The sequence below is a fragment of the Sorangium sp. So ce131 genome (assembly GCF_051519095.1).
Taxonomy (GTDB): domain Bacteria; phylum Myxococcota_A; class Polyangia; order Polyangiales; family Polyangiaceae; genus Sorangium.
Genome location: NZ_CP150455.1, coordinates 10,418,250 through 10,533,592 on the forward strand (window position 1 = coordinate 10,418,250; position 115,343 = coordinate 10,533,592).

Sequence of the window (115,343 nt, forward strand, 5' to 3'; positions counted from 1 at the left end):
GAGGCAGGCGCAGCAGCAGCAGACCCAGCAGCAGCAGGCGCAGCAGGCGCAAGCACAGCAGGTGCAGGCGCAGCGGGCAGAGGCGCAAGCTCCGCACATGGCTCGGTTGCTCCGCTGCGCGGCTCGGCGGCTTCGGCGTCACGAGCGCCCGCCATGACGAGCGAGGCGCGAACACGCCATGGTCGATTGGAATTGACACCGAACATGTGAACGCTCACAATCAGCCGAAGCGATACACTCTGACTGCAAACGTTCACCAGCCGGGTCAAAAAAAAACGCAATAATTCCGCGCACCTGCAGGCCGAGCGGGTTTATGAGGTCAATGAGTGATGGGCTCGTAAGTACCCGGATTTGCTCAGCAACGCGATCCGACCCGTGAACGGTTACCTTTTGGTTAGCCCTGGATGGGTCGTCATGCGCACCGAGACCATCATCATCCGATCGATCTCGATCTCGATCTCGATCCCGATTCCGGCCTCGGCACTGACTCCATTCGCTCGATCGTCTCGGGCGCGATCGCTGATGAGCTCTTGATGGCCTGGGCTGTCATTGGGGCGAAGCGCCCCAACGAGAAGCGCCAGGGAGTCATCGCCTGAGCGATCTGCGACATTTAGCCACAAACAACGATTCTTCAGGAGAGCAGCGAGGACCAGGAATGGCCACGATTACAACATCCCTCCAGCATAAGCTCCTCATCGCGGCGTTGTTGCTTTGTAGCACAACCGTGTTTCCGTCTGAATCCATGGCGGACAACCCGATCGTACAGACGATTTACACCGCCGATCCTGCCCCCATGGTCCACGACGGGACGGTATACCTCTATACCGGACATGACGAGGACAGCGCCTCGACGTTCTTCGGGATGAACGAATGGCGGGTCTATTCGTCCACGGATATGGTGAACTGGACGGATCGCGGGTCACCGCTGAAATACAAGGATTTCAGCTGGGCAAAGGCAGACGCCTGGGCAGGTCAGGCCGCCTACAGGAACGGGAAGTTCTATTTCTACGTTCCTACGTCGAGCAGAACGCTCAACAGGATGGTCATCGGCGTCGCCGTGTCGGACAGTCCTGTCGGTCCGTTCGAAGACGCCTTGGGGCGGCCGTTGATCACGGCCAATTGCGGCGACATCGATCCGACGGTGTTCATCGACGACGACGGCCAGGCCTATCTCTACTGGGGAAATCCCAACCTATGTTACGTGAAGCTGAATGAGGACATGATCTCCTACGAGGGAGACGTCGTACGCGTGCCCATGACGACGGAGAGCTTCGGACAGCGCACCGGGAGCTCCGAGAGACCGACCCTGTACGAAGAAGGTCCATGGCTCTACAAACGCAATGAGACGTACTACTTGGCGTATCCGGCTGGCGGCATACCCGAGTACATCGCCTACTCCACGAGCAGCAGCCCCACCGGCCCATGGACCTACCGGGGGGTCATCATGCCCACAGAAGGCGGCAGCTTCACCAATCACCCGGGCATCATCGATTTCAAGGACAACTCGTACTTCTTCTATCACAACGGCGCGTTGCCGGACGGGGGAGGTTATCACCGTTCGGTGGCCGTTGAGCGATTCACGTACAACGCCGACGGCACCATCCCGACGATCACGATGACCGAAGCGGGCCCGCCTGGCATTGGCACCCTCAATCCGTACGTCATGACGGAGGCTGAGACCATCGCCTGGGAATCCGGTGTCGAGACGGAGGCATGCAGCGAGGGAGGAATCAACGTCACGTCGATTGAAAACGGGGACTACATCAAAGTGAAGGGCGTCGATTTCGGTCCCGGCGCGGCGTCCTTCGATGCAAGAGTGGCCTCGGCGACCAGCGGCGGCAGCATCGAGCTGCGCCTCGACAGCACGACCGGCACGCTGGTGGGTACCTGTATGGTTCAGGGTACCGGCGGCCCCCAGACTTGGGTTACCAAGTCCTGTGCGGTAGACGGTGCGACAGGGATACACGATTTGTATCTGAAGTTCACCGGTGGGAACGGTTCGCTATTCAATTTCAACTGGTGGAAATTCACTCCGCTCGACGCCTCGGATCCGACAGGGGTCGGGGGCGGTCCGAACATGGGTGAAGGCGGAGCGACGGGCAGCGGCGGCTCGGGTGAGGGTGGGAGCGTCAGCAGCGCAGCGACGACCGGCAGCGGCACGGGCGGCGCTGGCGCCGCCTCACCTGACGGCGCTAGCGAGGACGAGGGCGGGTGTGGGTGCCGCGTCAAATCGGGGCACAGCTCCCCGGCGGGCGTGCTCGCCGCCTTGACCGCGCTGGGCGCGATCGTCGCGCGGCGTCGTGCGCGGAAGGCCGGGCGGAGCGGGGCCGCTGCGAACTGACGGTGCCGGCGCCCGGAGCAGTGATCCAGCGGGCGCGCTCCCGGCGAGTATAGAGAATTCCGGGGTCGAATAGGGTCGCGGCCGGCGCGGCTGGCTTTCAGAGAGCGGGGACAAAGGGGAGCAGGCACGGCGAACGGCGGCCCGTATCGCGCGCCATGGCGCGGGACAAAAGAGTAGAGCGTAGAGAGGATGCGATGAGATCAGTTTTTGCTTTGGCAATGTGCGGCTTGCTGGCTGGCTCGTTCGTCACGATGGGTTGCGGCGATGACGACGGCGGGGGCGGGTCCGGTGGCGACGGCGGGGCCGGTGGAGGCACCACGACGAGCAGCTCGAGCAGCTCGTCAACGAGCGGTACCGGGAACGCGAGCGGCACGGGAGGATCGGACGGCGCGGGCGACGCGGGCGGCGCGGGTGGCACAGGCGGCGCGGGCGGCGCAGGCGGCGCAGGCGGCGCAGGCGGCGCGGGCGGCGTCGAAGACGTGAACATCGGTCCCGGTCCAGACGAGAGCTGCTCGGGCTGCGCCCGGCTGGCCGTGCCGCTCACCGAGGCCGACACAGGGACGCTGTTCCAGTTCGACATGCCGGAGCTGATCGACCTGACCGGCGCCACCGTCACGTTCCGTGTGAAGGTGTACGCCGGCACCGGCGGTGGCGTGCAGACGTTCGTACAGAATGGAGGTGCACAGGCCTGGATAGGCATTCCCTGGGCGTGGACGGACCTCAGCAGCCTGCAGGAGTGGACAGAGCTCACCATCGACGTCGATGCCGCCGCCGCTGCGGATGAGTCCATGACGTTCGACAAGACCCAGGTGAGGCGCATCGGCCTGAGGGTCGACGCAGGTATCTCGGGGCCCTGGGCCAACCCGACCGTGGTCTATGTCGACTTCATCACGGTCACGAGGCCCGGCGGCGACGGCGGCGACGGCGGCGACGGTGGCACCGGCGGCGACGGTGGCACCGGCGGCGACGGTGCCGCGGGCGGCGACGGTGCCGCGGGCAGCGACGGTGCCGCGGGTGGCACGGGCGGCGACGGCGGCACGAGCGGCGACGGCGGCGCCGGGGGCACGAGCGGCGACGGCGGCACGAGCGGTGACGGCGGCGCCGGGGGCACGGGCGGCGAGGTAGATCACGTGCTCGGTCCGTTCGAGTTCACGAGCGATCTGCGGGGATTGGCGATCGGTGACTACAGGATGGTGCCAGGCTCGAGGCTGGATCTCATGGGCGAGTGAACCAAGTTGCCTGCGGCGCTCGCTCTCGCGCTGCTGCGCGGAGCGAGCGCCCGCGCCCGCCTCATCACTCATCGAGGGAGCGCGCGTTCCGGTGCGCTCCAGCTTGACTCCCCCCCTTTCCAGGTAACGGCTCCCCTGCTGCCGGCGCCGGCCACGACGTCGGCTTGTGAGCCGATCTCCGGCCGGTCCTGGCCTTCATGGGCATCGAAAAGGTCGACGCGATCGCGCTGGATGGGACCGCGCCGGACGAAGCCCCGCTTGACGGACGCGTAACAGATCGGCTACACGTTCGTCCGATGGACGCGGTAGCCCAGGCGCTGGCGGATCCAACGCGACGGGAGATCTTGCGGCTCTTGCGCGACCGCACCGTCTCGGCCGGCAGCATCGCCCGCGCGTTTCCCGTCAGCCGCCCGGCGGTCAGCCGGCACCTCCGCGTCCTGCGCGAGGCGGGCCTGGTGCGCGACGTCGCGCGCGGCCGCGAGCGCGAGTACAGCCTCGAGCTCGGTGCGCTCGCCGAGCTCGAGGCGTTCCTGCGCGAGCTGCACGGGGAGAGCCCATGGCACCGCCGGTTCGACGCGCTCGAGACCGAGGTTCACCGCGTGGGCCGAGAGCGGCGCCTGGCCGCCGTGCCCCCGTCCCGCAACGACACGAAACGCAGGAAGGAGACAGCATGAGCCCGAGGCCCAGCGGCCGCGTCCGCAACACGGCGACAGGCGCCGATCTCGTCATCAAGCGCAGCTTTCGCGCTCCCATCGACGACGTCTGGCAAAGCGTCACCGCCTCGAAGAGCACGGCGCGCTGGATCGGCCCGTGGGAGGGAGAGGCAGGGCCCGGCAAGACGGTGCGCCTCCAGATGGCGTTCGAGAAGGGGGCGCCGTCGTGCGACGTCTCGATCGACGCCTGCGAGCCGCCGCATCACCTCGCCGTCTCGATGAAGGACGATTACGGCGACTGGCGGATGGAGCTCTCGCTCACGACCCAGGGCGAGATCACCGAGCTCACCTTCGTCCAGCACCTCACCGATCCAGCGCTCGCCGGCGACGTCGGGCCGGGCTGGGAGTATTACCTCGACATGCTCGTCGCCTCCCGGAGCGGCGAGCCGCTGCCGAACTTCGCCGACTACTACCCAGCGCAGCGCGCTTACTACTTGGAGGACGCACGCGTGCAGGAATGACCCGCCGCGGGGCGAGCCTCCGCGCGCCGGAGCGCCTCGAGGCGCGCGGCGAGGCCGTCGCTCGGGGTCGGCGCGAGCCTGGGGGGCGGTCCGCTCAGAAGTGCGGGACGAGGGCGTCGTACCACTTGTTCGCCATCTTCGCGGACCCGCTCGCGTTCGGGTGAACGCCGTCGCTGGTGTCCTGGCCGGCGTTCGCGTTGAAGCCCGTCCACTGATCCACGACGGTGACCGGCGAGGTCGAGGTGCTCTTGCTCGAGGCCCAGCCCGGGATCTCGGCGTTGAGGGCCTGGACCCGTCCGCCGCACTCCGGGCACGCGCACGACGAGCAGCTCGCCGTGTTGATCGGGTTCATCGGGATGATCTGGGCGACGAGCACCACGACCTCCGGGTTGTTCTTCCGGAGCTCGTCGACCACGACCGAGTAAGCGTCGAGGATCGTCTGGACCGGCCTGTTGTTCCACACGTCGTTCGTGCCGAAATGCATGAGCACGACGTCCGCCGGGTTCGCAGAGCACCACGCCTCGAGCTCGTTGTACTTGCTATCGGCGAGGTCCGTCACGAGGTAGCCGCCGTGCCCCTCGCTGTCGCGATCGTAGCTGGAGGGATTGCAGCCAGCGTCGTTGGTCTGGCTTCCCACGAAGTCGAACTCCGTGTGGCCGTTCTCGTTGAGCTTCTGCCAGAGCAGGGCGCGGTAGCAGCTCGAGCCGGTGATCGAGTCGCCGAGCGGGAGGATCCGGAGCTCGCGCACCTCGCCGCCCGAGCCGCTCGAGCTCACGCTGGCGCTGCTGGAGCTCGCGCTGGCGCCGCTCGCGCTGGCGCTGCTCGCGCTGGCGCTGGCGCTGCTCGCGCTGCCGGAGACCGAGCTGCTGCTCGTGCTGGAGGTGCTCGCTCCGCTACCCGTCCCGCCCTGCCCGCCTCCTCCCTCTTGAGGCTCGGAGCCCGAGTCTCCGCACCCCGCCATGAGAACGCCCGCGAGCGCCGCAGCCGAGAGCCAGAGCGCACGACCCGGTAAAAAAGCAAATAAACTAAACCGGTTCATCATCAACCTCCGCCGAAAATTCATCCAAGTTCAAACGAAATCGCGCAACTCCCCTCGGCGCCGGAGCGGCGGCTCCGTCACCCGGCCAGGAGGAGCGGATGGGCGACTGTCTCATGGAAACGACAGGACGTCCAGCGAGCTCTCCCCACAGGCGGCGTCGCCGGAAGCGAGGCGACGCCTTCCTCGCTATCAGCGGAGCTCATGTTTTCCGAGGTCAGCACGTTGAGCGCTCAATAGCGTCCCTGGTAACGAATAGGTGAACCGGATAACCCAGCGCGCCCCGCGACCCGGATGGAGGCACCGCGACGAGGTCGGGACACGCCGGCGAGCCGCCAGCAGCCCGACCCGGGTTGCGCCAGCAGCCCGACCCGGGTTGCGCCGCCCGACCCGGGTTGCGCCAGCAGCCCGACCCGGGTTGCGCCAGCAGCCCGACCCGGGTTGCGCCGCCCGACCCGGGTTGCGCCGCCTGGCGCCGCCAGCAGCCCGACCCGGGTTGCGCCGCCTGGCGCCGCCAGTAGCCCGACCCGGGTTGCGCCAGCAGCCCGACCCGGGTTGCGCCAGCAGCCCGACCCGGGTTGCGCCAGCAGCCCGGCGCCAGCAGCCCGACCCGGGTTGCGCCAGCAGCCCGACCCGGGTTGCGCCGCCCGACCCGGGTTGCGCCAGCAGCCAGCAGCCCGACCCGGGTTGCGCCGCCCGACCCGGGTTGCGCCAGCAGCCCGACCCGGGTTGCGCCGCCTGGCGCCACCTGACCCGGATTGTGCCGCCCGACCCGGGTTGCGCCGCCCGGCGCCACCTGACCCGGATTGTGCAGCCCGACCCGGGTTGCGCCGCCCCGCCCCCGCCCGACCCGGGTTGAGCGGCTCGGGTTCAGCGGCTCGGGTTCAGCGGCCCGACCCAGGTTCAGGCAGTCCCAGGTTCAGGCAGCCCGCGGCCCGACCCAGGTTCAGGCAGCCCGATGGATCGCCCCCCGTCGCGGCTCAGAAAATCGTGCTCTTCCACACCCCCGCGTCGGTCGCGCGTTTTCGCGGGGGCGCTCCGCCCGTGCTCCGCGGCGCCTCCGACGCGCGCACGGGCCGGCTTGAGCCGCCCGGGCCGGCCGCCGTGGCGGGTCGCGGCGCGGGCTCCACCGGCGTCGCGACGGGCGCCGGCGCCGGCGCGGGCCCGGCCCCGGCCGGCGCGCCCGCCGAGCACGCGCCCGCCTGGGGCGCCCTCGGCGCCTGCGCCGCCGCGGCGCGGCGAACGGCCGCGTGCACCTCGCCGCCGACCGATCTCAGCGCGACGGCGGCCTCCGACCGCCGCGACGGCAGCGCGGTGGCGAGCGCCAGCCCCAGCCCCAGCGCCACGACGAGGCCAGCCGCCGCCAGGTGCAACCTCGTCCGCCGCGCCGGCGCGGCGGGCGCCCGCGCGACCGGCGCATCCGACGCGCCGCCGACCGCGGCCATGAAGGCGGCAATCATCGGCTTGATCGAAGGATACCGCTCCTCTGGATCCAGGGCGAAGGCGCGCGCGAACCAGGTCTCCAGATCGGGCGGCGCCCCCGGGCACAACGTCGACAGCGGGGGTCGCTCGCCGGCGAGGATCGAGGCGAGCACGTCGGCCATCGTGCGGCCGGCGAAGGGCTGCCGGCCGGTGAGCGCCACATGCGCGACCACCGCGAGGGCCCACATGTCGAGCTGCGGGTCCGCGTGCCCCTCGCACGTGTGCTCCGGGCTGAGGTAGGCCGGCGTGCCCAGCACCACCCCCTCCGCGGTCTGGCGGGGGAAGTCGGCCGCCAGATCCTGGCGGATCCACTTGGCGATCCCGAAGTCGGCCACCTTGGCGCGCAGACGGCCGTCGCGCCCCTCCAGGAGCAGGATGTTCGACGGCTTGATGTCGCGGTGCACGATCCCGAGCCCATGCGCCACCGAGAGGGCCTCGCCGATCTGGCAGACGAGCGCCGAAAGCTCCGCGGCCGGCACCGGCCCTCGCTCCTGGATCAGCTGCCGAAGGGACCGGCCGCGCACGTACTCCATCACGAGGTACGGGCCCGCCTCAGGATCCTCGCCAGCGTCGTGCACGGTCACGATGAGGTCGGTCTTGCGCGCGAGCTGCGCCGCGACCTGCGCCTCGAAGCGGAAGCGCTCCATCGCGTCGATGGCCAGGTTGTGCCGCGGAAGCATGAGGAATTTCAGCGCGACATCGATGCGCAGGACGCTGTCGTGCGCGCGCCACACCTCGCCCATGGCGCCCCGGCCGAGCGGATGCACGAGCCTGTACCGCCCACCGACGACGCGCCCCGGCAGCAGCTCCGCGCGAGCCTCGTCCCGCGCAGCGCCGCGCGACTCCGCAGGACGAGGCTGCGCCGCCTGCGCGCTGAGCGTCGCAGAGTCGCGCGCGCCGGCCCTCGCCGTGGATTCTGGCTGTCGCCCCGGAGAGGGAGGCTGCAGCACGCCGTTGATCTTCGTGCCGCTCCCGTGTCCCAGACCGGTGGATGTGCCCATGGGGTGACGACCTGATTCGAGAGGCCGGGACATGCCCACAGCGTAACGCGAACGCGACGGCCTTTGAATCGAGAACACCCGAGGCCGCTCGCGCGCGCGGCCCTGCAATCCCGCGAAAAACGCCGCCACGCGCAGCGCTGCTGTACTTATCGAGACATCGAACGGATGGCGCTGTGCGCCCCAACCCAGGTTGTGCGACCCAGGTGGTGCGACCCGACCCAGGTTGTGCGCCCCAACCCAGGTTGTGCGCCGCGGGAGGTGCGCGTCGCTGCGCGCTCAGCGCGAGGCGCTCAGCGCGAGGCGTAAGCCGACGCGGACGACGTCGACCAGATCGGTCCGGTCGTCCACGTCGCCGGCAAGACCGAGAGGTCCGACTCGGCGCTGCTACTGCTCGTATCATCTCCCGCGCACCAGCGGACCCGCTGGATGTGCTGAGCAGCGTTGGCGACTCCGTGAGACATGGATTGTTACAGGGATCACGGCACCGGGATCACCTCACCTTCCGGGTGCGCCGGGTCCGTCGTCTCCGCCCACGTGTTGTCCTGCCAGAGGAACCGCTCCGGATCGGCGGCTTGCACCGCTGCGTCGGAGGTCCCCTCTCGATCGGCGGACATCAGCCCGTAGTAGAAGCTGTCGCCGTGCTGGTTGCCGATGAAGCGCACGCGCGTCGGCATCCCTTCGCCCTGCTCGCGGTCGTAGAGGGTGTAGTTGCCGCCGTCGATGAAGTTGTCCTGGACCAGCACGTCATCGGTCGGGCCGAAGTCGCAGGTGATGTTGATGGCCGCGGTCTCCTCGCCGTCGTGCTCGATCCGGTTGCGGAGCAGCGAGGCCGGCTGCGTCGTCCCGTAGATCTCGACCTGGTCGCGGTGCGCGGTGCCGTCGTAGGGGATCGGGTCGTGGAGGTAGTTCTCCTCGACGCGGCCGCCGCTCAGGCGGATTCCGTTCTCCTGTCGCGACACGTCGTTGCGCCGGCATACGCCGTCGCCGCTCGTCGTCAGATCCACGCCGATCGTGCCCGTGGCGCCGCCGTGGATCGTGTTCCACTCGATGAGCCAGCCCGAGGGGTTCGTCTCGTACCCGACCCAGATGCCCCGCGCGTCGATCTCGCCGTCGAGGTCGACGTCGCAGCAGCGGACGGTCACGTCGTCCGCGAGGATCTTGAGGGTCCCGACGATGCGCTTGTTCTCGATGACGGTCCCCGGCGCGTCGATGATGTACGGCCCGTCGTAGTCCGTGAGCTGACCGCAAGGCAGACCCGCGGCGATGGCCCCCGCAATGCCCGTGTTCGCGGCGCCGATGTCGCGACCGTGGACCACGTCGCCGCCGCCGGGCGTCGACGGGCGCCCCGTGCTCGAGGACGCGGCCTCCCCGCCCTCCGGGGCCGAGCAGGCGATCACGAAGGCGAGCGGCGCAGCCAGGAGCAGAGCGGAGTGGCTCGTTCGTCCGTGCACGTCCGCACGCTACCGCCCGCGCGGCCGCGGGGGAAGCCGATTGCCGCGGCCGAGACGTTCACGACGACGGGCTGGCCGGGGCGCCTTATTCGGCGAGCGCCGCGGCGGCCGGGGCTCAGGCCTCGTACGGCCGCAGGTCGAGCCCCGGATACATCCGGGCGATCAGCGCGCGCGTCTCGGCGTCCCAGTACGGATCGCCGGGCGGCGGCACCCCGAACGCGGATCGCTGCCGCGGAGAAGCCGCCGCCATGAACTGCCGCGCACACTCCGCCCGCGGATCCCCCGGAATGCCGACCCACATGGGCTGCCGCTGCCAGGCGGCGCGGCCGGTGTGGAAGTTGACGAACAGCGCGATCCGGTAGGCGCTCTCGGCCTTCATCGCGGAGCCTCGATGAATCGTGTTCCCCAGGGTGACCAGCGCCGAGTTGGCCGGCGCCAGCACCGCGCGCTCCGCTTCATAGAGCGCGGGGTAACGCTCCGGGTCGTAGCTGGCGAGCCCGTCCTCGGTGAGCAACGGGACGGGCGGCTGATCCCGGCGCGGCACGACGTACGTGGGCGCCAGCGTCTCGTCGGTGACGTCGGTGACGTAGTAGATGACGAAGACCCGCTGGTGCTCGCCGCGCGGGCGCGCCGCCACGAGGCTCGCGCCCTCGAACGCGTCGTGGTGCAAGCGCTGGTTGCGGGTGCTGCCGAACCGGGTGCCGTACTTGCCCTGCAGGACCGAGTCTCCCACCCGCACGTCGGCGCTGCCGAGCGCCGCCTGCGCCAGGTCGAGGAACACGTGGTCGACGGCCAGCAGGTTGAGGTCGGTCTCGCCATAGGGGAGGAACGCCGTGCGCATGCCCTTGGCCCCGGGCTCGGCCGGCTGAAGCTCGGCCGGCGAGGGCATGCAGCGATGGGCCGCCGCGCGGGCCGCGGCGAAGCGCTCCGGCGGCAGCACGTCCCCGAGGAGCACGTAACCGTCCCGATGGAGCCGCTCGGCGAGCCGCGCCGGAGGCGTGGCCGCAGGCACAGCGGCCCCGGGCCCCACGGGCGCAGGCGTGGTCGTCGTCGTCGTGATCGTCGTCGTGGTACTCACGCGGGCTTCTCCTCTCCCGTCGACTCCACCTCCTCGCGCCGCGTCGCCGCCGCGGCGGCACGGCTGTGGACGTCGCGTCTCTACAATGCGCGTTGCACGTGTGAGGCCAGATCGAGCTCGGCCGTCTTCACCCCTCGCTGCTCGACGCCCAGGCGGGCGAGCGCGGTTCTCCCCGCGCAGAAGTCAGGAGGAGCTCTTGAGCCCTCCTCGTTCCTAGCAAGGGAATCAGCAAGATTCCAACACATCGCGAGCGCGCCGTAGAGCTGTTGAGCCTGCTCAACACGGCGAGCGGGCGGCCGACAGCGGCGCGCAACTATCCGAAAATGCAAGGGTTCTACGGCGTGGTTCGTGGAGCCCGTCCAGAGCGGATGACGCGACCGAAAGGCCGCGTGACGATCTGATGACATGAGCGCCGCGCCGCCCTCGATCCCTCGGCACCTCGCGAAGAGCGCACGTCGCTGCCCTCGCGTCGGGCCATTTCATAACAAAGTCGCGCCAGAAGCGCCCGTGTTAACTTCTGTTAAGCGGCAGAGCCTGCCAGGCCGACCAGGATCGATTGTTAAGAACTCCTATGTTAACCCGTGTTAAGCAGCAGAGTCTGCCGGATTGACCCTGCGACAAAATACCTCGACGTCGCGCGCTACCGTGCAAAGATGCCTCACCCGCGCGGGCAAGAGACAAACGGCGGTTATCGTCGGAATCCAGGGGGATTTTCGGTACTGCACCGCAGAGTCTGTTGTAACCCAGATGCGGCATTTTGCCTCAGCGCTCGCGCGGAACACCTCGGCTCAAGATAGAGAAGCTCGACGCCGCCAGCTCCCGCGGGCGCGGCGCATACGGTCAATTTCCCGCCGACTCGATGCAATGGAATGGGGAGTGCACAAGCGCCGAGTCGGTGACTGCCGGCGATACCTGCGACGGCCAGCAGCGCACCGCGGAACGTCAATCGCTACGGCAAACCGTCGCGCTCCACCGCCGCAAGCAGGGATGCCGGTGCGCTGGCATCGGGGGGGTGGAGAGCACGGAAGAAAGGAGTGGAAGGGTCATGGAGAAGCAGGAAACCGTCATCGAGCAGCACGACGTCGTCGAGGCCGAGGTCGAGATCGAGTTCATCGGTGCACTCGAAGAGGTGACCCGGGGTTGGACCGGACCGACCGACGACTGGTGGGACGGCGACTGGACGCCCTGATCGGGCACGCAGATAGCTGAAGCGCAGCGCGGCGCGGGCGTGCGCTCCTCGCCGGGAACATCACCCGTCCGAGGAGCCACGCCCGCGCCTCGCTACCTCCATGCTCTGCCTGCGGCCGCGCGGCGGCCCGGGCGGAGCCCCGTATTCGCCCGTACCGGCCGGGGTGGTCGCCTTCACCCTCCGGAGAACCGTTTACTTTAGCCGAGGTCGATATGTTGCTGAGAGACGAGCAGGACGTGCCCCGCAGGGCTCCCGAGGGACGGCGGGCCCTGCTGGGCGAGCTGCAGCGATTCCTCCTCTCCGGCGCGCCGTTTCCCGCTGCCGCGTGGGTGCGGCACCGGGAGCTCGTGCCCGCCCTGATCGTGTACCTGCGCGTGGGACGAGCCTTCCGTCGCAAGGGGCTGTCGGCGGCCCTGCCGCTGATCCCTCCGGTGGCGCACCGGCCCGAGCGAGCCAAGGAGACCCCGGCGACGACGTTCTGCGCGCGCGCGGCCGCGTGGCGGCTCGTGGGCCTCGCGCGGACGCTGGCCGGCCGCCACCTGTGCCTGCACGAGTCGCTCGGCGTGTGCGCGGCGCTGCGGACGCTCGGATTCCCGGTCCAGGTCGTCATCGGTTATCCCGTGATCGAGCTGGCGGACGGCGACGAGGAGCTGCACGCCTGGCCGGCGCTCGGCGACACGCCGCTCACCGGCAGATCGCACTCGAGCCCCCTCGGCTACCTCGAGCTCTACCGCTACCCGGAGGGCGCGGGCGCAAGCGCGGCTGTCGGCGCAAGCGCGGCTGTCGCAGAGCGCGCGCCGCGCGCCGACGCCGCTCCCGCTCTCAACGTCGTGAGCACCGCTCGGAAGGGCGCGATCGCGGAGGGTGTTCCATGCTGCTGAGCGCCTTCGGGATGTGCGGGCGGCTCCCGTTGCCCCACCGCGCCGACGCCGCATCCAGGTACAGCTACGAGGCGCCGGGCAACGTCTTTGCCCCGCCGCCGAGCTGGACGAACGGGTCGGAGACAGGCCACCTCGTGCAGGGCCCGGTGTACACGTCGGGGAGGGAGATCGCGGACGCGGCCGGTGGTCCGACGCCGCCGCGAATCTTGCTGACCGGGTGGGTCGAGCTCTCGTCACCTTCCGGCCGCCGCCGCGGCGAGGGCTCGGCGCTCCGGGAGCTCGAGGCCCTGCTCGACGAGCGCGGCCCGGAGGCGGTGAAGCGGCTGCGCGGCGACTTCGTGATCGCCCACCTGCTCCCCGACCGCTCCGAGCTGCGGCTCTACCGGGGTATCAACGCCCTGATCCCCCTGTTCTGGCGGTGCACGGCCGACTCGTTCGCGTGGGCCACGAACCCCGCCCACCTGCTCGACGCGGAGCGGCCGAGGTTCTCGGACGTCGACGCCGAGCTGCTCCCCATGATCATCGCCGGGAAGGGCTTCCCGCAGGACCGGTCGTGGTTCACCTCGGTGCGGCGGCTGCCCGCCGGCGACAGCCTCGTGCTGGCCGCGGGCGCGCGGCAGCCGGTGGTCCGCCGGTTCGATCAGTTCTCCCCGGTCGAGGACGCCCCGCGCACGCTCCGCGAGGCCGCGGATGGCCTCCAGCAGCGGCTCGGCCAGGCCTGCTCGCGCATGCTGTCGGCGGACCGGAGCGCGGTCGTCCTGCTCAGCGGCGGCATCGACTCGGCCGCCGTCTCCTACGAGATCGGCCGGAACATCGAGGGAGCCACAGGGCTGCACTTCACCCTCGATTCCTTCCCCGGCTTCCGCGAGGACCTGAGCGCGGCGGAGTCCGTCGCGCGCACCTGCGGCCTGTCGCTCGTGCCCTACGACATGTCGGGGCACGTCTCGCGAGGCGGCGATTACCTCGACCGGCCGAGGGACGGCGCGGTCCCGCAGACCCAGGTGCCCTTGCAGGGGCTGGCGGTGGCCGCGGCGCAGGCGGAGTCGGACGGCGCGACCTTCGTCGTCTCCGGGCTGCTCTCCGACCAGATCCTGGCCCATGACCTGCACAGGGGCCTGTTCGAGGTCGCCGGCCTCTCGATGCTCAACCCGATGGTGGCCGGCGAGCCGATCTGGCAAACGCTCGATCAGATGGCCAGCTCGTCGCTCGCGGGCTCGCTGCGCGGCGGCCGGCGCGTCCTCGGCGTCCTCCACTACCTGCGGGGCTTGCTCGGCGGGGATCCGACCACCGCGCTGCCCAGCCGGGACGTGATCGTCCACCCCATCGGCTTCACCCGCGACGCCGCCGACCAGGTGACCCGCGCCCTCCAGAGCTCGGCCCGGCGGGCGCAGGACAACCTGCGTTCGGCGCTCGAGGACAGCGGCCGGCGCGGCGACCCCCTGCCCCGCGGCATCACCTCGCTCTACATGCTCGGCGAGGCGTTCAACACGGCAAACGTGCAAGCCGCGTGGCTGAACGACTGCCTGCCGAGGCGGCGGTTCGTCGCGACCCCCTTCGCGGATCGCGACGTGATCGAGTACGCCCTTTCGCTGCCGACACGACACCGGCTCGGCTTCGGGTACGGCGCCACGGTGGACAAGCTCGCGCTGCGCTTCGCCTACGCCGAGCGGGGCGTGCCGCTCTCGATCGCGCACCGCACGCAGCAGGCGAGGATCGACGCCATCCCCGCGGTGTTCGTGAACCAGAACTTCGAGCGGTGCCAGCGGCTGCTCGCCCAGGACTCCGTGCTCTGCGAGCTGAACGTCCTCAGCCGGGAGTTCGTGAAGGGCCTGTCCCCGCGGAGCATCCACCGCAACGGTGAGGAGATCTCCCGTCTATGCGTCATCGAACAATGGCTGAGGGGGCTCGAGCGATGAGCGCCATGAGACAGCGAATAAAGCTCGCCGATCACATCGTCTTCCGCGAGCTGCCGTTCTGCGGCGTGCTCCTGGACACCCGGGACTTCCACGCCTACAGGCTCTCCCGGCGCGCGGCCGAGGCGCTGCGGGCTGCCCTGTACGGCCCGGGGGCCGCGAGCCCTCACGGGTCGCTGATCAAGGACGGTGAGGCCGGCGGCCCCGGGTTGCGCGACGAGGTCACCCGGCGGCTCGTCGAGTCGCTGACGTCGCGCGGCATGGTGCGGATCGTCGACGAGCAGCCGGACCACCCGGGGAAGGCGTAGCCCAGGGGCGGGCGTGAGGTGAGGACATGACCGAGGTGGTGGAGCAGCGGCCTGTCCGCGCGGAGGACAGGGCGAGCAGCCTGGTTCGCGGCGCCGCGCTGGGCCTGTCCTGGGTGACGCGGCACCTGGACGCGTTCATCCCGTGGGAGGACGACCAGGTGAGCCTGGCAAGCCTGAAGCGGCTGGGCGACCTCTCGTTTCCCTGCGCCTACCTGCACGCCTGGCAGACGTCCGCCTTCTGCGCGCGGCTCCCGCTGGCGCAGCACCTCCCCCGCTGGGAAGCGCTCCTCCTGCGCTGCTGCGAGGACCGCCGCTTCCTCGACGCCGCCCTCGCCGACCCGGAGGAGGGCCTCTACCGGATGCAGCTCTACGGGTGGCTGCGCGTCATGGGGTATCGATCGGCGCGCTGCGAGGACGTCCTGCGGCAGCTGTGGAAGCGAGGGTGCACCCCTCGCTCCGTCGGCGCGCTCCATTGCCTGTGGAAGGCGGGGTACGTGCGGAAAGAGCCCGACTGGGCGGCGCTGTGCCGGGAGCACGTGCTGAGCCGGGAGGTGGTCGTCGACTCCCTCGACGTCCGGACCACCTACCGGGTCACCCACGCGCTCTTCTATGCGACCGATTTCGGCAACCAGGCGTTGCCGCTCCCGAGAGCGGAGGCCGACCGGGTCGCGGGCGTCGTCGAGCGGCTGCTCCATCGTTATCACCAGCGCGGGAAGTGGGATGTCGTGGGCGAGCTGCTCATCAACCTGGTCTGCCTCGGGCGACACGGCTCCGCGCTCTACGATCGGGCGCTCCGGGCCTTCACGGGCGCCCGGCTGCCCGGCGGCGCCATCCCCATGAACCGCGATTTCGAGCAGGAGTTCCACGCCGCGGAGGGGCGGATGCCGGACAGCGAGGTGTTCCGCTGGTGCCACCACCCCACGCTGGTCGATGTCGTGCATTGCGCCGCCGCGCTCCGGCCGCGGTGACGGGCGAGGAAGGAAGGGCCGAGAGCATGGATGTCGACGTGGTCATCGCCGGGGCGGGGCCGGTGGGGCTGATGCTGGCGTGCGAGCTGCGCCTCGGGGGAGCACGAACGCTCGTGCTGGAGCGGCAGGCCGGCTTCGACACGCGGCTGCGGGCCCCGGGGATCACGCTCCGCACGATCGAGGCGCTGAACCGGCGCGGTCTGCTGGAGCGCCTCGTGGAGCTCGCGCGCGAGCGCGCGGAAGGGCTGGAAGCGCACTTCTCGGCGATCGAGGCGAAGCTGCGGCGCGCCTCGTCTCCGGAGAACGGCGCGCTCGCGTCGGTCCCTGACATGTTGCCCATCCGCGAGGGGGTGGTCGAGCGTGTGCTCCACGAGCGCGCGCTGGAGCTGGGGGCCGAGGTGCGCTTCGAGCACGAGGTGATCGGGCTGCGCCAGGACCCGGACGGGGTGACGGTCGACGTGCGCGGCCCGGACGGCGTCGCCAGCTCGGTGCGCGCTGCCTATGCCGTGGGCTGCGACGGCGGCCGGAGCGCCGTCCGGAAGCTCGCCGACATCGACTTCCCCGGGACCGGCCCGACCTTCACCGGGTACCAGGCGGTGGTGACGGTGAAGGAGCCGGAGAGGCTGCCTCGCGGCTGGCATCGCACGCCGACCGGGGTCATGGCCTACGAGCTCGGCCCGAGCCGCGTGGTCACGATCGAGTTCAACGGCCCGCCCGCGGACCGGAACGCCCCGGTCACCCTGGAGGAGGTGCAGGCCAGCCTGCGCCGGACGAGCGGCGTCGACGTGACGCTGGCGGAGCCGCGGTCGTTGACCCGGTTCACCGACAACTGCCGTCTTGCGCAGACGTACCGCCTCGGGCGGGTGCTCCTGGCCGGGGATGCTGCGCACGTGCACACGCCGTTCGGCGGGCAGGGGCTCAACCTCGGCGTGCAGGACGCGGTGAACCTCGGCTGGAAGCTGGCGGCGACGGTCCGCGGGTGGGCGCCGCCGGGGCTCCTCGACACGTACCATGCCGAGCGGCACCCGGTCGCGGCGCAGGTGCTGCGCAACTCCCGGGCGACGGTGGCGCTGCTCGACCCGGCCGAGCGCATCACCCCGCTGTTCGAGCTGGTGTTCCGCGAACTCATGGGTCTCGAGCAGGTCAAACGCCACATGCACGAGAAGTTCTCGATGGTGCACGTCCGTTACGACATGGGCGTGCCGGAGGCCCAGTCGCCGCCTTTGCTCGGCCGCGCCGCGCCCGATGTGTGGCTGCAGACGCCCGGGGGGCCGGCCCGGCTCGCGGCCCTCCAGCGCGCCGGCCGCGGCGTGCTGCTCGACCTCGGGGATCGCGCCGAGCTCCGGGAGGCGGCGGCCGGCTGGGCCGGCCGCGTCGACCTCGTGCGCGCGCGCTGCGAGGCCCCCGACCTCCCGGCCGCGCTGCTCATTCGCCCGGACGGCTACACGGCGTGGGTGTGCCCGCACGAAGGTGAGCCGAGGCCGGGGCCGCTCGTGGAGTCGCTCGCGCGGTGGTTCGGCGGCGGCCGCCGGTGAGCTCTAGAACGTCTTCAGGAACTCAATCAGCGCGCGTTTGTCGTCGTCGCTCAGCCCGGGCTCCTGGGTGAAATACGACGTGCCGAAGTAATGCCCGCGGTTGATCACGAAGTCGGGGCACTGGCTGAGCTCGAGCAGGGGCTCCGTGAGGTTCGCGAAGACCTTGTACGCCTCCTCGTCGGTCGCACCTCTCGGCAGGGCCTTCAGGTCCCGCTTCAGCGTGAGCAGCACCCGGAGGAGCTTCTCCTCGTGGGCGATGCGCTCCGCGAGGGGCGCGCCCTCCGCCGTCATCGCCAGGTTGGCCAGCAGGTTCATGGGCGTGCCCCTGGGGATGGGCCCGATCTCGATCCCCCCCTCCCCCACCAGCCAGGGCGCGACGCGCGCCAGCGGGCTGAGCAGCGGCCGCAGATGGCCCGGCAGATACCCCGCGGGCACCCGCAGGTAGCTCCTCTCCCACGTGCGATCGATCATGCCTGGCACCTTGTCGCCGAGGACCGGGTCCTTGTCGCGCCGCTCGGGCCAGAGCATCTGCTGGATCGAGTCCTCGAAGGAGTCCATCCGGGCCTCCACGGAGGGGCTCGGGTTGAACTTGCCCACGCTGTTGTTCAGGAGGAAGGGCGCCGTCGACCACAGGCTGATCAGCGAGGGCACACGCGTGTAGCCTCGGCCGCCGCCCGGCATCTTGAAGGGGCGCGGCTCACCCGTGATCGGGTGGTGCACCGTGATCGTGCCGACGGCCGGCAGCGACTTGAAGGAGTGAGAGGAGAAGTTCTCCCAGATGTTGCCCTCGATCGCGTTGGACGCGAGCGGGCTGCAGGCGTTGGTCTCGAGCAGCGTGACGGGGATCCGCAGATCGGTGGACAGGAAGTTCCCCTCGAGGAAGTCGTCGCCGAGGACGATCTGCCGCATCTCCTTCTTGAACGCGTCGGTCTTCGTCCACTCCCAGTAACGGTTGAAGCAGTCGAGGTAACCGGGGCCGGCGCAGCCGCCCGGATCCAGCCCCGGCGCCCTCGCGGGGAGCTTGCTCGAGTGGCACCTCGCGCAGCGCTCGGCGAAGACCTCCTTGCCGCGCGTGAGCTTCTCCGTGTCCTTGCTCAGGTACCTCATGCCCCCCGGCGCGTCCCTGAGCCTGTGGGGCGCGGAGCTCCTGAGGACGAACTGGGCCGTGTCGAACGTGTGGTGCTCCGTCGCCTCCCAGTACGCCGAGTTCCGGCGCGCGACGGCGATATCCATGGGGGTGGTCTGCCGGCCGCCCAGGAAGGGGTTGAAGTGCAGCAGCCACTCCTCGCTGAACAGACCGATGTTCATGTACACGCGGTTGAGCGCGCCGAGCGAGCCCACGGAGTCGGAGCCTTCCTTGAGCACGCGCGGCGTCCAGACGGTGGCGGGCGGCTCGAAGTTCTGGGCCAGCGGTCCCCCGTGCACGAAGTCGTTGGGCTGCTTGTTTTCGAGCTCCCCGCCGTGCAGGGTCTCCTTGCCCCAGCGCCTGGCCTGCTCCAGCCGCGCGCCGAACTCGTAGACGGCGTTCATCGTGCGCGGGTTGGTGATGTAGTCCGTGGAGACGAACGAGGTGTCCAGCGCGCCCGGCCTCGACTGGGTGAACACCTGGAAGGTGAAGCTCGTCGGATCCGCTTCCCAGTTCGTGACGCGGTCCCACCAGAGGAACTGAGCGCCGACGGTGGAGCTGAGGTTCTCCCACCGGGGGTTCTCGGGATCGGCAGGCGGGTTGGTCGGGCTCGGGCTGACGTGGCAGAACCCGCACGACATGCCGACGCGGTAGGGCCTGATCAGGTTCTTCGAGTAGTAGTAGCCCGGATCCTCGTAGTAGCGCACCGGATCCCAGTGCCTCGCGGCCTCCTCGTCGAAGTCGGGGTTGGGGAAGAGCCGAAGGCCGACGATGCCGGTCGCATAGCCGTAGAGGGATCCGACCGGGATGTTCTTGCCTCGCGCGCCGATCCTCACGCCCGGGTACTTCGACTCGTTCTCGAACGGATCCGGCGGGCAGTCCGCGCGCCGCTTGTCCAGCCACAAGCCGAAGCGCGTCGGGTCGGGGCCCGTGGCCTTCTCGAAGCAAGGCTCGTTGACCAGGCCGAAATAGTTCCAGCGGTTGTCGCGGCTGAACTTGAGGCTCGGATGAGACGATAAGGTCTTCAGGAAGTCGAGGCCGCCGGCGCTCATCGTCGACGCCTTGTCCCAGAACCGGTCATTGCCGCCCGACCATAGGATCCAGGTGTTGCGCCCCCTCACCTCGTCCGGGGTCAGGGTGAGGCCGAAATCCATGTCGTGAAAGTAGTCCTCTTCCGCGGCGTTGAGCGAGGCGGCGGTCCTGCCCGCGCTGCGCGCTTCATCGAGGACGTGCCCCGGCTGCGGGTGCCTCCTGCAGCTCACGAGAGCCAGGAGACCCAGCGGCAGCAGGACGCCCCGCAAGATCACGGTGTTCGGTGTTGTAGCCATCGTCCTTCCCCTCCAGACAAGACACATCGTCGGACTCACGAGTGACACCGACAGCCGCTCGCGCCATCGCTGCGCTCGACCTGAACGTGCGAGGCGACCGGTTTTCAGCGGCGTTCATGCGAGTCGAGAGGCGGCGGTCGGAGTTTGATCCGTAGGAGCGCTCAGGACGACCAGCTCACCCAGCCCTCGACCATGAGATTGTCATCGACGCAAATGCAGAGTCGCGTCGCGACCTTCGAGGTGCCTGTCCTCGGGTGTGGCATATGAGCTCAACCTGCGCCAATGAGTCGAAAGGCGGTTGAGCGGGGCCGGAGGTGTGCTTGTACCCGGATCTGGATACGCTGGAGAGGGCGACGTCCGTCTACGGCGACCGGGATTTCTGGCAGGCCGGAAGAGAATTCAACGCAAAGGCGCAAAGGCGCAAAGGCGCAAAGGCGCAAACCAGATTTTTTCTGCATTTTTGCGTCTTTGCGCCTTTGCGTTGAATTCTCTCTTCTCTCGCCGCGATCCCTGCCAAGACTTCTGACAGGCCGAACTAGACGTCCAGGTGAGTTCGGCCCGTCCCCCTGCGCCGCACGGCGGCCACCCTCCCTGAGGGGCCGGCCAGCTCGGCACGCCTTCCCGCGGGCGACGCACAAAAGAAAACCGCCCGCAGGTCCAGGCCTGCGGGCGGTCCTCATGAGCTGCGACTCGGTCTACTTGAGACGAGCCAGCATCTCCACCTTCTCCGTGTCGAGCCCCGTCCAGGTGCCCCAGCCCGACCTGTTGGCGTCGGTGTACGCGTGCAGGTAGATGCCACCCGTATCACCCGACTCGGGGTTGATGGACCAGTAGGTGAAGTCCGTCATTCCCTTCTTGATCAGGTAATCCGTGTACATGTTCTGCCACTCCCAGTCGTAGCGCTTGCCCGCGGGCAAGTGCGACCACATCTGGGCCAGCGCCGGCTCCATCTCGTTCTTCGGCCAGTCCTTCACGCCGCCGTACTCGCCGGTGATCACGCAGAACTGCTGGTCGTGCAGGTACCCGAAGTGCTCGTCCCACTGCTTCTCGAGCCTCGCGACGGCGGCCGGGTTGCTCCGCTCGATGTCCAGCCCGCACCCGGCCGCGGCGGCCGCCTCGTCCTCTTTGTCGACGCACTCGGGCTTCGACTGGTCGACGTGCTGCTTCTGAACGAACACGGCAGGCCCGTAGGTGTGGGGCGAGAAGCAGAGACGATCCCTGGGGATCTGGATCGGGTAGAACTGCTGCCCGTACAGGTTCTCACCCCAGTTCGGGTTGAGGGTCTCGTCCCCGTGGGGCTCCGGATCCAGCTCCAGGCCCTGGCCGCCCGGCTTCTGGTGGCTGCCCGACACGCCCTGGACCACCGCGATGATGTCGTCGTTCTCGGCGGCAATCGCGTCGTAGCACTCCTTGGCCAGATCCGCCCACTCGGCCCAGGTATACTTCCACGGCTCGTTGAAGCAATCGATGCCGAGGATGTTGTCGATCCCGAGCTTCTTCGGGAGCTGCGCCATCTTATGGATGTCCGCGAGCCACTTCTCCTTGTTGTACTCGTCCTCACCCGAAGCGCAGGTGTAGTCGTCCTTCCCGTAGTCGTAGTTCTCGCGCTCGCTGTCGACCCACGGCGGGGCGTCGTTCAGCTTGCCCTTGCGCCACCCGATGTGGTTCGAGCAGGAGTGCATGCCCAGGATGACGTACAGGTTGTTCTGGTCGGCCTTCTTGAGGAAGTCCTCGAGCGCCTCGAGGGCGTTGGCGTACGGGTAGGACGTCGCATCGTTGTTCCTGATCTTGGGATCGTCGGAGCTGTAGTCGCCGTCCTTGTGGCCCTCGATCAGCGTCTGCGGCGCGATGGGAAGCCGGATCGTGTTGAACTTGAGATTGGAGCTCGTGAGCTCCATCATCGTTTGCACGATGGTGCGCTTGGCGCCGGCATCCGCCCACGACATCGCCCCGATGAAGAGCTCCATGGCGCCGGGACGCTGGAGATCGTCCTGTCCCTCGAGCCCGAACCAGTTGCCGCCGCGGACCTGGATCTCCTGGCCGTCGACCGTCACCTTGCCGTTCTCGCGCTTGACGCGGAACTTGCCGGCCTTGCCCGAGCTCTCCGGCGTGGGAAGTGTACCCCCCGGGTTGGTCACGCCGCCGCCCGTGGGGTCGCCGCCGCCCGTGGGGGTGCCGCCCGTGGGGCTGCCGCCCGTGGGGCTGCCGCCCGTGGGGCTGCCGCCCGTGGGGGAGCTGGCGCCAGAGCCGCCGCTCGGGTCGCCACCGCCGGCGGCACCCGCACCCTCCGTGGAGCCGTTGCTGGAGCCGCTCCCGCCGCAGGCGACGCCCACCACACCGAGCATGGACAAGGAAAACAAGCAGACGAGGCTTCTTCGCATTAGCATAAGTTCACTCTCTTCGTTGGACACGAGTTCAGCGCACGGCACACGGTTCCGAGCGACCACGCCCGCGGTCCGACCGTAAGCCAGTCATAAAGGAAGGCTTGTTCGCGCTCGAAAGTCGACCCTGCGCAGAATTCGCAAACAGGCAACGCCCACGGGTTGCCAACCGGCTGAGTACATTACCCGCCATGAAACAGGGGGTCAAGATGGGACACGCCCACCCGGACGCCGTGGGGGCGTTATCGAGTTAGCGTCGCTTTCCTACGAGAGCGGATCACATTTAAGGCGTTATCTGTCCAATTAACGCTTTCAGCGTGACTGTACGATAGAACGGCCGCCACGAGGCGCTTGACTTTCGGATCGCGGCTGGAATCCGTGGTTTTCATGAAGAGTCGCGCCACGCAAAAGGTGAGCTTTTTCACGGAAGCGGAGAGGAACGCTGTGCTCGCCGGCCACGGCGCCACCGCGCGCCGCGCGCCGCGCCACGGGCATTTGTTTCCGCCAGATATCGCCCGTGGGCCTCGCCGCGGCGCCGCGGGCATTCAGGCGCTTCCTGCAGGCGGTGCGTGCCGACCTTCAGCGCAGCGCGTCGTCGGAGCCCTCGCCAGGCCACAACGGCAGACGCGGCAGATGACCAACCGCGTTATCGCCCCGCGTCGTTGCTTGATCTTGACCTCGAGTGGGAAACATGACGGGCCGGCCTCAGCGCGGCTTCACGCGCCATAACGCGACGCCGGCGCGGCGGGCGTCGCCCTCGCGCGCAACCACGTAGATGCCGGCCTCGGTCCAGACCGGGCGCAGCGGGACGACCTCTCCGGCGCTCGTGAGCTGGGCGGCGCGGCCCTCCGGATCGACGGCCCAGAGGTGCACCTCGCCGGGCCGCGCGCCGCGCCGGATGGGGTCGAGCGCCGCCCCCGCCAGGAAAGTGATGCGCCCGCCGTCGGGCGACCACGCGGGCAGCGTCGCGTTGCCCTCGCCGCGCGTGAGCAGGCGCGGCGGGGCGACGTCCGGCTGCACCAGGGCAACATGGAAGTGCAGCTCGCCGACCAGCCGCTCCACCGCCAGGGTGAGGCCGTCGGGGTGGAGCGCGGGCGCGCGGGCGTCGTGGAGCAGGATCGGCGCGTCCCCGCCCGGCTCGAGCGCGCGCACGCGGTAATGGCCCCGCTCGGAGGCGCGCGTGGTCATCAGCACGCGGCCTCCGGCGCCGGGCTCGAGGCCGACGACGAGCGGTTCGTCCAGCCACCCTCCGCGCGCAGGGCCGTAGAGCGCGCGCACGGAGCCGTCCGGCGCGCGGCGGCGCACGCCCTCGGCATCGGCGAACAGGAGCGCCTCGCCGCCGGGCTCGCGCGCCCAGACCCGGATCACCTCGTCGGCGAGGCGCTCGCCCGACCCGCGCGGGACCTCGCCGCGCGGGGCGCGGACGAGGCGCGAGCCCCCGCCGATCACGATTGCGTCGACGCCCCCGCGGCCGTCGGGCAAGAGGGCGACCACCTCGTCCTCCAGCGTGGCCACCCGCTCGACCGCCGCCGCGCCCGGGCCCGCCTGCAGCGGCCCCGCGGAGCGCACCTGCTCAGGCTGCCTGGCGAAGGGGATCGCCGCGGCGACGCGGGCGTCGCCTGCCGGCTCCTGGTCCACGGCGAGCCAGATCGCGCCGGCGGCGGTCAGGGCCACGCCGAGGGCGCCGAGCAGGCCGGCGCGGCGGCGGCGGCGGGCGTGGGCCGCGAGCAGCTCGTGCGGGTCGCGCAGGTGGGCGCCGAGCCGCTGGAGCAGGCCGGCCTCGACGCGGAGATCGGCGGCGAGCACGTTCGGGGCGCCGCAGTAAACACAACGCGCCATCGCCGCGCCGGCGGCCGGCTCGGGCAGCGGGCCGGCGCACGCGCGGCAGGCCGGCGGATCCCCGGCGCGCGCGGGCGCGAGCGCGGCGAAGTTCAGGGTGAGCAGGCGCAGGGCGCGGCGGTCCGCGAGCAGCCACCGGACCGCGGCGATGAGCGCGAGGCAGAGCCCGATCTCGACGACGCAGAGGCCGCCGAGGCGCGGCAGGCCGGACTCCCGACCATCGAGGATGGCGAGCGCCACCGCGAAGATCACCGGATACACGCTCGCCGCGACCAGCAGCGCGCCGCCGAGGAACGCGACGGCGTTGGCCGCGTGGGCGCCCGGCTGCCGGACCAAAGCCGCGGCGAGCCGGTCGTCGGAGGCGCGGGCAGCGGCGGCCTCGCGCAGGGCGCACACCTTGGCGGCGAGCTCGGGCGGCATGGACACACGGGCGCCGCAGTGGCGGCACGGGGCCGCGGGCGCCTCGGCGGGCGGCTGCGGCGCGCCGCACGATCCGCAGCGGAGTACGCCCGGCGGCTCGCGGCGCGGCGCGGCCCGCGGGCCCAGCGCGGCGGCCGCGGCGCAGGCGTCGGCCGTGGCGACGAGCGCCTCCAGCGAGGCACGCTCCTCGGGATCCCGCGGGACGGGGAGGTGCACCTCGCGCCCGTCCTCGCGGCGGAAGGTGAGCCCGCCCGCGGTGAGCGCGAGGCGCCCCCGCCGGGCGAGGTCCGCCCACGAGGCGGTGAAGCCGTGCGCAGGGCCGCCGCGGACGCGCAGGCCCTCGGGCGAGAGCCAGGCGTCGCACGCGCGCAGGCCGATGGCGTTCCTGGCGCTCTTGATCAGCCCGGCCAGCGCGAAGAGCAGGGCGATGGGCGAGAGGCACAGCGCCATCGTGAGGAGGACGCCCACGTACCCGACGACGACCAGCGGCCGGCCGAACGGCAGATCGGGGCCGACCAGAACCAGGAGCTGCGAGGCGCTCGCGCCGACGATCAGCCAGCTCGGGACGAGGGTGAGGGCGCGGAAGGCCCCGAGCCCCACGAGCAGCGGAAAGCGCCGCTCCTGATCACCGCGCGGGGCGCTCATGCGGCGAGCTCCGCGCCTCCAGGTGTGCGGCGAAGTCCGCGGGGGTCCGCACGCCGTGCTCGAGGACCGCCGCATAGATGTCCACGCCGCCGACCTGCTCGGGGTACTCGGGCCGGCGCGACCACACGTCCTTGATCCAGAGGATCACCTGCCGCAGCTCGGGGTCGAGGTCGCGCAGGCGCCGCGCCGACTCGACCTGCCCGCGCTCGGCGTCCGACTGCCACACGGAGAGGTCGACCTTCCAGGCCTGTCCCGCGGGCGTGCGGTAACGCAGCACGAAATAGTGACGCTCGTCCTGCGGCCGCCCCGACGGGCTGCGCTCGCCGGTCTCCTCGCGGTAATGGACCTCCAGGACGCCCGGGTGCGCCAGCACCGGCAGGAGCGCCGTGAGCACCTCGCGGGCGCCGGGCGCGCGGCAGCGGACGCCGAGGTCGAGGTCGCGAAAGACCATGAGCCCGGAAGCCGCGCTGCCGATCCGCTCCGGGACGCCGAGGCGCGAGGCGCAGGCGAGCAGATCGAGCTGCGCGAGCACCTCGGAGGCCTCGGCCTGCAGGGCCGCCTGGCGCGCCCAGAGCGCGCCGGCCTCGTCGGGAGCGAGCCGCGTGGGGAGGTCCTCTCGAGGCATGGTACGGCGAGCCTACACGGCGCGCCGTCCGGCCGCAGCCACGGGGCGAGCCCGCGCGCCCGGCGCAGACCACCCCGCCCCCCACGCCCGACATCGATGAGCTCAGCTCGAGATCCGGAGATGCAAGGGCGCCCGACGCTGTCAACCCCACAGCACGAGTCTGCGAATCGCTCGTGCGCGCGTCGGTCCCCGGACGCCGGCGAGGCGCCGTGTCCCCGCCGGGCCGCTCGCGCGGATCCGCTTCTGATCGCGGCCAAGGAGCGCAGGCCGGGGCGCCCGCGCCCGGCCCCGTCACGCCCGTGCCGGACGGTCGCCGCGAACGCGTCGTTGCGAGGCGGTGTCGCCATCGTGCGCATGATCGATTGGAATCGTATCCACCGGAGCACCTGTGATAGCCGTGCTCTCCGGGGGATCGGCGTCGCACCTTGACCCCCCCGTGCGCTCCGGTGGAAGCGCGCCGAAACGAGGAGGGACTATGAGCCGTCGCGGCAAGATTGGCTTATTCCATGCGCTTGGTTTATCGCTTGGCTGCGCGCTGCTGCCCGATGCAGCGCACGCGGCCACCACGTCGATCACGTACACCATCGGTCACGCAGACTGCGGCGCGAACAGCTTCGGGCTGTACTTGAACGGCGTGCTGCTCGAGACCGTGGACACGACGAACAGCTGCATATGCAACACCACGCCGCAGCAGGTGACCTTCACCGACCCGGCGGTGCTCGAGCTCTACGACCCCGCGAGCTGTAACGATTTCCTGGTCACGACGGACGGCGACCACAATGTCGCGTGGGGCTACGTGCGCATCGACGTCGCGTCGGACGAGGGGGCCGCGTCGGCGTGCCTGTTCGACGGCTCGCCGGGCAACCCCTTCCCGTCCTGCGCCGATCGGGAGCTCTGCGATAACTACACCTTCACCGTCATCTCCGTCGGAGGCGACGATCCGGACGGCGACGGCATCGCGACGGGCGCGGGAGCGGCGTGCGACAACTGCGGCGCGACGGCCAACCCGGACCAGACCGACAGCGACGGCGACGGCGTCGGCGACGCTTGCCAGGCCTGCCTGTCGGGGCCGTACGACAACGACGGCGACGGGCTCTGCGATGGCGTGGACAACTGCGATTACTACGCCAACCCGGACCAGACCGACGGCGACGGCGACGGCGTCGGCGACATCTGCGACAACTGCGCGGACGCGCCGAACCCCGGCCAGGAGGACAGCGACTGGAACGGCCGCGGCGACGCGTGCGACGCCTGCTACGCCTCCGGGTCGAGCGACTGGGACTACGACGGGATCTGCGACACGGTCGACAACTGCGCGGGGTACACCAACCCCGACCAGGCCGACAGCGACGCCGACGGCTACGGCGACGTTTGCGACTACTGCGCGGGCTCGGGGACGTACGACAGCGACGGCGACGCGGTCTGCGATCAGGCCGACAACTGCCTCTACGCCTACAATCCCGACCAGAGCGACGTCGACGCCGACGGCGTGGGCGACGCCTGCGACAACTGCGCGGACGCGCCGAACCCCGGCCAGGAAGACAGCGACTGGAACGGCCGCGGCGACGCGTGCGACGCCTGCTACGCCTCCGGCTCGAGCGACTGGGACTACGACGGGATCTGCGACTCGGTCGACAACTGCGTGGGGTACACCAACCCCGACCAGGCCGACGGCGACGGCGACGGCGCCGGCGACGTGTGCGACTACTGCGCGGGCTGGGGGGCGTACGACAGCGACGGCGACGCGCTCTGCGATCAAGCCGACAACTGCCTCTACGCCTACAACCCCGACCAGAGCGACGGCGACGGCGACGGTGTGGGCGACGTCTGCGACAACTGCGCGGACGCGCCGAACCCCGGCCAGGAAGACAGCGACTGGAACGGCCGCGGCGACGCGTGCGACGCCTGCTACGCCTCCGGGTCGACCGACTGGGACTACGACGGGATCTGCGATTCGGTCGACAACTGCGTGGGGTACACCAACCCCGACCAGGCCGACAGCGACGGCGACGGCGCCGGCGACGTGTGCGACTACTGCGCCGGGTCGGGGTCGAGCGATCGCGACGGCGACGGCCTCTGCGATGAGAGCGACAACTGCCCGCTCAACTACAACCCCGATCAGGCGGACTTCGACGGCGACGGCGTCGGCGACAGCTGCGACACCTGCGGCGCGATCATCGACAACGGCAACGTCCAGCTCGGCGTCAACTGCCAGGGTCACCTGAACGTGCCGTTCGCCGAGGACCCGCTCGGCATCGGGTACCTCGGGCTGCGTTACCTGCCCACGAACAACCCGTCGGTCGAGCCGGGCGTGCAGGCCGAGGGGTGGGGCGTCGCGGACGCCACCTCCGGGGTGACCGGTTACGCGAACGTGTCGCAGGACGGGGGCGCGGTGAACATGAGCGTCGTCGGCTTCTCGTCCACCGGGAGCACCGCGGTCTCCACGGTCCAGGTGGGCTCGACGTTCCTCGTCACGCACGACTACCGCCCGTCGGCGCTGACTCCCTGGCTCTACGAGGTGGTCGTGACCATCGAGAACATCAGCCCGGATCCCGTGGACGTGCGTTACCGGCGCGTCATGGACTGGGACATCGCTCCCACGGCGTTCTCCGAGTACGTGACCATCGACATGGGGACGGCCGCGGAGCTGTTCCGCACGGACACGAACGGCTTCAACAGCGCGAACCCGCTCAACTTCTGGAGCTACCAGCCTGGCCCGGTGACCGACGCGGGCCCGACCGACCACGGCGCGCTCTTCGACTTCGACTTCGGCGAGCTCGCGCCCGGCGAGAGCAAGGTCTTCAAGACGTTCTACGGCGCCGCGGGCACCGAGGACGACGCCGAGAGCGCCCTGTCGGCCGTCGGGGCCGAGGCCTACTCGTTCGGCCAGCCGAGCAGCAGCGGCGGGCCGGATCTCGGCGAGCCGAACACCTTCGTCTTCGCGTACGCGAGCGTGCCCGACGGCCCGGTCTGCGGCGACGGCGTCGTCGACGCCGGCGAGCAGTGCGACGACGGCAACGCCACGAGCGGGGACGGCTGCGACGCCGCCTGCGTCGTCGAGTGCACCGACGCGGACGGCGACGGCTACTGCGACCCCACGTGCGTGACGATCCAGCGCGACGTCTACGGCCAGGTGGCGGACGCGACCGTCTGGGCACGGTACCCGCGGACCAACGAGGGCGTCGGGCCGTACCTGCACACGGGCCTGAGCGACGGCGCGGAGAAGAAGGCGCTGTACCGCTTCGAGCTCGACGTGATCCCGTACGGGGCCACGATCGAGTCCGCCACGTTCAGCACCCGGCTCTACAGCTCCGGCGCCAACACGATCCGCGTGCACCGCATCAACGCCTCGTGGTCGGAGTCGACGGTGACCTGGAACAACTTCGCGAACAGCTACGATCCGGCGGTCGAGGCGACGCTCGTCGGCGCGTCGTCGGCCGTCAGGAACGTCGACCTGACCGCGCTCGTCCAGGCGTGGGTCGACGGCGTGCAGCCGAATTACGGCTTCCTCCTGGAGGAGGACCTGACGGCGCTCACCTCGTACCGCTCCAGCGAGCACGGCAACGTCAGCGACCGCCCCTCGCTCGAGGTGTGCTTCTACTGATCCTGCGCTGACGTGGATCTCGGCCGCGCGGCCGGCTCTCGGCTCGGCCGCGCGGCAGGCGCTCAGCGCGGCCGCGCGGCGCCCTCCTGTCGAACGACGGCGACGATGGCCGAGGTCAGCCTCGACAGCTCCTCGTCCGAGATGACGAACGGGGGCGTCAGGTAGATCACCCGGCCCATCGGACGGATCCAGACGCCGGCCTCGGCGAAGCGCCGGCCGAGGGCCCCTGCGTTCACCGGTCCATCGAGCTCCACCACCCCGATCGCGCCGCGCACCCGGACGTCGACGACGCCGGGCGCGCCGCGGCAAGGGGCGAGCCCCGCCGCGAGCCCCGCCGCGATGCGGGCCACGTCCTCGCGCCAGCGGCCCTGCTCGAACAGGTCGAGCGAGGCGTTGGCGGCCGCGCAGGCCAGCGGATTGGCCATGTAGGTGGGGCCGTGCATCAGGGCGGCGCCGGGATCGTCCGACCAGAAGGCCTCGAACACCCGACGGCTGGCGACGGCCGCGGAGAGGGGCAACGTCCCGCCCGTGAGCGCCTTGGACAGGGTGACGATGTCCGGCGTGACGCCCGCGCCTCCGCACGCGAACAGGTCGCCGGTGCGGCCGAAGCCCACGAAGATCTCGTCGAAGATCAGCAGGATGTCATGGGCGTCGGCGACGCGGCGCAGCCGGCGCAGCACCTCGTCGTCGTGGAACACCATGCCGCCGGCGCCCTGCACGCGCGGCTCCACGAGCATGGCGGCGATCTCCGGGCCGTGCTCCTCGAGGCGAGCGACGAGGGCCGCCTCGGCCGCGTCGTCGGTCGGGAGGGCCACGACGTGCTGGGCGGGCATGACGCCCGCGAACAGGCGGTGCATGCCTTCCTCGGGATCACAGACCGTCATCGTGGCCAGGGTGTCGCCGTGATAGCCGCCCAGGAACGACAGGAAGCGCGTGCGGCCCTGGACGCCGCGGTTGATCCAGTATTGCAGGGCCATCTTCATCGCGATCTCGACCGAGACCGAGCCGGACTCCGCGAAGAAGACGTGGTCGAGGTCCCCGGGCAGCAGGGCCGAGAGGCGCGAGGCCAGCCGGTAGGCGGGCTCGTGGGCCAGGCCGCCGAACATCACGTGCGGGGCGCGCTCCAGCTGCGCCTGCACGGCCGCGCGGAGGTGCGGGTGGTTGTAGCCGTGGCAGGCGGTCCACCACGAGGCGATGCCGTCCAAAAGCTCACGGCCGTCCTCCAGGACGATGCGGGCGCCCTCCGTGCGGGCGACGGGGAGCGGCGCCGACGCGGTCTTCATCTGGCAATAGGGACGCCAGACGTGCGGGGCGCCGCGGGTCAGCCAATCGGGAGCTTCGGACATGAGGAATCTCTCAGGAGCACGGGCGGCTTGCGCGGCTGCGGAGGGAGGCGCAGACGGTCAGGTCGGGCGCCGCAAGCGGAGGATCTTGGCGCCTGGATGGGGGTCGATCGGCGGCAGCGCGAGCACGAGCCGCTCGATCAGCGGAAGCGCCTGCTGCACCGCGCCTTCCGCCTGGAGCTCGGAGAACGGGCAAGGATACGCGAGGATCACGCGGTAGATGTTCGCGAAGGAGCGCGCGTAAACGCCGACCTGGTCGTCTTGCCCGATGAACCGCCCGTGGGCGGCGCCCTCCGAGGCCGCGGGGCCGCGCACGCGATCGACGGCGCGCGCGATGGCGACCTGCCGCCGCCACGCCGCGGGGCTGCGCGAGCCGCGCTCGCGGATCTTCTGGAGGTGGCCGGCCACGGTCTCGCGCTCGCGCGCGCCGAGCGACGTGGTCGCGAGCGCCTGCTCGAGCGCGGCGTCGTCGAGCTCGAGCAGGTCGATCAGGTTCACGCCGGCGCGCTCCACCTCGTCGGCCCATCGCGCGAGGAGCAACATGTCGTCGACGTCCACCTCGTCCCGGCGCGGCTCCGACGTCCCCCAGACCACCGGGGAGGTGTCGTCCACGACGACCGCGCCGAGGGCGCCTGCGCGCAGCGCGAGGCCCTCCAGCTCGTCATCCAGGCGGTGCGTCGACGCGCCCTGCGGGGGCCGCGGGGCCTCGTCGTGCGGCGACGAGAGGCCCGCGAACGAGGCGGCGAGCTCCTCGAGCCGCCCGGCGACCTCGGCGGGCTCGCCGGGAGGCTCGGCGAACCGCGCGACCAGCCGCGAGCCGTTCGGCAGCGCGCACCACACCGTGCGCGGATCGTCGGAAGGCCTGCCCCCGAGCTCGATCAGGGCGTCATCGGCGGACAGCTCGCGCTGCACGAGGTCGAGGAAACGGAGCAGGGCAGGATCCATGGGAGGCGCAGCTTACTCGAAGGCAGGCAACGTGACACGGCGCAGGAGTCGCCGGGGAGCCAGCGTCGTCGCGGCGCACGGATGGGGTGAGGCGAAAGGGGGAAGAAAACAGCTCGAGAATGTCAAGATAAAACCATTCTTGTGCGCGCGACACGCTCCTTCTCCGAAATCCTGTCGCTGATTCGCCACGGCGCAGGGCACGCCGCCGCCGAGCCCGCCGCCGGGCGGCCACAGCATGCGTCTCGGACGGGCGAGCGCGGCCTCGTATGGATCGCGCTGGATCAACAGCGGGTCCCTCTGGGTCGCGTTCCTCAACGAGACCACGGGGCAGCTCTACATCCGCAGGGGGGCCCAGGTGATCACCGACTCGCTCCGGATCGGCATCGCCGGTTACTCCGCGAATGGATACGTGCTCGTCGAGGGATATGATTCCTCCCTGACGAGCCGGACGGACACGTACATCGGCACCGCCGAGAGTTACAGCCACCTCGTGCTCAGGCAAGGAGCGAGCTTCTCCTCGCACAACGTGTACATCGCGAAGTGCCCGCTCTGCTCCGGCGACGCCGTCGCCACGGGCTCCGCGACGACGTGGGTCAACACCGGGGAGTTCGTCGTGGGCGCGACCGGCTGGGGGACGCTGCTCGTCGAGCAGGACGCCAAGCTCTTCACCGCGAACGCGCGCATCCATATCACCGATGACGGCATGATCGGGATCCGCAGCAGCGCGGTCGTGCGCGGCTGGGGCGCCACCTGGACCAACGAGGGGCTGCTGCGCGTCGGGGACTTCGGTTATGGTGAGCTCAGGATCGGCGCCTACGGCAGCGTCGTGACAGAGGACACGGAGGTCCGCTCGCTGAGCGGCAACGGGGTCCTCGAGGTGAACGGGCCGTATGCGTCGTGGCGCAACAGCGGTGACGTGATGCTCGTCACGCGGGATCCAACGGCGCCGGCGCTCGTCATCCGCAAAGGCCTCGCCAGCGTCGGCGGCGCGATCCGGACCGGGCCGCTGCACCCGTCCGTCGAGCCGCCTCACCCGGGGCCCGTCGCGCGCGTCGCGGGACCATGACGGTCGCGGGGGCGAGCGGCGCGCCGCTGCTCCAGGTGGACGAGGACGTGAGCCTCGACGGCGCGCTGGAGGTCCTGTCGGCGGACGAGACCACGTCGTTCCAGGCCGGGGATACCGTCGCCCTGCTCGGCTGGAACGGCGAGCTCACGGGCGCGTTCGCGGACGTGTACATCGCCTTGCCGCTGCCCCCGGGGCTCGCCTGGGACACCTCGGCGCTGTACACGACCGGCGAGATCACCGTCGTGCCTTCCTGAGCCCGCGTACACGTCCGCGAGCTCCTCAACCACCACGCCGCCCTCTCCCACGCGAGCTCTCCAGGAGGGCAGGAGCAGCCGGAGGGCGCCGAGGCCGGGAGCCGGCGCAGACAATTCGAGAATGTCAAGGCGAAACCACCGCGCCCGCGCGAGGTACCCAACCTGGGTTGCGGACTGGTCAGACCTTTACCAGCGGCAGGAGCGCGGCCCTCGTGGCCCGCGTGGGGTTGGACTCTGGCGCCTGAGCTCGGCGACAATGAAAACGGAGGCGCCAGCCCATGATCACAGAGCTCATCGGAGACCTTCCGGCGCGCGTTCATGGCCACATGGCGAGCAACGTCGCGGCCGAGCAGGGCCTGGATGACGCCGAAGAAGCCCTGGATCGCATCGGGGAGACCCCGGGCCACGTCGGGGAAGCCCTGGGGTATATCGATGACATAGGCATGCGCGCCGAGGACTCACCCGTCCGCGCCGAGGACGCTCCGATACACGCCGAAGCACACGCGCGCGCCGAGGATGCGCCGGCGCGCGCTGCGGGGGCTCCAGAGCGCGCCGCGGAGGATCCGGAGCACGTCGACATCTTGCAGGTGCGCTTCCCGCGGCTGACGTCCGACGACGTGGTGCGACGCCTGCTGCAGCGGATCGAGGAGCGCCGCACGACGGGCGTGTGCTTCCCGGACATGTCGACCTTGAACATCGCGGCGATCCAGCCCGCGTTCCGGCGGCTCCTCCAGCGGCGCATGCTGGTGTTCAACGACGGCGCGGGGGTCGCCTGGGCGGCGCGGCGGCAAGGCCGCCCGCTGCCCGACAACCTGAACGGCACCGATCTGGTCCCGCGGCTGCTCGCGGCGGCGAGGGCGGGCACGTCGGTGTACCTGCTCGGCGCGAAGCCCGGGGTGGCGGCGCGCGCTCTCGAGCGCCTCGCGGAGCGTCACCCGCACCTCCGCTTCGTCGGCAGCCATCACGGCTACCTGGACGCCGCCGCCGAGGCCGAGGTCGTCGCGACGCTGCGCCGGCTGCGCCCGCAGATCGTGATGGTGGCGATGGGCAACCCGCTGCAGGTCGAGCTCATCGATCGCCACCTCGACGACCCCGCGCTCGAGGGCACGTTGTGGCTCGCCGTGGGCGGCCAGCTCGATTACCACGGCGGCACGCTGCGCCGGGCGCCGCCGTGGGTGCGGCGGGCGCGCCTCGAGTGGCTCTACATCTCGATGCAGCAGCCCTACAAGGCGCGCCGTTACCTGCTCGGGATACCGCGCTTCGTGGCGCGCTGCCTCTGGGCGGAGCGGCGGGGCGGCCACGCCGCGCCCGGCGACGAGGCCGCGCGATGACGGCGCGGGCCAGGGCGCGCGGCGCGCTCAAGGGCCTGCTGCGGCGCGCGACGGCCGGGCTCGGCGCGGCGATCCCGGGGCTCCGCGGCCCGGCCGAGGCGCCGCGGGTCCTGTGTTATCACGGCGTCTGCGACCGCCCGCCCGACGAGTGGTCGGTGACGCCGGCGCAGCTCCGCCGCCACATGCGCTGGATCGCCGCGCACTGCCGCCCCGTGCCGCTCGAGGACATCGTGCGCGCCGTCTCCGGCCGCGCGGCGCTGCCGCCGCGCGCGGTGGCGGTGACCTTCGACGACGGCCTGCGCGACGTCTTCACGACGGCGGCGCCGATCCTGGCGGATCTCTCGATCCCGGCGGCGGCCTTCGTGTCCCCGGGGCTGCTCGACGGCCTGCGGCCGCACGCGAGCTACGCGCCGACGCGGCCGTTCATGCGCTGGGACGAGGTGCGGGCGCTCGCGCGCGCCGGCTGGACCATCGGCTCGCACGCGCTCACCCACCCGGTGCTCGCGGACCTGCCGGCCGACGAGGCGCGGCGCGAGCTCGTGGAGTCGCGCCGCGCGCTCGCGGAGCGCTGCGAGCGCGAGGTGACGCTGCTCGCCTACCCGTACGGGACGCGGCGCACGGTGTCGCCGCGCGATCGGCGGCTCGCCGCCGAGGCCGGCTACGAGGCGGCGTTCCTCGACATGACCGGGCCGCTCGTGCCGGGGAGCGACCTGATGGCGCTGCCGCGCAACAAGGTCCTCGGCACGGACAGCATGGCGGTGGTGCGCGCGTCGGTGTCGGGGCGCATGGATCCGTGGCGCCTCGTCGAGAGCCGCTGAGCGGGCGCGAGCCGAGCAAAAGGCCGTTCGAGGCTCCGCCGTGCTCGTCATGGCGGTTCGCTCCCCGGCTCGACTCCCCGCAGCAGCGATAGCACTGTTTCACTTCTCGAACGCCGCCGTTCCAGCCCGCTGTCTGGCGTCGCCCGCCGCGTCGCCGCATACTCTGGACATGATCCTGGCGCGGTTACGGCCACAGCGCGCCTCGCGGCGTGACTGAGATGCACCCATGAACCCATGCGCCCGACCACGCGCTTGGTCTGGAACCATAACCTACCATAACAACACATTGGCGAACATATGAACCACATCTGTCACACGACGCCCATGCGCGCCCTGTTCTGCGGCCTTGTCGCCGGAGGCATCTCGCTGAGCGCACCCGCTCGAGCTCAGACGGCGGAGTTCGGAGTATACGAAGGGGAAGCTTGCCCCGTAGGATACACACCGTTGACCGCGATCGACGCCTTCTGGACGTTCATTACCCGCTGCGATGAGCTCCCCTATTCAGGAGTCTTTCGCATCGCAGACGGGTCTTCGATAGACGGCCCGTGGAACAACTGCCAGCAGCACGCCGACGATACCCGCGAGCTGGACTACACGCTCTGCAAGCCCAACTACGAGCTCTTTGACATCGGCGAGACCACCTTTGCGGTGGTGAGAGGCGGAGAGGAGTGCCTGGAAGGCTTCAAGCACGTGGATTTCGCCACCGCCTCGGCCTACTCGGATGAGCTATGCACTCACGTCGGGTACTGGGGGATCGCGCGGATCGGCGGAGGGGGATCCATTGACGGTCCAGGTTACGGCTGCGGCGTCCGCGCGGCCGACCCTCGCCCGCTCGGTGATGCCATCTGCGTAGAAATCGACTGAATATCCCGGATCAGAGGCGGCTCGCGCGCGACGTCTCGCCGTCGTCGCGTGCCGATCGAGACAGCCAGATGGCCAGCGTCGCGGCGTCGAATCTCGTCGGCCGAGGGCTCTCCGGCCGGGCGTCGCCGCCGCCGCGGCAGCTCACGCCTCTCCCACCTCGTTCGCGAACCCCTTGGCGGGATCCGCCTCCCTCGCCGGGTCGCCCGGAGGGGCCTTCTGGATGATGGCCTGCTTCCAGCGCCCCGAGAAGTAGTACGCCATGCTGGCGGCCATCGACACGAAGAAGCTCACCGAGATGGCGTACCAGACGCCCCGCGCGCTGTTCATCTCGCGCGAGAGCCAGTACGCGAGCGGGGTGCGGATGACCCAGAGGCTGAGCAGGGAGTTCACCGTCGTGATCACCGTCGCGCCCGCGCCGTTGATGATGCCGTTGCTCACGAAGGAGAGGCCGAACAGGACATAACACGGGCCGACGATGTGCAGGTACGAGACCCCGAGCCCGATGACGACCGGATCGGTGATGAACACCCGGAGCAGCGCCTCGGGGAAGACGACCGTGACCGCCGAGATCACGATCGTGATCGCGCCGCTGAACACGCAGCCCCACGTGAAGATCTCGCGCACGCGGCCGTGGTGCCCCGCGCCCAGGTTCTGCCCGGCGAGCGTCGCGATCGCCATGCCCATGTTGACCGCGGGCAGGACGGCGATCTGGTCGATCCGCGAGGCCGCGCCGAACGCCGCGGTCGCGACCTCCCCGAACCCGTTCACGATCCCCGTCACCACGACCATGCCGAGCGAGACCACCGACTGCTGGACGGACGCCGGCACGCCGATGCGGAACGTCGTCCGGATCGTCGAGCCGAGCTGGCCGAAGCGAGGCCACCTCGGCGCGATCGGGGACTTCTTCAGGTGGAGATGGACGTTGAGCGCCACGAGCACGAGCACCTGCGAGACGAGCGTGGCCCAGGCGGTCCCGTTCAAGCCGAGCTCCGGCAGCCCCAGCCGCCCGAAGATGAGCAGCGGATCGAGCACCGTCGTGAACAGGACGGAGCCGAGCTGGAAGTAGAGGGGCGTCTTCGAGTCCCCCGTCCCCTGGAGCATGCTCCGGAGCGCGAACATGCCGAAGCTGAAGGGCAGCGAGAGCATGTAGACGCGGAGGTAACTCAGCGACGGCGCGAAGACCTCGGCCGGCGTGTCCATCGCCCGCAGGATCTCCGGCGTGAAGATCTCGCCGAGCACGGTCAGCGCGACGCCGAGCCCGTAGATCAGCACCGTGGAGCCGTCCACGACCCGCCGCAGCTCGTCGAACCGGCGCGCGCCGAAGCTCTGCGAGACGAGGATGTTCGTCGCCAGCGTCATCCCCATCCCGACGCCGAAGATCGTGAAGATGACGGGGAAGCTCACGGTGACGGCCGCCAGGGCCGCGGTGCCGAGGAACTGACCGACCCAGATGGCGTTGATGAAGCTGTAGGCCGTGTGGAGGAGCCCTCCGAGCAGCATCGGGAGGGAGAACGTCACGAGGTGCCGGGGAACGCTGCCGGTCGTCAGATCGGTGCCGAAGTTCGGTTTCATCAAGCTCCTGGGCCACGGTCGGGCCGGAAGGGTCGCGGTCGGCGGCTGGTCTAGCACGCGGTCGTAAGACCGCGCAGCCGCGCAGCCACGCAGCGCCGCGCCGTGCAGCGTCGAGCGCTCGCCGGCGGAGGCGCGGCGGAGCGCCACGGGCGACGGCCACCTCCTTCGGCGCTCCGGACGCGGCCGTCCCTCGCGCGGGCCCTCCGGCGCGGGAGCCCAGGCTGCTGGACATCGTGTCCACTGGCCTGGACACGCCCCGGGGGTTCGCGACACGCCGTACCGCAGCCGCGGAGGCGATTGCGCGGGGATCCCGCCGCGGCATGCCGCCGGCGCGGTGTACGCCGAGCTCACCGGGCGGATGGTACACGAGGTGCTAATCCGTGAACGGACCGGCCGACGAACCGGCGGCTGCACCGGCGGACGAACGGTCAACGAACGCCGGTGACTCGATCACGAGCTGCTCACGAGGGCTGACGCCGCGCATGAGCTCCTCGGCATCGTGCACGGCTGCCGCCACGTAGAGGCTCCCCGGAGCGCGCTCGCAGAGGGCCCTCTTGAGGGTCCAGATCCGCCGCGCCGCGCAACCTTCCTATCGAGGATGTGAGAAGCCATGTTCATGCGATCGAAGCGATACGCATCTCACCGTCAAGGCGCCTCTCCGATGCGCGAACCACACGGCGGGGCCCCTCGGCCCAGCGCCGGCTCGCGGGCGACGCGGAGCGTCGCGCGGCTCACGTGCATCGCCTCCGCGTCGTTGCTCGGCGCGGCGCAGGCGGCCCACGCGGCCGAGATTCCCAAGATCAATGTCACCGAAGCGGGTCCGGAGCGGGACATCCCGCTGGGCTCGTTCTACCTGTCCGGCACGGCGGACGCTGATGTCACGCGGATCCAGGCGTTCGTCGTCCGCACGAGCATGCCGTGGCTCTTCGGAGGCAACGGCCCGACCTGCGAGGCGACCAAGGACCAGCTCAAGCTGTTCCAGAGCAAGAACGCGGCCGGCAAGAAGGTGGGGACCGAAGATCTGCCTCGCTTGTCGCCCGGCACCTTCCCGGCGTCGAGCATCTGGATGGCGTCCGAGGACTGGCAGACGCTGATCCCGGCAGCCTGGGAGAAGAAGCCCGCCGAGGAGGGGAAAGAGGCCACATTCAATATCTTCGTCGGAGGAGACGACTTCTTCGTCACGGGAGCGAGCTACTGCGTGCTCCTTTACAAGGAGGTGACGACGGAGAAGGCCGATCGGGACAGCGTCGCGAAGATGCTGGATAAGCTGTCGACGTCGGTGGATACGTGCGCGGCGAGCAGCAAGAACCAGGCAGACGTCGACGTCTGCATCGAGAAGGCGATCACAGACTTCGAGAAGGAGCTCGCGTCGCTCCCGCTCCCCGCGAAGACGGCGGGTGAGGTCGCCGCCGCGGCGAGGGCACAATGGGAGCCGCTGCGCACGATGGCGTCGGCCGCCTCACGGGCCGACAAGCTGCTGAACGACTGGAGCACCAGGGCGCAAGACACCGTGTTGAAGGCTGCCGATCTCCGCACCATGCTGGACTTGAAACCGCCGACCGCCCGCCCTGCCGAACAGCAGCCGAGCGAAGCGCAGCGGGCTGCAGACCAGCTGGCGCTGGCGATAGGAGAGCTCCTCGTACAGCACAACAAGCTGGACCGGTTCAGGGGCAAACTTTACACCCGCGACGGGAAGATCGAGGTCGCATCCCTCCAGTTGAACGGCGACTTCACGGACATCCTGGTCGCGGACGCGAACGCGGCGCCCGGCAAGCGCGCGCCGCTCGGCGTGGGCGCAGATGCCCTGCGCATCCCGGCGGCGGACGTCACCCTCCGCGATCTCCTGGAGCTGACGCGGAAGCGGATCCGCATCGATGACGAGTACATGGACGTAAGTGTCTTGCAGCAGCGGTTGCATCCGATCCTCTTGGCTCGTGATCGCCTCAAGGACGAAGACCGCAAGGTGCTCGACGAGGCGGCACAACGGTTCGGGCAGCTCGCCCGGTACATCCATCGAGCGCTCCTGGCGAGGACGCCCGCGCAGGCTGCGCCCCCTGTGCCGCCGAAGGCGCCTGCGCCCCCCGTGCCGCCTGCACCGCCGAAGGCGCCCGAGGCCCCCGAGCCGCCGTCGCTCGACAGGTTGTTCGGGGACTGGCTGTTCACCCTCGCGGTGCCCTGCGACGAAGCAGGTTACGATCAATGGATCGGACCCCCGAGCCTCGTGAAGCCCACGTGCGGCAAAGGGGGCAGGGGCTGGCCCGGCCACCCTGGCACCAAGGACGGCCCCATCGCGCTCCTCGCGACCGATCTGCAGGACTTCCAGAAGGCGCTGGACGCATGGACCACACGGGGCAGCAAGCTGGTGGTGACCTACGTCTCGCGCGGGGCCAGGCCGCTGACACGGCCGTTCAGCAAGCGCTTCGCGTACACGCAGAGCACCTGGCTCTTCAGCTACGCCACGCCGGTGGTCGGGTACGGCGTCGCGCTCAACGCCGCAGATCCGTTCAACATCTTCTACTACGGCCTGCAGGTCCACCTCGTGCCGAACCCGGTCCAGGAGCCGCTGTGGACACACGGCCCGCGCGACGTCTTTCGCGCCTTCGCGCTGGAGCTCGGGATGTCGCTGCCGGCGACGACCTACGGGCCGGGTGAACGGTTCCGCGGGTGGAAGGGCCTCCCTCCGCTCTTCCTCGGGGCGACCTTCCACGCGCTGCCCTACGCCGGCGTGAGCGCCGGAGGCGTGCTGCTGGAGCGCCGCTCGAGCCCGCTCGAGCAGGAAGCAGCGAAGCTCTTCATCAGCCCCTACGTCGGGATGAACGTGCAGATCAACATCCCCGATCTCCTGCGCAACGCAACGACCAGCACGACGACCAAGACCGAGTGAAGGAGGCAATCGCCATGTCGAACCACATGACGTCCGTGAACATGAGCAAGGACAGCGTGAAATCCGGCGCGGAGCTCGAGGTGCGCGTCGACTACGAGAGCGACGACGGCGGCCCGATCCACGTCAGCTGCGGCGGCGGATTCTCCGTCTCGCCGGCCTCCCATGCCGTCGGGGCGAGCCCCTCCGGCACGGCGCGTTTCCCGGTGAAGATCACCCGGGGCAACTCGACGACCAAGAGCTGCCGGCTCGTGTTCCAGTTCTTCAACTCGACGCGCGAGAAGCTGGTGGAAGTGACATGATCCCCCGGCGCACCCCTCTCGCCGTCCTCGCGTCGCTCCTCCTCGCCCAGCTGGGCTGCGGGAGCGACGATCCCGCGGTCCTCAAGATCGCCGTGCAGAAGCAGACGAGCGACGGCTGCTACGCCACGATGACCGGCGAGCCGGCCCCGAGCGCGCTCCGCCTCCCGTCCTGCGGCAGCACGGCGCCCGCCGAGCTGATCAGCGGCGCCGATCGCGTGCGGGTCATCGTCGACTACGATGTCCCGTTCGCGGAGGCGGCGGCGGCGCCGTCGCCCACCCTGCGCGTGATGCTGGACGGCGTCGAGACCCCCACCGGAGCCAGCAACGAGACGCAGATCCAGGGCGACCGGAGGTGGTCTGTCTCCACGTTCATCGTCCCCGCCAGGCCGGCCGACGAGCTGCGCATCTCCGTGGAGACGCCCTCGGGCTACAGCGGGAATGTCCCCGAGTCGTTCAAGCTGAAGCCTCCGGTGGTCGACGTGAACGTCGCGCAGTGCCCGGCGGACGGCCTGTGCGAGATGCTCGGCGGCGTCGGGTCGGCCCAGGTCGAGCTGCGGGTGCCGGGGAGCGTCACGCAATCGGTCGCGCTCACGTCGAGCGTCGACGGGATCGAGGAGCCGGCGGAGCACGTGGTCGACACCAAGCGAAGAGAGCCCGGCGTGACGGTGGGCGTCGCCGAGCTCAGGGTCCCTGTGGCGGAGGACGCGGCCACGTGGACGCTCACCGCCCGCCTCGGCGCGGGGGTGTACGCGGCGCGGCCGATCACGCTGCGCGCGCCGCCGATCCGCGCGTCCATCGGGTGCACGTCCCCGTGCGAGGTGAAGGCCGGCTCGACCGTGGGCCTCACCGTGACGGCGCCCCTCTCGATCCACGCGACGCAGGCCGTGGTCCGCACCGCCGTCGACGGCGTCCCTGGCATCGTGGGCGCGACGCTCGACCTGAACCAGCGGGACGTGGGCGCTAGGACCCTCTCGGGGGTCCAGACGCTGACGGTCCCCACGCCGAAAGGGGATGGCGCGGCGTGGCAGATCGACGTCAACGTCGCCGGCTACGCGGCGCAATCCATCCTGGCGACCATCGATCCTTGAGCCAGCCGCGAGCGCGCCGCCGTCCGTTCCGAGGGGCGGCCGCGCGCGCTCCCCGGGATCGAAGGACCACAAAAGGCGCCGCGACGCGCGTGGTCGCAGGCGCAACCCAGCTGTCGCCCTGCCAGGCAGGGCTCGAGTCCGAACACTCCTCCTGTGTAAGCGCTGCCCGAAGAGACGGGTCCAGAGGCGTTCATGAGCAACCTACAACGTATCGCCGTCTTCGTGTCGATGCTCCTCTCGTTCGCCGTCGCGCGCACGGCCACGGCGCAGGTGGCGCCGCTCGCAGCCGGAGCCGGATCGGCGGGCGCGGCCGCGCTCGCCGAGACGAAAGCCCCGCCGGCTATCCACGTTGACGATCAGGTTGACCCGGATGTACAGCTCGTGCTGAACGGCGCGATCCCGACGAACAAAGAGCTCCTCGAAGAGGAGATCAGGAAAGCCGTCGACAACCGGGCCAAGTTCGACGTCCTGGTCGCGCAGAGCGAGGAGAGAAAGGAGAAAGGCCCCGATCCGGAGATCCAGCTGAAGGAGATGGAGAGCAAGCTCCGCGAGCTGCCGGGCAAGAAGTCGTCCCTCGAGGACCTGCTGAACAAGATCGAAAAGGTGTCCTGCGCCGGCGGCAACCTCCAGCCGACCCAGGACCTGACTGACGAGCTGGTCCGCGCGCTGTCCTCCGCGGACTTATGGAGCGCGGCCCCGTGGCTCACGATGGAGTGGAGCTCCGCCATGGGCGAGCTGAAGCGCATCAAGCAGGAGAAAGAGGCCACCTGCCAGAAGCTCGTGGACAAGGTGCGCAATAGCCACACAGCGATCCTCGCGCCGTTTGGCGCCCTGGAGGAGTTCTACCGGAACGAGCAGAAGAACCTCAAGGGGATCATCGGCAAGCAGGACAAGCCCCGGCGGCTCCGCGACGCATGGAACAATCGCTTTGCAGAGCTCATCGAAGCCCAGCGGAAGCTGCAGGGCGACGTGAGCGCGGCGACCGACGTGAGCACCAAGCTCCCGTATCTGATCGGGATCCTCGGGGTGTTCAGCCTGTCCATCATGGTGATGGTGCGGCGCTTCCCGACCGACGTGCAGCGCGAGTGGGTGCGCACGGGTCAGGTCATCCAGTTTCTGACCGTCACCATCATCATCATCGTGATCCTCGCGCTCGGCCTCGCCGGGAAGCTCACCCAAGAGAGCCTCGGGACGCTGCTCGGCGCCATCGGCGGGTATGTCCTCGCGCAGGGCGTCGGGCGCGGGCGGAGGGCGCCACCGCCGCCGGCCGGCGCGACGACGATCGCCACGACGACCACCACGCAGGCTGCGACGAGCCCTCCGCAGATTCGAGCCTCCACCACCACGCCGCAATCCTTGTAGGGGAGGCCGATATGACTCGGGAGCACACTGCAATGAACCACCCCCAGCGATTCACCGCGCCTCTGGCCGTAGCCGTCGGGCTAGCGACGTTGCTCTGGATGGTCGCCCTCGTGCTCGTACACAACGGGATGCACCAGCCGCAGCCGCAGAGCGGCGCCGCCGCGAGGTTCCCCGAGAGCGCCGCCCACTGGGCCGAGCTCCTGCTCTGCGCGCTGCCGTTCCTGCTCTCGTTGTGCGTGGCGCTCATTCTGCGCGGGCAGGACGATCGCCTGGAGTTCATCCTGGAGCCCGCCGAGCCCGCGGAGTCCTACCGCGAGCTCGACGAGCTCTGGAAGGGAGACGCAGAGCGGATACGGCGCGGCCGCCGCGAGCTCATCGCGCACGCCCTCCTCTTCGGGGCGCTCGGCACGCTCGCGCTGGGCTGCTGCACGCTCGTGATCCTCGAGGCTGTCTCGATCCTGGAGGCGACCCCGCGGCTCGCGGGCGCCGTCACGAGAACATCCGAGGAGCTCCGGGCGTCGGCCGAGCTCCGCCGTATGGTCGCCGTGTCCGTCGCCTCGGCGACCGCGGTCTGCTTCACGATCTCGTTCGGGCAGGTCCTGGTGCGCACCGCGCGCCAGGACCTCGCGCCCCGCGCCCTCGGGACCGCCTGCCGCTCGCTGCTCATCGTGGTGCTCACCGCCGTGGTCACGACAGGCAGCCTCGTCTACGCCGGGATCGCCGACGAGCCGATCGAAGCCCTGCTGTGCGGCGTGGTGGTCGGCCTCCTCGGCGATCGCATCATCGAGATGGTCTTCGACGCCATCGCGATCGTGTTCGGCGTCTCGTCCGGCTCGGACGACAACCTCGAGAACTTCAAGCTCATCGACGGGCTCGACGAGGAGGAGCGGCTGCGCCTGAGCGAGCAGGGGATCAGCTCGCTGCAGTCCCTCGCCTTCACGTCGACGGCGCTCCTCTTCTTCTCGACCCGGTACAGCTACCAGCGGATCTGCGACTGGCAGGACCAGGCGCTCCTCTTCCTCCTGCTCGGGGAGCAACGAGCCCTCTCATGGCGGGAGCATTTCCTGGTGCGCGGCGCCTGCGACGCCCAGGAGCTCGCGGCGAAGCTGCACGCAGGCCCGAGCGCGGCCCTGGACTCGAAGGCGCTGGAGCGGCTGCAGCTCTGCGACACCGACGAGGCGGCGGTGGTCCTCGATCGGCTCACGAGCCACCCGGACGTCGCCAGGAGGCAGCTCTGGAGGCGACACGTCCCGCGGCTCCAGGCGGCGCGTCGGGACGCCGCAGAATAACGGGGCATCGCGGCGCAATCCATCCTGGCGACCATCGATCGTTGAACCATCCACGGGCGCGCCGCCCTCCTTTCCAGGGGCGGCCGCGCGCGCTCCCCCAGATCGAAGGACCACAAACGCGCCGCGACGCGCGTGCTCGCAGCGCGTGACTATCTCGGCTCGATGGAAGCTCGATGGTAGATGCTTCCGCTCCGGTCGAGCGCTCGCAGCCCTGACCGCGCAGCTCCGCTCAGCCGCTTGGGCGGTAGGCAGCTAGTGTGTAGCCCTCGGGCGGACTCCGAACGGATAGCGCTCGATGTGTCCGTCTTTGAATTTTCGCCCGATGATGACTCCGTCGCCGTCGCTCGGCCATTCGTGCGGTTCATAGACGCGAACCGCCCCGCCGGGATGTCGAACGATCACAGCCTCGGATAGGCTCGCCAGACGTTCCTGGTAGCTCTTGATCTCTTCGGCGATGATAGCGCCAAGAGCGGACTCAGGCTTCTCGGGAACGCCGGACGGCACGGTCCCGGAAGGTGCCGTGTCGTTGGTCATGCAGACAGCCAACCGCGACTTGATCGAGGCAAGCGCGGCACGCTCAGCCGCGCACTCATTGGCGGCAGGCGTCGTGCCCGAAGGCGCGGGTGACACGCTGGCATGCGCTTGCACATGTGGCGTATCATTTCGAGCGGCGCGTCCTATGAAGGCGCCCACGATGCCGGCTCCGGCTATGATGACGAGCGCAACGTTGCGCGACATAGTCATTTGTCCATCTCACCGCTGCGGTTCAACCGACTCTTCCGTCTTTCCGCCAAACATGAACTGAACGGAAGGGCTAGCGGGCTTTCCATCGATCATAATTGTTCCATCTGGCGCACGCCTCCACACGGGAAGTGGATTGATCTGGGGCTCCCATGGACGGAATGCGGCAGGATCTGAGCGCGGACCAGCATCTGGTCCGGCATACCATCCGAGCGTTCCGTCTGGCAGCTTTCGAGCGACAATGACTCCATCACCATCAATCGGCCATTCATCAGGTTTGTAGACGCCGGTCGTTCCATCATGGTGCTGGACGATCACAGCCTCGGGATAGCTATCCAAGAGCTCGCGATTCCGGCGGATCTCTTCAGGGCTTGGAAGACGCGGACCCAGAGCCCCGGATTCTGCCGGATGATCGGGCCGCAATAGCTCGGGAGCGCCGGATGGATTGGCCTCGGGAACCCGCGCGCGAAAAGCCATGCAGATATCCAGCTGCGCCTTCGTCGCAGCGAAATCGGCGCGTTCCGCCTCGCAGGCACGGTCGGCAGGCGCCCCAGCCAGATCCACGGATGATGCGCTCGGAGCGGCTTGCACACTTGGCGCGTCGTGCGGAAAGGCGCGCCCAATGAAGGCGCCTGTGATGCCGGCGATGAGCGCGAACGCAAGACATCTACGAAGGGTCATCGTCCTTCTCGTTAGTACACGCAGCCTGGAGGCGGAGGCTGGCAGTGATTATGATCTTGATTCGGGTGCTCCACGGGAGGGACACCAACGTCGCAGGGCGTCACCCAATGCTTCGAATCTGGCGCAGGACATACCTGTATGCCCTGAAGCTCTAGCTCCGCCGCGCCAAGTAATACCTCCTCTCTGAACAGGTCCGTCAGCTCGCCCGCCTCAACGTTGTCGCACATAGGCGTGAACGCGATTGAATCAACAGCGATACAAAATGCGACACAATTGACCGGCGGGTCCGTGTAACAGAATGGCTTGACAGAATTCTGACTGGACGGCGTGCTCTGATTGGCTTGCTACCCGGAAGGCTTGCATCCGGACGACGATGAATCTGCGCCGATTGAGCAAAGGGAAAACGCAACAATGACAACCCAACGAACGCACATAATCGACTTTTTCATGTGCAATTTGCCTGTGCCTCGAGGGCCATGGTTACGGGAGAGCGGGGTCGCAGCACCCTGGCTGCGAAATGTCACGGGAAGCACGTTTGGTATGAGAGTTCGGCGGCGCTGGCGTCATACTGGGCCGAGCACGCGTGGCCTCAATTGCCGGCATCGATGTCACGCTCCATTCTCCTGGGAGCCAGGCGCCTCCCGCCCGCCCAGGCACACGGCCACGTAGTCGGCGACCATCCGCTCCAGCGAGAACCGCTCCCTCGCGCGCTCCCACCCCGCCTCGCCCATGCGCGCCCGCAGCGCCGGGTCGCCGCCGAGCTCCACCAGCGCCTCCGCGAACGCCGCCGCGTCGCCCGGCGGCACCAGCCGGCCCGTCGCCCCGTCGTCCACCTGCTCGGCCATGCCGCCGACCGCGGTGGCCACGACCGGCAAGCCCTCGGCCATCGCCTCCAGCGACGCGTTCGGGCACCCCGCGGGCTCGGCGATCAGCGCGAACACATCGAGATCGTTCAGGAAAGTACGCGTGTCGGCGAGCTCGCCGACCCACTCGACCTCGAGCCCCGCGGCGAGCCGGCGCAGCTCCTCGGCGTGCGCCTCCGCGCCGCGCTCGACCCCCCCGGCGATACGCAGCACGTGCGGCGGCAGCCGCGGCGCGGCCAGCCGCAGCGCGGCCAGGAGGTCGCCGAGCTTCTTGTGCGGGTGGATGCGCGCCGCCGTGCCGATCGCGAGCCGACCCCCGCGCGGGCGCGCCGCCGCCGCGGCGGGCGGGCGCGCGCCCATCGCGACGCCGTTCGGCACCACGTGCGCCGGCGCCCCGAGCACCTCCGCGGCGAGCGCCGCCTCGGCGGCGTACTTGACGATCACGCCGGCCAGGCGGGCGCCGTACTCGCGCGGCGCGCGGTACGGGAGCCCCCGGCGCGGCGACGCAAAGTACCGGCGCAGCGACGCGAAGTACATCTCGCCCGGGCTCACGTCGAAGAGCGGGACGTCGAGCAGCCCGTCGGCCAGGAGCACCTTGTGCTCGGCGATCACGTTCCACATCAGCACCGCCCCGGGCGGGTCCTCCTCGATCGCCCCGAGCAGCCGCTCCACCGCCTCGGCCGGCTCGATGTCGGCCGGCGGCGGCACCGCCAGCACCGGGATGCCCGCGGCGACGAGCGCCCGCCGCCCCGGGGTCGGGTACTCCGGCTGCTCCTCGATCACCGCCGCGCGGCCGCGCACGCCCGCGGCGGCCAGGCCGAGCAGCAGCCGCCGCGCGCTCGACTGGGCCCCGCCGGTCGTGAAGTTGTTCGTCACGAGCAGCAGCCCGTCTCCCCGGCGCGCCCCGCGGCTCCGCGCGATCGCGCGCGGGTAGAGCCGCGCGTACCCCTCCGCCATGCGCGCCGCGCTGAAGTGCCGCGCCACGACCTCCCGGCCGCCCCCCACGGCGGCCGCGCGCCCGCGCGAAACGGCCGCCGCGAGCGCCTCGGCGAACCGCTCCGGCGGGGCGTCGAGCGGCAGGTGGACCATCGCGGGGCACTCGCGCGCGACCTCCTCGGTGCCGCCGGCGCCGCTCGCCACGACGGGCAAACCCGCCGCGAGCGCCTCGAGGTGCGCGAGGCTCAGCCCCTCGTAGGCGCTCGGCGAGACGAGCACGTCCGCCGCCGCGAGCAGGCCCGCCACGTCGGAGACGGCGCCCGCGAAGCGCACGTCGCCGCGCAGGCCGAGGCGGTCGACCTCGCGCCGGATCTCCGCCTCCGCCGCGAGCGCCGCGTCGCTCCTCGGCGAGGCGCTCCCGGCGATCACGAGCCGCGCCGCCCGCGGATCGCCGGCCGCCGCGAGCGCGGCCTGCGTCGCCGCGAGGATCGCCGGCAGGAGGTGCAGCCGCTTCTGCGGCCGCGGGTTCGCGACGGCGAGCAGGACGACGTCGCCCGGCGCGATCTCCAGCCGCAGCCGCCACGCCGCGGCCGCCTCGGCGGGCGCGCCGCCGCGCGCCGCGCCCGCAGCGCCGCCCCGCGCCGCGCCCGCAGGTCCCGCGGGGGCCGCAGCGCCCGCGGGCGCCGCGAAGCCCGCCGGCCCCGCCGGCCCCGCGGCCGCGAGGTCGATCCCGTTCCAGACCGTGCGCACCGGCACCGGCAGCGCGCACGCCGCGAGCTCCGCCTCGACGGCGCGCGCGCACGCCACGAGCAGCGCCGCCTCGTCCGCCCCGAGGCGCGCGAGCCCCAGGGGCCAGCCCGCGGCCACGTTGTGCACCGTCACGAGCGGGCGGTACCCGCGCGCGCTGAGGCGCGCGAGGTCCTCGGCGTCGAGCAGGTGCACGTGCGCGAGATCCGCGCCCCACGCGGCGAGCCCGCGGGCGAGCGCGTCGAAGCGCGCCTCGCGATCCCCGCGGGCGTCGCCCAGGTCGACCGTGCCCGGCGGCGCCGCGAACGTCGGCCGGGTCGGCCGGTACACCGCGTAGACGCGCGCGCGCACGCCGCGCCGGGGCAGCTCGGCCGCGAGGTCGAGCGCGATCCGCTCGGCGCCGCCCTGCTGCAGGCTCGTCACGACCTGCGCCACGCGCGGCGCCGCGTCGTCGCACACGTCGAGCGGCGCGTGCCGCACGACGCGCACGCGCGCGCGCCGCGCCCCGAGCTCTCCCCGCAGCGCGGCGTCGAGCGCCTCCCCCGCGCGGAGGCGCGCCGCGACCCCGGCCGCGAGCGGCGCGTCGAGGTACACGCTCGCCGCGCGCGGCAGCGCCGGGCCGAGCGCCGCGCCGGAGCCCGCGCCGAGGCCCGCGATCCCGGGCGCGCGGCGGGCGCGCGCGGCGCCGCTCAGATCGCCGCCGGTCGCGCGCAGCAGCTCGGCCCACCCGGCGGCGTCCGGGTGGGCGCCGCGCGCCCCCGCCGCGCCGGCGTCGAACGGCGCGAGGACGGCGCCGAACGCGCACAGCGGCAGCCCGGTGTCGCTCGGCGGCGGGAACGGGTCCGGCTCGCCGTGGAGCGGCCACGCGCCGCCGCGCACGAGCCAGGCCGGCCCGGCCGCGAGCACCTCCGCCGCGGCGCCGGGCGGCGCCGCCGTGAGGTCGAGCGGGTCGAGGCCGGCGAGCCGGAGCGCGCGCAGCGTGCGCCCCGCGCGGGCGCGCTCCGCGGGCGTTCCGGCGAAGACGGCGCAGATCGGGCCTCGCATGCGGTCGAACGGCGCGGCTCAGTAGGCCGACGGGTACCCGCGGAAGGGCTCGGCGACGACGATGTCCGGCGCGCTCGAGTGCCGATCGCGCGCGTGCCAGCCGCCGGCCGCCCGGTGCGGCGCGGCGCCCCAGGGCGGCGCCGCGCCCGGCGCCGCGGCCCACGAGGACGAGACGATCTGCTCCACCTCGACCGCGGAGGGCGCGCCGCCCGTGTAGACGAACTGCCCGCGCGGGCTCGGCACGAGCATGATCGCCGCGCGCCGCGGCTGGCCCTTCACGGAGCAGCGGTAATGGACCGTCGCGCCGTTCATGTTCGCGGGCGCGTACAGCCAGAAGCCGTCGCCCTGCGCGCGGAACCTCACGTCGCGCGGCGCCCCCGGCAGCGGCGCGCCGCGGCTGCGGCCCCGGTGCACGAGGACGCCGATGAAGCCGATGACGGCGCTGACCAGGACGAACCCCGCGCCCGCGACCGCGAAGATCGTCGTCCGCGACCAGAAGCCCGCCCCCGCCGCGCTCCCGCGGGCGGCGGAGCCGGGGGCCGCCGGCGCGGCGGCGGGGCGCGGCGCGGCGGCGGGGGCGCTCGCCGCGATGGCGGCGACGACCCGGAACCCGTTGTCCGCGTTGCGGCTGCCCGGATCGTTGCGGTAGCGCGCCGCCGCGCGCAGGTGCTTCGCCTCCTTGAGCCACGACCCGCCGCGCAGCACGCGCCGCGGCTTGTCGCCGGCCGGGGCCGCCGTCTGCTCGGGGTCGACGGCGGGGCCGGGCGCATAGGGCGCATACCAGTCGCGGCACCACTCGTAGACATTGCCGCTCATGTCGTGCAGGCCGAGGGCGTTCGGCTGCTTCTGGCCGACCGGGCGCGTGCCGTTGCCCGCGTTGGCCTTGAACCACCCGAGGGCGGCCGCGGCGCTGTCGTCGGTCCCCGCGTAGAACCGGGTCTGGGTGCCCGCGCGATAGGCGTACTCCCACTGCGCCTCGGTCGGCAGGTCGAAGGCGCGGCCGGTCTTCTGCGTGAGCCACTGGGCGAACTGGGTCGCGTCCTGATAGGTCACCAGCGTCACCGGGTGGAGGTCGGTCTGCGGGAAGCCGGGCGTCTTCCAGGTGAAGTCCCTGCGCTGCGAGAGGCCCTTGCCGTCGAACCCGAACCCGCCGGAGGCGCCCTTCTCGGCCTCGGTGCGGTAGCCGGTGTCCGCCGCGAAGCGCGCGAACTGGCCGACCGTGACGGGCATCCTCCCCAGGTAGAAGTCGCGGCTGAGGGTCACTTCCCGGAGCGCCTCGTCGTCGCCGCGCCCGGCCTCCGCGGGCGGCGAGCCCTGGCGGAAGCGCCCCGCCTTCACGAGCACGAGATCGAGCTGCACGCCCCCGAGATCGACCGCCAGCGTGGGGGGTGGATCCGCCGCGCGCGCGTCGGCAGAGGCGAGCAGCGCGGCGGCCGTCGCCAGGGCGAAGGCGCCGGGGAGGTGATGCCGGGTCCGGGGTTGCACCGGGCCAGGCTAGCAGAGCGCGCCGCCCCGCTGCGCGGCGTTTCCACGCCCGCTCCCCAGCGCGCCGAGCGCCGGCGACACGCGCGCTCCGGCGCGGCCGGCGCGGGCATCGCCCGGAGTGGGGCGTGAAGGCCGGATGGCGAGATCACGAGATGACGACAAGGAGGAATGAAAATTCCAATGAGCCTCACGGCGCGACGGAGGCGAAACACACCCACATCCGACTCGACGCCTCGATCACGGCGATGCGCCTGAGATGAGGGCCAGCAGCGAACGAGCGCCCTCGGCCTGGAGACGCCGCACCGCGCGTGGTGGACGGGAGCGCGAGCATCGATATCCACTCACACCATCATGAAGAAGTGCAAAGGGCGATGTTAAGAAACACGAAGACACATTTCAAAAACAACGAATTTGCCGATCGAACTGCGCCAACAGCGCGCCACGACGAATCGGCAGCACGACGCGTTCCAATCGAATGAACCGATTTGGCAAGAAAACGACGTTGCGTGTCGTGCGCCGGGTGCCATTCTCGCCCCCTAACACGCCAGACGGCGCGCCCTTCGCGCTCTCGGCGGTCCACTCCGCCGCTCCGGCGGGCGAGGGCCGCCGAGCGGCGCCGCTCGGCGAGAGCGCGGGAGCACCTTGATTCGTGGGCTCCTGGGATGATCCGGTGAAGCGCGGGTGACCCCGCTCGACCGGCAGGGCACCTCCGTCTGGCATCCCCCCTCGCGCAGCCGGGCGCACGCGCGCCGCCTCCGCGAATGGCCCTGAACCGTCGTGACCCCGGGCGCGCGTCGTCCGGCGCGAACGACCAACGACAGAAGGACATGAGCATGCCCAGCAACATCGACTCGCCGCTGCCTTCGCGCGGATCCAGCGGCGCCGGCGCGCCGGCGGAGCCGATCGCGATCATCGGGATCGGCTGCCGCTTCCCGGGCGGCGCGCACGACGCGGGCAGCTTCTGGCAGCTGCTCCGCGCGGGGGTGGACGCGATCGGCGAGGTGCCGCCCGACCGGTGGAGCGCCGCGCGCTTCCACGACCCTCGCCCCGCGAAGCCCGGCAAGACGGTGTCTCGCTGGGGCGGGTTCGTGGCGCAGCGCATCGAGCTCTTCGACGCCCTGTTCTTCGGCATGTCCCCGCGGGAGGCCGCGTCGCTCGATCCGATGCAGCGCTGGCTCATGGAGGTCAGCTGGGAGGCGCTCGAGGACGCAGGGGTGGTCCCCGAGCGCCTCGCCGGGAGCGATACCGCGGTGTTCATCGGCGGCTTCACCGAGGACACCAAGATCCTCCAGATGGACAGCAAGAACCGCGATCTCATCGGCCCGCACGCGGCGACCGGGACCGCGATGACGATGCTGGCCAACCGGCTCTCCTATCTCTACGACCTCCGCGGGCCGAGCGTGGCGCTCGACACCGCCTGCTCCTCCTCGCTCGTCGCCGTCCACCTCGCGTGCCAGAGCCTCTGGAACGGCGAGAGCTCGCTCGCCCTGGCCGGCGGCGTCAACGCGATGTTCCGGCCGGAGTACACGATCGCCGAGTCCAAGGCGGGGATGCTCTCCCCCGACGGCCGCAGCAAGGCCTTCGACGCGCGCGCCAACGGCTATGTGCGGGGCGAGGGCGCCGGGATCGTGGTGCTCAAGCCGCTCGGCCGGGCGCTCGACGACGGCGACCCCATCTACGCCGTGATCCGCGGCAGCGGGGTCAACCAGGACGGCCGCACGAACGGCATCACGGTCCCGAACGGCGAGGCCCAGCAGGCGCTGATCCGCGAGGTGTACGCGCGGGCCGGCGTGTCCCCCGCGCAGATTCAGTACGTGGAGGCGCACGGCACGGGAACGCCGGTGGGCGATCCCATCGAGGCGAACGCGCTGGGGGCCGCGCTGGGCGCCGGCCGGGCGCCGGACGATCCGTGCTGGATCGGATCGGTCAAGACGAACATCGGCCACCTCGAGGCCGCCGCGGGCATCGCGGGGCTGATCAAGGCCGCGCTCTCGCTGAAACACGGCGCCATTCCGCCGCACCTCCACCTCGAGCAGCCGAACCCCGGGATCGACTTCGACCGGCTCGGCCTGCGGGTCCCGCGCGCGCTCGAGCCCTGGCCGCGGACGGCCGGCCCGCGCATGGCCAGCGTCAACTCGTTCGGGTTCGGCGGGACGAACGCGCACGTGGTGCTCGAGGCGGCGCCGGACGCCCCGGCCGAGCGCCGCGCGGAGCCGGCGGCGGAGGCGCAGGCCGAGCTCCTGCCCCTGTCGGCGCGCAGCGAGCAAGCGCTGCTCGACACGGTCCGCGCCTACCGGGACACGCTCGCCCGGGGCGAGGACGCGCCCGGCTCCCTGGGCGACCTCTGCCACGCCGCCGGCGTGCGCCGCACCCACCACGAGCACCGGCTGGCGCTGCGGGCCGGGTCGCGGGAGGCGCTCGCCGCGCAGCTCACCGCGCTGCTCTCGGGGGAGCCCGTCCCGGGGCTCTCCATGGGGCGCCGGCCGCGCAGCCCCGGCCGCCTCGTGTTCGTGTTCGGCGGCATGGGACCCCAATGGTGGGCGATGGGGCGCGAGCTCCTGGCCCGGGAGCCGGTGTTCCACGAGGCCGTCCGCGCGTGCGACGTGCTCCTCCGGCGGCACGCCGGGTGGTCGCTGCTCGACGAGATGCTGGCCGACGAGGCGCGCTCGCGTATGGCCGAGACCCAGATCGCCCAGCCCGCGAGCTTCGCCCTGCAGGTCGGCCTGGCGTCGCTGTGGCGCTCCTGGGGCGTCGCGCCCGACGCCATCGTCGGCCACAGCGCGGGCGAGGCCGCGGCGGCCTATTGCGCCGGCGTGTTCAGCCTCGAGGAGGCGGTCGAGATCATCTACCACCGCAGCCGGCTCCAGCACCGGACCACCGGCCAGGGCAAGCTCGTCGCGCTCGGCGTCCCGCTCGAGGAGGCCCGCGCCGCCCTGGCCGGCCACGAAGACCTCATCTCCATCGCCGCGGTGAACAGCCCGAGCGCGGTGACCCTGGTCGGCGAGAAGGCCGCGCTGGAGGCCTTCGTCCGGCCCTTCGAGGCGCAAAAGGCCTTCGTCCGCTTCCTGCAGGTCGACGTGCCCTACCACAGCCATTACATGGATCCGCTGCGGGGCGAGCTGCTCGAGGCGCTCTCGCACCTCCGGCCGCGGCGCGCCGAGGTGCCGCTCTACTCGACGGTCACCGGCGCCCGCGCGCAAGGGACGGAGTGGGACGCCGCGTACTGGTGGCGCAACGTGCGTGAGCCCGTGCTGTTCGCCGCCGCCGCCGAGGCGCTGCTCCACGACGGACACGGCACGTTCCTGGAGATCGGCGCGCACCCGGTGCTGGGCGCGTCGATCCAGGAGTGCGCCGCGCTCTCGGGCCAGGGAGCGGTCGTGCTGGCCTCGCTGCGCCGGAAGGCCGAGGAGCGCGCGACCCTGCTGGACGCGCTGGGCGCCCTCTACGTCGCCGGCTTCCCGGTCGACTGGCGCGGCGTGCACCCGCGCGGCGGGCGCCCCGTGCGGCTGCCGCTCTATCCCTGGCAGCGCGAGGCCCACTGGATCGAGTCGGACAGCTCGCGGCGCGACCGGCTCGGCGCGCCGGCCCACCCGCTGCTCGGCGAGCGCCTGCCGAGCTTCCAGCCCACCTGGGAGAACGTCATCGACGTCGATCGCCTGCCCTACCTGAACGACCACGTGGTGCAGGGGACCGTGGTGTACCCGGGCGCGGGGTACATCGAAATGATGCTCTCCGCGGCCCGGGAGCTGTTCGACGCTGGGGATCAGGACGTCGAGCTCTCGGACATCGAGTTTCGCAAGGCCCTCTTCTTGCGTTCAGACACGTTGCGTTCGGACACGGGGCTGCATGCAGGTACGGAGACGGACAGCGGGGCAGACCCCCGGCCGCGGGTGCAGCTCGTCTGTGACGGCGAGCAGGGGAGAGCGACCGTCGCGAGCCGCGCCGGCGGCGAGGGGCAGCCGTGGACCGAGCACGCCAGCGCGACGGTCCGCCTGGCGCCCAGGGCCCGGCGCGCAGGGCAGATCTCGCTCGACGCGTGGCGCGCGGAGCACCCGCGCGAGACGCCGCAACACGACTGCTATCGCTACCTGAAGAGCCTCGGCCTGCACTATGGCCCTCGGTTCCAGGGCGTCGTCGCGCTGTGGCGCGGCGCGAGCTCGGCGGTGGCGCGGGTCTCGCTGCACGACGAGGACCGCGCCGCGCCGGGCGGGTACACGCTGCACCCCGCCCTCCTCGACGCCTGCTTCCAGGTGCTGCTGGCGACGACGATGCCGCCGGACGGCGCCGGGGATCGCGGCCCGGGCGTCTACCTGCCCACCCACATCGAATCGCTGCGGCTCCACGGCCCGGTGCCCGAGCGGCTCTGGGTGCGCTCCCGGATCGCGGCGTTCGACGAGCACCTCATGCGCGGCGATCTGGTCGCCTGCGACGACGACGGCAACGTGGTGCTGGAGCTGCGGGGCGCGGTCGCCCGCTCGCTGGAGCACGCGCAGGGCGCGAGCGCCGTCGACGTCCGCAGCCTGTTCTACGGCGTCCAGTGGGAGCCCGAGCCCGAGCCCGAGGCGGCGGCGCCCGCGCCCGCCTCGGCGCCGCGCGCCCCGGGCAGCTGGCTCATCCTGGCCGACCGGCAGGGGTTCGGGCGAGCGCTCGCGGCGCGGCTCGAAGCGCAGGGCGACACATGTGTGCTCGCCTTCGCCGGCGAGCGGTTCGCGGCGGACGAGGCGCGGCGCGAGCTCGCGGTCGACCCCGCGTCCCTCGACGACATGCGGCGGCTCGTCGACGCCGTCTTCGGCGGCCCCCGGCAGCCCTGGCGCGGCATCCTCCACCTCTTCGGCCTGGACGCGGCCCCGGCGGACGACATGACGCTCGACGATCTGGACAGCGCGCAGGCGCGCGGCCCGATCGCCCTGCTGCACCTCATCCAGGCGCTCGACCAGAGCGGCCACGGCGATCTGCCGCGCGTGTTCGCGGTGACGCGCGGCGTGCACGCGGTCACGCCGGATCTGCCCCCGACCGCGGTCGCGGAGTCCACGATCTGGGGCCTCCTGCGCGTCGTCGCGTACCAGGAGCACGCGGACCGCTACGGCGGCCTCGTCGACCTGGACCCGAGCCGGCCGCAGGGCGAGCTCGATCTCGTCGCGGCCGACCTCGTCGCGGGCCGGTGGACGGACCAGGTCGCCTACCGCCGCGGGCAGCGTTACGTCCCGCGGCTGGTCGAGCGCCCCGATCTCGTGAAGGCCGCGCCGGCGCTGACGTTCCGGCCCGACGGCAGCTACCTGATCACGGGCGGCCTCGGCGCGCTCGGCCTCCTCGTCGCGCGCTGGATGGTGGAGCGCGGCGCGCGGCGGCTGATCCTCCTCGGGCGCAGCGCGGTCCCGCCGCGCGCCGCGTGGCCGTCGGTCGCGGCCGACACGCCGGCCGGGCAGCGCATCGCCGCGGTGCGCGGGCTGGAGGCGCTCGGCGCGAGCGTGCAGCTCGCCGCGATCGACGTCGCCGACGAGGCGCAGCTCGCCGCGTTCCTGGAGCAGCGCCGGAGCGAGGGCCACCCGCCGATCCGGGGCGTGATCCACGCCGCCGGCGTGAGCAGGCCGCACCTCATGGCCGACCTGTCGAAGGAGGAGTACGCCGAGACCGCGCGCCCGAAGGCGCACGGCGCGTGGCTCCTGCACCGGCACCTCGCGGCCGAGCCGCTCGACTTCTTCGTGCTCTTCTCGTCGCTCGCCGCGCTGGGCTTCACCGCGGGGCAGGCGGACTACGCCGCGGCCAACGCCTTCCTCGACGGGCTCGCGCACCACCGGCGCGCGCGCGGCCTCCCGGCGATCAGCATCAACTGGGGCCCGTGGGGCGAAGCGGGCATGGCGACGCTGCTCGAGGACTACTTCCACGACCGCGGGCTCACGCTCTTCTCGCCGGACCTCGGCCTGGAGGCGCTGGGGCACGTCCTGCGTCAGGACGTCGACCAGTCGACGGTCGTGTGGATCCCCGACCCGCAGCGCTTCGCCGACAGGAACTTCTCCTCCGGCAGCACGGTGCCGTTCATCACCCGCCTCCTCGGCGGCCGCGCCGCCGGCGAGGCCGAGGGCGCCGCGGGCGCGCCGTCAGAGGACCTGCTGCACGCGATCTTCGAGCCTGCGGATCCCGCCGAGCAGCGCGAGCGCCTCGCGGGCCACCTCACGGCGCTCGTGGCGCGCGTGCTCCGGCTCGCCGCGCCCCAGATCGACCGTCACACCTCGCTCGGCGGCCTCGGGCTCGACTCCCTGCTCGCGCTCGAGCTGAAGAACCGGATCGGCACCGAGCTCCGCGCCACCGTCTCGGTCGTCGACCTGCTGAAGGGCGCGAGCGTCGCGGAGCTCGCCGACAAGCTGCACCGGACGCTCGCCGAGCCGGCGTCCCCCGCGGGCGCCGCGCCGGACGCCGGCGACGCGAGCGCGCTGGTCACGGGCGACGTCCCGCTCGGGCCGAACCAGCGGTGGTTCGTCTCGCGCGACCTGCCCAACCCGCACCACTGGAACCTGTCCACGCTCTGGGAGGTGCTCCAGCCGATCGAGCCCGAGCGCCTCTCGCAGGCCCTCGAGGCCGTGATGCTGCACCACGACGCGCTCCGGACGCGGTTCGAGCGCGACGGGCGCGGGTGGCGCCAGACGATCGCGCCGCCCGGCGGCGCGGCGCCCGTCACCGTCGTCGATCTCTCGGCCCAGTCCGAGGAGGCGCAGGACGCGGCGATGGACGCCAAGGCCGCGGAATTCCAGGCGAAACTCGACCTCTTCGCCGGCCCGCTGGTGCAGCTCGTCTATTACGACCTCGGCGCGCGCCGGCGCGACCGGCTGCTCCTCATCCTCCACCACCTGGTGAGCGACTTCGTCTCCGTGCGCATCGTGCTCGCCGATCTCCAGCTCGCGTACCGCCAGCTGGCGCAGGGGCAGCCCGCCGCGCTGCCCCCGAAGACCACGTCGTACAAGGCGTGGGCCGAGCGGCTCGTCGAACAGACGCGCGCGATCGACCAGCAGCGCGAGGCGGCCTACTGGGCCTCGCAGCCCTGGGACGCCGCGCCCCCGCTGCCGATCGATCATCCGGGAGGGAGGCAGTCGAACACGATCGCGTCGACGCGGATCTTCTCCACGTCGCTCTCCGCCGAGGAGACGAGCGCGCTCCTGCACGACGTCCCGAGGGCCCAGAGGACCCACATCATGGCGGCGCTGCTCTCCGCGCTCGGCGAGGCGTTCGCGCGCTCGGCGGGCGTCGACGCGCTGCTGCTCGACGTGATCATGCACGGCCGGGACGCCCTGTCCGAGGAGATGGATCTCGCCCGGACCGTGGGGCTCTTCGCCCACGGCATTCCCCTGCTGCTCCGGCGCCAGGGCGCCGCGACCGCGACCGAGGCGCTGCGCCGCGTCCAGGGCCAGCTCGATCGTTTCCTGAGCCACGGGCCGGCCTACGCGCCCTCGCGCTGGCTCACCGAGGACAGCGAGCTCGCCCGCGCGCTGAGGGCCTTGCCCAGGCGCGAGCTGATCTTCAACTACGTCGGGCAGCTCGAGCCGTCGCTCTCGGGCGGCGCCTTGCTGGCCGCGGTGCCGATGGTCCCTCGCGCGATGGAGGACCCGCGGAACACGCGCGACTTCCTGCTCCAGGTCCAGGTCGGCGTGTTCGGCGGGCGGCTCGCGGCGCTGTGGAACTACAGCGATAACGTCCATCGCCGCGGCACCATCGAGCAGCTCAACGGCTGGTTCCTCGAGGCGCTGCGATCGCTCATCCGGGAGTCGGCAGCGCCCGAGAGCGCCGGCGCGCCGGGCAGGAGGGCCTCCGCGAGGGCCTCGGCGATGACGATCTTGCAAGAGGGCGGCGAGTGAGCGGGCGGCCTGCCGCGCGCACGCCGCCGGAGGCTGCATGGAGTCGAGACCCCAGAACCACAGGCACGGGCACCATGTACGATTACGATAGAGAGTTTTACGACATCATGAACAGGGAGGCGATGCGCTCCGCCGCGCCGATCCTCCGCCTCCTCACGGCGTGGTTCGAGGTGACCAGCGTCGTCGATTTCGGGTGCGGCCACGGCGCGTGGCTGAAGGTCTGGAAGCAGCTCGGCGTCCCCGAGGTGCTCGGCCTCGACGGATCCCACGTGGATCGCTCCGCGTTGCTCGTCGATCCCGCCGAGTTCCGCGCGGAGGATCTCACCCGCCCCGTGCAGCTCGGCCGTCGTTTCGACCTCGTCCAGAGCCTCGAGGTCGGCGAGCACCTGCCGCACGACGCCGCCAGGGACTTCGTGGGATCGCTGACGCGCCACGGGAACATCGTCCTGTTCTCCGCCGCGCCGCCGGGCCAGGGCGGTGAGTTCCACATCAACGAGCGCCCGTACCGGTACTGGCGCGAGCTCTTCCACGAGCGCGGGTACGTGCTGCTCGACGCGGTCCGCCCGGCGGTGAAGGACAGCCCGGAGGTGTCGTACTGGTATCGATTCAACACGTTCCTCTACGTCCACCGCGACGCGCTGCCCGCCGTCCCCCGCGCGCTCCTCGACGCCGCGATCCCCGCGGACCGGCCGATCCCGGACGTCGCGCCGCTCTCGATGAAGCTGTGGCGCATGATGCTGAGGCCCATGCCGTCGTGGTGGATCACCTACATTGCCAGGAACGTCATCAAGCCGCGCGTGGTCCAGCAACACCGGCGCGAGGCGGCCGCGAGGTCGAGCGAGCGAGGAGATCGAGCCCATGGTTGACGTCGAGCGCGGAGCTCTCCCCGGGTCCTTCGAGGGCTCGGTCTTCGACCGCGGGACCACGGAGCTGCACCTCGGGATCCTGCGCGCGCTGGGCAACGGCGCCGACGGCGCCGACGGCGCCGACGGCGCCAACGGCGCCGACGGCGCCGACGGCGAGCGCATCTCCTCGGCCCTCGAGCGCCTCGCGGCCACGCTGGGGGCCCGTCTCGACGAGCTCGCGCGCCGCGCCGAGCGGGGCGGCGACGCCGCGCTCCAGGCGCTCTCGCTGGCGAAGCGCGTCGCCTTCGAGGTCGTCTATCCGCTCGCCAGGGCGGCCGACCTGAGCGGCGCCGCCCGCGACGCCGTGGGTCAGCTGCTCGGCCGCGCGTGCCTGTTTGAGCGCGTCCCCCACCCGCGATACCACATCACGCAGGACTGGTTCTCTCACAACATCCCCTCCTGGCAGGAGGTGCTCGCCCCGCTGCGCGGCGAGCCCGGCGTGAGGTGCCTCGAGATCGGCTCGTTCGAGGGCCTGAGCGCCTGCTGGCTGCTCGACAACATCCTCACGCACGAGACCAGCCGCATCGTCTGCGTCGATCCGTTCGAGAGCCCCGGGCAGCTCCAGGCGGAGCGCCACTTCGATCACAACGTGCGGCAGACCGGCGCCGGACACAAGGTCACGAAGCTCAAAGGAACCTCGCACCAGGCGCTCCCGCTCCTGTCGGGCGCGCTGTTCGATCTGGCGTACATCGACGGATCACACCACCCCGCGGACGCCCTCAAGGACGCGCTCTCGGTCTGGCCGCTGCTCCGGCGCGGCGGCCTCGCGATCTTCGACGATTACGCCATCGGCGGCTCCTACCCGGCCGAGATCGCGGCGTCGATCGACCCGCGGCCCGGCATCGACGCGTTCCTCGGCTTCGCCCGCGGAGAGCACGAGATCGTCGCGCAGGGCTACCAGCTCGTCGTCCGCAAGACGTGACGTCCGCCCGCCCGGCCCGCGGCGGCGCGGCCGGGCCGTCATCGACCATCACCGCCTCTTTTCTCGACGGAGGAATCGCGTGGGACTCATTCATGCTGGACGGTACAGGGCGAAGATCGAGGGCGACTTCGTGATCTTCATCATCGGGATGAGGCCGAACCGTCCGTGGAAGATGAGGACGTGGGGGTGGATCGCGCAGTCCATGGGGGAGATGCTGCGGGTGCTCCGCGAGCACAAGCACAAAGGGCTGCTCAGCGTCCGGGGCGCCATCACGCTCGACGGGCCGCTCGTCATCCAGTACTGGCGCAGCCGGGAGGACCTCTACCGCTTCGCGGAGAACCCGGAGGATCCCCACCTCGGGCCGTGGCGCCGCTACAACAAGGAGGTCAGGGACACGGGCGACGTGGGCATCTGGCACGAGACCTACGAGGTGAAGGCGGGCGCCTACCACTCGGTCTACGTGAACATGCCGCGGTTCGGCCTCGCGGCCGCCGGCGAGCACATCGCCGCCGGCAAAGGGCGCTCGCCGGCGAAACACGACGGCGCCGCGCGGCCGAGGCACGACGGGTGAAAGAAGCAAGCCAAGCCGGGGCGCGGAGCAGCAAGATCCCGTCAACGAAGCAAGCCAAGCGAAGTGACGCGGGGCGCGCTCCCGCACGGATGCTGGGTAGGTCTTCGTTGTCCGTGGCCGTCGCTGCCCGCCGCGCTCCTCGATGCGTCGCGCGCAGCGCAGCGGGCCTGTCCACCAGCGCGCCCCGCGTCCAGGTGGATAGCAGAGCGCATGCCAGGGCCCGAGTCGCCGGAGCTCCGGTCGCCGCGCGGCGGCAGGGCGCCCGGAACAGCCTCGCCGCGCGGCGCCGCGCCTGCGGGCTCACCGTCCTCCCCGCACCGATGGCCGGAAATCGGCGCGCCGCACGTGCGCCGGTGCCAGCGTGCCACCCCCGCGACGTGCCACCTCGCGACGTGCCACGCCCAGCGCCGCGCCGGGACCCAGCAGCCCTGCCCGTCGGCTTCGTGCTCCAGGTGTTGGCGTTGCACCCGACGATGCTCACTTACGCTCCTTGAAACGCGGAGACATCCCGCCAGCGGCCCATGTAGGCCCCCCAACGACACTCGACTCGTCGCGTCAGCGGCGTCGAGCTTCGTGCTCGACACCCGTTTCCGCTCGTGGCATCACCACGCGCGACCGTCGAATCGCCGCGCGATCTCCGGCGCTCGATGTCGGAACTTTCGCTCGGCTACGGTGTCAGACTCGACTTCACCATGGGGCTTCCCCACGTTTCCGGCGGACCAGCCGGACACTCGGCTCGCCTGGAGCGCCCCTGGTCTCGCTCCTTCACGCGAGCCTCTCGGGGGGATGTCGCCCTGTCAGCACGGCTCGTTTGTAGCTCCGCGGGGGGCGTCTCCGCACCGCGACCAACCCACAGCAGGAATCAACTCATGCGCACACTCACCAGACTGATCGCTCTCGTCGGCGCCGCCGCGTTCGTCGGCTGTTCGTCGTCCAACACCGGCCCTGAGCCGCCGGACGACGGGCCGCTGGATCCGCCGGCCGAGGGCGCCGGCGTCCAGTACCGGATGGTCACGACGATCGAGCCGGGCCAGGAGATCGAGCGCTGTCAGCTCTTCGTCGCGCCCCCGGAGGGGCTGAACATCCAGCGCGACATGGTGCGGTACTCGGGCGGGAGCCACCATGTCCTCCTCTTCGCGACGGCCTACACCGAGATCCCGGCGCAGACGCGCCGGGGCGTCGCCCTCGACGCGAGCCAGGTCCACGACTGCAAGGACGGCCCCCAGGCCGACTGGGATGTCACCGGCGTGGTGTCCGGCTCCCAGTCCCCCGACGGCAACCCGATCCTCGGCGACCTGCCGGAGGGCGTGGCGGTCAAGGTCGCGCCGGGCACGGTGCTCGTCATGAACACCCATTACCTGAACACCTCGCCCGACCCGATGGAGACGGACGCGCGCATCAACCTCTACACGATCCCGGACGAGGACGTGAAGACTGAAGCGGGCATGCTCTTCCACTACAACCCCTTCATCCACGTCCCGGCGCGCGGCGAGTCCTCGGCGCGGATGCGGTGCACGACCGAGCACGACATCTCGGTCGTGCGCGTGCAGTCGCACATGCACCGCCGCGGCGTGGGCTACGCCGCCCACAAGGTCGGCGCCGACGGCGCGATGGAGCAGATCTACGCCCACAACAAGTGGGAGGACGTCCCCACCAAGGACTTCTCTCCGTTCCTGGAGCTCAAGGCGGGCGAGTCCCTCGACTTCCGGTGCGACTACACGAACACCGAGGCGCGCGACGTCATCCAGGGCCCGACCACCAAGGACGAGATGTGCATGCTCATCGGCCCGTACTTCCCGCGCTCCCCGGCGTACGAGAGATGCAGGGCCGAGGACGGCTCGATCGGGACGTGGTTCGGCACCGGGACGGCGACGTGCGCGGAGACGCTCTCGTGCATCTCCACGGCGAAGCCGCTCGCGGAGGACGGCGGAGCCGAGTTCTTCGGCTGCGTGGTGAACAGCTGCGAGGGCGCGTCGGCCTCCGTCTCGAAGCTGGTCAACTGCCAGATCACCGGCGGGTTCGGCGCGTGCGACGAGGCGTGCGGCCAGGGCGAGGAGGCGTGCGGCGCGTGCGTCCAGGAGGCGTGTGGGCCGGTGGTCGAGGCTTGCCAGGCCGCGGCGTGCAACTGACGTAACTGACGTGAGGTTCGGCGCCGCCGGGCGGATCTCCCCCGCCCTGGCGGCGCTGGCCTAGAAGCTCGCCTTGATCTGGATCCTTCCGGCGCCCACGCCGGCGCTCCAGGCGACGCCGCGCGGCGCCCGCGCCGCCGCCGCGCCCGCGGTGTCCGGCGCGGCCCCGCCGCCGGGCCGCACCACGAGCAGCACGACGCCCGCGACCGCCGAGGCGGCGCCCACGACGAAGCCCACGGTGGACACGTTCCCGAGCGTGGTCGCGGTGTCCGCGTCGCCCTCCAGCTCGGCCGGGCATCGGTGGCCGTCGCAGTGCGACTTGATGTGAGAGACCTTGGACAGCGACATGATCCCCGTGGCGGTGCCGACGCCGAGGCCCACGGCCCCGAGCCCGAACGCGAGGCCGGCGGGCAGCAGCGAGCCGCGGCGCGCCTCGTCGGCCGGCGCCGGCGCGGGCGCGGGCGCGGCGCCGGCCTTCGCGGGCGCGGCCGGCTTGAGCGCGTCGCGCACCGCCGCGAGCTCGACCTCCGCGTCCTTCCGCGCCTCGAGGAACGCGGGCGGCGGATCGTCCGGGAGCGGCTCGCCGAGGACCTGCTCGTACAGGGCCTGCGCCTCCTCGAGCTTGCCGAGCTTGCGCTGGCACCGCGCCATGTAGAGCACGAGCGTCGGCGCGTGGTAGATCCGATCCGCCTCCTGGAAGGCCTCCAGCGCCTCCTGCCAGCGGTCCGCGCCGTAGAGCTTGAGCCCCTCGTGGCCCTTCGCCCGGGCGAGCTGCTGGGCGTCGGCGGCGGGTCGGGCCGGCGGCTCCGCCGAGAGCGCCGGCGCCGCGGCGAGCAGCGTGACCGCGAGCGCGCAGCGACGAAGACAGTTCACAAGCGGGTTCGCCGCGGCGCGAGGCCGCGAGTGTTGGGGAGATCGCATGGCGTCGTGTCGCATCGTCCAGCGGCTGCGCCGGCGGTGCGGCCGCTGACGTTATCAGGTTCGCGGCGCGCTGAGTAGAGGCGCCTCGGCGGGGACCGGGCCACCGTCAAGTCGTCGCATCGAAACGGGTCGGATACATTGCTCATGGTATCGATCGTGCCATGACGGGTCTCCTCAAACGCTCTGACGATGCGGCGACGAAGGCTCGAATGAGGCTCGACAACGTCTTGACCGACGAGCGATCGCTCGTGGAGCTGCTGCGGGTGGTCACGGTCGACGTGCACGAGGCGGCGAGCGTCGAAGAGGCCCTGCATCGCACCATCGCGCACATCTGCGGCCACCTGTCCTGGCCCGTCGGTCACGTGTACGTGCCGGCCGCGGACGACCCCTCGCTGCTGATCCCGACGGCGCTCTGGTACATCGACGATGAGGTGAAGTTCGCGACCTTCAAGACGGTCACGGAGGCGACGCAGTTCACCTCCGGGATCGGGCTGCCGGGGCGGGTGCTCGCCAGCAAGCAGCCGGCGTGGGTGCGGAACGTCACGGAGGACGCGAACTTCCCGCGCGCGCGGCTCGCGAAGAACCTCGGCGTGAAGGCGGGGTTCGCGTTCCCCGTGGTGGTCGGCGCCGACGTCGTGGCGGTGCTGGAGTTCTTCTCCGACGCCGAGCTCGCGGACGACGGCAAGTTCACGGTCACGATCGGCCGCATCGCGCGGCAGCTCGGCCGCCTGTTCGAGCGCAAGCACGCGCAGGAGATGCTGAGCCGGGAGCGGGACTTCATGGCGGCCGTCATGGATCTCGTGGACGGCCTCATCGTGGTGCTCGACGCGCGCGGGCGGATCGTGCGGATGAACAGCGCCGCCGAGCGGGCGCTGGGCAACACGCGCGGCCTCCTGGAGCCCCGCTCGCTCTGGGATCTCACGCCCGATCCCGGGGCGTCGGCGGCGCTGCGGGCGCTCTTCGAGGAGATCGGCGCGGGCACGCCGAGGAAGCAGGTGGAGGTCCCGTGGACGGCGCGGGACGGCGCCCGCCGGGTGACCGCATGGTCCGGCGCCGTCCTGCGCGGCAAGGACAGGGACGATCCGGCCCGGTTCGTCATCATGACGGGCATCGACCTGACCGATCGCCGGCGCGCCGAGGAGGAGCGGGCGCGGCTGCGGGAGGAGGTGATCCAGGCCCAGGACGCGGCGCTGGCGAAGCTCACCATGCCGCTCATCCCCATCAGCGACGACGTGGTGGTCCTGCCGCTCATCGGCCCGCTGGAGGCCGAGCGCGCGCGTCGCATCGTCGAGACGCTCTCGCGCGGGATCGCCAGCCGCCGCACGCGCATGGCGATCCTCGACCTGACCGGCGTGGACGAGCTCGAGGGGCCGGCGGTCGACGTGTTGCTCGAGGTGGTCCGCGTGGCGGGCCTGCTCGGCGCGCGCGTGGTCCTCACGGGCATCCGCCCCGAGGTCGCCCACCGGCTGGCCGCCGGCGGGGTGGACGTCGGCCGCCTCGCGGTGCGGAGCTCCCTCCAGAGCGGGATCGCGTTCGCGATGGCGGGGCGCTGAGCGCTGCTCGCTCGAGGTTACTTGACCGAGATCACCTCCACCTCATCGAGCGGCTCCGCGCCCTGCGAGAGGTTGAACCCGCCGAGTGCGACGAGCTCGCGCTCGCTCGGGCAGAGCAGGCCGTTGAAGATGCGCGGCGTCGCCATGGTGCCCGCGGGCTCCCACGCGTCGCCCGCCGCGCTCAGCCGGTAGAGGCCGCCGGCGTAGTTGACGTAGAGCTTCCCGGAGACGACACACGACGCCGCGCCGAACGCGTGGAGGGGCGGCGCCTCGGGCAGCGACGGCCCCTCGGTCCATGTCCCTTCCTTCGTATCCAGCACGAACACCTTCGCGGTGAAGGCCGCCGCCTCGTCCACGCCGCCGATCGCGTAGATCTTGTCGCCGAGCGCCGCGGCGGTCAGGGATCGGTGCTTGAACGGCGGCTCGGCGATGGGCTCCCAGACCGCGTCCTCGGCCGACAGATCGAGCTTGTAGCCGCCGTTCGGGAAGGTGCCGGAGCTCGAGTCGCCGTCCAGCGTCCACCCCGCGATGACGTACAGCGTGTCTCCCACCGTCGTCGTGCCGTGCGCCGAGCGCCCCTCCGGCAGCTCCGGCAGCGGCTCCCACGCCGCCGCGGCCGGGTCGTAACGCTCGGCCGTCGCCGCGGAGTGGAGGTCCTCCGGCTCGCCGGGCGCGTTCTCGATCCGGAGCCCGCCGACCCGGTAGAGGTGCTCTCCGTGGCTGACCAGCCCGACGCCCTCGAGCGGCTGGACGTCCGCGAGCTCCTCCCACTGTCCGCCCTCGGCGAGATCGAGCCGCCGGAACGCCGGCGTCAGGTCGGCGCTCGAGAAGTCCGTCCCCACGTGCGATGGCGTGACGTGGCCGCCGAGCACGTAGGCGGACCCGCCGAGCGCGGCCGCCCCAAACGACCCTGCGGCCTCGGGCAGCGGCGGGTACCGATCCACCTCCCCCGGCAGAGCCGCGCCGCCGTCGTCATCGCCGCCGCAGCCGATCAGGCCGATTCCGCTCATCGCGCAGATTGACAGCCACACGGGCAAGCGGCGGGACATCTTCCTGGGATTCATGGGCACCTCACGAGGTCTTCAGGAGAACAGGCCAGTGAACCGGCGCGCCCGGTTCCAGCGCCTGGGGCGTTCTACCGCACGTCGGCGCGGCTGTCGCGCGGCGCGCGCCGGCGTCGGCCTCCTGGAGAGGTGATGCGGGGTGAGCTGGATGTCGTCCGTTCGAAACCGAAGCAGCACCATCTCAACATCGGAGACAGACGATGATGGCTCCCGCTGAGCCCGGTTCCGTGCTGTGATGGAACGAGCCCGAGAAAGGTCCGGTAGAACAACATGCAATTGACGTCTTCCATGGTGACGCGGTACGTCGCGGTGCACCTCTCGCTGTTCCTGCCCGCGCTCGCCGGGGCGGGGTGCGCCGCGGACCCGCCGCCGGACGGGGCGATCGAGCCCGAGGCGTCCCTGATCGGCGAGGGCAGCGGCGCGCTCACCACGCGCGTCCGGCTCATGGCCGCGAACATCACGAGCGGCACGGCGCAGAGCTACGATCCGGGGCACGGCAGGCGCATCCTGCAGGGGGTCAAGCCCGACATCGCCCTGCTCCAGGAGTTCAACTACGGGAGCAACACCCCGGACGCCATCCGCGAGTTCGTGAACCTCACGTTCGGTACGGGGTTCAGCTACTACCGCGAGGCCGGGGCGCAGATCCCGAACGGGATCGTGAGCCGGTGGCCGATCGTCGCATCCGGAGAGTGGGACGACGGGTCGGTGGGCAACCGGGACTTCGCCTGGGCGCGCATCGACATCCCCGGCCCGGTCGACCTCTGGGCCGTCAGCGTCCACCTCCTGACCTCGGGCTCGGGCGTGCGCAACACGGAGGCGCGGCAGCTCGTCAACTACATCGCCGCGCAGGTGCCCGCGGGCGACTACCTGGTCATCGGCGGCGACTTCAACACGGGGTCCGCCTCCGAGGCGTGTATTGGGACCTTCGGGAGCGTCGTCGTCACGTCAGGGCCCTCCCCCGCCGACAGGAACGGGAACACGGGAACCAATGCCTCGCGCACGAAGCCCTATGACTGGGTGCTCGTCGACAGCGACCTCACGCCGCACGAGACCGCCGTCGTCATCGGCGGGAGCACCTTCACGAACGGCCTCGTCGTGGACACGCGCGTCTACTCGCCGATCACCGAGATCAGCCCCGCGCTCTCCTCGGACAGCGGCGCCTCGGGGATGCAGCACATGGCGGTCGTGCGCGACTTCATGATCCCCGACGGCGGCGGGACGGGCACCCCGGACGGCGGCGGGGGGACGGGCGTCGCGTCGGTGATCATCAACGAGGTGCTCGCGAACGAGCCGGGCAGCGACACGGCCGGCGAGTTCGTCGAGATCGTCAATGTCGGCTCGGCGACCGCCGCGCTCGGCGGGTGGACGCTCTCCGACGACGCGACGCGGCACACCTTCGCCTCCAGCGTCTCGCTCGCGCCGTCCACGGCGATCACGGTGTACGCCGGCGCCCGGGCGATACCGTCGGGCGTCAGCGGCGCCGTCGCGGCGTCCAGCGGCGCCCTCGGGCTCGCCAACGGCGGCGACACGATCACGCTGCGGAACGCGTCGGGCGCGACCGTGGACAGCGTCACCTACCCTTCCTTGCCCTCCAGCAGCGACGGCATCTCGTTGAACCGCAGCCCCGACGCCACGCCGGCGGCGGCCATCGCCCTGCACACCACGCTGAACCCGAGCGCCCCGCTCCCGTCGTCCCCCGGCCTGCGCGCAAACGGCTCGCCCTTCTGAGCCGGCGGCGCCGCGGGGATCAGCCGGCGTGGGGCGCGTCCGGCGAGGCGGGGCCGCGCAGCGCGGCGCGCCGCCTCGCCGGCAGGTGGGCGATCGACTCGACGACGCCGAGCGCGACATAGGCGCCGATCAGCCAGACCGCGACGAGCGCCGGTTGCCATCGGGCCGAGATGACGGCGCCCGCTCCGGCCGCGAGCGCCGCGCACGCGAGGGAGCGCGCGTCGAGGCGCACGTCCTTGAACGAGCGGAACCGGATCGTCGACACCATCAGGAGCGAGAGGAGGAGCGCCGTCGCGAGGGTCGCCGGCGCCGTGCCGCCGCCGCTCTGCCCGTCCGCGGGCTGGTGGCTCATGACGAGCGCGACGAGGGTCCCGGCCGCGCCGGTCACGGGCAGCCCGACGATGTACCTCGGGGGCGTCGCCGCTCGGCGCCCCTCGCCGGCCGAGATCACGTTGAAGCGTGCGAGCCGGATCGCCGCGCACGCGGTGAACACGAACCCCCCCAGCACGCCGAGCCCCCCGAGGCGGTGCAGCGTCCACTGGTACACGAGCACCGCCGGGGCCACGCCGAAGGACACGAGATCGGCGAGCGAGTCGATCTGGACCCCGAAGGCGCTCTGGGTGCCGGTCATGCGTGCGACCCGCCCATCGAGCGCGTCGGCGAGCATCGCAAGGACGATCAGCCACGCCGCGCGGTGGAAGTCGTCCGCCGAGCGCGCCGACGCGCCGATCCTTATCGCGTCCAGACCGCAGAAGATGGAGCAGAGCGTGATCGCGCTGGGGACAAGGAACACGAAGGCCCCCGCCCGCCTCATCGCCTTGCGTGACAGCGGTTCCGGTGTTCGGCGGGCCCCAGGGCCCACCGGTGTAGCGAGGGCGGGATCCCCTCTCGGCGTGTGTTCTGACATACGAGCTCGCCCGGCCGCCCTCGTAGTCCATGAAGTGCCTCGCCTTCAAGGCCCCCGCGGCCGGCCTTCGTTGCCCAGCGGAACGGCGCCGTCGGGTGGGGCATCGCGGCGGGGGCGGGCGGGCGCGCCGAGCACCGACCGAGGTACCATAAGCTCTCAGCGGGCGAGACGTCCCAGGCGCGCCTTGTGTGGCGCGCACCATAACGTCTCAGCTGGCATGGCCCGAAGGGAGACATGCCGGGCGGTGTTCTCATGCGCAAGCTCTCTCGCCGCCCGCCTCGCCGATTGGCCAGCGCCCGCCCGCCCCCGCCGCGATGCCCCACCCGACGGCGCCCGCGTCGCGCCTTCGTAGGCCCGCCCCCCGCCTCCGCGATCAGGCAGGAAGATCCGTGCTGAGAAACACCTCGTGGATGTCCAGCTTGCTCGGCCCCGCGAACATCTCCTTCGGGGCGCGGTTCCGGTGCGCCTCGGCGAAGGCCGGGCTCCGCGTCCACGCGATGAAGTCATCCATCGAGCGCCACCACGTCTTCACCTCGTAAAAGCCTTGCGCCGTCGGGTCCGGGCTCCACTCGCCCGTCGCGTGGTCCAGCTTCATCGGCCGCGGCCGATGGACCTCGTTGCGGATGAACCCGGGCGCGCGGTCGACCAGGTGGACCCGGTTCTTGAAACGGTCCTCGAACTCGGCCTCGTGGCCCTCGGCAACAGGAATGCGGTTGGTGACGACGATCATGGCTCCTCGGATGCGGGCCCTCGCCCGCTGCAGATTGTCGTGGAAAATTGCGCGACTCAGCGTAATGCAACAGGAGGCGCCCGACCAGCGCGAGCCACAGGCCCGGCTGCGCTCGCCGGAAAATCGGATTGACACGGCCGGGCGCCGGGGCCTTCATGCTAGGAGGAAACCTCATGGGAGATGCGGAAACGCGTCGTGTTCGATCGGCTGAAGATCGCTCCGAGATCGAGGGCGTGGTGCGCCGGAACATCCAGGCGCTCATACAGGTTCGGACGGAACTGGAGCGCAAGAAGGGCTTCCAGGAGCGGCTCGCGGACACGATCACGGCGTTCACCGGGAGCATGACGTTCGTGTTCCTCCACGCCGGCGTGTTCGGGGGATGGATCGTGGTGAACACCGGCATCGTATCCTTCATCAAGCCGTTCGACCCGTTCCCCTTCGTGATGCTCGCCATGATCGCCTCGGTGGAGGCCATCTTCCTCTCGACCTTCGTGCTCATCAGCCAGAACCGCATGCAGGCGCTCGCGGACAAACGCGCCGACCTCGATCTCCAGGTCAACCTCCTGGCAGAGCACGAGGTCACCCGGTTGATCGAGCTCGTCGACGGCATCTCGCGGCACCTCGGCGTGAACCGCCCGAGCGATCCCCACCTCGAAGAGCTCAAGAAGGATGTCCGTCCGGAGGAGGTGCTCGACGAGATCGAACGCGCCGAGCAGGACGCTGCCCATGAGTCAATACGGACTTCCCCCTAGAGAAGGGCGGGTTTCACCTGAGCCGGCCTCGCACAGCGGCTCGGTCGACGCCTCGGCGCACGCGGTACAGTGAGGTCCTGAAGTGAGTAGGGTGTTACCGGAGGGCCCTTGAGGAACCAGAGGACTTCATCTCGGGAATCGGAAGATCGCGTGGGTCAAGAGGGTGGCAAAACTCTAACGAACGTCGCTTGCAGACCCCTGGATTACATGTTACTCGGATGGCGTCCCGGGCGTCGATTGTACGCTGTCCGCAGCGAAACTCCCGGGCACCCCACGCAGTGGATGTTCAGAGCGCGGCGTTGCTGTTAAGGGCGCATCGCTTATATAGCCTCGGCGCGGGCTCGCGCAGCCCCGTCTGCGTTTGCCCGGTCTGACTCAAACCCGCGGCGGTCTTCGTCGCGCGTTCGACCATCGACACAGAGGAATATGGCCAGTCACGTCCTCATCACCGGCGGAGCGGGGTTCATCGGCTCGCACGTCGCCGACGAACTCCTGCGTCAAGGGCACCGCGTTCGGGCGCTCGACAACCTCACACCCCAGGTCCACGGCCCGGAGCGCCGCCGGCCGGCGTACCTCAATCCGGACGTCGAGCTCATCGTGGGTGACGTCCGCGACCGCGAAGCGGTGAAGTCGGCGCTGCGCGGGGTGGACGTGGTCTACCACTTCGCGGCCATGGTCGGGGTCGGACAGAGCATGTACAGGATCGAGGAGTACACCTCGGTCAACAACCTCGGCACGGCCGTGCTCCTCCAGGAGCTCGCCGAGAAGCCGGTGGCGAGGCTCATCGTCGCCTCCAGCATGAGCGTCTACGGCGAGGGGCTCTACCGGACGCCCTCCGGCGCGGTGGTCCCCGGGACGAGCCGGCCGCTCGAGCAGCTCAAGCGCGGCGAGTGGGAGGTCCGGAGCGAGGCCGGCGAGGTGCTCGTGCCCGTCCCGACCCCCGAGTCGAAGCCGCCGGCGCTCGAGTCGGTGTATGCGCTCTCCAAGTACGACCAGGAGCGGCTCTGCCTGGTGCTCGGGCGCGCCTACAACATCCCGACCGTCGCCCTCCGCTTCTTCAACGTCTACGGCCGCCGCCAGGCCCTCTCCAACCCGTATACCGGCGTGCTCGCCATCTTCGCCTCCCGGCTCCTCAACGACCGCCCGCCGCTCATCTTCGAGGACGGCCTCCAGCGGCGCGACTTCGTGAGCGTCGCCGACATCGCCCGCGCCTGCGTCCGGGTCATGAGCGCCGAGTCCGCGGTGGGCCAGGTGCTCAACGTGGGCAGCGGGCGGTCCTACACCGTCCGCGAGGTCGCCGAGCACGTCCGGAAGGTGATGGGCAAAGACCGGATCGACCCCGAGATCACCGGCAAGTCCCGCCTCGGCGATATCCGGCACTGCTTCGCCGACATCAGCGCGGCGCAGCGCAAGATCGGGTATGAGCCCCAGGTCACCCTCGAGGAGGGCCTGCGCGATCTCGCCGGCTGGCTCGAGGGGCAGGTGGCCAAGGACGCCGTCGCCGAGGCCCGCGCCGAGCTGGACGCCCGGGGGCTCACGGTATGAGCGCGGCGGACCTCGACTTCGTCAGCCCCGCCGGGCCGGGCCGTCCGGCGCTGGTCACCGGCGGCGCCGGTTTCGTCGGGGCGAACCTCGCTCACCGCCTGCTCCAGGCGGGCGAGTCGGTCATCCTCTTCGACAACCTCTCGCGGCCCTCGGTGGTGCGCAACGTCGAGTGGCTGAAGCGGGTCCACGGGGACCGCGTCACGCTGGTCACCGGCGACGTGCGGGACGCCGCCGCGGTCGCCGAGGTGGTGCAGCGCGCCTCCAGCGTGTTCCACTTCGCCGCCCAGGTCGCGGTGACCACCAGCCTCGTCCGGCCGGTGGAGGACTTCGAGATCAACGCCCGGGGGACGCTCAACGTGCTCGAGGCGATCCGGGCCTCGAAGAGCCCGCCGCCGCTCCTCTTCACGTCGACCAACAAGGTCTACGGCGGCCTGCCCGACGTCCCGCTCCAGTGCCGGGACCGGCACTACGAGCCGGAGGATCCGAAGCTCCGCGCCTCCGGCATCTCCGAGGCCCGCCCGCTCGATTTCCACAGCCCTTACGGCTGCTCCAAGGGCACGGCCGACCAGTATGTCATCGACTACGCCCGCACCTTCGGGCTCCCGGCGGCGGTGTTCCGGATGAGCTGCATCTACGGCCCCCGCCAGTTCGGGACCGAGGATCAGGGCTGGGTCGCCCACTTCTTGATCCAGGCGCTCCGGCGAGAGCCGATCACCCTCTACGGCGACGGGATGCAGGTCCGTGACGTGCTCTTCATCGACGACCTCGTCGACGCCTTCCTGCTCGCCCGGAAGAACATCCGGCAGGTCTCCGCCTCGGCCTTCAACATCGGCGGGGGTCCGGAGAACACCATCAGCCTGCTCGAGCTGCTCGACATGATCGAGGAGCTCGACGGCAAGCGCCCGACCACCGGCTTCGAGGAGTGGCGGCCCGGGGACCAGCGCTACTACGTGTCCGACTGCCGCCGGTTCTCCGGCGTCACGGGCTGGTGGCCGCGCGTCCGGGTCCGCGAGGGCGTGCGCAAGCTCTACGGCTGGCTGCAGGAAATGATCGAGATCACCGGCAAGGCCTCCCCCGCCCAGGCCGCGGAGGAGCTCCGCCTGGAGGGCGTCGGGTGAGGTTCGCGCTGATCAACCCGCGCTGGAGCTTCGAGGGGAGCATCTATTTCGGCTGCCGCGAGCCGCACCTGCCGCTCGAGTACGGCTACGCCAGGGCGCTTCTCGAGGCCGCCGGGCACGAGGCGGCGATCGTCGACGCGCAGGCCCGCGACCTCTCCCACGACGCGCTCCGCGACGAGGTGGCCGCGCTCCGCCCCGACGCCATCGTCGTGACCACCGCGCCGAGTTACCTCTTCTGGCGCTGCGCCCCGCCCGAGCTCCGGGTCCCCCAGGAGGTCCTCCGCGCGCTGCGCGACCTGCCGGGGCTCCGGTTCGCGGTGGGGCCGCACGCCTCCACCACCCCCCGCGCCACCCTGCGCAAGCTCGGCGTCGACGCGGTGGTGATGGGCGAGTGCGAGGAGGCGCTCGTCGAGCTGGCCGATCGGCCGCGCTCGCAGTGGGGCGGCATCGACGGGATCGCGTACGTCGACGGCGGGGCGCCGCGCGTCCAGGGCGGGCCGCGCGCGGCCGACATGGCCCGGCTCCCGGCGCTCCGCTGGGACGACGCCACGGTGGCGCGCCACGCCCACCACCACCACCGCTTCGACACCACGCCCGTCGGCCCCGGCGCCGAGATCGAGGCGTCCCGCGGGTGCCCCTACCACTGCACCTTCTGCGCGAAGGACAACTTCCGCGACCGCTACCGCAAGCGCCCCCTGCCGGTGATCCTCGACGAGCTCGACGCGCTCGTCTCCCAGGGCGTCCGCTACGTCTACTTCATCGACGAGATCTTCCTGCCCGACCGCCCGCTGCTCGAGGCGCTGGTCGATCGAGAGGTCTCCTTCGGCTGCCAGCTGCGCATCGACAACTGGAACCGGGAGATGCTCGACCTGCTCGGCAAGGCGGGCTGCGTCTCGATCGAGGCGGGGGTGGAGAGCATCACGAAGGAGGGCAGGAGCCTGCTCGCCAAGCACTGCAAGCTCTCGACCGAGCAGCTCAGCGATCTCTTGATCCACGCCAAGAAGAGCGTCCCCTTCGTGCAGGCGAACCTGATCCAGTCGCGGACCGACGACCCGGCGGACGTCGCCGCGTTCCGGGATCGGCTGCGGCAGCACGGCGTCTGGGCGAACGAGCCCGTGCCGATGTTCCCCTACCCGGGCTCGCCCGATTACACGATGCGCTGGGGAAGGCCCGACGACGAGGCGTGGGAGCGCTCGCTCACCCACTACCTCGGCCAGTTCGATCAGTTCAGCGACATCCAGGAGAGCCGCCCGCTGCCGCTCTCCGAGCTGGAGGCCGCGCACCCGGGCCATGGCTGACGCGCTCGCCAACGTCGCCTCGGTCCTGATGACCACCGACACGGTGGGCGGCGTCTTCACGTATTCGATCGAGCTCGCGCGCGCGCTCGCCGAGCGCGGCGTCCAGACGACGCTCGCCGCCATGGGCGGGCCGCTCTCGCCGGCCCAGCGCGAGGCCGCGGGCCGCGTGCGCGGGCTCGCGCTGTTCGAGAGCGACTTCCGGCTCGAGTGGATGGATGACCCGTGGGCCGACGTCGAGCGGGCCGGCGCGTGGCTGCTCGAGATCGAGGAGCAGGTCCGCCCGGACGTGGTCCACCTCAACGGCTACGCGCACGGCGCGCTGAGCTTCCGCGCCCCGAAGCTCGTCGTGGCCCACTCCTGTGTCCTCTCGTGGTGGGACGCCGTGCTCAAGCAGGCGGCGCCCTCGTCCTACGCCCGGTATACGCACGAGGTGGCGCGCGGCCTCGCCGCGGCGGCGGCGGTCGTCGCGCCGACCCGGGCGATGATGCGCGCCGTCGTGCAGCACTACGGCGCGCCCCGGCGGGCGCTCGTGATCCCGAACGCCGCCGATCCCGCGGCGCTCCGGCCGGCCCGCAAGGAGGACGTCGTGCTCGCGGTCGGCCGGCTCTGGGATCAGGCCAAGAACATCGCGGCCCTGGGCGAGGTCGCCCCGCACCTGCCCTGGCCGATCCGGGTGGCCGGCAGCGACGCCCACCCCGGCGGCGGCTCGCTCCGCATCGACACGCTCGAGCACCTCGGCGTGCTCTCCGCGGCCGGCGTCGCCGAGGCGCTCTCCCGAGCGGCGATCTACGCGCTCCCGGCGCGTTACGAGCCCTTCGGCCTGTCGATCCTGGAGGCGGCGCTCTCCGGCTGCGCCCTCGTCCTCGGCGACATCCCCAGCCTGCGCGAGGTCTGGGGCGACGCGGCCCTCTTCGTCGCGCCCGACGACACGAGCGCGCTCCGGCGCGAGCTCAAGGCGCTCATCGACGATCCAGCGAGGCGGGTGCAGATGGCGTCCCGCGCCCGCGCCCGCGCCCGGCTCTACACCCCCGGGCAGATGGTCCAGCGTTACCTGGAGCTCTACCGCGAGCTGCTCTGGCAGCCCCGGATCTCCGCGATCTGGCGGTCCGAGCGGCCGTCCGAAACCCCCGCGATGGAGGCGGAGGGGCGATGCGCATAGTCCTGTTCTGCCACTCCCTGCTCTCCGACTGGAACCACGGCAACGCGCACTTCCTCCGGGGCGTCGTGACCGAGCTCGCGCTGCGCGGGCACGAGGTGCACGTCTACGAGCCGAGGGACGCCTGGAGCCTCCAGAACCTGATCGCCGATCACGGCGAGGCGCCGCTCGACGAGGTGAAGGCGGTCTACCCGCACGTCGCCCCGATCCGCTACGACCTCGCGTCGCTCGACCTGGATCGCGCGCTCGACGGCGCGTCGCTGGTGATCGTCCACGAGTGGAGCGAGCCCGAGCTGGTCGCCCGCGTCGGCGCGCACCGCGTCGGCGTCAACCGCGCGCGCGCGTCGTACCAGCTGCTGTTCCACGACACGCACCACCGGTCGGTCACCGACCCCGGGGCCATGGCCCGTTACGACCTCGCCCACTACGACGGCGTGCTCGCCTTCGGCCGGGTGATCCGCGATCTCTACCTCGCGCGCCGCTGGGCCCGCCGCGCCTTCATCTGGCACGAGGCCGCGGACGCGCGGGTGTTCCGGCCGCGCCGCGAGGCCGCGCCCGAGCGCGACCTCGTGTGGGTCGGCAACTGGGGCGACGAGGAGCGGACGCGCGAGCTCGACGAGTTCCTGATCGGCCCGGCGCGCGACCTCGGCCTCTCCGCGCGTGTGCACGGCGTGCGGTACCCCGAGCACGCGCGCGCGGCGCTCGCCTCCGCGGGCATCGAGTACCGCGGCTGGCTCGCCAACTACCGGGCCCCCGAGGCGTTCGGCCGGGCGCGGCTGACCGTGCACGTGCCGAGGCGGCCCTACGTCGAGTCGCTCCCGGGCATCCCGACCATCCGGCCGTTCGAGGCCATGGCCTGCGCGATCCCGCTCGTCTGCTCCCCGTGGAACGACGCGGAGGAGCTGTTCTCGCCGGGCCGCGACTACCTCGTCGCCCGGGACGGCGACGAGATGAAGAGGCACCTCCGGGCCCTGCTCGCCGATCCCGCCATGGCCGCCGAGATGGCGGAGCGGGGTCGCAAGACGGTCCTCGCCCGACACACCTGCGCCCACCGGGCCGAGGAGCTCCTGCACATCGCCGCCGATCTCGGCGTCGACGTGGACCTCCCCGCGCCCGCCGCCACCCCCCACCGAGCCACCGCATGAACCGACGCCCGAACCCGAGCCGACCGCTCACCATCGCCTTCTTCGGATCGAGCCTCGTCTCCGCCTACTGGAACGGCGCCGCGACGTACTACCGCGGCGTGATCCGCGCCCTCGCCGCGCGAGGGCACCGCGTGACCTTCTACGAGCCGGACGCCTACGACCGGCAGAAGCACCGCGACATCGAGGACCCGCCGTGGGCCAAGGTGGTGGTCTACTCCGGCACCGATCCCGCGGAGCCGCGCCGGCTCGTCGAGCAGGCGCGGAGCGCGGACGTGGTCGTCAAGGCGAGCGGCGTCGGCGTCTTCGACGAGCTGCTCGAGGCCGAGGTCGCCGCGCTCGAGCGGCCCGGGCTCACCACGATCTTCTGGGATGTCGACGCCCCGGCCACGCTCGAGCGCGTCCGGACCACCCCGTCGGACCCGTTCCGCGCGCTGATCCCGCGCTACAGCCTGGTCTGCACCTACGGCGGCGGCGACCCGGTGGTGCGCGGTTACGAGGCGCTCGGCGCGCGCCGCTGCGTGCCCATCTACAACGCGCTCGACCCCGAGACCCACTTCGAGGTCGCGCCGGACCCGCGGTTCGACTGCGACTTCGCGCTGCTCGCGAACCGCCTCCCGGACCGGGAGAGGCGCGTCGAGGAGTTCTTCCTGAAGCCCGCGGCCGCGCTCCCCGAGCTGCGTTTCCTGCTCGGCGGCAACGGCTGGCACGACAAGCCGATGCCGCCGAACGTCCGCTACGTCGGGCACGTCTACACGGCGGATCACAACGCGTTCAACGCGAGCGCCCGCGCGGTGCTCAACGTGGCGCGCGACAGCATGGCGTCGGTCGGCTTCTCCCCGGCGACCCGGGTCTTCGAGGCCGCGGGCGCGGCCGCGTGCCTCATCACCGACGCGTGGGAGGGCATCGAGCTCTTCCTGGAGCCGGAGCGCGAGGTGCTGGTCGCGCGCGACGGCGACGAGGTGGCGGCGCACCTCCGGGCGCTCACGCCCGAGCGGGCGCGCGCCATCGGCAAGGCGGCGAAGCAGCGCGTGCTCGCCGCGCACACGTACGCCGAGCGCGCCAGGCAGGTCGAGGCGCTGCTCGCCCGGCCGGACGTCACCCTCACCGCGGTCGCGCCGTGAAGCCGCTCTCCTTCGTCTTCCTCGGCCTGTCGATCACCTCGTCGTGGGGCAACGGCCACGCGACCACGTACCGCGGGCTGCTCAAGCGGCTCGCGCAGCGCGGCCACCGCGTGCTCTTCCTCGAGCGGGACCTCTGGTTCTACGCCGAGAACCGCGACCTCCCCCACCCTCCCTACGGCCGGACCGAGCTCTACCAGAGCCTCGACGACCTGCACGAGCGCTTCCGGGACGTGGTGCGCGACGCGGACATGGTGGTCGTCGGCTCGTACGTGCCCGACGGCGTGGCCGTCGGCGCCTGGGTCACGGAGACGGCGCGCGGGAAGACGGCGTTTTACGACATCGACACGCCGGTCACGCTGAAGAAGCTCGAGCGCGGCGACACCGAGTACCTCGCGCCGTCCTTGATCCCGCGGTACGACCTCTACCTCTCGTTCACGGGCGGCCCCACGCTGGAGCTGCTCGAGCGCCGCTACGGGGCGAAGCGGGCGCGGCCGCTCTACTGCTCGGTCGACCCGGAGGCCTACTACCCGGAGCGCGCCGCGCCGCGGTGGGATCTCGGCTACCTCGGCACGTACAGCGCCGATCGCCAGCCCACGCTGGATCGGCTGCTCGTCGAGCCGGCGCGCCGCTGGGCCGAGGGCCGCTTCGCCGTGGCCGGGCCGCAGTACCCGGGCGACATCGACTGGCCTGCTAACGTCGATCGCACCGATCACATCCCGCCGGGCGAGCACCGCGGCTTCTACAACGCGCAGCGGTTCACGCTCAACGTCACCCGCCGGGACATGATCGAGGCGGGGTACTCGCCGAGCGTGCGCCTCTTCGAGGCGGCCGCGTGCGGCGTGCCGGTGATCAGCGACGCGTGGGCGGGGATCGAGGAGATCTTCGAGCCCGGCAAGGAGATCCTGATCGCCCGCTCCTCGGAGGAGGCGCTCCACCTGCTCCGCGAGCTCCCGGAGCGGGAGCGCGTCGCGATCGGGCAGCGGGCGCGCGAGCGCGTGCTCGCCCGGCACACGGCCGCGCACCGCGCCGAGGCGCTGGAGAGGTATGCCCGGGAGCTCGCCGAAGAGCGCGAGCTCCCAGGGGATGTTCGATTGTGACATCGATCGACGTGTGCGTCGGATTTGGAACAGCGTGCTGCCAATGAAGGATGACGAACCGATCGCGGCGAGGATGGACAGGGAGCCTTTTGCGCTCCCCCGCGTGAGCGTGTGGGCGAGCGTTCGGTCGTCGTTTCCCGGAGAGGAGGTCAGAGAGACATGAGCGCTGCGCTGCGCATCCTGGTGACCGGAGGGGCCGGCTTCGTCGGCTCCCACCTATGTGACCGGCTGATCCGCGATGGCCACGAGGTCATCGCGCTCGACGACTTCTCGACCGGCTCCGACGCGAACGTCGCCCACCTCCTCCACCACCGCCGCTTCCGGCTGGTGGAGCACGACGTCACGCAGCCGTACGACTTCAAGGTCGACCGGATCTACAACCTCGCCTCGCCGGCGAGCCCGCCCCATTACCAGCGCGATCCGGTGCGGACCACGCTGGTCAACGTGGTCGGGGCGTTCCACGCGCTCAAGCTGGCCGAGAGCTGCGGCGCCCGGGTGTTCCAGGCGTCGACCAGCGAGGTGTACGGCGATCCCGAGGTCCACCCGCAGCCGGAGAGCTACCGGGGCTACGTGAACCCGGTCGGGATCCGCTCGTGTTACGACGAGGGGAAGCGCTGCGCCGAGTCGCTCGTGATGGACTTCCACCGTCGCCACGGCGTCGAGGTCCGGCTGGCGCGCATCTTCAACACGTACGGCCCGCGGATGGCGCTCGACGACGGCCGCGTGGTGTCGAACTTCATCGTCCAGGCGCTGCGCGGCGAGGACCTCACGGTCTACGGCGACGGCTCCCAGACGCGGAGCTTCTGTTATGTCGACGACCTCATCGAGGGCATCGTCCGGCTGATGGAGCACCCCACCGAGGTCGGCCCCGTGAACCTGGGCAACCCCGAGGAGTTCACGGTGCTGGAGCTCGCCGAGGAGGTGATCCACCTGACGGGCAGCCGGAGCCGGATCGAGCACCGCCCCTTGCCGGCGGACGATCCGCGGCAGCGTCAGCCGGTGATCGAGCACGCGAAGCGGGCGCTGGGGTTCGAGCCGAAGGTGCCGCTGCGCGTGGGGTTGCGGCGGACGATCGAGGGGTTCCGGGGCGTGCTCGGGCTGGGCCGGCACGCGGCGGCGCTGGTGACGTCCGAGGGCGACGCGCCGCTGCCGCAGGCCGCGAACGGCTGAGCTTGGATTGAGCTGAGGAGAGAACATCGGGATGAAGCAGCCGCAGACCGTCGTGAAGCCGGAGGGGAAGCTGGCCGTGCTCCTGCCGGGGCTCGGGGCCGTGTCGACCACGACGATCGCGGGCGTGATGCTCGCGCGGCGCGGCCTGGCCGCGCCCGTCGGCGCGTTGACGCAACTCGGGACCATCCGGCTGGGCAAACGCACCGAGAACCGGTCCCCCAGGATCAAGGATTTCGTCCCGCTGGCGTCGCTCTCGGACATCGAGTTCGGCTCGTGGGACATCTTCCCGGACAACGCGTACGAGGCCGCCCAGGAGGCGAAGGTGCTCGAGGCCGCGCACCTCGACGCCGTGCGCGAGGAGCTCGCCGCGGTCTCGCCGATGAGGGCGGTGTTCTACCCGGACTACGTGCGCCGGCTGCACGGCCCGCACGTGAAGTCGGGCCGCAGCAAGGCCGACATGGTGGAGCAGCTGCGCGACGACATCCGGAGCTTCGTGCGGTCGCGCGGGGCGACGCGCGCGGTGGCGGTCTGGTGTGGATCGACGGAGATCTTCATCGCGCCCGCGGACGTGCACCAGTCGGTGGCCGCGTTCGAGGCGGGGCTGCTCGCGAACCACCCGGCGATCTCGAACTCGCAGCTCTACGCGTGGGCGTGCATCAAGGAGGGCGTCCCGTTCGCGAACGGCGCGCCGAACCTCACCGTGGATTTCCCGGCGGCCTCGGAGCTCGCGCGCGCCCACGGGGTGCCGATCGCGGGCAAGGATTTCAAGACGGGCCAGACGCTGATGAAGACGGTGATCGCGCCGGCGTTCAAGGCGCGGATGCTCGGGATCTCGGGGTGGTTCTCGACGAACATCCTCGGCAACCGCGACGGCGTGGTGCTCGACGACCCCGACTCGTTCAAGACGAAGGAGGCGTCGAAGCTCAGCGTGCTGGAGCAGATCCTCCAGCCGGAGCTCTACAAGGAGCTCTATTCGAAGCTCTACCACAAGGTGCGGATCGAGCATTATCCGCCGCGGGGCGACGCGAAGGAGGGGTGGGACAACATCGATCTGTTCGGCTGGCTCGGCTATCCGATGCAGATCAAGGTGAACTTCCTCTGCCGGGACTCGATCCTGGCGGCGCCGATCGTGCTGGATCTGGCGCTGTTTTTGGACCTCGCGGCGAGGGCCGGGTTCAGCGGGACGCAGGAGTGGCTGAGCTTCTACTTCAAGAGCCCGATGACGGCGCCGGAGCTCTACCCGGAGCACGACCTCTTCATCCAGTCGATGAAGCTCAAGAACACGCTGCGCTGGATGATGGGGGAAGAGCTCATCACGCACCTCGGCAACGAGTACTACGACTGAGGCGGCGGCGGTCGTCGTCGCTTGCGGAGCGGGGGTGCGCCGGGTGGCCGGCCCCCGGCGCGGAGCGACGACGCCGAGCTCGTGGGATAACCGCGTCGGGAAGCGCGCCGCCGTTCACATGCGCATGTGAACGCGTTCACATGCGCATGTGAACGCGCGGCGGGGGCGGGAGACGGGAGGCTCGGGGGAGCGATGCTCCTTGACATTCCCGGATGGGCTTGCTTGTCTTCCGTCCCCAGATTCCGTTGGTAGTTCCTGGCCGTCGTTTCATGGACGGCATCCATCCGACCTGCTCCGACCAGGTTGCCGCTGGGCTGGAGAGGCGTGCGGCGCTCGCCTGAAGCAGGACAGGAAACGGACCCAGGCGCTTCCATCACCCACACGGCCGGAGCCGCGCCTGCGGCGATGACCTCAACACACCTCAGGAGATCCCATGGAATTCAGGTTGCTTGGCGGGTCAGGGTTCAAGGTTCCGGTGCTGAGCCTCGGGACGGGGACGTTCGGGGGGACCAACGAGTTCTTCGGGGCCTGGGGCAAGAGCGACGTGGCCGAGGCGACGCGGCTGGTCGACATCTCGATCGAGGCGGGCATGAACATGTTCGACTCGGCCGACATCTACTCGAGCGGGGCGGCGGAGGAGATCCTCGGCCAGGCCATCAAGGGGAAACGTGACAAGGTCATCATCTCCACGAAGGCGACCTTCCGGTCGGGCCCGGGGCCGAACGACGTCGGCTCCTCGCGGTATCACCTGATCCGGTCCGTCGAGGCGGGCTTGCGGCGGCTGCAGACCGATTACATCGATCTGTTTCAGCTCCACGGCTTCGACGCGCAGACGCCGGTCGAGGAGACGCTGCGCACGCTGGACGACCTCGTGCGCGCGGGGAAGATCCGCTACATCGGCTGCTCGAACTTCTCCAGCTGGCACCTGATGAAGTCGCTCGCGGTGTCGGAGAAGTACGGCCTCGAGCGGTACGTGGCGCACCAGGCGTACTACTCGCTCATCGGGCGCGACTACGAGTGGGACCTCATGCCGATCGCGCTCGACCAGAAGGTCAGCGCGGTGGTCTGGAGCCCGCTCGGCTGGGGGCGGCTCACGGGGAAGATCCGGCGCGGGCAGCCGCTGCCGAAGACGAGCCGGCTGCAGACGAAGTCGGTGGCCGAGGCGGCGCCGCCGATCGAGGAAGAGTACCTCTACAAGGTGGTCGACGCGCTCGACGAGGTGGCGAAGGAGACGGGCAAGACCGTCCCGCAGGTCGCGCTCAACTGGCTGCTGCAGCGGCCGAGCGTCGCGAACGTGATCATCGGCGCCCGGAACGAGGAGCAGCTCCGGCAGAACCTCGGGGCCGTCGGCTGGAACCTGACCGCAGAGCAGGTCGCGAAGCTGGACGCCGCCAGCAAGACGAAGCTGCCTTATCCCAACTTCCACCAGGTCGGCGTCTTCAGTGAGCGGAACCCGCCCCCGGTGAGCTGAGCACCCGCGCGTAGCGTCGTTCGGGCCGGCGCCGGGGCGCGGGGCCTACTGCCCCGGCGCCTTGCCGCCGGCCGGCGTGTCCCACCATTTCGAGAGCCGGTTCGAGGGGATCCCCGGGATCTCGGCCGCGGTGGTCGCGTAATGCGAGGTGTCGTTGAAGAGCGTGAGGCGCGGCCGGGTCGGGTCCTTGAAATCGAGGATGTTCAGCGCCGCGGGGCTCTGGTCGAGGCGGTCGCGGTAGGTGCGCGGATCGAAGCCGAGCAGCGCGCTGATGAGCAGCCGGATCGTGGCCTTGTGCGAGACGACGAGCACGTGGGCGCCCGCGTGCGCCGCGACGAGCTCGAGCAGCGCCGGCAGGGCGCGCGCCGTGACGCAGAGGCCGGTCTCCCCGCCCGCGGGGGCGAACGTGTACGGGTCGTGCTCCCATTTACCGTACTCGTCCGGATACTGCGCCTCGACCTCGGCGCGCGTGAGCTGCTCCCACCGGCCGTGCGAGATCTCCCGGAAGGCCTCGCGGCGGTGCACCTCGCGCCCGTGGGGCTGCGCGACGATGCGCGCGGTCTCGACCGTGCGGCTCATCGGGCTCGCGTAGACGGCGTCGATCGGCTGGCTCGCGAGCCGCGCGGCGAGCTTTGCGGCCTGCTCGCGCCCCTCGTCGGACAGGGCCACGTCGGTCTCGCCGGCGAACCGGTCCTCCGCGGTGAGCACCGTGGCGCCGTGGCGCACGAGGAACACGCGCGTCGTCATCGCGCCTCACCCGGGAGCCGCCGCGCGCGCGCGTCGATCGCGCGCGCGCCGCCCCTGCCCGAACCGTCCGGTGTGCCCATGCGGGTTATCGTCGCCGTCGGCGGGCATCCCGTCAAGCCGCGGCGAGCTCGTGAGACACGCGCGCAAAGCCACGGTGGGCCGACTCCGCAGGTCACGAGGGCCAGGCCGAGGCGTCGCTCGGCGGGAGCTCAGCGGGTGAAGCGGCGGATGGCGTGCCGGATCTGCTCGGCGGTCATGGGTTCCGTGGACAGGGCGCTGTGCAGCACGAGGCCCTCGATCAGGGCGTCGAGCTCGCGCGCGGTCACCGGGTCGAAGTGGAGCTCCAGCGCGCGGCGGCTCCGCAGCATCCAGGCCTGGGTGACGGCGCGCAGCGCGGGCCGCCGGGCGGCGGCGACGTAGAGCTCGACGCTGAGCACGAGGTCGCGCGCCGAGCCGAGCAGGTCCGCGCTGAGGTGCTCGACCAGGAATTCGACGGCGGCCTTGCGGCCGCGCGCGGCGCGCATCCCCTCCTCGAGCCGGGCGGCCACGGTCTCCGCGTGCCTCGTGAACGCGGCGGCGAGGAGCTCGTCGATCGAGGCGAAGTGGTACGTGGTCGAGCCGAGCGGCACGTCGGCGGCCCGGGCAATGGTGCGGTGCGAGGCGCCGGCGACGCCCTGCTCGGCGATCACGTCGAGCGCCGTCGCCACCAGCCGGTCCTTGCGCCCGGGGTCATAGCGGCGAGCCCGCCGCGCCGGCGCGGCGGCCCTCGGCCGCGCCGGCGCGGTGGCCCTCGGCCGCGCGGTCGCGGCGGTCCTCGGCCTGGCAGCGCTCATAACGGCTCCGTCACCCTCGCGCCTTGCCCGGCGCCGGCGCCGGCGCGGCCCCGGTGTCGGTGAGGGAGCGGATCACGCGGGCGGGGTTGCCGACGGCGATGACGTTGGCCGGCAGATCGCGCGTGACCACCGAGCCGGCGCCGACGACGGTGTTGTCCCCGATCGTCACCCCGGGCAGCACGATGGCACCGCCGCCGAGCCACACGTTGTTCCCGATCGTGATGGGCTTCGCGGCCTCCCACTTGTTCCGCCGGGGCTCGGGCTCCACGGGGTGCGTCGGCGTGAGCAGCTGCACGTTCGGCCCGATCTGCACGTCGTCGCCGATCGTGATCGGCGCGACGTCGAGCGCGACCAGCCCGAAGTTCGCGAAGCAGCGCGCCCCGATGGTGATGTGCCCGCCGTAATCGACGTAGAACGGCGGGCGGATCTCCGTGCCCTCGCCGATCGAGCCGAGCAGCTGCTCCAGCAGGCGGCGGCGCAGCGGGCGCTGCCGTACCGAGGTCGCGTTGTAGGCTGCCACCAGGTCCAGCGCGGCGGCGCTCTGCTCGGCGATCTCCGGATCGTCGGCGATGTAGGGGTCTCCGGCGAGCATCCGCTCGCGCATGGACCGGGCGTCGTCAGGGTTCGTCATGTGGACGATCGTACGCATGGTAGGAACGGGTGTCCACATTGGCGGCCGAAAAAACGTCACGGCCGCAAGCCTCCCACGACGAGCACCCGGCCGTCCTGGAGCAGCGTGGCCGTGTGCTCCGCGCGCGGGGTGCTCCTCGGCGGCACGAGCTCCCAGGACGGCGCGCCGGCCGCCCAGGCGCCGCCCGCGGGCAGCACCACGGGCCCGCCGGCCAACGCTATCGCGAGGAGAGGAATGAATCGCAGCTCCATCATTCTTTATCTCCGCCGCCTTGATGCCTGTGGCATATAACCCCTTCAGCATCGAGTGGGACTGCGGAGCGCTCGACATGGCTGCGCTCAAGTGACGAGGCGCGCGCCGTGATGGCCGCAGCGTGATTTACCCCGCCAGCGCCTCGGTCAGCTTCCAGAGCCGCTCCTGCGCGACCTCGTCGAGCGCCGCCTTCGCGGCCGGTATGGCGCGGCTCTTCTCGAAGTACTCCCCTGTCACCCCGGCGAGCTCCGGCGCCGTCGCCACGTGCAGCGAGCACGCGGCGCCCTGCTCGGGCGTGAGCATGAACAGGCTGAAGAGCTTCATGAGGACCTGCGGGAAGTCGCGCGAGAACTCCGTCGCGACCACGCCCGGGTGGACGGCGTTGACCGTCACGCCGGTGCCCGTGAGCCGCCGCGAAAGCGCCTTGGTGAAGAGGACGTTCGCGAGCTTCGACTGGCCGTACGCCTTCATCCTGCTGAACTTCCGCCGCTCGAACTGCAGATCGTCCCAGTCCATCCTGCCCTGGTAGTGCATCCTCGAGGACAGGACCACGATGCGCGACGGCGCGCTGTGCTTGAGCAGCGGGAGGAGCTCCTGCGTGAGCAGCCACGTACCCACGTGGTTCACCCCGAACGTGGTCTCGAGGCCGTCCTTGGTCGTGCTGCGCGAGCCCGTCCAGAGCCCAGCGTTGTTCACGAGGACGTCGAGGCGATCGTGCTTCGCGCGGAACGTCTCCGCGAAGGCGCGGATGCTCGCCTTGCTCGCGAGATCCAGCGCGCTCACCTCCACGTCCGTGCGGCCGGTGGTGCGCGCGATGTCGTCGCGCGCGGCCTCCCCCTTTCCGGTGTCGCGGCACGCCAGCACCACCTTCGCGCCCCGCTGCGCGAGTCCGCGCGCCGTCTCCTTGCCAATGCCTGTGTTGCCCCCGGTGACGATGCAGACCTTCCCGTTCATGCCTTCATCTCTCTCAGGTTCCGCGGGGGAGCGCAAGGCCGGCACACGCCGCGGGCGGAGAGGCGAAGTCGAGGCGACGGCGCCGCGACAGCGCACGATTCGCCATCGCGCCGGGGGCACCTGATCAGCGGCCCGCCGCTGGCGCGGGGCCCACCTCGGCGGGGCCGCCCGGGCTCGCGACCGCGCTTCGCATGAACTGTAGGGCGAGCGTCGCGGCGTCGCGCTCGTGAAAGAGGACGAAATGGCCGTCCTCGCCGGACCTCGCGGGCACCTGCACGAACGCCGCGGTGGCCTGTCCGCCGGCGAGGTTGCCGCTGAGCGGTCGTTCCGGCTGCGCGGCGCGGAGGAAGGGGAGCACCCCCGCGGTCGCGCGGACCGGGCGGAGCGGGGTCGCGCCCAGCGCGATGGCTAAGGCGACGGCGGTCTCGGGCGGAGTGTACGTGTCGGTGAGCCCGCCGTAATGGAGCACGTTCTGGGGCCTCCGGCCGGGCAGCGGCTCGCGGTAGAGGCGCGCGTAGCTCTGCGGATCCACGGGATCGATGAGGCCCTGCACGAGCGTCATGAAGGGGTGGAACTCGGTGAGCTCGCCGCTCCGGAGCCCCAGCGCGGCCCCGATGAACGGCATGACCGGGAGGTCCTCGCGGCGGAGGATGCCGAGGCGCGCGTCGCCGCCGCACCCCGAGAGGATCACGCCGCGAAAGAGCGGATCGAGCGCGGCCTGCGCCGCCGCCGACTGGCTGCCTTGCGAGTGGCCGGCGAGGAGGACGCGGGCCGTGTCGAAGCGGGGCGCCGCGCGGCCGGGGATCTTGCGCAGGAGCGGGCCGCCGCGCCCCGGGCGCGTCGCTTTCGAGAGATCCGTGCCGACGATCAGCCGCGCGAGCAGGCTCGCATCGACGCCGGCCTGGCGCAGGTTGTCGCGCGTCGCCGCGGGGTTCAGCGGGTTGTAGAAGGCGAGCTCCGGCCCGAGCTTCTCGCCGCGGAAGAGGCCCAGCGGGATGCCCGCGAGCGAGATGACGCCGGCGTCCCGGCTGCCGGGGCGCGCGCCGAGCGCGTCGGCGCCGCCGTGCAGCGGTTGATCGGTGGAGACGGCGGCGATGCCCAGGCGGGCGGCCCAGCCCGCGAAGTTGTCGTCGCCGAGGAACGTGGTCGCGTCGCCGCCGGTGCCGTGGGCCGTGACCAGCAGCGGAAAGCCGCCGGGCGGCGGCGGGCCCTTGGGCACGGTCAGCACATAACGGGCGCGGAGGAGGCCGCCGCACGCGTCGGCGCGATAACGCGAACCCGGGGGGAGCTCGACGACGCGCGGCGCGCCGTCGTCGCCGAGGGCGAGGGTGCCGCCGCCCGAGAGGAATGGGGCGTCGGCGATCCGCGATTGGAAGTTTGGCGTGCAGTAATGCCCGGCGATCGTGAAATAGGAGCGGCGCGCCTTGGGGGGTGACGGATCGGCCTGCCACGCGGCGCTGAGCAGCCTCGGGGCGAGGGCGGGTGGCAGGCGCGTCGCTGCGTCGAAGAGCCGCTCGGAGACGGCGTGCGGCGTGCTCGTGCGGAAGAGCGCCACGGCGGCGATCTCGGCGCGGGAGAGCCCGCGGGAGGCGAGGTAGTCGAGGGGCTCGACGTGCAGCGCGCGGGCGCGCTCCTCGCTCGGGTCGGGGAGCGGGGCAGTCCATTTCGTCTTCTCGAGGTCGAGCGTGGTGCCGAGCGGCTGCCCGGACGGGTCGCCGAGATCGCGCCGGACGACGGCGAGGTGGAGCGTGCCCGGCCGGAGCACGACGCCGGGGATCGGCTTGGCGGCGAGCGTGCCTGCGGGGATGAAGCGGAGAGGAGATGGGATGTAGCGGAGCTCGAGCGGGATGAACGCGCCGCGGTCGGGGCTCTGGGGATCGACGTCCACGAGGAAGACCGGAGAGCGGAGCGACGTGGTGTCGGCCGGACGGGCGGGGAGACGGTGGACGCCCGGTGGTGACGAGAAGTGGAAGTAGAGGGATGGCGCGATGGAGAAGCCGGTGCGGTCGGACTCGGCCGTTGCGAGGTAGGTGGAGATAAGCGCCTTGCGGGCGCCGGGGAAGGTGCTCCAGTCGATGGAGCCGTCCGCGCGGCGCAAGAGCTCGCTCGGCCAGGGGAGGGCGTAGAACGGGGGTAAGCCGCGGCGCGGGAGCTGGAAGTCGACGCGGGAGGAGCCCGGGAGGGCGCTGGCCGGCGTGTACGGCGCGAGGGGATCGAGCGGCGCGGCGTGCGAGGCGCCGGGGGCGGGCGGAGAAGGGGCGCAGGCGACGAGCGACGCGGGGAGCGCGATCGCGGCGAGGAGAGGGCGCCTCGGGCCGGGGCGGGAGCGAAGGCGCATGGTGCAGCGGACGGAGGGTAGCACCGCGGGGAGGCCCTGGCAGCGGCGAGGCCGACGTCGAGCGACGTCTGCCGGGATGCGCAAACGGATCTCGGGCGCCTGCGGATCTCACCACGGATTACCTGCGCCCCTGGAAACGAATATTGCGCGCTTCATCGCAGACTGCCGCGTCGCGCCTCGAAAGCAGGACCGGCCATGTAAGCACCGGGGCGACGGCCATTCGGTGAGGCACGTTGATGCCGTGCTCTGCCATCTGCCAGCCCGGCCGCTCTTCCTGCTCGCGTCGGGCGCCCCGAGGTGCGCGCGGCGTTTCCGCGGTCTGGGGCGAGCGCTACCTCCCGAGCTCAAGCTCCCCGAATTCCGGCCGCCCGCGGCGGAGGCGCCGGTGCGGGCCGCGCTCAGCAGGGGGCCCCCGCCAAGACCGAAGCGCGTGTGGTCGCGCAAGCCGGCGGCGATCCCTTCCACTTGGAGGAGCTGACCCGCGCAGCCGCGAGGAGCTGGGCGAGGCGCTCCCGGAGAAGGTGCTGGCGGTGGTGCAGGCGCGTCTGAGGACGCAGCCGCCCGGCGCCGCGGGCCTTCCGCCGCGCGGCCCAGCCTGTTCGGTGAAGTAAACTGCAAGAGGAAAACAATTCGTAGATGCAGAAACAATCCTGAGTGGTTTCAGATGGTTGGCTGCTGTGCCCGGCAGCTGCGCGCGGGAAGCGTGGGGAGGCCGGGGGAGCTGTATGGGGCCATGGGCGCGCGCCGGTGCCGGTGCTGGTGGTCGCGGGTCGTCGGGGGCGCGGCTTCAGAGTGCTGCGCCTGGGGCACGCGCTCGGGGCTGTGGTCGTTCACCATCAGCAACTCGACACGGAGGAACTCGGCGCGGCCGCCCGTTGAGCACATGGCGCCGGAGCCGATCGGCGCTGTCCCGCGGCGCGGGCGTCGGGCCGGGCGGCCGCTGCACGCGTAGCCGCCGTCGAGGTTCCCGGGCACGAACTCGGGGTCGCCGTCGTCCACCTAGGCACGCTCGGGGCCGTTGCGGACGTCGAAGCGGAGGTCGGGCACCTCGGCTAGTTCCGCGTGTCAGAAATCCCGCCAGCGAAACCAATCGATAACGAGCGGCCACCGGAAGCAGTAGCTTTCCACAGCTTCCTCCTGTCTCGCCGCCGAGGGCGGCTCCGGTGTGGCCCAACGGGGCGCCCTGCGCCGGCGCGCCGCCGCGGTCAAGGGCCCGCGACCTCACCGCTCGGGGTCGGCGCCTGGCCCGGTGGCGCGCAGCGCCGAGGATTCTCCTTCGCTCGCTGCTCCGTTGTCGGGCCCTTCGATGCGCTGCCGCCTGTTTCGGGATCGTGCCTGCGTCCCCGCACTCTGCCCCCCGAACGGTCACCCGCTCAGCCGCGGCGCGAAGCGCCGTCGGCTGCAGCGGGTTGTTACGCGGGCAGGCTACAGCTGTCAGTGAGCACGGATCCGCGGACGATTTGGCGAGAACGGGCCTGAAGATCTCAGAATGAGCCGGGACGTGAGACGTAACTGCTGAGAACTGCGCGCAGCTGCGGTGGAAGCGGCGACGTCGCGCCGTTCCGAATCTGCCACGCTACGATTTCCATGCTCACGCCATACTCACGGCTCAGTGCCCGGAGCTCAGCAGTCAGGTCCGCTGCCGCAACAAAGCGCCGGTATGCTTCGAAACGAGGAAGCAGAAGTTCCGCCGCGAAGGATTTTGCTCGCTGCTCCAACTCTTGCGGCACCCTCCCGCCAAGCACTTCACCTACAGGCAGGCCGCCACCGCGGTCCAAAAGCAGATGAGCGATCTCATGTGCAAGGGTGGCCCTACGACCATTCATCCGACCGTGAAGGCCTCTTCGATTGACGAGTATCGCGGGACCATGCTTCGGGCCCCAAACGCATAACGCATCGATTAGCCGACTTTCAACGTCAATGTCACCAATCGGAATATTCCATTGCTGGAGAAGCGCCTCGGGCTCCACTCGATGAGTGTCTCCGGTCTGAAGCAGCTCTCGCAGCTCCTGTGCTAGCGCATAACCTTGCGCCCATGGCGGCGCATCAGCATGTTGCCGCGCTGGTGCTTCTAGCTTTGCAGCAACTTCATCGAGCGGCCCGGTCCAAACTTGAGGCTGCGTGTGCACCACCCGAAGAATGCGTTCGACCGTTTCGATGGGAATGCTGCCAGCTGTCATGCGAGCAACCGCGAGGAGCTCGTTGGGCGCTCGTAGCACGGCCAAATCAGCTGTTGCTAGCTCTGGTGCCACGTTTCTAAACAGCTGAACGACGTCCGCCTCGGGCAATCCCGTTGCCGCAGCCGCAGCTGACGCCGGCAGATTGCCCTCTCGGCCGCGCCACGATGCGAGTGCAGCGACAGTTCGATGATCACTGAGCCCATTCAGGCGCGCAGCAATCGCGTCCCCCAAGTTGACTAACGCAGTCTCGACCTGCTCAAGCGGCACCTTGACTACAGTGCCGCGGGCGGCGACTCGAGCCAGATTACCTTCGCGAGTGACAAAGACGGATGCTGGAAAGACGCCAGCCAGCCCCGCAGCAAGATCATGGGCCTCCAAGTAGGAGTGTAGCAACTCTTCCTCGTCAGCACGCTGGACTTCGCTCTCGGTCGCCCAGCGCTGCTGCGCAAGGCTCCAGATTACCTCAATCGGTTCACCGAGCCCCAGTGGGTCCATCTCCTCAAGAATCAAATATGGCCAGAATCGAGCCAGATGTTCGAGTAGTTCGATCCATGTCCATTCCAGCCCCCCCGCCTCCCCCCAGACGCTGCGTGCGCCAACCCACACCCGGAGCTTCCCACGCGTGACTTCAGCAGCGGTCGTGCCGCCACCACTCAACCACTGCATGTCGAAGCCGAAGGCTTCAGGTGCGCCGAAGTACTTCATCCTTCCATCCAATCTAGCACGGCCTTCTTGCAGCCGAGCTGATCGGCCAGCTCAATGATTCGGTCCCGCCATCTTTTGGGAAGGTGCGCAAGGCGTGCAGGGTCTTCCGGAAAGGCGTGGAAGGATATCCCCGCTCGCGTCGGGTGTGCGCGGTAGACAACACCATCGTGCACCACGTAAAGCCGGTCAGGGTTCGGGCCCAGCGCCTTCGAGTTGAAGAATGGAACGCTCTGGGTATTCAGGAGTATCTGAGCCTGAGTGTTCGTCATGCCGTTCGGGCATTTCCCGACTTTCTCGCCGTTCTGCATGGCAAAACCGGCATGAGGATTATTCCAGCGGTGCTTCCGCTTGGGTTGCTCGTCGGGCTCGTATAGCCAACCCTGGGGTGCCGAGATGGTCACAGTTCATCACCTTACCCTGATCAGCCCCCGAAGCATAGCGGCATGCACGCGCTACGCTACGCGCGCGTTCAGGCGGGCCAGCGCGCGCCCGGCCGCAGGCTCCGCGCGCCCGGCCGCAGGCTCAGCAAACGTGCGGAACGGGCGGGCGTACGCGGCCGGGGGCCCCGAAGGCCGCGTCCATCTTGCACGCATCTCTACGGGTACATCGCAGCGGCGTCGAGGCGGACGTGGGCGAGCTCGGGACGGGCGCAGAGCGGCCGCGAAGGTCGAGGGCCACGTCGGGCGCTGGTGACTGGCCGTTCGTCGACCGTCTGGTTGGCGAACACTCCCGCCGCGTAGCCGCCTGCGCACCTGCGCAACACCACCGCGGCGAAGCCCTCGAGCAGCGGCGAGAGCCACGGGATGGTCGGGGCTGCGGGGCCTGCGGAGCCCTCTCGGGCGAGCCGTAGCCGGTCTCGTGGCTGCCGCCGATGGCGCCGCGACGTGCGGTGCTCGCGGCCGGCGCGGACGCGAGCGCGACGTCGTGCGGCTCCAGGCGCGTGAGCGCTAGCGCGTCGTCGTCGCTGATCGCGCAGGCCGCCGCCAGGCGCCGCGCTCGCGGGCGGCGCGGCCGCGCGAGCGACGGCGTGCGGCGCCCGGCGCGCGGCCGTCACAGCTGCCCGCACACGGCGCCGCGCTGGGTCGGGCTTGCAGCCGACATCGTGCAGCCCGGGTCGTGTGGCCGGTAGCGCGCTCTCGCGGCGGCGTGGACAGGCAGCTGGCGCCAGCAGGCCGACACGCGCCGCAGCCGCGCAGGTCGCTGCGCGCTGGCGCACGCTCCGGACGGTACGAGCCCTGGCCCGTGTAGTGTTCTCGTCGAGATTCCGTTTGACGCCGATCCCGTGATCAGAAGAATGGGCCGCGTCGCCACGTTGCTCGCGTGTTTCGGACGACCGGGAGGGAGACGATGAGGACGACAGACCGGCAGATCTCATCGTCGGCAGTGTTCGCTCTCCTGCTCAGTGTCGGTCCCTCGCAGGCAGACGCATCCGAGCTGAGTGCCGGAATTAGTTTTGGGGGGATCCAGGCTGGCACCGTGACGCACCTGGCGGTGAGTCCGCACGCGGGAATATCGTGGCGCATCAACGGCAACATCCTATTAGGTGTTCACGATCTGCTCAGCGTCGTGCCTCCAATCCAGATAGGTGGGGCCGGTGTCTACAATAGCACCATCGCCGCTCTCGGGTATGGTTGGAAGAATGGCGATTTCAGCGCTGGCCCATCCGTCGCGATCTACTTCATGCCGGCTTGCGGAAGCACATTGTGTGGGCACGTTGCCGGGATGGCGGCAGGGGCACATGCGCAAACCAATGCGTACATCGCAGGACCGCTCGGTGTGTCCGTGAGTGCCAATGTCGACTGGAACGGCGGGAGCAGCCTTGTTCTCCCGGGTTACGTATCAGTGCTTGTCGTTGTCGGTCCCGTGCTTCGATGGAGTGTAAAATGAACGCAAAAGGAATTCTTCTTCCGATTCTGACTGCCGCCATCTACATGCTGTCGGCCTGCAACTGGACGGTAGGAGACTGCTATCCCCGCGAGGAGTGGGTTAAGGGTGAAGGCGCAGGTGGACCAGTCGGGCCGCCCGTTCCCGTCTACACCTCCGTCGCGTCGGGCGACTTCGGGGCGGAGCCGCCGGAAGGCGGCGAGCGCAAGATCCAGTGCAACAAGATGGAGGACGAAGACGAGGAGGAAACCCCGAGCGACAGCTCGGACAGGCCTACAGCTAGCCCGACGAACCCGCCGGATCCCTGCCAGCAGAGCGGCGCCCCGAGCATGGGGTGCACAGGTACTAAGCCGATTGACCCGCGGGTCTTCAACTTTGTTACGACCCTCGCCTACGATGGGACCAGTGTGGCAGGTGGGTGGCAGGAGGCAACCGCAAAACTGTTTTTTGGCCACAATCTAGAAGGCGACGCCGCGTGTGTGGTCATCGTCGGGATGCCCATACGAGCAAAGGCTTGGGGAATGATCTCAGCAGAGACCGCAGCGATCTATAGTACCGATGTCGCGAATAGGTGCGCCGATTATCTATACGAGGAGGGCGGTCGGGATCTCCCGCCGGGCATATTCTGTGACAGACACAAAGGTTGCATGAGAGAACGGTTTCCGAAGTATTACGAAGAACTTGGTGCCAGGGTCAAGTGATTCTATGAAACACAGCATCGATGAGCTGCTCGAAATTGTCGATCGATACTATCGCCGTGGTGTTGGAGTCGCCGATAATGGCGATATTGACGCCCAGCTCTGCGAGAAGACGGAAGAACACGCCCGGCTCGTGGCCGCGCGGATCCAGGCATCAAAGGACGAGCGCTGGCACTCCATGCTGCGTCGCATCGGAGACCGCTTCCCTGGGATGCTCATGAACCACTCGCTACATCTCCCCACCGGCGGCTGGGACGGATGCTATTCCTTTACGATCGATCTGCCCGATTCTACGGGCCGAACCCTGTGGTTCCAAATAAGCTTCCTGGCTCCTTACTACATCGTCCACAGCTCGCGCACGATCGAGATCGTCAAACGAACGAGGGACTTGTTCTCCGTCAACTTTCGAGGTATGCATATCCTTGTTCATCGAAGCCCGTTGGATCCAGGTTTCGTGTCGCACCCGGACGATAGTCTCAGGTTCGCTACCGTCAGGGAGAGATATGTCTCCTTTGATTTGCTGCCCGACGAGCAAGCATGTGCGGAGTGGATCTCACGTGATATTGAAGCGACCTTCGGTTGCGAGCGCATGCCGCCAGAGATCGGGACCGTGCTCGTACCGGACGTGACAGCGGGCCTACGGCTTCCCGGGGAGGTAAGACTCTACGATTGCCTGTTTTCGAACCAGCATACATGGGTGAAGCCATCGCCGTCTGAAGTGTCGGCGCCCGGTGCAGATATCGAAGCGAGCAAGCTTACAAATTCGCTCGTTGCGGTGCTTACCGTGCTCGCGGCGCTCTATCAGATCGTATGGGCCCTGATGCCTGAGCTGCAGACCGGTTCTTCCTACTGGGTGGTGACGACGGATGGCGTCCTGCGCAAAGAGGAAGTAATGAGAGTGCTTGCAAAAACTCGGATGCTGATGGATCCGCCGAAGACTCCCCGCGGCATAGCGTCCAAGCGCGAACTCGAAGCTGCCATCGGCGAGATCGAAGCGCTGGTCGCTGGGTGGAACGGTGAAGGCGAGCCGCCAGCCTCCATGGTCGCTTGGGCCTCCAGCTTCCTGGCAAGTTGGCTCGTGGACTCGGACCCCGAAGGGTTGAGGAGCGGCCGTACGAGCTGACGGACCGGTTGACACTGACGGCGGCTACGATAGGCCGTTATTGCGTGCAGCAGAATACGCGCGACTCTCCGAGTTTTGCAGGCTCAAGAAATTCCGGCGGGAGCGAGCGCGGCGAGCAAGTTCCTGCCTCGGCCTGCGCGAACTCCGCGCGTACCGACCGGAACGGCGAGGGCGCAGAGGTGTCAGCGCACAGGCGGTCACCTAGGCCCAGTCCAAGTGCCTCGGCCGCGATCGGGTTGTCGCATGTCGCTCCGGCGTACAGGTGAACGTCGGCCACGCAGTTGCCACCGGTCGGAGCATCGCACTCACACGGCGGACAATCGGGCTCGTCATTCGGCTTCTCTGTGTAGATCCTCCGATCGGAGAACCCAGAAGGACACGTGCCGTCGGGTTCAGGATCGGCGCATAAGGTGAAGAGGGTCGCGGGCGCCTTGTCAGAGATGTACGGGCAAGCCAGGACCATCTTTCGGGCGTTAGGCGGCGGCAGGGCTTCGCACGGCAAAAGCGTGGGCGGCTCGAACGCCACGGAGGCGACGGCGGAGTTCGACGCAGGCGGAGGCAGAGTGACGCACGATCCGTCCCATCCTGTGCCAGAATCAAACGCGACCTCCGCGCCGCCGTCGTCGTCGGCAGGACACATTGACGCATGTGCTGTCACCCGGGACGGCAGTGCACACACGGCCGGGCCACACGTGCACCCACTGCATTCGACAACCCCTTCGGTCCACCCTTGCCAATACATCAGGCGGTATTGGGGACACGGAGGACGGTCCCAGTACGGGCCAACCCAGAGCCAGGACAGTCGGTGCGGATCGGGGAGTTGATCTGGATCAGGTTCAGGGCCCGGATCTCCGCACGCGAGAAACGTTGCCAGGCTGATCAGCATGTACGGCAATGATCGCATCGTCGACCCCTCGCTGTTCGGAAGTATTGGACGTCTGGACCGCTGAAAAAGATTCCGACCACGCCTACGCGGCGAGTCAGGTTACGGGCCATCCCGTGAGCGCTTCTAGCGGTCGCAACAGGCGACGTGCGTTTTCCCCTCCTCCAGTCTGCCGCTCACGATCACGGGCTCTGAAGGAACGCACGTGGCGGGTTCACTTTGTAGCGCAAAAATGCCCATCGAAACGATGTCTCCGTCGCCGATGGCCGACGTACAGGCCGGCGCATCGACTGCGGAAAGGATGGTGGTAATGAGTGGATCGCCGCAGTTTTCGTTGCGGAACAGTACCGTCTCTGCGACGCACTTGCCGCCGCTGGGCGGGCCACACGTGCATTCGGAGCATTTGCGTGTATCGTTGACTAACAGCATTTCGTATCGTCTTGTGTAGCCGCTCCAGCAGTCCCCACTCGGCTGCGGAGGGAAGCATATGTTGAACGATTCGGGGTCGGTGTCAGAGGGACCGGGCGCGCAAGCCCTGACGAAGTTCATGTACGCTCGCGACGGATTGGGTCTTGACACTACGGGCTCGCAGGTAGGCTGCGTCGGCGGCTCAAATGTGAGGGATTCGAAGGATTCTCTCAAAACGGGTGAGGCCAGCGGTCCACAACCTGAAGGATCAGCCTCCAGCATGACTGCACCGGCATCGTCGGAGCAGAGCCAAGGATGTGCGATGACCTTGGACGGCATCGTGCAGACAGAATTTCGACACTCGCAACGTTCGCATTCGTACCATTCTTTGTCCGCTGTCCATCCTTCCCACAACATCTTGCCGGTGCAGCTTGGAGCGCTATCGATAGTACCTCCGTAGAGATAGAACTTGGTGCTGGGATCCGGCTCTGGCAGCTCCGGCGCATCCGAAGAGCAACCCATGAGGAACGACATTACTACTGTGAACAGCGGAACCGGTCTCATTGCGTGCACCTACCCTTGTTCGAATTACCTGCCCTCAACGAGCCTCAACTGAGAGCAACAAAATTTGCGTGTTGCTCCGCGCGTGATCTTTCCCTTGATGGTGGAGAGGCTTGATGTTGGCGAGCACGTGCCTGGTGCATTCTCCGCGAGGATCACGCGTGCCGCTGCCAGCGGTGAGTCTGCGGGCGTATCGGCGCACAGGGTGTCTTCTTGTGGGATTCCATTGATAGAGATCATCAGGTCCGTGCAGCCTGCGTCGCGGAAGAGCAGGACATCGGCCTTGCAGCTTCCGCCTACCGGGGCCTCGCAATCGCAAGCTGTGCACAAGCGGTCGTCGCTGATCCTCTCTGCGAGCTCGAAGCGAGCCGAGAAGCCCGGTCGACATTCGCCGTCCTGCTCGGGCGCGATACAGACCAACCAGTTGTACTCTGCGTCATATCCGGTCCAAGGGCAGGCTCTCGCAAATCTACCGGAAATCGGCGGCGGATCGAACTGCTTCAGCGGGGCGCAGCTCGGTGCGATGGCCGGCGGATTGAAGGTGACAGATGCGAGCGCATCGTCTGGCAAACGTGGCATGATGTTGGTGCACCTTGCAGGATCCTTCGTCACAGTATCTAGCATGAGCGGAGATCCTTCGTCGCCGCAGCCGGGTGTCTGGTGCGCTGTTATCGCCGATGGCGGCATGCAGACCGCAGGGCCGCACTCGCACTCCCCGCATACGCCTTTGCCAGGTGCCTCTACATCGGCCCAACCATCCCAGTAGTCCAGGCGGCCGTCGGGGCATGGGGGAAGATCCGGGGTTCGCGCGACCCAAAGCAATACAGGGTTGTCATCTGTTCGCGGGCCGTAGATGTCGAGCTCATCTCCACAGCCGAACAGCAACGGCAAGCTGAGAGCAAACCAAGGTACCGTTCGCATTGTGATCCCTTCCCCCCTGTTTCAGTACTTGTGCGGCCCGCAAGCAACCAGCTCGTAGCAGACGTCGCCGTCGTTCGACGGCGTCTTCACGGCTTGCCGCGTGGAAACGACATGGCGGCCCGTGACGGCGCGAGACTCGACAGGCGGCGGTGCTTGGCGCGCATCGGACGGCCGCGGGGGAGGTTCTGTGCTGGCTCGGAGCGCTGCTGCCTGGACATGCTGGACGAGCCGCGCCAGGCGCGGCGCGGCTCTGCGGGGGGACTGCCACCACCAGAGGAGGAGCGCTCCCGCGCTCCCGAGCACGAAGGCGAGGGTGAACACGGCGCCGAGGAGGCGCACCGGGGAGCTGCGCCGTGTGCTGCCGCTCGAGCGCGGAGGGATCGAGAGCACCGGTGGGACGGGCAGCACCGGGGAACGCGGAGGAGTCGAGGGGGCCGGCAGTACGGGCAGCATCGGATCGAGGTCCGGTAGCTCGGCCGAACGCAACCGCGACACGACCGGAGGCGCGTGGGAGACGGTGTCCCGCGCGTTCCGCGGCGGCATCGCGCTCCTGAGCGTGTCGGGCGCTCCGGAAGGCCGCGGCGTGGCGACCGGAGGTGCATGGGCGATGTCATCCCGCGGTGGCACCACGCTCTTGACCGTATCGGGCGCATCGGAAGCGCGCGACGTGGGGAACTCGCTGGCTCGTCTCCCCTGTTCACCCGAGACCGACTGCTCCGCCTCGTCCTCGACAGGGATCGGCGCTTCGTCATCCGGCGCGCGCCGAGCGCCGGATGGTTCCGCGAAGATGTGCGCGTGGGGAAGCTCCGGCGGTCCGCCAAGCTCCTCCCACTCGCGGGCAAAGGGAGTCAGAACAGAGAGCATCTTCTCGATGCTTGGCTGCCGTCGCTTGGGGTCCTCCTCAAGGGCGGTTTTTATCATCACCTGAAGCACGGGAGGAGTTCCGGCGGGGAAACTCCGGTGAGGGGCCCACGGCGAGAGCGCGCGTTTGCACAGGAGCTCGTACATGAGGGTGCCGAAGCCGTAGACGTCCGCGCGAGATCCCAGCCGACCACCCGAGAGGAGCTCCGGCGGTGCATACCCGTACGGATCTTGGCGAGCTTCCTCCGCACCGAGCTGAAAGAGACGCGCGAACCCGAAGTGCGTTATCGCGTAGCGGCCATGGCCGACGATGAAGACCCGATCGGGACTGAGCGCGCCATGGATGATGGAGAGCGCATGCGCACGCACGAGACAGCGACCGATGTCGATCAGCACCTTGAGAGCCGCCGGTCCGAGGTCGTTCTCGCGCGTCGCGTCGACCAGCGGGATCGCATCGCTGAGCACGGGGGTCGCTGCCCACGCCACGGAGCCGCTCACCCCGCCGTAGAGCACGCGGACGATCTCCGGAATCTCGTCAGAGAGGCGCTGAAGGCGCGCGATATCTTCAGCGAACACGACATCATCAAGGGGCGCGCCGTCGCGGATGTGCAACCAGACCAGATCCCTCTTGTCGCCGATCTGCCGCGCGAGGAAGTGACGGACCATGCCGCGCTCCTCGTTTAGGATCTCGTGGCCTTCCCAGACATGGCCGATGGCTACCATACGAGCTTGACCTCCGCGCCTCCTGCTCGCGTCCGGATCTCGGCCTTGCCCCGTGGAAAGACGACATAGACGACGGTCGCGATGCCGAGCGCTGCACCTGTGATGAGGGCAGCCGTACCCAAGCCATGGAACACGTTGGCTCGTGTGTTGGCCGCGTTCGCTTCGTCGTAGACCTCGCTGAACCGCGCACTGCTCGGGAGCATCGAGCCGTCTTGCAAGCGAGACACCTTGGCAGCCGTTTCACGCTCCGCGGCGTCGCTGGCCAGGCGAAGGCCCACGCCTGCACCGAGCAGGGCGACCGAGCCGGCCGCGCCGGCGCCGATGAGCCAGGGGTTCCGCCGGAAGAGCGCCGACGCTGGAGCGACCCGAGCCGGCACACCGGATCTCGCAGAGGAGGACTTCGGAACCTCGAAGGCGAGGGAGACGTGCCGCGAGTCCCCCGCCGCCACCTTCACGAGCGCACGAGCCACCTGCCCCTGCTTTCCGGTCGCCGTGACCTCGTGCTGTCCAGGCGCGACGAAGACACGACTGCCCGCGCTCACCTCGCGACCGTCCACGAGGATCCGCGCCGTGCCCGGCGGGGCGCTCACCTGGAGCGCCGCCATGCGGCCCCGGACCGCCGCGAGATCGGCGTGTCTCACCTCGTAGCGGCGGCGCTCGAGGTCGTTGGTCGGTGCCGGCATCTGCTCGACGCACTTGGTGAGCTCCTCCTCGGCCTGCTCGAGGCGGTCGAGGCGCAGATCGAATTGCCCAAGCTGGCAGATGGCCATCGGCCTGGGGTCGAGCGCGTAGATCTGCGCCCAGTAGTCGCGAGCGCGAGCGATCTCAAGCCGCTTCGCGGCCTTCTCCGCCTCCTGCATTAACTCTTGAACTTTTCGGTCCCGCTCGGATGGCTCAGCGGCGCCAACGGAAGGGAGCAAGAGGACCGCGGCGAAGGTCGCGGCGCGTGATGCGCGTATAAGGAGAGCAGCAGGGCGCACGGTTCACCTCGTTGGGGGCTGATGCACGCTTCCTTGAATTGCCTCGCCAGACTCGATGGGATCCTATCCGGCGCGGCGTTGCTATCTACATCATCCAGAGGCCGGCGGGGAGCGTTCCAGGCGTCGCTGTCTCGCGCGGCTGAGGCAGTCGCATTGCGTCTTCGGCTGTGAAATTCCCGGCAGGTGTCAAAAAAAGTGCATGCGGTGAGCGGGACAGACAGCCACGACCCGGGAAGTGCGTGTGTTCGCGGTGGAACCACAGCGCGCCGCCCGGGGTCGATGTGCCAGCGGCCGGTTGGCCGTCCACGGGAGGGCTCAGGAGACGCGACGCGCGAGCCGAGCGCGACGGACCGGCAACGTGTGCGACCTACACGTCCCTGCGAGGGGTCGCACTGGATTCCGTTGTCGCAAGAAATTGCGTCCGCCGTTCGCGTTTACAGCCGAGCGGACGCGAGGGAGATCGGCAAGCCTGCGACGGCGGCCAGCGGCCCCAAGGTACCGTGCGCGATGGAGGTGTGCAGGGCCCCAACGTGGCGCCCGCGTTCCGCGCCGCGGTGCGCCGCTCGGATCCGCGGCGCACGCCGAGCGCCCCGAGGCGGCCGCGCTGGTGTGGCGATGTCCGCGAGCTGCGGCATGCGCCGGTGGCTTGCTGACGACCGCGCTCCTGGAGCTGCACGACGGCGCCGGTGCTTGACCGTTCCGCGCGCGGACGGCTCGTCGGGGAGCGCGCCGTGGGGCACGTCGCGGTTACCGCGCGCTGACGGCCGAACGCCTGGGGCTGCGCACGATGCGGCCCGTGCAGCAGCGTCGCCCGCCACCGCGGCCCGACGACCGCGCGTCTGGAGCCGCCGATGGCGCAAGGGTAGCTGCTCCTGCCATATCGAACCTCCGTTGTTGTAGTGTTTCGGGTGGGACGGAGCCTGAACGAGAACCCGTGGGGAGGCCCGAAATGGTAATTCTGATGATCCGGTAACTCATCGCGAGTTACCGGGATCTGGTCAGGCGAAGAAACGCTCTTATGACACGCAGTTAGGTCGTTTCGACGGAGCGCCCGAGGGGCCGATCTTGGGGAGTCGATTTGGTAATTCTGCGCGGGTGCCAGGCACCATGATCCGCGGTGCTGCCCGATAGGTGCGCGGGCTAACTAGAGCGGTGCATCCTCGTCGAGGTCGTCATCGGCGCTTTCATCGTCGGGGTCGCTGTTGGACTCGAGCTTGCCGGCGAGGTGGAAGGCGATCAGGGACATGACCTCGTCGAACTGGTTGGCCTGCTGCTCGGCGGCGTCGTCTCCATGGGGCTGCGCGGTGGGGCTCCCCTGCTCATCGGCTCGGGGCTTCTTCTCACCGGGCTGCGCGCGGGGGTAGGCGGGTCGCCCCCTCCGGCGCTTGGTCGCCTTGGAGGCCTTCGGCTCGTCCGGGGGTAGCGACATCCGGCGCGGCGGACGCTCGCCCGCGAGGATCTTGCGGGCCCTCTCCTCCTGCTCCACGACCGTCTCAGCGTACGCCACGAAGCGCAGCGCGTAGAACGGGACGCCGGCCTTATCGAGCTTTTCACCTAGAAGGGGCGGCAGCCGCGCGATCCGTGCGTACTGGCTCCGGCGCGCCTTCGACACCTGCGCGCGCACCTTCGCGGGCGTCTGGTACCAGAAGGCAGCGCACCAGGCATAGGTGATGAATTCCGGCACCAGCAGCCGCTCTTGGTGACGTTCGTCCAAGCCGTAGGTCGTCACGAAGCGGGACGGCGGGGGCCTCCTGCGGCGCTGGAAGCGCCCGTCATCGCCGCCCGGCGTGGGCGCCAGGCGCGCGGCTTCTTCCTGGAGGCGCTTGTGCTCCCGCTCCAGCTCCGCCGCCCTGCGCTCGAGCGCCCGCTCCCTTCGGGCGAGCTCCCGCCGCTCCTGCTCGAGCTGATGGCGCCCTAGGGCGACCTGCGTCTCCTGCGCGTAGTGGTCGGTGCGGTCCTCGGTGAGCAGCTTAACGACCACCGGCAAGCCCACGGCGAGGGCTGGCGCGGCAGCAGTGAGGGCCTCGATCAGCGGCGAGGGCTGCGGCGACTGGGGGGCCTGCGGCGGCTGTGGTGGCTGAGCGCCCTGCGGGGGCTGCCGGTCAGGGGAGTCCATCCATCCCAGCGTACGGATGGAGGCGGTCGGGTCGACTCCACGCCCGGTTTACGACGGCGTAAACCGATCACGTCATCAGCGCCGTCGCTGCGGATGGCCGAACCATTTCGCAGGGTTGGTCGCACAGTCGAGGAGGGCTCAAGCGTCACCTGGCGCGGCGCTGTGCGCAGAAATGAGCGTCGTGCCAAGCGGGACGCGCGGCGGAGTCGAGGTGGGCGCCGGTGAGAGCAGGGCCGTCGATGTCCGCCAACTCGGCGGCATAGCGGGCCTCGTCGAGTGCCTCGGCGCGGCTGCTTGCCGCGGCGGTCGTGCAGGTCGAGGCGTGAATCGGCCAGCTCGGGGCCGTTGCTGGCGTCGCGCTCTACGGCGACCGGAGCAGATGAGCCGCTCGAGGTGGGCGCGGGCGACCTAGGGAGCGCGCAGGCGTCGAGGCCCAAGAGCGCGAGCCCCTCGAGCGTGCCGGCGTCGAGGCCAAGCGACGCGAGGTCGTCGAGCGCGGAGGCGGACTGAGCGACGCGATTCGTATACGAAACGCTGGGCCATGCCGGGCGAGCGCGGGGCCGTCGGGGTCTTCGAAGCACGACGAGGCCGCGGTCGAGAGGCCCTTGGGGCGCGAGTTCATCGGGCGCGTCGGTGTTGACTTCTACGATCCAGAAGATCCTCGGCCACCGCGACGTGAGCACGACGATGATCTACATCCACGTGCGGAACCGCGGCGGTCTGGTCGCCCGCAGCCCCCCTCGACGGCCCCTTCGGTCCCAGGTTGTGAACGGACCGGTACGTGTCCGGCAACCTCCCGATGAGGTGTCGCGCCGCGTCACCCAGACGCGACGCGGCGCGACGCCTCCGGCTGCCGGTCCGCCGCGCCCCCCTCTAGGCGCCCGCGGTCCCCCGGAAAGATGGACATACCCTATGGCGCTGGACAGCAACTCGGCGCAGAGCCGACCCGTAAGATTCTCCGTAAAGCAGGCTACAAAAGGCGACGGTCTAGACAGACCTGGTCCGGCGGCTTCGGTTGACCAATCGACTGATCGTTGGGCGGGCCGCGCCTGTCACCGTGTCAGGCTCACTTCCTCCTAGCAGCATCTTGTCCACTCACCTCTCGGTAGGGTCAGTTCGCCTGATGCGCCCTTGACGCCGCGCCCCGTACGTGATGAGCTTCGACGCCGTGGTCGTCCCTTCGCTGGAAATTGACGAACTCGTACGCGCCATCGCCGTCAATCGCGGTACACCGCACGTCTTCTTTCTCGGCGCAGGTGCATCCATCAGCTCCGGCCTCCCATCCGCGGGCGATTGCACTTGGCGCTGGAAGCGCGAAATTTTCGTCACGCGAAACCCGGAACTCGCCGAGCAGTTCGGCGACACCTCGCTGTCGAGTGTTCGAGCGCGAATTCAACAGTGGCTCGACGCACAGGGAGGATACCCCGAGCGAAACTCAATGGACGAGTACGGGTTCTACATTGAAGCATGTTTCCCTATTTCCGACGATCGCAGGCAGTTTTTTCAGAATCAGGTCCACGGATCGCGCCCGCACGTCGGGTATAGACTGCTGTCGTTGCTCGCCGAGGCGGATCTGGTGGATTCAGTATGGACTACCAACTTTGATGGACTCGTCGCTAAAGCCGCCGTGGAGGCCAATATCATTCCAGTGGAGATCGGACTCGACAGTGTCCAGCGGATCGTGCGCCCGGTCCGCAAGGGTGAGTTGCTCTGTGTAAGCCTCCACGGCGACTACCGATATGATGCGCTTAAGAACCTTCCCTCAGAAATCAAAGAGCAGGAAGCTCAGCTATCAGCGAGCCTGATTTCCAGGCTCCGCACAACCCACTGCATTGTTTCGGGCTATAGTGGTCGCGATGAGGCGATCATGGAGATGTTCGTCAACGCGTACTCTTCTCCCGGATCCGGCCGCCTCTACTGGTGCGGCTATGGTCACGAGACTCTTCCTGACGGCGTTCTCAGATTGTTTGCAGCCGCGGAGAGGTCGGGTAGGATCGTGCGGTACGTGCCTACGTACGGCTTTGATGACTTGATCATCCGTGCGGCTACGCAGTGTTTGCCCGCAAATATGCGTGGCCGACTGGACGCCATCCGCGGCGAGCGCACGCGGTCGCAGGACCTGGCAAAGCCTTTTGCAGTTCCCAGTAGCAGGCCGCCATCGTCGCTCATCAAAAGCAATGCGTTTCCAGTCGAGTGCCCGAACGAAATTTTCGAAGCGTCCGTCGATGGCTATGACCAGCCGGGCGCTTGGAGTCGTCTGCGCAGCGACACGGAAGGTTACGATATAGTCGCGGGACTTCTTCGCTCGAAGGTGCTCGCGGTTGGAACGATTGATGCGTTTAAAGACGCCTTTGGGGACCGACTAAAGGAGACGCCTAAGCGCGTGCCGATCGATGAGCGCGAACTGTTCATCCAAGATGGTGTAGTCCTTAGCATACTCACCACGGCACTTGTGCGAGCGCTCGCGCAGAAGCTTGGTCTGTCCTACGGCGAGAAATCTCGCTTGTGGACTACCGAGGAACCTCGGTTCGATCGAATTGATGGCGTGGCATACGATATATACAATGCGGTAGACATCCATCTTCGTAAGCTTGGTGGACGGATGTTTATGGTGTTGAGCCCCACAGTTGCGGTTCAGCGACGAGACGGGAAGAAACCGGAGCCTGCTGCCGTGGCGGAACTACGGCGGAGAGCGAGGTCTGGGCTCGGAAACAAGGAATTCAATGAGACTCTCAACCTCTGGAGGCAGCGCCTCTTCGGGGGCCAGGAGAAGGTTACGCTCGAATTTCCGTTTCAGAGTGGGACTGGTTTTCGATATAAAGTTAGCAAACTCGTCGCCTTTGCGGCCCTGACCTCTGCACGACCTCCGATCCAGATTTCTGATAAAGAGCAGAAGTACATTGTGCATCGTGGGACAGTTTACCTTGAGCCGAAGTTGCTGTTCTCTAGCGCTTCCGGCACGGGGTTTGTTAAGGACGAGCATCCCATCCGTGGCATGCTGACGAACCGCCCCTATGATTTTGCGCTAACATCACGCGGACTTGAACAGCGCATTCGTCTTGGAGTCGTTTGTCCCGCCGGTGAAGAGGGTCGCCTCGCACGCTTTCTCGAAGGTTTTCAGCACGCGGTAGCGCCAGACACAAAACTGGAGTATTTGCTCGAGTACCCCGGCTTCTCAAAAGCCTTCGGGCTCCCGCTCGATGTGCCGGAGCCCGGTGACCCCCTGTGGGCAACTTGCCCGGAACCACCGAATTCAGGAAAGCTTAGCGTAGTCGCGCAGGAGCTCCGTGCAAGCCTCGTTCACGCCATCAAGTCGGTTTCAGCGGCATCACCGAGCGTGATTCTGATTTACCTGCCAGAGCGGTGGAAGGTCCTCGCACACGAGTCTGAAGACGACGAAGATCTGATGGAGCTTCATGACTCTGTGAAGGCATACTGCGTTCAGCAGGGTCGATGTACACAATTTCTGTGGGAGTCAACCGTTCGGAAGAACTACACCTGCGAGATCGTCTGGTGGCTCGCACTGTCATTTTATACTAAATCGATGCGTATTCCGTGGATCATCGACGGTCTCGATGAGGACACGGCCTATGTCGGCTTAGGATTCAGCATTGACCGTGCCGCCAGGTCGGGAGAGCACATTCTGATGGGATGCAGCCATCTGTACAATGCGCGCGGCTACGGTTTGCGCTACCGACTGAGCAAGCTCGAGGACTCTCGTATCCGACACAGGAATCCTTTCCTGTCACGAGCTGACGCGCGACGGGCAGCGGAGAGTATCCGGCAGCTCTTCTTCGAGGCGGCGTGGAAGCAGCCTACGAGGGTGGTTATTCATAAGCGTACTCCCTTCGACGGCGAAGAACGCGCAGGTCTTCTCGAGGGGCTGACGGGGATCCCGCATGTTGATTTGATAGAAGTCAACATTGAGCCATCGCTACGGTACGTGACGGCGAGGGGGTCTGGGGGCGGCGAATACCAAGATAGTATCTGGCCCACGGATCGTGGCACTGCGGTGGTCCTCGACGAGCGCGAGGCGTTGTTGTGGGTACATGGCGCGGCGCCAAGCGTTAAAGCGAGGCGAACGTATTATAAGGGACGCCGGACCGTGCCAGCTCCTCTTCGCATTCGACGGCATTGGGGGACATCTGATCTTTCCACGTTGGCGAACGAGATCCTCGGGTTGTCGAAGATGGACTGGAACAGTTTCGATTTGTATACGCAGTTACCAGCAACGATTCGGTCCTCAAACGAAATCGCCCGAATTGGTCTACTCCTAGAGCGTTTGGGTGCGCTTTCGTATGATTACCGCCTGTTCATGTAACTCCGTCACTTTGACAGCGGGGTGTCCCCGCGCCGATGGGGCTCAACCCGTGCGGCCGCACTTCGACCCCTTGAGGCGTCTCAGCACGCGCCATCGGCGGAGCGGTTCGCGAAACCGCCTTCTAGGCGCGTTGCTAAGACCTGGAAGCGCATGCTGCCGAGCTCGCACTCAAGAGCCTCGACGCCTGGGCCACGCCCTCGACTAGGTGGACATCGACGTCCCCGAGCTCCCCGGCGTCCACCTCGACCCCGCGGCCGCTGCCCCGCCTGGCGGCGCCCCAAGAGAGCGGCGCTACAGCCGGCCTACCAGATTAGCGACGGCGCCGGAAGCCGAGGACGAGCGCGGCGCTCATGCCGACGAGCACAGGCAGGGCCACGCCGACCCACGCCCAATCCACGGGATCCGAGCTGAAGGAGATGGCCGCCGCGCCGCACCCAGGAGAACACGCTCGTTTGTTTAGACAGCCCATCCCCATCCTCGCTCGGCGCGGCCTGACGCGCGCTCAGGTCACGATGCGCACGCGCCCCTCCGCTCGCCGAGGCGGGCGAGCGCGCGGCCGGCCGGCCGGCCCCCTCCAGCTGCGGATCCAGAAGGCGAGCGCGAGCGCGACCACGAGCGCCGACGGGCCGGAGATGCGCACGTCGATCGCGTCCGGCAGCTGGAGGTTGTCGGCGCTGATGTGACCGGCTACGGTTTCGTTCGAGATTCGATGCTTCTGCATGGGGTCTCCATGGTGCCCGGCCCCCTTCCTCCGCCACGAGATCAGGGGGGCCGGGCGCTCTGTTGTTGCGGCCCTGGCTAAATCTAGAGCCAGCTCTGAGATACACCGCGCGCAGTACCCAGACCGGCAAAACCGAACCTGCTGCGCTATCAAGCTATCAAGATTTATCGGCTATCAAGGTTGAGAGGTCCACGCTGCGAGAGTGAGGGCGCACGAGGAGGAGCCCGAGCTCACGGGCGCGGGCCCCTCGTCGCTGCGGTCGCACTTCCGTCCCCGTCCGTCAGCGTCGCTCCGCAGTGATACTGCGGCCCGCACTTCAGGGCGAGACGCTTTGAACTAGATGGTGGGCAAGTTTTTCTGCGGTCTTCACTGCTGAATCGAGCGGGCAACTACACCTAGGTACCGCCAGGAACCGCCAACCCGCCGGCTGGGCTTCCTCGCAGGCGGAAGAATGCCGCAGCCAACGCGCCGGCCGGGTCGCTTCCGAACACCGGTGTTCGGCCGTCACAAAATCTACGGCGGTGCGATCCCGAGCTCGCCGGCGCCCATCTCGACCCCGCAGCGCGCTGTCCTCGGCGAGGTGGCCATCAACGCGGCCCGCTCCGCCCTCGACCAGGTCGACATCGACGCGGCCCGCTCCGCCTCGGCCGGGTGGACGTCGACAGCCCCGAACTCGCCGGCATCCACCTCGACCCCGCTGGCGTCCGCGTCGACCCGAGGCTGCTCCGCGCTCGACCAGGCCCGCGCACCAGCCCGCGCTCGAGGAGCTCGCCGACGATGCGACCGAGCCCGACCAAGTGGATGGTAGCGACGGCACCCGCTCGCCCGCACCGAGTACCGCGTCCAGTCACCAGCGCTCGGGCCTACGTCGTCTGTTATGGCGAGGACGCCCTCTCGATCGTCGACCTAACGGACCTGGACATCGAGGTGAAGCTCGTCCCCGTCGGGCCGAACAGGTCGACCGACGCGGTGTAGCGGGCGAGCTCTTATGTGACGCGGATGAGCTCCGCCTGGCCGTGTCAGGGTCCGCCCATTCAAACCGCGTTCGGACCGCCGGTAGGATCGCGGGTACGCCCGCACATCGTGCGAGGAGGTGGGTGTGATGGCCCCCGGCGCTCGCCGTGCTAGGGATCCTGCGGCAGGTGAACGCATGCGCTCTGGTCCCTCCGCCATCCCGTCATGCATAGGCCGATGAACATCTGCATCATTCATCATCCCGCGGATGTCGATCGGCTCGCGGAGCTGGTGAGCCATCTCGCAGGATGGAAAACCGGGCGCAATGTCAGCTGCTGGCACAGCGATCTTGTAGACGGCGGCCAGCTGGTGGAAGCGGAGGTCCATCGGCATCTCGATATCTCGATTCGGCCCAGCTCATCCTGCTCCTCATCAGCGCTAACTTCATCGCTGACGCGACGTGCTCGGAGCGGTACGCGCGGGCACTGGATCGGCATTGCCGCGGAGGCGCGCTGGTCCTTCCCATCCTGGTGCGCGCTTGCTACTGCGAGCCTTGGCTCGGTGAGCTGGGGCGGCTGCTGCTCCCCAGATGCGGGAGAGCGATCACGCGCTGGGATGACCACGATGAGGCGTGGGACACGGTCCTCCGTGAGCTGAACGGGCACCTCCACACGGCGACGGAAGCCTGGGCCGGCACGCTGGGCGCAGCCGCCACGGGGATGGAGCACGACCGCTCCGAGGTCCACCTCGCCGAAGTCGAACGCGCCTCGCAGCCCCTCCTGAGCCTGGACCCGGCGCGTTCCTCGAAGGAGTGGCTTGACCGGCCAGAACTCACGAAGCTGCTCGATGCTCTCCAGCAGGGCGAGAGCAAGCCGCTCCTCCTGCTGGGCGGTCCGGGCAGCGGCAAGTCGGCGCTCCTCGCCCGGCTGGCAAGTCAGCTGCATCAGCGCGGGGAGGCGCTGCTCGCGATCCGTGCAGACAAGCTGCCCAAGGACATCGACTCGATCGAGAAGCTGCGGTGCTGGCTCGACCTCTCTACGGTCCCCGCCGCCGCGTTGTCATCGCTGGCATCGCGGCGGTCCGCCACGCTCATCATCGACCAACTCGACGCGCTCTGCGATCTGGTCGACGCTCACACCCAGCGCCTGTCGGTCCTCCTGGAGCTGGTCACGAGCACGACGGGTATTCCCGGGCTCCGCGTTGTGCTGTCCTGCCGCGATTTCGAGCATCGCCACGACCACCGCCTGCAGGCGCTGCACGCCACGCCGATCCAGCTGGAGCCGCCCGACTTGCTGGAAGTGGAGCGCGTCCTGCGGGCGCGCGGCGTCGAGCCCCAGCGGCTACATCGACCTTTCCTGGAGTCGCTTCGCGTGCCACAGCACCTCGTGACCTTCCTCGCGCTCGTGGGAGGTAGAGAGAAGATGCCGGTCTTCGAGACGTACCAGCATATGCTGGAAGAGCTGTGGAAGCAGCGCGTGCTCGGGGCTGATGGAGACCAGGAACGCGAGCGCGTGCTCGTGAGCATCGCCACCTACATGGCCGGCGAGGAGGAACTCGAGGCACCGCTCGCGCGGTTCAGCCGGTTCCGGCCGCAGCTCGACCAGCTGCAGGCTGCGGGGATCCTCCGGCAGGAGGGCACCCAGATCGCGTTCACGCATCAGACGTGGTTCGCCTTCACCCACGCGCGCTCGTTCCTCCTCGGCGAGGAGCGGCTCTGCGAGCATGTCCGGCAGCGCGGCGGCTCTCTCTTCGTCCGCGCGACCCTCTGGAGCGCCCTGGTCAACCTCCGCGGCGCCTCGCGGGGGCGCTACCGCAAAGAGCTCGACGCTCTCTGGAAGATGACCGATCTGCGTACGCATTTGCGCGCGCTCGTGCTCGAGTTCCTGGGCCACCTCGACGATCCGATGGACGAGGAGGCGGCGATCCTCCTGCCCACCCTAAGGGATAGCGGCTTCCTGCGCCGGGTGGCGCTGGGTGCCGTGGCGGGCAGCCGGGGCTGGTTCCAGCGGCTCGCGGACCGCTACCTACCTGTCCTGATGGACGGTCCGTTCGCGGCCGAGGTGTGCGGGGCGCTCGCGATGGCGTGGCCGTTCGCACGCGAACGTGTGCTGAGCTTGCTTGAGCGCCACTGGGTGCGCGAGCCAGCCCGCGCACATCTCGCGCTCTGGACGATGCGCGAGCTGAAGGTGTGGGACGACCGTGCGGTGAACGCAGTGCTCGCGCTGGCCGCGCACCCTGTCTCCGACACCGAGCAGTCGCGGTTCGGACTGGGGTGGGTCGTGAACAGCATCGCAGCGGGCAGCCCGGAGCTGGCGATGCGGGTGGTGAGGGCAGTGCTGGATCAAGAGCTACAGCGCAGCCGCTCCATGGTCGAAGAGGAGCAGCCGAGCGGCTGGCCCCTTCAGCGGTTCCAGGAGCTCCTGGAAGACCGTCATGGCCTGCATGGGTTAAACGAACTCGCAAGGCAGGCTCCCGGGCCGTTTCTGCAGGAAGTGTGGCCCTGGATGGTCACCGTGCTTGACGAGCTCAGTCGACCAGGTCATGACTTGCTCATCGGCTATTGTGAGGACGGCGTGATGCGTAGGCGGCGCAGCAGGAGCGGCCCCATCGACGAGCTGCCAGAAGCAGTCTGGATAGCCGTGGAGGGCCTGGCACGCCAAGACGCGGACGGGTTCATTGCATTCGTACAACAGTGGGAGGTGAGCGATCTCCTCGGTGTACACCGGTTGCTCGCCGCTGGGCTGAAAGAGGTCGCCCCTTGCCGTGCGCTCGACGTCCTCGAGTACCTGCTCCGGGATCCTCGGCGGCTCTTCGTCGGAGACTACCAGGATGAGCTTTACGCTAGCTGCGAGCTGATCGAAGCCATCTCACCGCACCTACGACTGGAGGACGCACGGCGGCTGGAGACCGCGATACTCCGCTCGTACCGGTACGACGAGAACCGGGCTACGGATGACGCGGAGCGGCGATTCCACTGGCAAAGGTCGAATCGGTTCGTCCGGCTGCGTTTGCTCCGCGCGCTGGAGGGATGCATACACCTGTCACCGGAAGCACGGCGCCTGATCGACCAGGAGGGCCCTGTGCTTGATGGCCTGGAGGACAGCCGCTCGGTAAGCGACTTCGAACTCAGGCCGATCGAGAGCCCGATGCTCGCCTCGGAGATGCTCGAGTCGAAGGACGAGGAGATCCTCAACCTCCTGCAGGAGCTTCCAGACTCCACAGAAGGGCACCACCCCTTCGAGTGGTTGCAGGGCGGAAGCATCCAGTTATCGGGGGAACTGGCTGAAGCTGCCAAATTGGACCCTGCGCGCGCCCTCCGCATCCTTCCTCACCTCCACCCCACCAGCCATGCGCGACCGGCCGGCTACATCGTAGAAGCGCTGGCGGAGGCGTCGGTGGACCGTCCAGTGGAGGAGATAGAGGAGCTGCTCTTCCAACTCGAAGAGCGGGGGTTCGACTCCGAAGAGTACCGTGAGCGTGCGGCTTGGGCGTTCGACAAGCTTGCTCGTCGCGGCCTTGGCCTCTCGGAGCGGAGCTGTCGGCTGCTGGAGACATGGCTGAAAGACAGCCCGCCAGAGCCGGAGTGGCGTCAGAGCGATAGCTTAGAGCGGCCGCGTAGCATTCTTCGTTCGAATGGCGGGCTCAGCACTCTTCCCCATGGGAACTTCACGATCCTGCATGCGCTGGTGAATGGCTACATGCGTCGTGAGCCAGAGGCCATCGACTCGCTACTCGGGGTGCTCGAGCGCCACCTGTCGCGTCGCGAGCAGGTGCGGACCTGGCGCGCGCTGCTGAGGTACCTTGTATACATGGGACGCAGCGACCGACTGCATAATTTCGTGATCCGCCTCTTCGCGGAACATCCTCGCGTCCGAGACTGCGAGGAGGGCACACACCTCGTCGCCTGGATGTGCTCGTGGACAGATGGCCACGTGCTGCATGGATGGTTGCACGCTATCCGCGACAGCCCGTGGAAGAACGGCGCCCAGGCATACGGAGAGCTCCTCTTGCTCCTGGCTGTACGTCAACCCGAGCTGGCCTGGGTCAGGGAAGAGATCGAGAATGCTCTGCACGCCGACGAGGTAGGGAAAGTTGACCAGGACCGCATCTGGCTCGGGCTCGCTTACGCCGCTGGGAGTCTCTGGTCCACGCCGAAGGGACGTGCCCTCAGCACGGAGGTGCTGCTACGGCTGGTACCGCGAGCCCGCGGAGATGTCGCTGCAGCCATCATGACGGTATTCTCTCGCGGCTCTGTTCTCCTTGCCGATGACAGCACGAGCGACTTCCTGGACGCGCTCTTGCAGCATCCGTCTCTCCTGGTCGCCGCCAGTCCCTACCCCCTCGTTACGAATCTCAAGGCGATGTGCGCGGACGACTCTCGCCGCGTCCTTGATCTCTGCAAGGCCCTGCTGGATGAGTCCATGCGGACGCCTGGAGCTACGCAGAAGCTGGACAGGTCGGAGGACGAGCTGATCAACATCGCAGTGACCCTCCAGCGCCTGCCGGGCTACCGCGAGGAAGGGCTCGCGCTCTTCGAGCGCCTCCTCGAGATGGAGCTGTACGGAGCGCGACGAACGCTGCGCGAACTCGACGTATCGCCCTGGCTTCCGTAAGCGCCCAGCCATCGCCATGGGCGCGACCCCTCGCCTCTCTCGCCGGGGTCGACGATGCTGGGCGCGGGGCGGCGACTACCCATGGCCCGAGCGGACCCGGGCGGACACGAGAGGGACGGCGAGGTGCTCTCCCTGGCGGCAATCATCGCGTCCCGTGTCCGATCGGCGAAGATCGCGACCACGTGATCGCCGGCGTTCACCGTTCACCGCCAGCACCTACGCCGATCTGGGCCGCGCTCGCCTCCGGCGGCTCCCGTGTCTTCCACGTCGACGTGCCGAACGTCGCCTCGCTCGACGTGCTGCTCATGGGACTGCTCGTCTACGCTGGAGTTCCTGGCCAGCGGCATCGGCGACGCGGCGTGTGTCCGGCGTGCCCTCCTCCAGCGAACTCGGCCAGCACCTCACAAGCCCGCGCGCAGGCTTCATCAGAGCGTAAGCGTTTGCAATCACCTGAGGGCGATGGTTCCGCGGACGCGGATCACGATCGGTCCAGATGAGCCACATCGCTCCACCGCGACGCGGAGCCCGTCGCATCACCGGAATATCTGCTCGAGCCCATAGGTGAGGTCGCGAGCTTCGGGCCAGCCGGCGCGCACGAAGACGTCGAGGATCGAGAGCAGCGCCGCCCGGCTATCAGCGTCGTCCTGGAGCAGCGCCCGATGATCGGCAAGGTAGCGCCGCACGAGCTCGATGATGGCTTCCTTGGCCAGGTGATCCCACTGGTATCCGCCGCGACACCCGCTCTCGACGGCGCGCGCGATCTGGAGGAACACGCGTCGCGGGTCGAGCTCGGTGCAGTGCGCCAGAGCCTCCACGACGTGATGGACGATAGGAGCAATACCAGTCGACGCGAGCTCCTCGAGCGTCGTCGCCATGCCGCCGTAGACCTGTCGCAGGCGCTGCCGGCGTTCTTCTTCATCGAGCGTCGGCGCTTTCTCGGCCAGCTCGCGCACGCATTGGCTGATCTCTCGTCCAATTGTGTCGAGCACATCCAAGACACGACGCATGGCCTCGTCGTCCCGCGCGCCAGCCTCGCTGGAGGAGACCAACGTCGCGAACGCCGACGTCGCTCCGCGGGTCAGCGCGTCGAGGACGGCGAGGGTACGCTCCCTGCGCTCAGCTGCGAGCGTCGCCCGGGTGCCCCACGCCACGATCCGATATGCCATTGACGCAGTACCCGGCTGATTCAGGTGTTGAACTGCGTCGTAGAGGGCATCTTTCGCGATCGAGCTGCCAGAGACGATATAGATGTCGACCAGGCGGTTCATGAAGAGA

At 69.8% G+C, this 115,343-nt stretch carries 81 protein-coding genes (1 of these 81 only partly in view); 46 read left to right on the forward strand and 35 right to left on the reverse strand.

Annotated elements, in window-relative coordinates:
• The first annotated feature begins 404 nt into the window (after nucleotides 1-404).
• The 5 genes from WMF43_RS37840 (at nucleotide 405) to WMF43_RS37860 (ending at nucleotide 4,744) form a co-directional block, all read left to right on the forward strand.
• A complete protein-coding gene (locus WMF43_RS37840; RefSeq protein WP_437672374.1) occupies nucleotides 405-596 on the forward strand; it encodes a hypothetical protein in 192 nt (63 codons plus the stop codon).
• Between the two features lie 59 nt (nucleotides 597-655).
• Complete coding sequence (locus WMF43_RS37845; RefSeq protein WP_437672376.1) at nucleotides 656-2,341, forward strand: glycoside hydrolase family 43 protein; 1,686 nt, start codon at nucleotides 656-658, stop codon at nucleotides 2,339-2,341.
• 218 nt (nucleotides 2,342-2,559) lie between these two features.
• Nucleotides 2,560-3,570, forward strand: coding sequence for a hypothetical protein (locus tag WMF43_RS37850; RefSeq protein WP_437672378.1), 1,011 nt, complete (start codon nucleotides 2,560-2,562; stop codon nucleotides 3,568-3,570).
• A 296-nt stretch (nucleotides 3,571-3,866) separates the two neighbouring features.
• A complete protein-coding gene (locus WMF43_RS37855; protein ID WP_437672380.1) occupies nucleotides 3,867-4,244 on the forward strand; it encodes a metalloregulator ArsR/SmtB family transcription factor in 378 nt (125 codons plus the stop codon).
• Nucleotides 4,241-4,744: an SRPBCC family protein gene (locus WMF43_RS37860; protein ID WP_437672382.1), complete on the forward strand. Its 504-nt coding sequence runs from the start codon at nucleotides 4,241-4,243 to the stop codon at nucleotides 4,742-4,744. Before WMF43_RS37855 ends, WMF43_RS37860 begins: the two co-directional genes overlap by 4 nt.
• Nucleotides 4,745-4,838: 94 nt before the next feature.
• On the opposite strand, the gene WMF43_RS37865 is transcribed toward WMF43_RS37860, so the two are convergent.
• Nucleotides 4,839-5,492 carry an SGNH/GDSL hydrolase family protein gene (locus WMF43_RS37865; protein ID WP_437672384.1) on the reverse strand — a complete coding sequence of 218 codons (654 nt, stop codon included), beginning with the start codon at nucleotides 5,490-5,492 and terminating at the stop codon, nucleotides 4,839-4,841.
• On the opposite strand from WMF43_RS37865, the gene WMF43_RS37870 reads away from it, so the two are divergent.
• Nucleotides 5,452-5,673, forward strand: a complete 222-nt coding sequence (locus WMF43_RS37870) for a hypothetical protein (RefSeq protein WP_437672386.1) — start codon at nucleotides 5,452-5,454, stop codon at nucleotides 5,671-5,673. The two genes, WMF43_RS37865 and WMF43_RS37870, sit on opposite strands and share 41 nt — an antisense overlap.
• A 1,087-nt stretch (nucleotides 5,674-6,760) precedes the next feature.
• Here the strand turns inward: WMF43_RS37870 and WMF43_RS37875 are convergent.
• The 3 genes from WMF43_RS37875 to WMF43_RS37885 form a co-directional block, all read right to left on the reverse strand.
• Nucleotides 6,761-8,029: a serine/threonine-protein kinase gene (locus WMF43_RS37875; protein ID WP_437672388.1), complete on the reverse strand. Its 1,269-nt coding sequence runs from the start codon at nucleotides 8,027-8,029 to the stop codon at nucleotides 6,761-6,763.
• A 710-nt stretch (nucleotides 8,030-8,739) separates the two neighbouring features.
• Nucleotides 8,740-9,714, reverse strand: a complete 975-nt coding sequence (locus tag WMF43_RS37880) for a hypothetical protein (RefSeq protein WP_437672390.1) — start codon at nucleotides 9,712-9,714, stop codon at nucleotides 8,740-8,742.
• Between the two features lie 115 nt (nucleotides 9,715-9,829).
• Complete coding sequence (locus WMF43_RS37885) at nucleotides 9,830-10,792, reverse strand: phytanoyl-CoA dioxygenase family protein (protein ID WP_437672392.1); 963 nt, start codon at nucleotides 10,790-10,792, stop codon at nucleotides 9,830-9,832.
• Nucleotides 10,793-11,837: 1,045 nt separating this feature from the next.
• On the opposite strand from WMF43_RS37885, the gene WMF43_RS37890 reads away from it, so the two are divergent.
• The 6 genes from WMF43_RS37890 to WMF43_RS37915 all read left to right on the forward strand — a co-directional run bounded on the left by WMF43_RS37890 (nucleotide 11,838) and on the right by WMF43_RS37915 (nucleotide 17,586).
• Nucleotides 11,838-11,981, forward strand: a complete 144-nt coding sequence (locus WMF43_RS37890; protein WP_437672394.1) for a hypothetical protein — start codon at nucleotides 11,838-11,840, stop codon at nucleotides 11,979-11,981.
• A 212-nt stretch (nucleotides 11,982-12,193) separates the two neighbouring features.
• Entirely contained in the window at nucleotides 12,194-12,862 is a 669-nt protein-coding gene (locus WMF43_RS37895; RefSeq protein ID WP_437672396.1) for a lasso peptide biosynthesis protein, read from the forward strand.
• The gene (locus WMF43_RS37900) at nucleotides 12,853-14,778 is read left to right on the forward strand and encodes an asparagine synthase-related protein (protein WP_437672398.1); all 1,926 of its coding nucleotides are present in this window, start codon (nucleotides 12,853-12,855) and stop codon (nucleotides 14,776-14,778) included. Before WMF43_RS37895 ends, WMF43_RS37900 begins: the two co-directional genes overlap by 10 nt.
• 5 nt (nucleotides 14,779-14,783) lie before the next feature.
• Nucleotides 14,784-15,083, forward strand: a complete 300-nt coding sequence (locus WMF43_RS37905; RefSeq protein ID WP_437672400.1) for a hypothetical protein — start codon at nucleotides 14,784-14,786, stop codon at nucleotides 15,081-15,083.
• A gap of 26 nt (nucleotides 15,084-15,109) precedes the next feature.
• Entirely contained in the window at nucleotides 15,110-16,051 is a 942-nt protein-coding gene (locus WMF43_RS37910; RefSeq protein WP_437672402.1) for a DUF6895 family protein, read from the forward strand.
• 26 nt (nucleotides 16,052-16,077) lie between these two features.
• On the forward strand, nucleotides 16,078-17,586 hold the full coding sequence (locus tag WMF43_RS37915) for an FAD-dependent monooxygenase (RefSeq protein WP_437672403.1): 1,509 nt from the start codon (nucleotides 16,078-16,080) through the stop codon (nucleotides 17,584-17,586).
• 3 nt (nucleotides 17,587-17,589) lie between these two features.
• On the opposite strand, the gene WMF43_RS37920 is transcribed toward WMF43_RS37915, so the two are convergent.
• The 4 genes from WMF43_RS37920 to WMF43_RS37935 form a co-directional block, all read right to left on the reverse strand.
• Nucleotides 17,590-20,040: a hypothetical protein gene (locus WMF43_RS37920; protein ID WP_437672405.1), complete on the reverse strand. Its 2,451-nt coding sequence runs from the start codon at nucleotides 20,038-20,040 to the stop codon at nucleotides 17,590-17,592.
• A gap of 695 nt (nucleotides 20,041-20,735) precedes the next feature.
• Entirely contained in the window at nucleotides 20,736-22,385 is a 1,650-nt protein-coding gene (locus tag WMF43_RS37925; RefSeq protein ID WP_437684172.1) for a glycoside hydrolase family 5 protein, read from the reverse strand.
• 741 nt (nucleotides 22,386-23,126) lie between these two features.
• The gene (locus WMF43_RS37930) at nucleotides 23,127-25,325 is read right to left on the reverse strand and encodes a TolB family protein (RefSeq protein WP_437672407.1); all 2,199 of its coding nucleotides are present in this window, start codon (nucleotides 25,323-25,325) and stop codon (nucleotides 23,127-23,129) included.
• Entirely contained in the window at nucleotides 25,306-25,950 is a 645-nt protein-coding gene (locus WMF43_RS37935) for a hypothetical protein (protein ID WP_437672409.1), read from the reverse strand. Before WMF43_RS37935 ends, WMF43_RS37930 begins: the two co-directional genes overlap by 20 nt.
• Before the next feature lie 475 nt (nucleotides 25,951-26,425).
• On the opposite strand from WMF43_RS37935, the gene WMF43_RS37940 reads away from it, so the two are divergent.
• A complete protein-coding gene (locus tag WMF43_RS37940; protein WP_437672410.1) occupies nucleotides 26,426-29,554 on the forward strand; it encodes a thrombospondin type 3 repeat-containing protein in 3,129 nt (1,042 codons plus the stop codon).
• A 62-nt stretch (nucleotides 29,555-29,616) separates the two neighbouring features.
• On the opposite strand, the gene WMF43_RS37945 is transcribed toward WMF43_RS37940, so the two are convergent.
• A complete protein-coding gene (locus WMF43_RS37945) occupies nucleotides 29,617-30,900 on the reverse strand; it encodes an adenosylmethionine--8-amino-7-oxononanoate transaminase (RefSeq protein ID WP_437672412.1) in 1,284 nt (427 codons plus the stop codon).
• Nucleotides 30,901-30,957: 57 nt separating this feature from the next.
• Nucleotides 30,958-31,842: a hypothetical protein gene (locus WMF43_RS37950; RefSeq protein ID WP_437672414.1), complete on the reverse strand. Its 885-nt coding sequence runs from the start codon at nucleotides 31,840-31,842 to the stop codon at nucleotides 30,958-30,960.
• A 235-nt stretch (nucleotides 31,843-32,077) separates the two neighbouring features.
• Between WMF43_RS37950 and WMF43_RS37955 the strand changes: the two genes are divergently transcribed.
• From WMF43_RS37955 to WMF43_RS37975, 5 genes are all read left to right on the forward strand, one after another.
• Entirely contained in the window at nucleotides 32,078-32,908 is an 831-nt protein-coding gene (locus tag WMF43_RS37955) for a hypothetical protein (RefSeq protein ID WP_437672416.1), read from the forward strand.
• A complete protein-coding gene (locus tag WMF43_RS37960) occupies nucleotides 32,905-33,162 on the forward strand; it encodes a hypothetical protein (protein WP_437672418.1) in 258 nt (85 codons plus the stop codon). The genes WMF43_RS37955 and WMF43_RS37960 overlap by 4 nt, the downstream gene beginning before the upstream one ends.
• A 278-nt stretch (nucleotides 33,163-33,440) precedes the next feature.
• Nucleotides 33,441-34,493: a WecB/TagA/CpsF family glycosyltransferase gene (locus tag WMF43_RS37965; RefSeq protein WP_437672420.1), complete on the forward strand. Its 1,053-nt coding sequence runs from the start codon at nucleotides 33,441-33,443 to the stop codon at nucleotides 34,491-34,493.
• Nucleotides 34,490-35,311: a polysaccharide deacetylase family protein gene (locus WMF43_RS37970; RefSeq protein ID WP_437672422.1), complete on the forward strand. Its 822-nt coding sequence runs from the start codon at nucleotides 34,490-34,492 to the stop codon at nucleotides 35,309-35,311. Before WMF43_RS37965 ends, WMF43_RS37970 begins: the two co-directional genes overlap by 4 nt.
• A gap of 444 nt (nucleotides 35,312-35,755) precedes the next feature.
• The gene (locus WMF43_RS37975; protein ID WP_437672424.1) at nucleotides 35,756-36,175 is read left to right on the forward strand and encodes a hypothetical protein; all 420 of its coding nucleotides are present in this window, start codon (nucleotides 35,756-35,758) and stop codon (nucleotides 36,173-36,175) included.
• A 141-nt stretch (nucleotides 36,176-36,316) separates the two neighbouring features.
• On the opposite strand, the gene WMF43_RS37980 is transcribed toward WMF43_RS37975, so the two are convergent.
• On the reverse strand, nucleotides 36,317-37,747 hold the full coding sequence (locus WMF43_RS37980) for an MATE family efflux transporter (protein WP_437672426.1): 1,431 nt from the start codon (nucleotides 37,745-37,747) through the stop codon (nucleotides 36,317-36,319).
• Nucleotides 37,748-38,408: 661 nt separating this feature from the next.
• Between WMF43_RS37980 and WMF43_RS37985 the strand changes: the two genes are divergently transcribed.
• The 5 genes from WMF43_RS37985 to WMF43_RS38005 all read left to right on the forward strand — a co-directional run bounded on the left by WMF43_RS37985 (nucleotide 38,409) and on the right by WMF43_RS38005 (nucleotide 44,669).
• The gene (locus tag WMF43_RS37985; RefSeq protein ID WP_437672428.1) at nucleotides 38,409-40,631 is read left to right on the forward strand and encodes a hypothetical protein; all 2,223 of its coding nucleotides are present in this window, start codon (nucleotides 38,409-38,411) and stop codon (nucleotides 40,629-40,631) included.
• 14 nt (nucleotides 40,632-40,645) lie between these two features.
• A complete protein-coding gene (locus tag WMF43_RS37990; protein WP_437672430.1) occupies nucleotides 40,646-40,930 on the forward strand; it encodes a hypothetical protein in 285 nt (94 codons plus the stop codon).
• A complete protein-coding gene (locus WMF43_RS37995) occupies nucleotides 40,927-42,018 on the forward strand; it encodes a hypothetical protein (RefSeq protein WP_437672431.1) in 1,092 nt (363 codons plus the stop codon). Before WMF43_RS37990 ends, WMF43_RS37995 begins: the two co-directional genes overlap by 4 nt.
• Nucleotides 42,019-42,210: 192 nt before the next feature.
• Nucleotides 42,211-43,380: a hypothetical protein gene (locus tag WMF43_RS38000; protein ID WP_437672433.1), complete on the forward strand. Its 1,170-nt coding sequence runs from the start codon at nucleotides 42,211-42,213 to the stop codon at nucleotides 43,378-43,380.
• A gap of 98 nt (nucleotides 43,381-43,478) precedes the next feature.
• Nucleotides 43,479-44,669, forward strand: a complete 1,191-nt coding sequence (locus WMF43_RS38005; RefSeq protein ID WP_437672435.1) for a hypothetical protein — start codon at nucleotides 43,479-43,481, stop codon at nucleotides 44,667-44,669.
• 252 nt (nucleotides 44,670-44,921) lie between these two features.
• Here WMF43_RS38005 and WMF43_RS38010 read toward each other — a convergent pair whose 3' ends face one another.
• From WMF43_RS38010 to WMF43_RS38025, 4 genes are all read right to left on the reverse strand, one after another.
• A complete protein-coding gene (locus WMF43_RS38010; protein ID WP_437672437.1) occupies nucleotides 44,922-45,407 on the reverse strand; it encodes a hypothetical protein in 486 nt (161 codons plus the stop codon).
• 15 nt (nucleotides 45,408-45,422) lie between these two features.
• A complete protein-coding gene (locus WMF43_RS38015; RefSeq protein ID WP_437672439.1) occupies nucleotides 45,423-46,091 on the reverse strand; it encodes a hypothetical protein in 669 nt (222 codons plus the stop codon).
• A gap of 608 nt (nucleotides 46,092-46,699) precedes the next feature.
• Nucleotides 46,700-49,681 (reverse strand): glycosyltransferase, encoded by a 2,982-nt coding sequence (locus tag WMF43_RS38020; RefSeq protein WP_437672441.1) that lies wholly within the window; start codon nucleotides 49,679-49,681, stop codon nucleotides 46,700-46,702.
• An 18-nt stretch (nucleotides 49,682-49,699) separates the two neighbouring features.
• The gene (locus WMF43_RS38025) at nucleotides 49,700-51,166 is read right to left on the reverse strand and encodes a formylglycine-generating enzyme family protein (protein WP_437672442.1); all 1,467 of its coding nucleotides are present in this window, start codon (nucleotides 51,164-51,166) and stop codon (nucleotides 49,700-49,702) included.
• An 833-nt stretch (nucleotides 51,167-51,999) separates the two neighbouring features.
• Here WMF43_RS38025 and WMF43_RS38030 point away from each other — a divergent pair.
• The 5 genes from WMF43_RS38030 to WMF43_RS38050 all read left to right on the forward strand — a co-directional run bounded on the left by WMF43_RS38030 (nucleotide 52,000) and on the right by WMF43_RS38050 (nucleotide 63,540).
• The gene (locus WMF43_RS38030; protein WP_437672444.1) at nucleotides 52,000-59,013 is read left to right on the forward strand and encodes a beta-ketoacyl synthase N-terminal-like domain-containing protein; all 7,014 of its coding nucleotides are present in this window, start codon (nucleotides 52,000-52,002) and stop codon (nucleotides 59,011-59,013) included.
• 74 nt (nucleotides 59,014-59,087) lie between these two features.
• On the forward strand, nucleotides 59,088-59,879 hold the full coding sequence (locus tag WMF43_RS38035) for a class I SAM-dependent methyltransferase (RefSeq protein WP_437672446.1): 792 nt from the start codon (nucleotides 59,088-59,090) through the stop codon (nucleotides 59,877-59,879).
• Nucleotides 59,872-60,840: a class I SAM-dependent methyltransferase gene (locus WMF43_RS38040; protein ID WP_437672447.1), complete on the forward strand. Its 969-nt coding sequence runs from the start codon at nucleotides 59,872-59,874 to the stop codon at nucleotides 60,838-60,840. Before WMF43_RS38035 ends, WMF43_RS38040 begins: the two co-directional genes overlap by 8 nt.
• 79 nt (nucleotides 60,841-60,919) lie before the next feature.
• Nucleotides 60,920-61,411, forward strand: a complete 492-nt coding sequence (locus WMF43_RS38045; RefSeq protein ID WP_437672449.1) for a DUF4188 domain-containing protein — start codon at nucleotides 60,920-60,922, stop codon at nucleotides 61,409-61,411.
• 869 nt (nucleotides 61,412-62,280) lie between these two features.
• Complete coding sequence (locus WMF43_RS38050) at nucleotides 62,281-63,540, forward strand: hypothetical protein (RefSeq protein WP_437672451.1); 1,260 nt, start codon at nucleotides 62,281-62,283, stop codon at nucleotides 63,538-63,540.
• Between the two features lie 60 nt (nucleotides 63,541-63,600).
• On the opposite strand, the gene WMF43_RS38055 is transcribed toward WMF43_RS38050, so the two are convergent.
• Complete coding sequence (locus WMF43_RS38055; RefSeq protein WP_437672453.1) at nucleotides 63,601-64,413, reverse strand: tetratricopeptide repeat protein; 813 nt, start codon at nucleotides 64,411-64,413, stop codon at nucleotides 63,601-63,603.
• Between the two features lie 257 nt (nucleotides 64,414-64,670).
• Here WMF43_RS38055 and WMF43_RS38060 point away from each other — a divergent pair, with 257 nt between their 5' ends.
• Nucleotides 64,671-66,014, forward strand: a complete 1,344-nt coding sequence (locus WMF43_RS38060) for an STAS domain-containing protein (protein ID WP_437672455.1) — start codon at nucleotides 64,671-64,673, stop codon at nucleotides 66,012-66,014.
• 17 nt (nucleotides 66,015-66,031) lie between these two features.
• Here WMF43_RS38060 and WMF43_RS38065 read toward each other — a convergent pair whose 3' ends face one another.
• Entirely contained in the window at nucleotides 66,032-67,024 is a 993-nt protein-coding gene (locus WMF43_RS38065) for a Kelch repeat-containing protein (RefSeq protein ID WP_437672457.1), read from the reverse strand.
• Nucleotides 67,025-67,348: 324 nt separating this feature from the next.
• Here WMF43_RS38065 and WMF43_RS38070 point away from each other — a divergent pair, with 324 nt between their 5' ends.
• Entirely contained in the window at nucleotides 67,349-68,806 is a 1,458-nt protein-coding gene (locus tag WMF43_RS38070) for a lamin tail domain-containing protein (RefSeq protein WP_437672459.1), read from the forward strand.
• Nucleotides 68,807-68,825: 19 nt separating this feature from the next.
• On the opposite strand, the gene pssA is transcribed toward WMF43_RS38070, so the two are convergent.
• Nucleotides 68,826-69,599 (reverse strand): CDP-diacylglycerol--serine O-phosphatidyltransferase, encoded by a 774-nt coding sequence (gene pssA, locus WMF43_RS38075; protein WP_437672461.1) that lies wholly within the window; start codon nucleotides 69,597-69,599, stop codon nucleotides 68,826-68,828.
• A 487-nt stretch (nucleotides 69,600-70,086) separates the two neighbouring features.
• On the reverse strand, nucleotides 70,087-70,443 hold the full coding sequence (locus WMF43_RS38080; protein ID WP_104984746.1) for an antibiotic biosynthesis monooxygenase family protein: 357 nt from the start codon (nucleotides 70,441-70,443) through the stop codon (nucleotides 70,087-70,089).
• Between the two features lie 173 nt (nucleotides 70,444-70,616).
• On the opposite strand from WMF43_RS38080, the gene WMF43_RS38085 reads away from it, so the two are divergent.
• From WMF43_RS38085 to WMF43_RS38135, 11 genes are all read left to right on the forward strand, one after another.
• On the forward strand, nucleotides 70,617-71,195 hold the full coding sequence (locus WMF43_RS38085; protein ID WP_437672463.1) for a DUF1003 domain-containing protein: 579 nt from the start codon (nucleotides 70,617-70,619) through the stop codon (nucleotides 71,193-71,195).
• Between the two features lie 426 nt (nucleotides 71,196-71,621).
• Nucleotides 71,622-72,740, forward strand: coding sequence for an SDR family NAD(P)-dependent oxidoreductase (locus WMF43_RS38090; protein ID WP_437672464.1), 1,119 nt, complete (start codon nucleotides 71,622-71,624; stop codon nucleotides 72,738-72,740).
• Nucleotides 72,737-73,858, forward strand: a complete 1,122-nt coding sequence (locus tag WMF43_RS38095; protein ID WP_437672466.1) for an SDR family NAD(P)-dependent oxidoreductase — start codon at nucleotides 72,737-72,739, stop codon at nucleotides 73,856-73,858. The genes WMF43_RS38090 and WMF43_RS38095 overlap by 4 nt, the downstream gene beginning before the upstream one ends.
• Nucleotides 73,855-75,156: a TIGR04295 family B12-binding domain-containing radical SAM protein gene (locus WMF43_RS38100; RefSeq protein WP_437672467.1), complete on the forward strand. Its 1,302-nt coding sequence runs from the start codon at nucleotides 73,855-73,857 to the stop codon at nucleotides 75,154-75,156. Before WMF43_RS38095 ends, WMF43_RS38100 begins: the two co-directional genes overlap by 4 nt.
• On the forward strand, nucleotides 75,149-76,315 hold the full coding sequence (locus WMF43_RS38105; protein ID WP_437672469.1) for a glycosyltransferase family 4 protein: 1,167 nt from the start codon (nucleotides 75,149-75,151) through the stop codon (nucleotides 76,313-76,315). Before WMF43_RS38100 ends, WMF43_RS38105 begins: the two co-directional genes overlap by 8 nt.
• On the forward strand, nucleotides 76,306-77,457 hold the full coding sequence (locus tag WMF43_RS38110) for a CgeB family protein (RefSeq protein WP_437672471.1): 1,152 nt from the start codon (nucleotides 76,306-76,308) through the stop codon (nucleotides 77,455-77,457). Before WMF43_RS38105 ends, WMF43_RS38110 begins: the two co-directional genes overlap by 10 nt.
• Complete coding sequence (locus WMF43_RS38115; protein WP_437672473.1) at nucleotides 77,454-78,578, forward strand: CgeB family protein; 1,125 nt, start codon at nucleotides 77,454-77,456, stop codon at nucleotides 78,576-78,578. The genes WMF43_RS38110 and WMF43_RS38115 overlap by 4 nt, the downstream gene beginning before the upstream one ends.
• A complete protein-coding gene (locus tag WMF43_RS38120; protein ID WP_437672475.1) occupies nucleotides 78,575-79,675 on the forward strand; it encodes a CgeB family protein in 1,101 nt (366 codons plus the stop codon). Before WMF43_RS38115 ends, WMF43_RS38120 begins: the two co-directional genes overlap by 4 nt.
• A gap of 159 nt (nucleotides 79,676-79,834) precedes the next feature.
• Nucleotides 79,835-80,845 carry a UDP-glucuronic acid decarboxylase family protein gene (locus WMF43_RS38125; RefSeq protein WP_437672477.1) on the forward strand — a complete coding sequence of 337 codons (1,011 nt, stop codon included), beginning with the start codon at nucleotides 79,835-79,837 and terminating at the stop codon, nucleotides 80,843-80,845.
• Between the two features lie 31 nt (nucleotides 80,846-80,876).
• On the forward strand, nucleotides 80,877-82,190 hold the full coding sequence (locus tag WMF43_RS38130) for an inositol-3-phosphate synthase (RefSeq protein WP_437672478.1): 1,314 nt from the start codon (nucleotides 80,877-80,879) through the stop codon (nucleotides 82,188-82,190).
• A gap of 433 nt (nucleotides 82,191-82,623) precedes the next feature.
• Nucleotides 82,624-83,661, forward strand: coding sequence for an aldo/keto reductase (locus WMF43_RS38135; protein WP_437672480.1), 1,038 nt, complete (start codon nucleotides 82,624-82,626; stop codon nucleotides 83,659-83,661).
• Nucleotides 83,662-83,706: 45 nt separating this feature from the next.
• On the opposite strand, the gene WMF43_RS38140 is transcribed toward WMF43_RS38135, so the two are convergent.
• The 8 genes from WMF43_RS38140 to WMF43_RS38175 all read right to left on the reverse strand — a co-directional run bounded on the left by WMF43_RS38140 (nucleotide 83,707) and on the right by WMF43_RS38175 (nucleotide 92,702).
• Nucleotides 83,707-84,408 (reverse strand): histidine phosphatase family protein, encoded by a 702-nt coding sequence (locus WMF43_RS38140; protein WP_437672482.1) that lies wholly within the window; start codon nucleotides 84,406-84,408, stop codon nucleotides 83,707-83,709.
• A 209-nt stretch (nucleotides 84,409-84,617) separates the two neighbouring features.
• The gene (locus WMF43_RS38145) at nucleotides 84,618-85,241 is read right to left on the reverse strand and encodes a TetR/AcrR family transcriptional regulator (protein WP_437672483.1); all 624 of its coding nucleotides are present in this window, start codon (nucleotides 85,239-85,241) and stop codon (nucleotides 84,618-84,620) included.
• A 10-nt stretch (nucleotides 85,242-85,251) separates the two neighbouring features.
• On the reverse strand, nucleotides 85,252-85,872 hold the full coding sequence (locus tag WMF43_RS38150) for a sugar O-acetyltransferase (protein ID WP_437672485.1): 621 nt from the start codon (nucleotides 85,870-85,872) through the stop codon (nucleotides 85,252-85,254).
• 56 nt (nucleotides 85,873-85,928) lie between these two features.
• Nucleotides 85,929-86,126, reverse strand: coding sequence for a hypothetical protein (locus tag WMF43_RS38155; RefSeq protein WP_437672486.1), 198 nt, complete (start codon nucleotides 86,124-86,126; stop codon nucleotides 85,929-85,931).
• Nucleotides 86,127-86,250: 124 nt separating this feature from the next.
• Complete coding sequence (locus tag WMF43_RS38160; RefSeq protein WP_437672488.1) at nucleotides 86,251-87,078, reverse strand: SDR family oxidoreductase; 828 nt, start codon at nucleotides 87,076-87,078, stop codon at nucleotides 86,251-86,253.
• 124 nt (nucleotides 87,079-87,202) lie between these two features.
• Nucleotides 87,203-89,416 (reverse strand): hypothetical protein, encoded by a 2,214-nt coding sequence (locus WMF43_RS38165; protein ID WP_437672490.1) that lies wholly within the window; start codon nucleotides 89,414-89,416, stop codon nucleotides 87,203-87,205.
• A gap of 1,484 nt (nucleotides 89,417-90,900) precedes the next feature.
• On the reverse strand, nucleotides 90,901-92,301 hold the full coding sequence (locus tag WMF43_RS38170; RefSeq protein ID WP_437672492.1) for an ImmA/IrrE family metallo-endopeptidase: 1,401 nt from the start codon (nucleotides 92,299-92,301) through the stop codon (nucleotides 90,901-90,903).
• A complete protein-coding gene (locus WMF43_RS38175; protein WP_437672494.1) occupies nucleotides 92,298-92,702 on the reverse strand; it encodes a hypothetical protein in 405 nt (134 codons plus the stop codon). The genes WMF43_RS38170 and WMF43_RS38175 overlap by 4 nt, the downstream gene beginning before the upstream one ends.
• Nucleotides 92,703-94,184: 1,482 nt before the next feature.
• Here WMF43_RS38175 and WMF43_RS38180 point away from each other — a divergent pair.
• Both WMF43_RS38180 and WMF43_RS38185 read left to right on the forward strand, forming a co-directional pair.
• Nucleotides 94,185-94,886: a hypothetical protein gene (locus tag WMF43_RS38180; protein WP_437672496.1), complete on the forward strand. Its 702-nt coding sequence runs from the start codon at nucleotides 94,185-94,187 to the stop codon at nucleotides 94,884-94,886.
• Between the two features lie 4 nt (nucleotides 94,887-94,890).
• Nucleotides 94,891-96,006: a hypothetical protein gene (locus WMF43_RS38185; protein WP_437672498.1), complete on the forward strand. Its 1,116-nt coding sequence runs from the start codon at nucleotides 94,891-94,893 to the stop codon at nucleotides 96,004-96,006.
• Between the two features lie 1,009 nt (nucleotides 96,007-97,015).
• Here the strand turns inward: WMF43_RS38185 and WMF43_RS38190 are convergent.
• From WMF43_RS38190 to WMF43_RS38210, 5 genes are all read right to left on the reverse strand, one after another.
• Nucleotides 97,016-97,318: a hypothetical protein gene (locus WMF43_RS38190; RefSeq protein WP_437672500.1), complete on the reverse strand. Its 303-nt coding sequence runs from the start codon at nucleotides 97,316-97,318 to the stop codon at nucleotides 97,016-97,018.
• 567 nt (nucleotides 97,319-97,885) lie between these two features.
• Nucleotides 97,886-98,482, reverse strand: coding sequence for a hypothetical protein (locus tag WMF43_RS38195; RefSeq protein WP_437672502.1), 597 nt, complete (start codon nucleotides 98,480-98,482; stop codon nucleotides 97,886-97,888).
• 318 nt (nucleotides 98,483-98,800) lie between these two features.
• Complete coding sequence (locus WMF43_RS38200) at nucleotides 98,801-100,363, reverse strand: protein kinase domain-containing protein (protein ID WP_437672504.1); 1,563 nt, start codon at nucleotides 100,361-100,363, stop codon at nucleotides 98,801-98,803.
• Nucleotides 100,357-101,343, reverse strand: coding sequence for a hypothetical protein (locus WMF43_RS38205; RefSeq protein WP_437672506.1), 987 nt, complete (start codon nucleotides 101,341-101,343; stop codon nucleotides 100,357-100,359). Before WMF43_RS38205 ends, WMF43_RS38200 begins: the two co-directional genes overlap by 7 nt.
• A 1,144-nt stretch (nucleotides 101,344-102,487) precedes the next feature.
• Nucleotides 102,488-103,459, reverse strand: a complete 972-nt coding sequence (locus WMF43_RS38210; protein WP_437672508.1) for a hypothetical protein — start codon at nucleotides 103,457-103,459, stop codon at nucleotides 102,488-102,490.
• A gap of 1,153 nt (nucleotides 103,460-104,612) precedes the next feature.
• Between WMF43_RS38210 and WMF43_RS38215 the strand changes: the two genes are divergently transcribed.
• Nucleotides 104,613-107,780, forward strand: a complete 3,168-nt coding sequence (locus WMF43_RS38215; protein WP_437684174.1) for an SIR2 family protein — start codon at nucleotides 104,613-104,615, stop codon at nucleotides 107,778-107,780.
• Nucleotides 107,781-108,282: 502 nt separating this feature from the next.
• Here the strand turns inward: WMF43_RS38215 and WMF43_RS38220 are convergent.
• Nucleotides 108,283-108,501: a hypothetical protein gene (locus WMF43_RS38220; RefSeq protein WP_437672510.1), complete on the reverse strand. Its 219-nt coding sequence runs from the start codon at nucleotides 108,499-108,501 to the stop codon at nucleotides 108,283-108,285.
• Between the two features lie 513 nt (nucleotides 108,502-109,014).
• On the reverse strand, nucleotides 109,015-109,188 hold the full coding sequence (locus WMF43_RS38225) for a hypothetical protein (protein WP_437672512.1): 174 nt from the start codon (nucleotides 109,186-109,188) through the stop codon (nucleotides 109,015-109,017).
• Between the two features lie 90 nt (nucleotides 109,189-109,278).
• Here WMF43_RS38225 and WMF43_RS38230 point away from each other — a divergent pair, with 90 nt between their 5' ends.
• Nucleotides 109,279-109,476, forward strand: a complete 198-nt coding sequence (locus WMF43_RS38230; RefSeq protein WP_437672514.1) for a hypothetical protein — start codon at nucleotides 109,279-109,281, stop codon at nucleotides 109,474-109,476.
• A gap of 287 nt (nucleotides 109,477-109,763) precedes the next feature.
• Nucleotides 109,764-114,068: a hypothetical protein gene (locus WMF43_RS38235; protein ID WP_437672515.1), complete on the forward strand. Its 4,305-nt coding sequence runs from the start codon at nucleotides 109,764-109,766 to the stop codon at nucleotides 114,066-114,068.
• A gap of 533 nt (nucleotides 114,069-114,601) precedes the next feature.
• On the opposite strand, the gene WMF43_RS38240 is transcribed toward WMF43_RS38235, so the two are convergent.
• On the reverse strand, nucleotides 114,602-115,343 hold the final stretch of the coding sequence (locus tag WMF43_RS38240; protein ID WP_437672517.1) for a hypothetical protein. Its footprint extends 4,220 nt past the window's final position; the window shows 742 of its 4,962 coding nt (coding positions 4,221-4,962); its start codon lies beyond the right edge, outside the window — the gene reads right to left on this strand; its stop codon occupies nucleotides 114,602-114,604.

Bases quoted from the DNA above. Each gene is read 5' to 3' on its own strand.
- WMF43_RS37930 (WP_437672407.1), bottom strand. From the start codon at position 25,325: ATGAGCGCCCCGCGCGGTGATCAGGAGCGGCGCTTTCCGCTGCTCGTG.
- WMF43_RS38140 (WP_437672482.1), bottom strand. From the start codon at position 84,408: ATGACGACGCGCGTGTTCCTCGTGCGCCACGGCGCCACGGTGCTCACC.
- WMF43_RS37845 (WP_437672376.1), top strand. From the start codon at position 656: ATGGCCACGATTACAACATCCCTCCAGCATAAGCTCCTCATCGCGGCG.
- WMF43_RS38005 (WP_437672435.1), top strand. From the start codon at position 43,479: ATGGTCGCCCTCGTGCTCGTACACAACGGGATGCACCAGCCGCAGCCG.
- WMF43_RS38110 (WP_437672471.1), top strand. From the start codon at position 76,306: ATGCGCATAGTCCTGTTCTGCCACTCCCTGCTCTCCGACTGGAACCAC.
- WMF43_RS37895 (WP_437672396.1), top strand. From the start codon at position 12,194: ATGTTGCTGAGAGACGAGCAGGACGTGCCCCGCAGGGCTCCCGAGGGA.
- WMF43_RS37840 (WP_437672374.1), top strand. From the start codon at position 405: ATGGGTCGTCATGCGCACCGAGACCATCATCATCCGATCGATCTCGAT.
- WMF43_RS37920 (WP_437672405.1), bottom strand. From the start codon at position 20,040: ATGGCTACAACACCGAACACCGTGATCTTGCGGGGCGTCCTGCTGCCG.
- WMF43_RS38165 (WP_437672490.1), bottom strand. From the start codon at position 89,416: ATGCGCCTTCGCTCCCGCCCCGGCCCGAGGCGCCCTCTCCTCGCCGCG.
- WMF43_RS37905 (WP_437672400.1), top strand. From the start codon at position 14,784: ATGAGACAGCGAATAAAGCTCGCCGATCACATCGTCTTCCGCGAGCTG.
- WMF43_RS37955 (WP_437672416.1), top strand. From the start codon at position 32,078: ATGCGTCTCGGACGGGCGAGCGCGGCCTCGTATGGATCGCGCTGGATC.
- WMF43_RS37965 (WP_437672420.1), top strand. From the start codon at position 33,441: ATGATCACAGAGCTCATCGGAGACCTTCCGGCGCGCGTTCATGGCCAC.
- WMF43_RS38050 (WP_437672451.1), top strand. From the start codon at position 62,281: ATGCGCACACTCACCAGACTGATCGCTCTCGTCGGCGCCGCCGCGTTC.
- WMF43_RS38060 (WP_437672455.1), top strand. From the start codon at position 64,671: ATGAGGCTCGACAACGTCTTGACCGACGAGCGATCGCTCGTGGAGCTG.
- WMF43_RS38065 (WP_437672457.1), bottom strand. From the start codon at position 67,024: ATGAGCGGAATCGGCCTGATCGGCTGCGGCGGCGATGACGACGGCGGC.
- WMF43_RS37985 (WP_437672428.1), top strand. From the start codon at position 38,409: ATGCGCGAACCACACGGCGGGGCCCCTCGGCCCAGCGCCGGCTCGCGG.
- WMF43_RS38085 (WP_437672463.1), top strand. From the start codon at position 70,617: ATGGGAGATGCGGAAACGCGTCGTGTTCGATCGGCTGAAGATCGCTCC.
- WMF43_RS38080 (WP_104984746.1), bottom strand. From the start codon at position 70,443: ATGATCGTCGTCACCAACCGCATTCCTGTTGCCGAGGGCCACGAGGCC.
- WMF43_RS37980 (WP_437672426.1), bottom strand. From the start codon at position 37,747: ATGAAACCGAACTTCGGCACCGATCTGACGACCGGCAGCGTTCCCCGG.
- WMF43_RS37900 (WP_437672398.1), top strand. From the start codon at position 12,853: ATGCTGCTGAGCGCCTTCGGGATGTGCGGGCGGCTCCCGTTGCCCCAC.
- WMF43_RS37960 (WP_437672418.1), top strand. From the start codon at position 32,905: ATGACGGTCGCGGGGGCGAGCGGCGCGCCGCTGCTCCAGGTGGACGAG.
- WMF43_RS38210 (WP_437672508.1), bottom strand. From the start codon at position 103,459: ATGGACTCCCCTGACCGGCAGCCCCCGCAGGGCGCTCAGCCACCACAG.
- WMF43_RS37925 (WP_437684172.1), bottom strand. From the start codon at position 22,385: ATGCTCGGTGTGGTGGGCGTCGCCTGCGGCGGGAGCGGCTCCAGCAAC.
- WMF43_RS37990 (WP_437672430.1), top strand. From the start codon at position 40,646: ATGTCGAACCACATGACGTCCGTGAACATGAGCAAGGACAGCGTGAAA.
- WMF43_RS37910 (WP_437672402.1), top strand. From the start codon at position 15,110: ATGACCGAGGTGGTGGAGCAGCGGCCTGTCCGCGCGGAGGACAGGGCG.
- WMF43_RS38190 (WP_437672500.1), bottom strand. From the start codon at position 97,318: ATGCTGTTAGTCAACGATACACGCAAATGCTCCGAATGCACGTGTGGC.
- WMF43_RS38090 (WP_437672464.1), top strand. From the start codon at position 71,622: ATGGCCAGTCACGTCCTCATCACCGGCGGAGCGGGGTTCATCGGCTCG.
- WMF43_RS37850 (WP_437672378.1), top strand. From the start codon at position 2,560: ATGTGCGGCTTGCTGGCTGGCTCGTTCGTCACGATGGGTTGCGGCGAT.
- WMF43_RS38170 (WP_437672492.1), bottom strand. From the start codon at position 92,301: ATGAAGTACTTCGGCGCACCTGAAGCCTTCGGCTTCGACATGCAGTGG.
- WMF43_RS37950 (WP_437672414.1), bottom strand. From the start codon at position 31,842: ATGGATCCTGCCCTGCTCCGTTTCCTCGACCTCGTGCAGCGCGAGCTG.
- WMF43_RS37860 (WP_437672382.1), top strand. From the start codon at position 4,241: ATGAGCCCGAGGCCCAGCGGCCGCGTCCGCAACACGGCGACAGGCGCC.
- WMF43_RS38180 (WP_437672496.1), top strand. From the start codon at position 94,185: ATGAACGCAAAAGGAATTCTTCTTCCGATTCTGACTGCCGCCATCTAC.
- WMF43_RS38220 (WP_437672510.1), bottom strand. From the start codon at position 108,501: ATGCAGAAGCATCGAATCTCGAACGAAACCGTAGCCGGTCACATCAGC.
- WMF43_RS38015 (WP_437672439.1), bottom strand. From the start codon at position 46,091: ATGACCCTTCGTAGATGTCTTGCGTTCGCGCTCATCGCCGGCATCACA.
- WMF43_RS38030 (WP_437672444.1), top strand. From the start codon at position 52,000: ATGCCCAGCAACATCGACTCGCCGCTGCCTTCGCGCGGATCCAGCGGC.
- WMF43_RS38070 (WP_437672459.1), top strand. From the start codon at position 67,349: ATGCAATTGACGTCTTCCATGGTGACGCGGTACGTCGCGGTGCACCTC.
- WMF43_RS38135 (WP_437672480.1), top strand. From the start codon at position 82,624: ATGGAATTCAGGTTGCTTGGCGGGTCAGGGTTCAAGGTTCCGGTGCTG.
- WMF43_RS38115 (WP_437672473.1), top strand. From the start codon at position 77,454: ATGAACCGACGCCCGAACCCGAGCCGACCGCTCACCATCGCCTTCTTC.
- WMF43_RS38145 (WP_437672483.1), bottom strand. From the start codon at position 85,241: ATGAGCGCTGCCAGGCCGAGGACCGCCGCGACCGCGCGGCCGAGGGCC.
- WMF43_RS38215 (WP_437684174.1), top strand. From the start codon at position 104,613: ATGAGCTTCGACGCCGTGGTCGTCCCTTCGCTGGAAATTGACGAACTC.
- WMF43_RS38160 (WP_437672488.1), bottom strand. From the start codon at position 87,078: ATGAACGGGAAGGTCTGCATCGTCACCGGGGGCAACACAGGCATTGGC.
- WMF43_RS38230 (WP_437672514.1), top strand. From the start codon at position 109,279: ATGCGACCGAGCCCGACCAAGTGGATGGTAGCGACGGCACCCGCTCGC.
- WMF43_RS38105 (WP_437672469.1), top strand. From the start codon at position 75,149: ATGGCTGACGCGCTCGCCAACGTCGCCTCGGTCCTGATGACCACCGAC.
- WMF43_RS38130 (WP_437672478.1), top strand. From the start codon at position 80,877: ATGAAGCAGCCGCAGACCGTCGTGAAGCCGGAGGGGAAGCTGGCCGTG.
- WMF43_RS37945 (WP_437672412.1), bottom strand. From the start codon at position 30,900: ATGTCCGAAGCTCCCGATTGGCTGACCCGCGGCGCCCCGCACGTCTGG.
- WMF43_RS38020 (WP_437672441.1), bottom strand. From the start codon at position 49,681: ATGCGAGGCCCGATCTGCGCCGTCTTCGCCGGAACGCCCGCGGAGCGC.
- WMF43_RS38035 (WP_437672446.1), top strand. From the start codon at position 59,088: ATGTACGATTACGATAGAGAGTTTTACGACATCATGAACAGGGAGGCG.
- WMF43_RS37890 (WP_437672394.1), top strand. From the start codon at position 11,838: ATGGAGAAGCAGGAAACCGTCATCGAGCAGCACGACGTCGTCGAGGCC.
- WMF43_RS38000 (WP_437672433.1), top strand. From the start codon at position 42,211: ATGAGCAACCTACAACGTATCGCCGTCTTCGTGTCGATGCTCCTCTCG.
- WMF43_RS37995 (WP_437672431.1), top strand. From the start codon at position 40,927: ATGATCCCCCGGCGCACCCCTCTCGCCGTCCTCGCGTCGCTCCTCCTC.
- WMF43_RS38155 (WP_437672486.1), bottom strand. From the start codon at position 86,126: ATGATGGAGCTGCGATTCATTCCTCTCCTCGCGATAGCGTTGGCCGGC.
- WMF43_RS38010 (WP_437672437.1), bottom strand. From the start codon at position 45,407: ATGTCGCGCAACGTTGCGCTCGTCATCATAGCCGGAGCCGGCATCGTG.
- WMF43_RS37915 (WP_437672403.1), top strand. From the start codon at position 16,078: ATGGATGTCGACGTGGTCATCGCCGGGGCGGGGCCGGTGGGGCTGATG.
- WMF43_RS38200 (WP_437672504.1), bottom strand. From the start codon at position 100,363: ATGGTAGCCATCGGCCATGTCTGGGAAGGCCACGAGATCCTAAACGAG.
- WMF43_RS37855 (WP_437672380.1), top strand. From the start codon at position 3,867: ATGGACGCGGTAGCCCAGGCGCTGGCGGATCCAACGCGACGGGAGATC.
- WMF43_RS37970 (WP_437672422.1), top strand. From the start codon at position 34,490: ATGACGGCGCGGGCCAGGGCGCGCGGCGCGCTCAAGGGCCTGCTGCGG.
- WMF43_RS38195 (WP_437672502.1), bottom strand. From the start codon at position 98,482: ATGCTAGATACTGTGACGAAGGATCCTGCAAGGTGCACCAACATCATG.
- WMF43_RS38095 (WP_437672466.1), top strand. From the start codon at position 72,737: ATGAGCGCGGCGGACCTCGACTTCGTCAGCCCCGCCGGGCCGGGCCGT.
- WMF43_RS38150 (WP_437672485.1), bottom strand. From the start codon at position 85,872: ATGACGAACCCTGACGACGCCCGGTCCATGCGCGAGCGGATGCTCGCC.
- WMF43_RS38125 (WP_437672477.1), top strand. From the start codon at position 79,835: ATGAGCGCTGCGCTGCGCATCCTGGTGACCGGAGGGGCCGGCTTCGTC.
- WMF43_RS37935 (WP_437672409.1), bottom strand. From the start codon at position 25,950: ATGCCTCGAGAGGACCTCCCCACGCGGCTCGCTCCCGACGAGGCCGGC.
- WMF43_RS38040 (WP_437672447.1), top strand. From the start codon at position 59,872: ATGGTTGACGTCGAGCGCGGAGCTCTCCCCGGGTCCTTCGAGGGCTCG.
- WMF43_RS38235 (WP_437672515.1), top strand. From the start codon at position 109,764: ATGGAAAACCGGGCGCAATGTCAGCTGCTGGCACAGCGATCTTGTAGA.
- WMF43_RS38185 (WP_437672498.1), top strand. From the start codon at position 94,891: ATGAAACACAGCATCGATGAGCTGCTCGAAATTGTCGATCGATACTAT.
- WMF43_RS37940 (WP_437672410.1), top strand. From the start codon at position 26,426: ATGAGCCGTCGCGGCAAGATTGGCTTATTCCATGCGCTTGGTTTATCG.